The 108,706-nt window shown below is 71.2% G+C and carries 105 protein-coding genes and 3 pseudogenes (1 of these 108 running past the window's edge); 56 read left to right on the forward strand and 52 right to left on the reverse strand.

Annotated features, from left to right (window positions below; genetic code table 11):
* On the forward strand, positions 1-550 hold the 3' portion of the coding sequence (locus ABWI07_RS21385) for an NUDIX hydrolase (protein ID WP_149263786.1). It extends 89 nt beyond the left edge of the window; the window shows 550 of its 639 coding nt (coding positions 90-639); its start codon lies beyond the left edge, outside the window; it ends in the stop codon at positions 548-550.
* Here ABWI07_RS21385 and ABWI07_RS21390 read toward each other — a convergent pair.
* Together ABWI07_RS21390 and ABWI07_RS21395 are read right to left on the reverse strand one after the other, a co-directional pair.
* Entirely contained in the window at positions 534-839 is a 306-nt protein-coding gene (locus ABWI07_RS21390) for a PGPGW domain-containing protein (RefSeq protein ID WP_353819599.1), read from the reverse strand. The genes ABWI07_RS21385 and ABWI07_RS21390 overlap by 17 nt on opposite strands.
* 152 nt (positions 840-991) lie before the next feature.
* Positions 992-1,987 (reverse strand): aldo/keto reductase, encoded by a 996-nt coding sequence (locus tag ABWI07_RS21395; RefSeq protein ID WP_353819600.1) that lies wholly within the window; start codon positions 1,985-1,987, stop codon positions 992-994.
* Positions 1,988-2,113: 126 nt separating this feature from the next.
* Here ABWI07_RS21395 and ABWI07_RS21400 point away from each other — a divergent pair, with 126 nt between their 5' ends.
* The 3 genes from ABWI07_RS21400 (at position 2,114) to ABWI07_RS21410 (ending at position 3,965) form a co-directional block, all read left to right on the forward strand.
* Positions 2,114-2,974 carry a helix-turn-helix transcriptional regulator gene (locus ABWI07_RS21400; RefSeq protein WP_353819601.1) on the forward strand — a complete coding sequence of 287 codons (861 nt, stop codon included), beginning with the start codon at positions 2,114-2,116 and terminating at the stop codon, positions 2,972-2,974.
* Positions 2,975-3,050: 76 nt separating this feature from the next.
* Positions 3,051-3,545: an NUDIX domain-containing protein gene (locus ABWI07_RS21405; protein ID WP_200842333.1), complete on the forward strand. Its 495-nt coding sequence runs from the start codon at positions 3,051-3,053 to the stop codon at positions 3,543-3,545.
* An 18-nt stretch (positions 3,546-3,563) separates the two neighbouring features.
* Positions 3,564-3,965 (forward strand): PPOX class F420-dependent oxidoreductase, encoded by a 402-nt coding sequence (locus tag ABWI07_RS21410; protein WP_353819602.1) that lies wholly within the window; start codon positions 3,564-3,566, stop codon positions 3,963-3,965.
* Positions 3,966-3,982: 17 nt separating this feature from the next.
* Here ABWI07_RS21410 and ABWI07_RS21415 read toward each other — a convergent pair whose 3' ends face one another.
* The 4 genes from ABWI07_RS21415 to ABWI07_RS21430 form a co-directional block, all read right to left on the reverse strand.
* Positions 3,983-4,549 (reverse strand): hypothetical protein, encoded by a 567-nt coding sequence (locus tag ABWI07_RS21415; protein ID WP_353819603.1) that lies wholly within the window; start codon positions 4,547-4,549, stop codon positions 3,983-3,985.
* 21 nt (positions 4,550-4,570) lie between these two features.
* Positions 4,571-5,974 carry a sigma-70 family RNA polymerase sigma factor gene (locus tag ABWI07_RS21420; RefSeq protein WP_353819604.1) on the reverse strand — a complete coding sequence of 468 codons (1,404 nt, stop codon included), beginning with the start codon at positions 5,972-5,974 and terminating at the stop codon, positions 4,571-4,573.
* Positions 5,975-6,088: 114 nt separating this feature from the next.
* A complete protein-coding gene (locus tag ABWI07_RS21425) occupies positions 6,089-8,725 on the reverse strand; it encodes a tetratricopeptide repeat protein (RefSeq protein ID WP_353819606.1) in 2,637 nt (878 codons plus the stop codon).
* 1 nt (position 8,726) lies between these two features.
* A complete protein-coding gene (locus tag ABWI07_RS21430; protein WP_149263779.1) occupies positions 8,727-9,029 on the reverse strand; it encodes a trypco2 family protein in 303 nt (100 codons plus the stop codon).
* Positions 9,030-9,514: 485 nt separating this feature from the next.
* On the opposite strand from ABWI07_RS21430, the gene ABWI07_RS21435 reads away from it, so the two are divergent.
* The gene (locus ABWI07_RS21435; RefSeq protein WP_353819607.1) at positions 9,515-10,453 is read left to right on the forward strand and encodes a hypothetical protein; all 939 of its coding nucleotides are present in this window, start codon (positions 9,515-9,517) and stop codon (positions 10,451-10,453) included.
* A 42-nt stretch (positions 10,454-10,495) separates the two neighbouring features.
* Here ABWI07_RS21435 and ABWI07_RS21440 read toward each other — a convergent pair whose 3' ends face one another.
* The 3 genes from ABWI07_RS21440 to ABWI07_RS21450 all read right to left on the reverse strand — a co-directional run bounded on the left by ABWI07_RS21440 (position 10,496) and on the right by ABWI07_RS21450 (position 13,214).
* Positions 10,496-11,023 carry a hypothetical protein gene (locus ABWI07_RS21440; protein ID WP_353819608.1) on the reverse strand — a complete coding sequence of 176 codons (528 nt, stop codon included), beginning with the start codon at positions 11,021-11,023 and terminating at the stop codon, positions 10,496-10,498.
* Between the two features lie 1,202 nt (positions 11,024-12,225).
* Complete coding sequence (locus ABWI07_RS21445; RefSeq protein ID WP_353819609.1) at positions 12,226-12,792, reverse strand: SUKH-4 family immunity protein; 567 nt, start codon at positions 12,790-12,792, stop codon at positions 12,226-12,228.
* Positions 12,789-13,214 carry an ATP-binding protein gene (locus ABWI07_RS21450; RefSeq protein ID WP_353819610.1) on the reverse strand — a complete coding sequence of 142 codons (426 nt, stop codon included), beginning with the start codon at positions 13,212-13,214 and terminating at the stop codon, positions 12,789-12,791. The genes ABWI07_RS21445 and ABWI07_RS21450 overlap by 4 nt, the downstream gene beginning before the upstream one ends.
* A 383-nt stretch (positions 13,215-13,597) precedes the next feature.
* On the opposite strand from ABWI07_RS21450, the gene ABWI07_RS21455 reads away from it, so the two are divergent.
* The 7 genes from ABWI07_RS21455 (at position 13,598) to ABWI07_RS21485 (ending at position 20,392) form a co-directional block, all read left to right on the forward strand.
* Positions 13,598-14,071 (forward strand): hemerythrin domain-containing protein, encoded by a 474-nt coding sequence (locus ABWI07_RS21455; protein WP_149263774.1) that lies wholly within the window; start codon positions 13,598-13,600, stop codon positions 14,069-14,071.
* A 500-nt stretch (positions 14,072-14,571) separates the two neighbouring features.
* Positions 14,572-16,380 carry a hypothetical protein gene (locus ABWI07_RS21460; RefSeq protein ID WP_353819611.1) on the forward strand — a complete coding sequence of 603 codons (1,809 nt, stop codon included), beginning with the start codon at positions 14,572-14,574 and terminating at the stop codon, positions 16,378-16,380.
* Positions 16,367-16,807, forward strand: coding sequence for a hypothetical protein (locus ABWI07_RS21465; RefSeq protein WP_353819612.1), 441 nt, complete (start codon positions 16,367-16,369; stop codon positions 16,805-16,807). The genes ABWI07_RS21460 and ABWI07_RS21465 overlap by 14 nt, the downstream gene beginning before the upstream one ends.
* A 5-nt stretch (positions 16,808-16,812) precedes the next feature.
* Entirely contained in the window at positions 16,813-17,316 is a 504-nt protein-coding gene (locus tag ABWI07_RS21470; protein WP_149263771.1) for a hypothetical protein, read from the forward strand.
* A 395-nt stretch (positions 17,317-17,711) separates the two neighbouring features.
* Complete coding sequence (locus ABWI07_RS21475; protein WP_149263770.1) at positions 17,712-18,593, forward strand: helix-turn-helix domain-containing protein; 882 nt, start codon at positions 17,712-17,714, stop codon at positions 18,591-18,593.
* Complete coding sequence (locus tag ABWI07_RS21480; protein WP_353819613.1) at positions 18,590-18,784, forward strand: DUF397 domain-containing protein; 195 nt, start codon at positions 18,590-18,592, stop codon at positions 18,782-18,784. The genes ABWI07_RS21475 and ABWI07_RS21480 overlap by 4 nt, the downstream gene beginning before the upstream one ends.
* A 303-nt stretch (positions 18,785-19,087) precedes the next feature.
* Complete coding sequence (locus tag ABWI07_RS21485; RefSeq protein WP_353819614.1) at positions 19,088-20,392, forward strand: glycosyltransferase; 1,305 nt, start codon at positions 19,088-19,090, stop codon at positions 20,390-20,392.
* A 44-nt stretch (positions 20,393-20,436) separates the two neighbouring features.
* Here ABWI07_RS21485 and ABWI07_RS21490 read toward each other — a convergent pair whose 3' ends face one another.
* On the reverse strand, positions 20,437-21,228 hold the full coding sequence (locus tag ABWI07_RS21490) for an arginase family protein (protein ID WP_353819615.1): 792 nt from the start codon (positions 21,226-21,228) through the stop codon (positions 20,437-20,439).
* A gap of 185 nt (positions 21,229-21,413) precedes the next feature.
* Here ABWI07_RS21490 and ABWI07_RS21495 point away from each other — a divergent pair, with 185 nt between their 5' ends.
* The 4 genes from ABWI07_RS21495 (at position 21,414) to ABWI07_RS21510 (ending at position 25,630) form a co-directional block, all read left to right on the forward strand.
* Positions 21,414-22,034, forward strand: coding sequence for a GNAT family N-acetyltransferase (locus ABWI07_RS21495; RefSeq protein WP_353819616.1), 621 nt, complete (start codon positions 21,414-21,416; stop codon positions 22,032-22,034).
* A gap of 264 nt (positions 22,035-22,298) precedes the next feature.
* On the forward strand, positions 22,299-23,309 hold the full coding sequence (locus tag ABWI07_RS21500) for a DUF1259 domain-containing protein (protein WP_353819617.1): 1,011 nt from the start codon (positions 22,299-22,301) through the stop codon (positions 23,307-23,309).
* 153 nt (positions 23,310-23,462) lie between these two features.
* Positions 23,463-23,828 (forward strand): Mth938-like domain-containing protein, encoded by a 366-nt coding sequence (locus ABWI07_RS21505; protein WP_149263764.1) that lies wholly within the window; start codon positions 23,463-23,465, stop codon positions 23,826-23,828.
* A 263-nt stretch (positions 23,829-24,091) separates the two neighbouring features.
* Positions 24,092-25,630 carry an Ig-like domain repeat protein gene (locus ABWI07_RS21510; protein ID WP_353819618.1) on the forward strand — a complete coding sequence of 513 codons (1,539 nt, stop codon included), beginning with the start codon at positions 24,092-24,094 and terminating at the stop codon, positions 25,628-25,630.
* Here the strand turns inward: ABWI07_RS21510 and ABWI07_RS21515 are convergent.
* Positions 25,611-26,018 carry a YciI family protein gene (locus ABWI07_RS21515; RefSeq protein WP_353819619.1) on the reverse strand — a complete coding sequence of 136 codons (408 nt, stop codon included), beginning with the start codon at positions 26,016-26,018 and terminating at the stop codon, positions 25,611-25,613. The genes ABWI07_RS21510 and ABWI07_RS21515 overlap by 20 nt on opposite strands.
* Before the next feature lie 186 nt (positions 26,019-26,204).
* Here ABWI07_RS21515 and ABWI07_RS21520 point away from each other — a divergent pair, with 186 nt between their 5' ends.
* Both ABWI07_RS21520 and ABWI07_RS21525 read left to right on the forward strand, forming a co-directional pair.
* Positions 26,205-26,789, forward strand: coding sequence for a suppressor of fused domain protein (locus tag ABWI07_RS21520; protein WP_353819620.1), 585 nt, complete (start codon positions 26,205-26,207; stop codon positions 26,787-26,789).
* 81 nt (positions 26,790-26,870) lie between these two features.
* Positions 26,871-27,248 carry a nuclear transport factor 2 family protein gene (locus tag ABWI07_RS21525; protein WP_149263871.1) on the forward strand — a complete coding sequence of 126 codons (378 nt, stop codon included), beginning with the start codon at positions 26,871-26,873 and terminating at the stop codon, positions 27,246-27,248.
* A 338-nt stretch (positions 27,249-27,586) separates the two neighbouring features.
* On the opposite strand, the gene ABWI07_RS21530 is transcribed toward ABWI07_RS21525, so the two are convergent.
* From ABWI07_RS21530 to ABWI07_RS21540, 3 genes and pseudogenes are all read right to left on the reverse strand, one after another.
* On the reverse strand, positions 27,587-27,781 hold the full coding sequence (locus ABWI07_RS21530; protein ID WP_149263761.1) for a DUF397 domain-containing protein: 195 nt from the start codon (positions 27,779-27,781) through the stop codon (positions 27,587-27,589).
* Positions 27,778-28,047 (reverse strand): annotated as a pseudogene (locus tag ABWI07_RS21535) (Scr1 family TA system antitoxin-like transcriptional regulator); the annotation flags it as partial. The gene ABWI07_RS21530 and the pseudogene ABWI07_RS21535, both read right to left, overlap by 4 nt.
* Positions 27,971-28,381: a Scr1 family TA system antitoxin-like transcriptional regulator gene (locus ABWI07_RS21540; RefSeq protein WP_353819621.1), complete on the reverse strand. Its 411-nt coding sequence runs from the start codon at positions 28,379-28,381 to the stop codon at positions 27,971-27,973. The pseudogene ABWI07_RS21535 and the gene ABWI07_RS21540, both read right to left, overlap by 77 nt.
* Before the next feature lie 101 nt (positions 28,382-28,482).
* On the opposite strand from ABWI07_RS21540, the gene ABWI07_RS21545 reads away from it, so the two are divergent.
* On the forward strand, positions 28,483-28,833 hold the full coding sequence (locus tag ABWI07_RS21545; protein ID WP_353819622.1) for an ATP-binding protein: 351 nt from the start codon (positions 28,483-28,485) through the stop codon (positions 28,831-28,833).
* A gap of 52 nt (positions 28,834-28,885) precedes the next feature.
* Here the strand turns inward: ABWI07_RS21545 and ABWI07_RS21550 are convergent, their stop codons facing one another.
* Positions 28,886-29,851, reverse strand: coding sequence for a zinc-binding dehydrogenase (locus tag ABWI07_RS21550; protein ID WP_353819623.1), 966 nt, complete (start codon positions 29,849-29,851; stop codon positions 28,886-28,888).
* A gap of 164 nt (positions 29,852-30,015) precedes the next feature.
* Between ABWI07_RS21550 and ABWI07_RS21555 the strand changes: the two genes are divergently transcribed.
* From ABWI07_RS21555 to ABWI07_RS21575, 5 genes are all read left to right on the forward strand, one after another.
* A complete protein-coding gene (locus tag ABWI07_RS21555; protein WP_353819624.1) occupies positions 30,016-30,657 on the forward strand; it encodes a TetR/AcrR family transcriptional regulator in 642 nt (213 codons plus the stop codon).
* A gap of 109 nt (positions 30,658-30,766) precedes the next feature.
* Complete coding sequence (locus ABWI07_RS21560) at positions 30,767-31,396, forward strand: RNA polymerase sigma factor (RefSeq protein ID WP_353819625.1); 630 nt, start codon at positions 30,767-30,769, stop codon at positions 31,394-31,396.
* On the forward strand, positions 31,393-32,151 hold the full coding sequence (locus ABWI07_RS21565; protein WP_353819626.1) for a hypothetical protein: 759 nt from the start codon (positions 31,393-31,395) through the stop codon (positions 32,149-32,151). Before ABWI07_RS21560 ends, ABWI07_RS21565 begins: the two co-directional genes overlap by 4 nt.
* Before the next feature lie 187 nt (positions 32,152-32,338).
* On the forward strand, positions 32,339-32,782 hold the full coding sequence (locus tag ABWI07_RS21570; RefSeq protein WP_353819627.1) for a group II truncated hemoglobin: 444 nt from the start codon (positions 32,339-32,341) through the stop codon (positions 32,780-32,782).
* A 186-nt stretch (positions 32,783-32,968) separates the two neighbouring features.
* Positions 32,969-33,970, forward strand: coding sequence for an aminotransferase class V-fold PLP-dependent enzyme (locus ABWI07_RS21575; RefSeq protein WP_353819628.1), 1,002 nt, complete (start codon positions 32,969-32,971; stop codon positions 33,968-33,970).
* A gap of 211 nt (positions 33,971-34,181) precedes the next feature.
* Here ABWI07_RS21575 and ABWI07_RS21580 read toward each other — a convergent pair whose 3' ends face one another.
* The 3 genes from ABWI07_RS21580 to ABWI07_RS21590 all read right to left on the reverse strand — a co-directional run bounded on the left by ABWI07_RS21580 (position 34,182) and on the right by ABWI07_RS21590 (position 44,205).
* On the reverse strand, positions 34,182-35,150 hold the full coding sequence (locus ABWI07_RS21580) for a hypothetical protein (RefSeq protein WP_353819629.1): 969 nt from the start codon (positions 35,148-35,150) through the stop codon (positions 34,182-34,184).
* A gap of 209 nt (positions 35,151-35,359) precedes the next feature.
* Positions 35,360-37,594, reverse strand: a complete 2,235-nt coding sequence (locus ABWI07_RS21585; protein ID WP_353819630.1) for a UvrD-helicase domain-containing protein — start codon at positions 37,592-37,594, stop codon at positions 35,360-35,362.
* Positions 37,591-44,205, reverse strand: coding sequence for a DEAD/DEAH box helicase (locus ABWI07_RS21590; protein WP_353819631.1), 6,615 nt, complete (start codon positions 44,203-44,205; stop codon positions 37,591-37,593). The genes ABWI07_RS21585 and ABWI07_RS21590 overlap by 4 nt, the downstream gene beginning before the upstream one ends.
* 368 nt (positions 44,206-44,573) lie before the next feature.
* Between ABWI07_RS21590 and ABWI07_RS21595 the strand changes: the two are divergent.
* From ABWI07_RS21595 to ABWI07_RS21610, 4 genes and pseudogenes are all read left to right on the forward strand, one after another.
* Positions 44,574-44,948, forward strand: a pseudogene (locus tag ABWI07_RS21595) (cobalamin B12-binding domain-containing protein); the annotation flags it as partial.
* 187 nt (positions 44,949-45,135) lie between these two features.
* Positions 45,136-46,101, forward strand: a complete 966-nt coding sequence (locus ABWI07_RS21600; RefSeq protein ID WP_353819633.1) for a B12-binding domain-containing radical SAM protein — start codon at positions 45,136-45,138, stop codon at positions 46,099-46,101.
* 179 nt (positions 46,102-46,280) lie between these two features.
* Complete coding sequence (locus tag ABWI07_RS21605; protein ID WP_353819634.1) at positions 46,281-47,441, forward strand: hypothetical protein; 1,161 nt, start codon at positions 46,281-46,283, stop codon at positions 47,439-47,441.
* Between the two features lie 38 nt (positions 47,442-47,479).
* A complete protein-coding gene (locus ABWI07_RS21610; protein ID WP_353819635.1) occupies positions 47,480-48,667 on the forward strand; it encodes a hypothetical protein in 1,188 nt (395 codons plus the stop codon).
* Between the two features lie 27 nt (positions 48,668-48,694).
* On the opposite strand, the gene ABWI07_RS21615 is transcribed toward ABWI07_RS21610, so the two are convergent.
* Positions 48,695-49,672 carry a phosphotransferase family protein gene (locus ABWI07_RS21615; RefSeq protein WP_353819636.1) on the reverse strand — a complete coding sequence of 326 codons (978 nt, stop codon included), beginning with the start codon at positions 49,670-49,672 and terminating at the stop codon, positions 48,695-48,697.
* Positions 49,669-52,134, reverse strand: coding sequence for a hypothetical protein (locus tag ABWI07_RS21620; RefSeq protein WP_353819637.1), 2,466 nt, complete (start codon positions 52,132-52,134; stop codon positions 49,669-49,671). Before ABWI07_RS21620 ends, ABWI07_RS21615 begins: the two co-directional genes overlap by 4 nt.
* Positions 52,135-52,357: 223 nt before the next feature.
* Here ABWI07_RS21620 and ABWI07_RS21625 point away from each other — a divergent pair, with 223 nt between their 5' ends.
* The 5 genes from ABWI07_RS21625 (at position 52,358) to ABWI07_RS21645 (ending at position 56,824) form a co-directional block, all read left to right on the forward strand.
* Positions 52,358-52,792 carry a DUF6196 family protein gene (locus ABWI07_RS21625; protein WP_353819638.1) on the forward strand — a complete coding sequence of 145 codons (435 nt, stop codon included), beginning with the start codon at positions 52,358-52,360 and terminating at the stop codon, positions 52,790-52,792.
* Between the two features lie 769 nt (positions 52,793-53,561).
* On the forward strand, positions 53,562-54,662 hold the full coding sequence (locus ABWI07_RS21630) for an alpha/beta hydrolase family protein (RefSeq protein ID WP_353819639.1): 1,101 nt from the start codon (positions 53,562-53,564) through the stop codon (positions 54,660-54,662).
* An 84-nt stretch (positions 54,663-54,746) separates the two neighbouring features.
* The gene (locus tag ABWI07_RS21635) at positions 54,747-55,139 is read left to right on the forward strand and encodes a sigma factor (protein WP_353819640.1); all 393 of its coding nucleotides are present in this window, start codon (positions 54,747-54,749) and stop codon (positions 55,137-55,139) included.
* On the forward strand, positions 55,067-55,792 hold the full coding sequence (locus ABWI07_RS21640) for a sigma factor-like helix-turn-helix DNA-binding protein (protein ID WP_353819673.1): 726 nt from the start codon (positions 55,067-55,069) through the stop codon (positions 55,790-55,792). Before ABWI07_RS21635 ends, ABWI07_RS21640 begins: the two co-directional genes overlap by 73 nt.
* A 231-nt stretch (positions 55,793-56,023) precedes the next feature.
* The gene (locus ABWI07_RS21645) at positions 56,024-56,824 is read left to right on the forward strand and encodes a DNA ligase-like domain-containing protein (protein ID WP_353819641.1); all 801 of its coding nucleotides are present in this window, start codon (positions 56,024-56,026) and stop codon (positions 56,822-56,824) included.
* A 105-nt stretch (positions 56,825-56,929) separates the two neighbouring features.
* Here the strand turns inward: ABWI07_RS21645 and ABWI07_RS21650 are convergent, their stop codons facing one another.
* The 3 genes from ABWI07_RS21650 to ABWI07_RS21660 form a co-directional block, all read right to left on the reverse strand.
* Complete coding sequence (locus ABWI07_RS21650; protein ID WP_353819642.1) at positions 56,930-57,064, reverse strand: hypothetical protein; 135 nt, start codon at positions 57,062-57,064, stop codon at positions 56,930-56,932.
* A 126-nt stretch (positions 57,065-57,190) separates the two neighbouring features.
* On the reverse strand, positions 57,191-57,385 hold the full coding sequence (locus tag ABWI07_RS21655; RefSeq protein WP_353819643.1) for a DUF397 domain-containing protein: 195 nt from the start codon (positions 57,383-57,385) through the stop codon (positions 57,191-57,193).
* Positions 57,382-58,194: a helix-turn-helix domain-containing protein gene (locus tag ABWI07_RS21660; RefSeq protein ID WP_353819644.1), complete on the reverse strand. Its 813-nt coding sequence runs from the start codon at positions 58,192-58,194 to the stop codon at positions 57,382-57,384. The genes ABWI07_RS21655 and ABWI07_RS21660 overlap by 4 nt, the downstream gene beginning before the upstream one ends.
* A 107-nt stretch (positions 58,195-58,301) precedes the next feature.
* Between ABWI07_RS21660 and ABWI07_RS21665 the strand changes: the two genes are divergently transcribed.
* Both ABWI07_RS21665 and ABWI07_RS21670 read left to right on the forward strand, forming a co-directional pair.
* Positions 58,302-58,727: an ATP-binding protein gene (locus ABWI07_RS21665; protein ID WP_353819645.1), complete on the forward strand. Its 426-nt coding sequence runs from the start codon at positions 58,302-58,304 to the stop codon at positions 58,725-58,727.
* Positions 58,728-58,849: 122 nt separating this feature from the next.
* Positions 58,850-59,215 carry a hypothetical protein gene (locus ABWI07_RS21670; RefSeq protein WP_353819646.1) on the forward strand — a complete coding sequence of 122 codons (366 nt, stop codon included), beginning with the start codon at positions 58,850-58,852 and terminating at the stop codon, positions 59,213-59,215.
* On the opposite strand, the gene ABWI07_RS21675 is transcribed toward ABWI07_RS21670, so the two are convergent.
* Together ABWI07_RS21675 and msrB are read right to left on the reverse strand one after the other, a co-directional pair.
* Positions 59,212-59,868 (reverse strand): TIGR04222 domain-containing membrane protein, encoded by a 657-nt coding sequence (locus ABWI07_RS21675; protein WP_305790883.1) that lies wholly within the window; start codon positions 59,866-59,868, stop codon positions 59,212-59,214. The two genes, ABWI07_RS21670 and ABWI07_RS21675, sit on opposite strands and share 4 nt — an antisense overlap.
* Positions 59,869-59,913: 45 nt before the next feature.
* Positions 59,914-60,315 carry a peptide-methionine (R)-S-oxide reductase MsrB gene (gene msrB, locus ABWI07_RS21680; RefSeq protein ID WP_149264866.1) on the reverse strand — a complete coding sequence of 134 codons (402 nt, stop codon included), beginning with the start codon at positions 60,313-60,315 and terminating at the stop codon, positions 59,914-59,916.
* 64 nt (positions 60,316-60,379) lie between these two features.
* On the opposite strand from msrB, the gene ABWI07_RS21685 reads away from it, so the two are divergent.
* Complete coding sequence (locus ABWI07_RS21685) at positions 60,380-61,465, forward strand: DNA polymerase domain-containing protein (protein ID WP_353819647.1); 1,086 nt, start codon at positions 60,380-60,382, stop codon at positions 61,463-61,465.
* A gap of 72 nt (positions 61,466-61,537) precedes the next feature.
* On the opposite strand, the gene ABWI07_RS21690 is transcribed toward ABWI07_RS21685, so the two are convergent.
* On the reverse strand, positions 61,538-63,472 hold the full coding sequence (locus ABWI07_RS21690) for a Xaa-Pro dipeptidyl-peptidase (RefSeq protein WP_353819648.1): 1,935 nt from the start codon (positions 63,470-63,472) through the stop codon (positions 61,538-61,540).
* Between the two features lie 249 nt (positions 63,473-63,721).
* Here ABWI07_RS21690 and ABWI07_RS21695 point away from each other — a divergent pair, with 249 nt between their 5' ends.
* A complete protein-coding gene (locus ABWI07_RS21695; RefSeq protein ID WP_149264869.1) occupies positions 63,722-63,919 on the forward strand; it encodes a DUF4236 domain-containing protein in 198 nt (65 codons plus the stop codon).
* Here the strand turns inward: ABWI07_RS21695 and leuA are convergent.
* Positions 63,906-65,582, reverse strand: a complete 1,677-nt coding sequence (gene leuA / locus ABWI07_RS21700) for a 2-isopropylmalate synthase (protein WP_353819674.1) — start codon at positions 65,580-65,582, stop codon at positions 63,906-63,908. The genes ABWI07_RS21695 and leuA overlap by 14 nt on opposite strands.
* Before the next feature lie 307 nt (positions 65,583-65,889).
* Between leuA and ABWI07_RS21705 the strand changes: the two genes are divergently transcribed.
* Complete coding sequence (locus ABWI07_RS21705; protein WP_353819649.1) at positions 65,890-66,585, forward strand: FadR/GntR family transcriptional regulator; 696 nt, start codon at positions 65,890-65,892, stop codon at positions 66,583-66,585.
* On the opposite strand, the gene ABWI07_RS21710 is transcribed toward ABWI07_RS21705, so the two are convergent.
* Positions 66,568-68,979, reverse strand: coding sequence for a HelD family protein (locus ABWI07_RS21710; protein ID WP_149264871.1), 2,412 nt, complete (start codon positions 68,977-68,979; stop codon positions 66,568-66,570). The genes ABWI07_RS21705 and ABWI07_RS21710 overlap by 18 nt on opposite strands.
* Before the next feature lie 217 nt (positions 68,980-69,196).
* Here ABWI07_RS21710 and ABWI07_RS21715 point away from each other — a divergent pair, with 217 nt between their 5' ends.
* Positions 69,197-70,888 carry an alkaline phosphatase D family protein gene (locus ABWI07_RS21715; RefSeq protein ID WP_353819650.1) on the forward strand — a complete coding sequence of 564 codons (1,692 nt, stop codon included), beginning with the start codon at positions 69,197-69,199 and terminating at the stop codon, positions 70,886-70,888.
* A 90-nt stretch (positions 70,889-70,978) separates the two neighbouring features.
* Here ABWI07_RS21715 and ABWI07_RS21720 read toward each other — a convergent pair whose 3' ends face one another.
* On the reverse strand, positions 70,979-72,070 hold the full coding sequence (locus ABWI07_RS21720; protein WP_353819651.1) for an ATP-dependent DNA ligase: 1,092 nt from the start codon (positions 72,068-72,070) through the stop codon (positions 70,979-70,981).
* 64 nt (positions 72,071-72,134) lie between these two features.
* On the opposite strand from ABWI07_RS21720, the gene ABWI07_RS21725 reads away from it, so the two are divergent.
* A complete protein-coding gene (locus ABWI07_RS21725) occupies positions 72,135-72,836 on the forward strand; it encodes a dihydrofolate reductase family protein (RefSeq protein ID WP_353819652.1) in 702 nt (233 codons plus the stop codon).
* Here ABWI07_RS21725 and ABWI07_RS21730 read toward each other — a convergent pair.
* Entirely contained in the window at positions 72,818-73,537 is a 720-nt protein-coding gene (locus ABWI07_RS21730; RefSeq protein ID WP_149264875.1) for a pyrimidine reductase family protein, read from the reverse strand. The genes ABWI07_RS21725 and ABWI07_RS21730 overlap by 19 nt on opposite strands.
* Before the next feature lie 166 nt (positions 73,538-73,703).
* Here ABWI07_RS21730 and ABWI07_RS21735 point away from each other — a divergent pair, with 166 nt between their 5' ends.
* Positions 73,704-74,105 carry a hypothetical protein gene (locus ABWI07_RS21735; protein WP_353819653.1) on the forward strand — a complete coding sequence of 134 codons (402 nt, stop codon included), beginning with the start codon at positions 73,704-73,706 and terminating at the stop codon, positions 74,103-74,105.
* Positions 74,106-74,115: 10 nt separating this feature from the next.
* On the opposite strand, the gene glgX is transcribed toward ABWI07_RS21735, so the two are convergent.
* The 4 genes from glgX to ABWI07_RS21755 form a co-directional block, all read right to left on the reverse strand.
* Entirely contained in the window at positions 74,116-76,224 is a 2,109-nt protein-coding gene (gene glgX, locus ABWI07_RS21740) for a glycogen debranching protein GlgX (protein ID WP_353819654.1), read from the reverse strand.
* A 90-nt stretch (positions 76,225-76,314) separates the two neighbouring features.
* Positions 76,315-76,896 carry a GNAT family N-acetyltransferase gene (locus ABWI07_RS21745; RefSeq protein WP_353819655.1) on the reverse strand — a complete coding sequence of 194 codons (582 nt, stop codon included), beginning with the start codon at positions 76,894-76,896 and terminating at the stop codon, positions 76,315-76,317.
* A gap of 74 nt (positions 76,897-76,970) precedes the next feature.
* Positions 76,971-77,546, reverse strand: a complete 576-nt coding sequence (locus tag ABWI07_RS21750) for a DUF4262 domain-containing protein (RefSeq protein WP_149264879.1) — start codon at positions 77,544-77,546, stop codon at positions 76,971-76,973.
* Between the two features lie 54 nt (positions 77,547-77,600).
* Positions 77,601-78,422 (reverse strand): hypothetical protein, encoded by an 822-nt coding sequence (locus ABWI07_RS21755; RefSeq protein WP_149264880.1) that lies wholly within the window; start codon positions 78,420-78,422, stop codon positions 77,601-77,603.
* Positions 78,423-78,543: 121 nt separating this feature from the next.
* Here ABWI07_RS21755 and ABWI07_RS21760 point away from each other — a divergent pair, with 121 nt between their 5' ends.
* Positions 78,544-79,338: an SAM-dependent methyltransferase gene (locus tag ABWI07_RS21760; RefSeq protein ID WP_149264881.1), complete on the forward strand. Its 795-nt coding sequence runs from the start codon at positions 78,544-78,546 to the stop codon at positions 79,336-79,338.
* 67 nt (positions 79,339-79,405) lie between these two features.
* Here ABWI07_RS21760 and ABWI07_RS21765 read toward each other — a convergent pair whose 3' ends face one another.
* A complete protein-coding gene (locus ABWI07_RS21765; protein ID WP_149264882.1) occupies positions 79,406-79,816 on the reverse strand; it encodes an organic hydroperoxide resistance protein in 411 nt (136 codons plus the stop codon).
* 87 nt (positions 79,817-79,903) lie between these two features.
* Here ABWI07_RS21765 and ABWI07_RS21770 point away from each other — a divergent pair, with 87 nt between their 5' ends.
* Entirely contained in the window at positions 79,904-80,500 is a 597-nt protein-coding gene (locus tag ABWI07_RS21770) for a TetR/AcrR family transcriptional regulator (RefSeq protein ID WP_200842455.1), read from the forward strand.
* A 29-nt stretch (positions 80,501-80,529) separates the two neighbouring features.
* Positions 80,530-81,045, forward strand: coding sequence for an HAD domain-containing protein (locus tag ABWI07_RS21775; protein WP_149264981.1), 516 nt, complete (start codon positions 80,530-80,532; stop codon positions 81,043-81,045).
* A gap of 19 nt (positions 81,046-81,064) precedes the next feature.
* On the opposite strand, the gene ABWI07_RS21780 is transcribed toward ABWI07_RS21775, so the two are convergent.
* Entirely contained in the window at positions 81,065-81,967 is a 903-nt protein-coding gene (locus tag ABWI07_RS21780) for an RNA polymerase sigma-70 factor (RefSeq protein WP_200842468.1), read from the reverse strand.
* 179 nt (positions 81,968-82,146) lie between these two features.
* Here ABWI07_RS21780 and ABWI07_RS21785 point away from each other — a divergent pair, with 179 nt between their 5' ends.
* On the forward strand, positions 82,147-82,914 hold the full coding sequence (locus ABWI07_RS21785) for an SDR family NAD(P)-dependent oxidoreductase (protein WP_149264982.1): 768 nt from the start codon (positions 82,147-82,149) through the stop codon (positions 82,912-82,914).
* Positions 82,915-82,918: 4 nt separating this feature from the next.
* Here ABWI07_RS21785 and ABWI07_RS21790 read toward each other — a convergent pair whose 3' ends face one another.
* Positions 82,919-84,013, reverse strand: a complete 1,095-nt coding sequence (locus ABWI07_RS21790) for a SigB/SigF/SigG family RNA polymerase sigma factor (RefSeq protein ID WP_353819656.1) — start codon at positions 84,011-84,013, stop codon at positions 82,919-82,921.
* Positions 84,014-84,247: 234 nt separating this feature from the next.
* On the opposite strand from ABWI07_RS21790, the gene ABWI07_RS21795 reads away from it, so the two are divergent.
* Entirely contained in the window at positions 84,248-85,021 is a 774-nt protein-coding gene (locus ABWI07_RS21795; RefSeq protein WP_160161238.1) for a GAF and ANTAR domain-containing protein, read from the forward strand.
* 22 nt (positions 85,022-85,043) lie between these two features.
* On the opposite strand, the pseudogene ABWI07_RS21800 reads toward ABWI07_RS21795, so the two are convergent.
* Positions 85,044-85,211: pseudogene (locus ABWI07_RS21800) on the reverse strand (winged helix DNA-binding domain-containing protein); the annotation flags it as partial.
* 65 nt (positions 85,212-85,276) lie between these two features.
* Positions 85,277-85,699, reverse strand: a complete 423-nt coding sequence (locus ABWI07_RS21805; RefSeq protein WP_353819657.1) for a VOC family protein — start codon at positions 85,697-85,699, stop codon at positions 85,277-85,279.
* A 151-nt stretch (positions 85,700-85,850) separates the two neighbouring features.
* Here ABWI07_RS21805 and ABWI07_RS21810 point away from each other — a divergent pair, with 151 nt between their 5' ends.
* On the forward strand, positions 85,851-86,828 hold the full coding sequence (locus ABWI07_RS21810) for a helix-turn-helix transcriptional regulator (RefSeq protein ID WP_353819658.1): 978 nt from the start codon (positions 85,851-85,853) through the stop codon (positions 86,826-86,828).
* Positions 86,829-86,913: 85 nt separating this feature from the next.
* Here the strand turns inward: ABWI07_RS21810 and ABWI07_RS21815 are convergent, their stop codons facing one another.
* From ABWI07_RS21815 to ABWI07_RS21825, 3 genes are all read right to left on the reverse strand, one after another.
* Positions 86,914-87,714, reverse strand: a complete 801-nt coding sequence (locus tag ABWI07_RS21815) for an SAM-dependent methyltransferase (RefSeq protein WP_353819659.1) — start codon at positions 87,712-87,714, stop codon at positions 86,914-86,916.
* A gap of 192 nt (positions 87,715-87,906) precedes the next feature.
* Positions 87,907-88,551: a class F sortase gene (locus tag ABWI07_RS21820; RefSeq protein WP_353819660.1), complete on the reverse strand. Its 645-nt coding sequence runs from the start codon at positions 88,549-88,551 to the stop codon at positions 87,907-87,909.
* 16 nt (positions 88,552-88,567) lie between these two features.
* On the reverse strand, positions 88,568-89,437 hold the full coding sequence (locus ABWI07_RS21825; protein WP_353819661.1) for a DUF4397 domain-containing protein: 870 nt from the start codon (positions 89,435-89,437) through the stop codon (positions 88,568-88,570).
* Positions 89,438-89,769: 332 nt separating this feature from the next.
* Between ABWI07_RS21825 and ABWI07_RS21830 the strand changes: the two genes are divergently transcribed.
* Positions 89,770-90,504 carry a class I SAM-dependent methyltransferase gene (locus ABWI07_RS21830; protein ID WP_353819662.1) on the forward strand — a complete coding sequence of 245 codons (735 nt, stop codon included), beginning with the start codon at positions 89,770-89,772 and terminating at the stop codon, positions 90,502-90,504.
* 65 nt (positions 90,505-90,569) lie between these two features.
* Here ABWI07_RS21830 and ABWI07_RS21835 read toward each other — a convergent pair whose 3' ends face one another.
* A complete protein-coding gene (locus tag ABWI07_RS21835; RefSeq protein WP_353819663.1) occupies positions 90,570-92,195 on the reverse strand; it encodes an acyl-CoA dehydrogenase family protein in 1,626 nt (541 codons plus the stop codon).
* Between the two features lie 168 nt (positions 92,196-92,363).
* Between ABWI07_RS21835 and ABWI07_RS21840 the strand changes: the two genes are divergently transcribed.
* From ABWI07_RS21840 to ABWI07_RS21850, 3 genes are all read left to right on the forward strand, one after another.
* Positions 92,364-93,065 (forward strand): DUF1707 SHOCT-like domain-containing protein, encoded by a 702-nt coding sequence (locus tag ABWI07_RS21840; protein WP_235037451.1) that lies wholly within the window; start codon positions 92,364-92,366, stop codon positions 93,063-93,065.
* A 279-nt stretch (positions 93,066-93,344) separates the two neighbouring features.
* Positions 93,345-93,494, forward strand: a complete 150-nt coding sequence (locus ABWI07_RS21845; RefSeq protein ID WP_160161239.1) for a hypothetical protein — start codon at positions 93,345-93,347, stop codon at positions 93,492-93,494.
* Positions 93,495-93,574: 80 nt separating this feature from the next.
* Positions 93,575-94,885 carry a hypothetical protein gene (locus tag ABWI07_RS21850; protein ID WP_353819664.1) on the forward strand — a complete coding sequence of 437 codons (1,311 nt, stop codon included), beginning with the start codon at positions 93,575-93,577 and terminating at the stop codon, positions 94,883-94,885.
* A 9-nt stretch (positions 94,886-94,894) separates the two neighbouring features.
* On the opposite strand, the gene ABWI07_RS21855 is transcribed toward ABWI07_RS21850, so the two are convergent.
* The 5 genes from ABWI07_RS21855 to ABWI07_RS21875 are packed head-to-tail and all read right to left on the reverse strand — an operon-like array spanning position 94,895 to position 98,455.
* Complete coding sequence (locus tag ABWI07_RS21855) at positions 94,895-95,110, reverse strand: hypothetical protein (RefSeq protein ID WP_353819665.1); 216 nt, start codon at positions 95,108-95,110, stop codon at positions 94,895-94,897.
* Positions 95,111-95,150: 40 nt separating this feature from the next.
* Complete coding sequence (locus ABWI07_RS21860; RefSeq protein ID WP_149265044.1) at positions 95,151-95,885, reverse strand: sirohydrochlorin chelatase; 735 nt, start codon at positions 95,883-95,885, stop codon at positions 95,151-95,153.
* An 8-nt stretch (positions 95,886-95,893) separates the two neighbouring features.
* Positions 95,894-96,604 carry a phosphoadenylyl-sulfate reductase gene (locus tag ABWI07_RS21865; RefSeq protein ID WP_149264994.1) on the reverse strand — a complete coding sequence of 237 codons (711 nt, stop codon included), beginning with the start codon at positions 96,602-96,604 and terminating at the stop codon, positions 95,894-95,896.
* Positions 96,601-96,771, reverse strand: coding sequence for an Insertion element protein (locus tag ABWI07_RS21870; RefSeq protein ID WP_149264995.1), 171 nt, complete (start codon positions 96,769-96,771; stop codon positions 96,601-96,603). The genes ABWI07_RS21865 and ABWI07_RS21870 overlap by 4 nt, the downstream gene beginning before the upstream one ends.
* Before the next feature lie 16 nt (positions 96,772-96,787).
* Positions 96,788-98,455, reverse strand: a complete 1,668-nt coding sequence (locus ABWI07_RS21875) for a nitrite/sulfite reductase (protein WP_502912843.1) — start codon at positions 98,453-98,455, stop codon at positions 96,788-96,790.
* A 701-nt stretch (positions 98,456-99,156) separates the two neighbouring features.
* On the opposite strand from ABWI07_RS21875, the gene ABWI07_RS21880 reads away from it, so the two are divergent.
* The 3 genes from ABWI07_RS21880 to ABWI07_RS21890 are packed head-to-tail and all read left to right on the forward strand — an operon-like array spanning position 99,157 to position 102,185.
* Positions 99,157-100,218 carry a YihY/virulence factor BrkB family protein gene (locus ABWI07_RS21880; RefSeq protein WP_235037452.1) on the forward strand — a complete coding sequence of 354 codons (1,062 nt, stop codon included), beginning with the start codon at positions 99,157-99,159 and terminating at the stop codon, positions 100,216-100,218.
* 39 nt (positions 100,219-100,257) lie between these two features.
* Positions 100,258-101,415 (forward strand): phosphotriesterase family protein, encoded by a 1,158-nt coding sequence (locus ABWI07_RS21885; protein WP_353819667.1) that lies wholly within the window; start codon positions 100,258-100,260, stop codon positions 101,413-101,415.
* A gap of 35 nt (positions 101,416-101,450) precedes the next feature.
* Positions 101,451-102,185, forward strand: coding sequence for a phosphoribosyltransferase (locus tag ABWI07_RS21890; RefSeq protein WP_353819668.1), 735 nt, complete (start codon positions 101,451-101,453; stop codon positions 102,183-102,185).
* A 306-nt stretch (positions 102,186-102,491) separates the two neighbouring features.
* Here ABWI07_RS21890 and ABWI07_RS21895 read toward each other — a convergent pair whose 3' ends face one another.
* The 3 genes from ABWI07_RS21895 to ABWI07_RS21905 form a co-directional block, all read right to left on the reverse strand.
* On the reverse strand, positions 102,492-102,788 hold the full coding sequence (locus ABWI07_RS21895) for a WhiB family transcriptional regulator (RefSeq protein ID WP_075901375.1): 297 nt from the start codon (positions 102,786-102,788) through the stop codon (positions 102,492-102,494).
* Between the two features lie 184 nt (positions 102,789-102,972).
* On the reverse strand, positions 102,973-103,827 hold the full coding sequence (locus ABWI07_RS21900; RefSeq protein WP_235037453.1) for a ferredoxin family protein: 855 nt from the start codon (positions 103,825-103,827) through the stop codon (positions 102,973-102,975).
* 133 nt (positions 103,828-103,960) lie between these two features.
* Positions 103,961-105,526, reverse strand: a complete 1,566-nt coding sequence (locus tag ABWI07_RS21905; RefSeq protein ID WP_353819670.1) for a glycerol-3-phosphate dehydrogenase/oxidase — start codon at positions 105,524-105,526, stop codon at positions 103,961-103,963.
* A gap of 130 nt (positions 105,527-105,656) precedes the next feature.
* Here ABWI07_RS21905 and ABWI07_RS21910 point away from each other — a divergent pair, with 130 nt between their 5' ends.
* Positions 105,657-106,865 carry an RNA-guided endonuclease InsQ/TnpB family protein gene (locus ABWI07_RS21910; protein WP_353819671.1) on the forward strand — a complete coding sequence of 403 codons (1,209 nt, stop codon included), beginning with the start codon at positions 105,657-105,659 and terminating at the stop codon, positions 106,863-106,865.
* A 14-nt stretch (positions 106,866-106,879) separates the two neighbouring features.
* Here ABWI07_RS21910 and ABWI07_RS21915 read toward each other — a convergent pair whose 3' ends face one another.
* Positions 106,880-107,488: a TetR/AcrR family transcriptional regulator gene (locus tag ABWI07_RS21915; RefSeq protein ID WP_149265002.1), complete on the reverse strand. Its 609-nt coding sequence runs from the start codon at positions 107,486-107,488 to the stop codon at positions 106,880-106,882.
* A 64-nt stretch (positions 107,489-107,552) separates the two neighbouring features.
* On the opposite strand from ABWI07_RS21915, the gene ABWI07_RS21920 reads away from it, so the two are divergent.
* Positions 107,553-108,706: FAD-binding oxidoreductase (locus ABWI07_RS21920; RefSeq protein WP_353819675.1), on the forward strand; the 1,154-nt coding region annotated here is incomplete at its 3' end.

Below are 108,706 nucleotides of genomic sequence, written 5' to 3' on the forward strand. Positions count from 1 at the left end.
GGAGGAATGCCCTTCCGAGGGCGGCCCGTACGGCGTCTGCTACAGCGACCCCTACCTCACGCTGCTGCGCGATCCCGTCGCTTTCAAGGACGGACGGGTCGGCGGCTACCTCCGTGCCCTGCATTCGGGCGGGCACGGCGGGGCGGCCGTGCTCCCGGTCCACGACGGCCGGATCGTCCTGCTGCGCCATTTCCGGCATTCGACGCGCCAGTGGCATTGGGAGATACCGCGCGGATTCCCCGAACCAGGCGACTCCCCCGAACGCACGGCGCGCCGGGAGGTCGAGGAGGAGATCGGCGCATCGCCGTCGTCGATCGAGTTCCTCGGCGACGTCTACGCCGACACCGGCATCGCCGCGAGCAAGGTTGGGCTGTTCTGGGCGGCGGTCGGCGAGCCCGACCTCTCCCTGCGCGAGGAGGGCATCGACCTCATCGAACCCGTCACCCCCGAGCGGCTCGACCTCATGCTGGAGCAGGGAGAGATCACCGACTCCTTCACCTTGGCGGCCGTCCTGCACGCCAAACGGCGCGGGCTCAGCCCCTTCGCCTGAGCCGGGACGCGCCGTCCCTGATCCCGTGCCACGCCGCGCGCGCGTAGCCGTTCACGCGGGTGCTGATGCGGCGCGCGGTCGGGAACTCGGTGCCGAGGAGGCCGAGCCCGGCGAGGATCGCGACGATGCCGGGGCCGGGCAGCACGAGCATGGCGACACCCGCCACGATCAGGGCGGTGCCGGCGACCGCGACGCCGATCTTGCGGAGCAGGCGGACGTGCGCGCGTCGCCGGGTCGCGGAGGCCGCGTCGGCGTCCGTCCCGGTCCGTTCCATGGCGGTCGTGGTCACATCGCCCCCGATCTGCGGACTTGGCTTTTCTGTGGGACGAACCGGCGGGGCGCCGAAGATCCCTGATCCGGCCCGATGTGGCAAGGGTCACACCCCTCCCCCGCCCCGCGGGAGGCCGCCCGCGGGGCCGGAGTCCCACCGGAGGGCCGGACTCAGTTGCCCACGCCGAGGCCGGACATGAACGCGGACGGGTACCGGTCACCGCGGGCCGCGCCCGGCGGCACCGCCTTCCCGATCTCGGCGAGGTCGTCGGCGGTGAGGTCCAGCTCTGCCGCGGGCAGCGCCTCAGCCAGCCGCTCGCGCGTGCGGGCGCCGACCAGCGGCACGATGTCGGCGCCCTGTGCGGCCACCCAGGCGATGGCCAGCTGGGCGACGGTGCACCCCTTGGCCTCGGCCACCCGTCGCAGCGACTCCACCAGGGCGAGGTTGTGCTCCAGGTTCCCGTCGGCGAATCGCGGGCTGAAGCCGCGGCTGTCGCCGGGGGCGGGGGTGCGGCCGGCGTTCCAGTGGCCGGAGATGAGGCCGCGGCCGAGGACGCCGTAGGCGGTCAGGCCGATGCCGAGCTCCCGCAGCGCGGGCAGCACGTCCGCCTCCACCGCGCGGGAGATCAGCGAGTACTCGATCTGCAGGTCGGCGACCGGGTGCACGGCGTGCGCCCGGCGGATCGTCGCCGCGTCCACCTCCGACAGCCCCAGGTGCCGCACGTACCCGGCGTCGATCATCTCCTTGACCGCGCCCACCGTGTCCTCGATCGGCACCGCCGGGTCCAGCCGTGCGGGACGGTAGATGTCGATGTGGTCGGTGCCCAGCCGGGTCAGCGAGTAGGCCAGGAAGTTCTTCACCGCCTCCGGACGGCCGTCCTGCCCGCCGAACTGGGAGCCCGGCCCCCGCAGCATGCCGAACTTGACGCTCAGCACGTAGCCGTCCCGGTCCCGGCCGCGCAGCGCCTCGGCCAGCAGCAGCTCGTTGTGGCCCATGCCGTAGAAGTCGGCGGTGTCGATCAGCGTGACGCCGCCCTCCAGCGCGGCGTGCACGGTGGCGATGCTCTCGGCGCGGTCGGCCACCCCGTAAGCGCCCGACATGGCCATCGCCCCCAGCCCCAGCACGGAGGTGACCGGTCCGGTACGGCCCAAGGTTCGACTCTGCATCACGTTCTCCTCGTTCTCGTCGTCGTCTCCAACCCTGCGTCCGCGCCGGGACGCAGAGAAGCGGAGCGTTCATCGTGGGAGAGCCGCTCCCTGGATGGGCGCGCGGCCGCGAGGGACCATGGGGCCATGCAACGCGACCAGCTCGCCGACTTCCTGCGCCGCCGCCGCGAGGCGATCCGCCCGGCCGAGGTGGGCCTCGACGACGGTCCGCGCCGCCGCACAACCGGCCTGCGCCGCGAAGAGGTGGCGATGCTCGCCGGCATGTCGGTGGACTATGTCGTGCGGCTGGAGCAGGGCCGCAGCAGCCGGCCCTCGGTCCAGTTGCTCGGAGCACTGGCCCGGGCGCTGCGCCTGTCCGACGACGAGCGCGACCACCTGTTCCACCTGGCCGGCCACCGTCCCCCGCCCGCCGACGGGGTGGCCCGCCTGGCCCGCGCCGGCCTGGTGCGCATGCTCGACCTGCTCGGCGACACCCCGGCCCTGGTGCTGTCGGACCTGGGCGAGGTCCTGGCCCAGAACCGGGCGGCCGTTCTGCTGATGGGCGACCACACCCGCTTCTCCGGCGACCGGCGCTACGTCGCGTACCGGTGGTTCACCGATCCGGCCCTCCGGGCCGTCTGCCCGCCCGAGGAGCAGGAGCATCAGGCCCGCCATATCGTGGCCGACCTGCGCGCGACCGCCGGCCGCCGGTCCGGCGACCCCGCGGTCGCCGGACTCATCGACAGGTTGGAGGCCGCCAGCGCCGACTTCCGCCGCCTCTGGGCCGAGCACGAGGTCACGGTCCGGCGCACCGACCGCAAGACCATCCTGCACCCGCGCGTGGGCCGGATGCTGATGGACTGCGAGACCCTGGTCACTCCCGACCAGGGGCAGCAGCTGCTGGTGCTCACCCCGGCCGACGCCGAGACCCGCGAACGTTTGGAACTGCTGCGGGTCCTCGGCATCGAGGAGTTCCCCACGGACGCGCCAGGCACGCCCGCACGGTGAAGCACCGGAGGCATGCACGCGCAGTATGAGTGCGCCGACGTCGCGATGGCGGATGGGCTTCACTAGCATCGCGGAAATGAAGATCCGGTTCGGCGCGCGGGCGCGCTTGGGGGCCGTGGCCGCGCCGGTGTGGAGGCGGCTGAGCGGACCCGCGCAGTGGCGCCTCGCACGGTTCCGGCACCGGACGTTCCTGGTGTACGCGGGCGGGATCGTCCGGGACGAGCAGGGCCGGATCCTGCTGCTCCGCCACCGGCTGTGGCCCCCGTACCGCGCCTGGGGCCTGCCCGGCGGATACGTCAACGCCGGCGAGCGGCTCGAAGACGGGGTCGTCCGCGAGGTCCGGGAGGAGACGGCACTGGAGGTCGAGGTCACCGCGCCGCCGCTCCACGTCGCGAGCGGCTTCCGGCACCGGGTCGAGGCCTACTACGAGGCCCGGGTCGTCGGCGGGCGCCTCGACCTCGACGCGGCCGAGATCCTGGAGGCCCGCTGGTGCCCCCTCGACGCGCTCCCGGACGAGATGTCGCCCCGCCTCCGGAGCGTCCTCGCCTCGCTTGACCTCGACCATGGTTGAGGTTGCAGCCTGGACGGTATGAGCCTCACCGACCACGAACGCGAGTACCTGTCCACCCAGCGGCTCGGCCGCCTGGCCACCGTCGGCCCCAAGGGCGACCCGCAGAACAACCCGGTCGGGTTCGCCTACAACGCCGAGACCGGCACGATCGACATCCGCGGCTGGAACCTCGCCGCGTCCCGCAAATACCGCAACCTGCGCCACAACGACCAGGTCGCCTTCGTCGTCGACGACCTGGCCTCCGTCGACCCGTGGCGCGTGCGAGGCATCGAGATCCGCGGCCGCGCCGAGACCGCCGTAGAGAAGGTAGCGGAAGGCTCCCACTTCAGCGGCGACATAATCCGCATCCACCCCCACACCATCTTCACCTGGGGCATCGACCCAGACGCCGAAGGAATGACCAAACGCACCATCGACTAAGCGCCTGCCGCTGTCCTCTAGGCGCCCACATCGTCGGGGCCGAAGGGCGGGAGGTAGATGGCGTCGTGTCGGACTACGCGGAGGCCGGGGTTGCGGGCGGTGGAGAGATCCGCCTCGCCCTCCGCGTACAGAACGAGTTCGGTGAGTCCCTCTAGCGGCGGCAGCGGTCCGAAGTCACCGTGGGCGAGCGTGAGGGACTCCAGGCCCGCGATGCCGCGAAGGTCGGCCAGGTCTACGACGTCGATGTTCGACAGGATGAGACGGCGGACAGGCGTCCCGTTGAGCTGGCCCAAGTCCACGTTGGAGGCGGGGCCGGCGAGTTGGAGGAGGTCCCATGAGCGTCCGGCCAGCGGTCCGAGGTCCATGCCGTTCTCGTCCCACAGCAGGGCCTCGGTGACGGAGGTCAGCCACCGGACGGGCTCGAACGTCCCCACCCACTCGTAGTCGGTGGTGAGCCGGCGTCGGCGCAGGATCGGCTCGGCGGGCGGCGGGTCCTCGGTGTCGGAGCCGCCGAGAATGCGTCGCCACACAGGTCCGATGTTGACCCAGAACTCGTCCCAGACGAACTCCTCGTCAGCGCCCACTACGTCCCCTTCCTGTGCCGGTCAGCGAGGCGTCGCGAACACCTGCGTCCACCAGGGTCCGCCGGGGCCCTGCACGACCCCGATCCCGACCATCGTGAACCCGCAGTTCAGGATGTTGGCCCGGTGCCCCGCGCTGTTCATCCAGCCGTCCACGACGGCGGGCGGGGTCGCCTGGCCCTGCGCGATGTTCTCCGCCCACGCGCTCCAGCGGAACCCGGCGGCGGTGATCCGCTGCCCGGGGTCGTCGCCGCCGGCGCCCTGGTGGTCGAGGACGCGGCGGGACGCCATGTCCGCGGAGTGCCGCTGCGCGGCCCGGTGCAGGGCGGGCGAGACGCGCAGCGCCCGGCACCCCGCCCGGGCCCTTTCCGCGTTGACCAGCTTAACGACCCGCTGCTCGACGGTGGCCGGGGTGGGGCGCGGCGCGACGCGGTCCTTGTCCGCCGCGGTCCGGGGGGCGGGCTCCGGCGTCCGCGACGGCGTCCGCTGGACGGGCGCCGCGGGATCGGGCGCGCGGCGAGGAGGCTCGCTCGGCAGGCTCCAGTAGACGACCGCCGCGACGGCGCCGACCGCGGCCGCCCCCGCCAAGGCGGCCGATCCCTTCCCGAGGACGAGCGAGGCCTTCCCCGCGCCCGCCGACGCCTTCGCACCGCTCAGCACGGCGTGCAGCGGGGACTCCGCGGGCATCGGCACCATGACCAGTCCCGCCAGCAGAGCCTCGGGCGGGACGAGGTCGCGTTCGCGGGCGGCGCATGAGCGGCATCCCCGGATGTGCTTCGCGATCCGCTTGCGCCACAGCGGGGACGGCCGCCCGTCCCAGCCGTCGAGGACGGGGCCGAGCGCGTCGCAGCGCCGCCCGCCCACCGCCCGGACGACGGCGCGGCACGTCGCGAGCTGCTTCTTCATCCGCTGCACTCGGACGGCGGCGTGCGGGGCCGACAGCCCGAGACCGTCCGCCAGCTCCTTGCGGGTGAGGTGCCCCGAGGCCTCCAGCCACCACAGCGCGAGCAGTTCGCGCTCGTCCGGGTCCAGCCACCGCGTCGCCTCGGCGACCTCCCGGCGCTGCTCCGAGAGCTCCAGCCGCAGGACGGCCAGTCCGGCGAAGTCGTCCTCGGCGCCCGCCAGCCCGGCCATGGCCTGCGGGTCCACCGGCGTCCTGCCGCGCTGCGACGACCAGCGGCGGCGCACCTGGTTCATGGCGATGGACACGAGCCAGGACCGGAACCGCGCCGGCTCCCGCAGCCCGCCGAGGCCGCCCAGAGCGCGCAGCACCGACTCCTGGACGACGTCGTCCACGTCGGCGTGGCCGCCGAGCGCCCAGCCGACCACGTTGTACAGCAGCGGCAGATGCTCCGTGACCAGCCGCTCCCGGGCGTCGGCGTCCCCGTCCTGCGCCGCCCGGACCAGCACCTCCACATCCGTGCCCACACGCATCCTCGTCCTCCAGCGAGTACCGGCCGATCCCTCTGGAGACCTCCGAAACCACCAGAGATAACAAGAACCCCGGCAATTCTCCCGCAGGCGGTGCTGTCGTGAGTGGTGTCAGTCCTCTTCGGCGAGGTCCGCCAGGATCTGCCGCACCTCGGCGGCCCGCGTGGGAGCGTCGATTTCAACGAGGAGGTCGAGCGCCTCGGAGTAGGCCCGCCGGGCATCGGACGGGCGTCCGGCATGGCGGTGGACGCTGCCCAGGATGCTCAGCATGGTCGCCAGACCGGCCTTGTTCTCAATCTCCCGGTGGAAGGCGACCGCCGGCCGGAGCACCGCCTCGGCGTCGGCGAAGCGGCCGAGGCCCTCGTAGGCCAGCGCCAGGTGCCAGGCGCACCAGACGACCTCGTCGCGGTCGCCTCGGCGCTCGCTGACGGCCATCGCCTGCTCCAGGACGCGGGCGGCGTCCGCGTGCCGGTCGAGCTGGCGGTACGCGTCGGCGATGTGCGCGGCCAGCCAGATCTCGCCCGCCGCGTCGTCCCGGCTCCGGTAGATCGCCTGCGCCTCGGCATAGCGGTCGAGGGCCCGCTCGGCCTGGTCGAGGTCGCACTGGAAGTCGCCGAAGTGGACCAGCACCCACGCCTCCTTGCCCGGGTCGTCCATGGTGCGGACGACCTCAAGCGCACGTTCGTAGAGCGGCGGCGCCTCCGTCCCGCGCCCGAGGAGCCGGCGCGCCTCGGCCAGGTGGATCAGCGAGCCGAGTTCGGCCGGGGCGTCGCCCACGCGCCGCGCCGACTGGACGGCGAGAGCCTTGATCGCCTCCATCCCCTCCCAGTGCGCCCGGTAGAAGAACAGGCCGTAGAGCGACTCCGCGATCCGGACGACGAGCCGGTCCTCGCCCGCTTCCGCGGCGGCCCGAAGGCTCGCCTGCACGTTCAGGGACTCGTCCGCGAACCAGGCGATCGCATCGGCCGGAGGCTGCTCGTGGGCGCCGGGCCGCGACATCCATTCGTGCAGGACGTCCCCGTACCAGTCCAAGGAGCGCCGGAACGCCTCCTGCCGCGCGGAGTCGGACTCCTCTGCCTCCATGCGTTCCCTGGCATAGAGCCGGAGCAGGTCGTGGAGGCGATAGCGGTCCTCTCCGGCGACCTCGACCAGATGCCGGTCCGTGAGTTCTCCGAGCATGCGCTCGGCGTCCTCGTCGTCCACGTCACCGGTGCGCGCGACCAGTTCGGCGGTGAAATCGCGGCCCGCCAGAACGCCGAGACGGCGGAAGAGCCTCGCCGTTTCCGGCCGCAGCGAACGGTAGCTGAGTTCGAAACTGCTGCGCACTCCCCTATCTTCACCTTGAAGGCGGGAAATACGCCTGGTCTCGTCCTGGAGCCGGGACAGATAGCGCGCAGGAGACGTGCGCCTCATCACAAGGTGCGCGGCGGCGATGCGAATGGCCAATGGGAGTCCGGCGAGCAGTACGACGATTTCCCGGACGGACGTGCGGTCGCGTTCCACCACGTCGGCGCCGACGATCCGTTCGAACAGCCGGAGCCCCTCGGGATCGGGCAGGGGGTCGAGCCGAAGCCGGTCGGCGCCGTCCAGCGAGGCCAGCGTGGTCCGGCTGGTCACGATCACGGCCGTCCCGGGCGTCTCGGGCAGCAGCGGGGCGGCCTGCCGCGCCTCGGACACGTTGTCGAGGAGCAGCAGGCTGGGCCCCTGCCTCAACCGCTTCTGGAACTCGCGCCGGCGCTGCCCGGGATCGCGCGGGAGCCTGTCGCCGTGCAAGCCGAAGGCGGCCAGGACCTCCACCATGGCGGCGTCGGCGGTGGCGGTCGCGGCCACGTCCACACGGATGCGCGCATGAGTGAAGGTAGGGGCGAGCCTATGGGCGAGTTCGTTGGCCAGTTCGGTCTTCCCTACCCCGGCCATACCGTGCAGGACGACCAGCGGACACGTCTCGGTCAGCCGCTCGGTGAGCAGGGTCCTTGCCTTCGCGACCACCTCGTCCCGGTCCGTGAAGTCCGGGAGCGACCGGCGCAGGTTCACGTGCCCGGAGGAGGACGGACGGGGGCCCGGCGGGCGCGGGAGGCGGACGAGGCTCCCTAACCCGAGTTCCCGGCCCCAGGGTGTGTCCCGCATCGTGTCGGCCCAGGTGTCGAATGGGGCGACGGTGAGCACGGACACCCCCTCGGGGACGTGATGCTCTGTCACCACGCCGACGGCGAACTCGTCAGAGCCGTCCTGGGCGAGCACCACGCTCCCGGACATTCCCTGCCACTCGCTCACGCCGCGCCCGCCGGCCGAACGGGGCATGGAGGAGACGCGCAGTTCCAGCAGGTTCGTGCGCAGGTTCGACCCGGTGGGGATGACGCCTTTCAGCTGAGCGCTGTCGCGCTGGCGGACGTCGGCCGACTCCAGCCTCCGCTCCTTCCACCTGGGGAAGCCGGTCGCCCAGCACGGGCCGACCTCCCCCGTCCGCGAGCGGTCGACACGGGCGAACCTGACCGGCGGCAGGTCGTCCGGTGCGAAGTCTCCGGTCACCGCGAGCATGGCGAGGTCGCGGGCCTCGTCCACCGCGACCGCTTCGGCCGGATGCTCGGTCCCGTCCACCCGCCGGACGAGCAGGGTCTCGGCGTCCACGACGTTGTGCGCCGCCGTCAGCACCCACCGTCGCCCGACCAGGTAGCCGGACCCCACATGCCACCCGTCCGTCGGGCCGTAACGCAGAATCTCGACCGCGCGAGCCGTGAGTCCGGACATCTCAGGGCTTCGTGCGGAGGCCGCGGGTCACCTTGATCGGACGGCCGTCGTCGTCGACCGGCGGTTCCAGGGTGACCGTGACGCGCTGGATCTCCTCCCGCCGGTAGGAGCCGTCGCCGCCCAGTTCGAGGACCCAGAATTTCGCCTTGCCGGACGCCCCGCCCTGGCGCGTGACGCCGACGTGGAACTCGAGCTGGATCTGGCCCACCTCGAAACCGAACTCCGCTTCCTTCCCGGCCTCCAGCGCCTCCACCAGCTCGGCGCGGAGGGCGGCGATGGTCTCAGCGAGCCCGAGTTCACCCATGCATTCCTCCACTATCCGCATTGGAGCCGTGATCATTAATGCCGGATGCCGCGCCGAGACGGCCCCACGCTGCAATCGTCCAAGAGCCTCGTGATCGAGACGAGGGCTACGGGCTCACACGGCCGGAAAAGGCCAGTTCGGGCGTCCGCAGACGCGATCCGGCCGGAGGGGCCGGTGCGGGCGGGGTTCGCGCGCTCGTGTCGCGCACGTGCAGGATTCGCACGTCAGCCGCACGGACAGTCGAGACACGGTCGTCCGCCTTTCGAACAACGCCATTCCTATAACGTCCGCCAGGCCATTTACGGCCAATGTGGGCGATGGGCTCAACGCGCGTGGTAAAAAATTGGGCACGGCCGACCCCGGCCCCACGGATGAGCATCCGAATGAACTGGGCAGGAACACCGTTCCACCCCGCTGTCCTCCGCCGCTTTCCGCGGCGGCTCCGCATGAACGGAGCCGCGTGAAGACGACTGTCAGGAAGCCCTATGAACAAGGAACGCGAAGCGCCCCCGCCCTGGTCTCCGGCGGTCAGCACCGAGTGCCCGGTCGGCGTCGCGCACCAGGCGTGGATCGAGGCGTCGATCACCTGGTTCGTCCAGGAGTTCGGCCGCGACCCGCTGACGCGGCCGATCGTCCTGCCCCGGTCGGATCTGCGGTCTGCCGGCTATACCGGCACACCGGAACAGGTCGACGACGTGGTCGCGAAGACGTGCGAGTTGATGGAGATCGACCGGTCCGAGCTCACGGTGGAGCTGTTCGACCGGTCGGACGAGGACGCGGCGGCCCAGGAAGGCAAGCGCGCGGTCGGGCACTACTACGTGAAGGACGGCCGCGCCGTCATCGGCCTGGACGTGACGGAGGCGTCCGACGCCGCCTACCTGATCGCCGTGATCGCACACGAACTGTGCCATGTCCGCCTCCTGGGCGAGGAGCGGATCACCACCGAGCGCAAGGACCACGAGCGGCTCACCGACCTCCTCACCGTCTATTTCGGATTCGGCGTCTTCAGCACCAACGCCGCACTGAGATTCGGCGAGACGACCCGCGGCTTCTCCGTTCAACCCCTGGGCGATCTGGACGAACGCACCCTGAACGCGGCCCGCAACGACGGCTATTCGCGGCTCGGGTATCTGACGGAGCGCGAATTCGGCTACGCGATGGCCTGCTACGCCTGGCTGCGCGACGAGACCGAACCGCCGTGGGCCGGCCACCTCGACCCGGGACCGCGCGCATTTCTGCGGCAGGGCCTCGCCTACCTGTCCCGCTCCGCGCCGCCGGGCGAGTTCCCGACCCGCCGGACCGGAGGCGTCCCGGTCTCGGTCCGCGTGGTGCCGAAGCCCGACCTCGTATGGCTCGGCGGCCTCTACCTGATGTTCGACCGAACCGAATGGCCCCCGAGAGCCCCCGGCCACCGCCCGACCTGACCTCTCTCGCGGCGTGCCCGGGCTGCCGGACTCCGCCGGCGGTCAGGGAATCCTGGGATCGACGACGAGGACGCTCGGCGCGGCGGCGGCGTCGAAAGGAACCCTCACCCGCATCCGATCCATTGCGCCGGTCGCGTGCAGGGCACGGACATGGACGAGCCAGCAGCCGGACTCCCGCTCGATACCGAGGAGAGTGATCGTGTGCTCCGCGTGGCCCGTCCTGACGACTTCGGCCCGCGCCAGCTCGAAGGCCCTCTCTTCGGTGACCGGCGCCGCACGGCCGAAGCGTTCACGCAGCGCGCGAAACATCCTCCTCACGGCACCGACCAATCCAGCGTCGGCCCGGTTGCCGATGATCCCTCCCACGGCGGCCGCGGTGATGTACGTAACCAGGTGCAGCGCATGCTCAAGGAACTCCGGTGCCGACCGAGCAGCATCGATACCGTCGGCAGGCCCAGGAGGTGCTGGAGGGTACGGACTGCTATCCCGCAGGCCGGGTCTGTCATCGTGCGAAGCGCGGGGCTCGGGGCTGGGCGCTCCCGGTTCCGGCGCATCGAGCCACAGCCGCATGCTGCCCTCCCAGGAGGCTCGGCGGCCCTGATCAGAGAACTGGTAGATCTGGCAGCCCGAGATCAACCTCGTCCAGGCGCCATGGGGCGAGCCGCAACGGTGCCCGGCGATCGCCAAGGCCGCCTGATGGAAATCATGGGAATCAGACTCCGCGAGCAGCGCCGCCTGCCGAGCGACCCGGTGTATCGACGGACATGAGCCGCCGGGATGGGGGCCGACCGCACCGCCCCCCGGTCCATCCGCGCTTTCGTACTCGCCTACAAGTGTCCTGGCCAGTTCTCGAAGACCTTCTAAGAACCGTTCCCAAACGTGGGGATCCGTGACAGGGGGCTCGGCGGTCATTCCCCTAGCATCAGCCCTGCCGCGCCACGAGGACAACCCAACTGACGCGCCCCGACGACCTGCGCACTCCCTAATTCCGACATCGCACAGTCAGTCGCTCACAACCGATTTTTCGCCATGTCTGGCAAACAAACACACGGCGCACCCAAGATGACCCGCGAACACCGCCGGTCACACTGCACGGCGATCTCAGCAGCGACCCGTTGGCCCCGGCGGCCCGGATCGGGCCACGGTCACCGCACTGGACCGGACGGCCTCCGATGCTGCCGCAGCAACTCGAAGGCCTCAGTCCAATGGAGATGCGAATGCTCCTCGGCCAGCGCGGTGTGCTCATCACAGAACCAGGCCACCCAGGATGGATGGCCGACCCACCCCTCCCGATCCCGCTCCTGTTCGAGCGCCTCCTCCTGAGCGTTGATCCCGAACCGGACGGCCGTGAAGGATGAGGCCGGATCCCCTCCCCGAAGCGACCGTTCGCAGAGAAAACAGTGCGGCGGCATCATGCCATCTCCTCTCAGCAGCGCTCACGCCCACAAGAATGGCGTAAGGGACACGCTGCCGGGCATCGCCGCGGCCACCGGAAGGCGCGCGTAGGCGGTCAGAGATAGCAGGCCTGTGTTCTCGGAAGGCCCTTCGGGGGGTGACGGGCCGCAGGTCAGCGCCGCGCAGAGGCAGCGGTCTGGCGTAGCGCCCCAGCAAGGTTCGAGGGCTCGCCACATCACCAGCACCAGCCCGTCCATGCAGACGGCGGCTCGTCACCGAGCTCGTCGGGCGCGCCGCACAGCACGAGATCGGCGAGGCCAAGCGCGGCGCGGTGGCGGACGTTGAAGCGGGTCGTCCTCCATGCGGGGAGAGACTGTCTACAGTCCTGCGCGGTAGCGGGTGTATTCGCAGGCGAGGAGTTCGAGGGGCATGGAGGGCCAGCGGCTCAGCGCGCCCGTGTGGCGATCGATGACCAGTAGCGGGGTTGGGTCGTCGCCGAGGTCCTCGGCGGGGCGGGCGACGAAGCCGTCCGTGAAGTCCTCGATGGTCAGCGGGACGGGGCGGCCGTCACGCCAGAAGTACGCGTCCGCGCGGCGCCAGGCCTCGGCCCGGTCGACCAATGCCGGGCGGACGCTGTAGGCGGCGAGGACGTGCGCGAGGCCGCGCAACGTACGGCACTCGCTCGTCCCGCAGCCGCGGCAGACTGGTTCGCCGTGCGGGCCCACGCCCGGGCGGTGCGCCGACAGCACGCAGGTCAGTGCGGCGGTGCAGGCCAGCACAAGGCGGCGCGCCTGGGCGACGAACTCCCGGCTGGAGCGGTCGAGGCTTCCGGCCTGGACGAGGGCGGCGTCGATGGAGTGGGGATCGGCGCGCATCGCGGCGGTCATCGCGGCGTGGACGCGCTGGTGGACCTGGTCGTGCGTCCAGAAGACGGGCTCGGTCACGCGGCCCACTCCCCCGCGAAAACAGCGGTGACCGTGCGGCCCTCGTCGTTGCCGTGCCATCCCCAGCTCGCGGCGGTGAGCGAGATGGTCCGCAGGCCTCGGCCGGACTCGGCCAGCTCCCCCGCATCCAGCGCAACGGGTTCGCCGGGGCCGCCTTGGTCGGCGACCGACACCGCGACCAGTCCGCCGTCCTGGACGATCTCGACGGTGAACGAGCCGCCGTCCTGTCCGGACTTGGTGTGCCGCAGCGCATTGACGACCAGTTCGTCGGCGGCAAGTAGCACGTCGTCCAAGTAGGGGCAGCCTGCCAGCAGGCAGCCGACGAACCGCCGGACGGCACGGGCCTGCTCGGGCCCACCCGGGAAGGAGCGCCGCCACCGCAGCGGCGCCGGCTGTGCTGCCGGAAGCATTGTCGGGGACATCGGAACACCTCGGCTCGTGATGGACTTCAGAGTTGCGGTCTGACGGATCTCTCCTCTGTCCGCAGGCACATCGTCACATTGAGTCGATATCCGAGCACGGAGAATCAGCGCTCACCCGGCCCCCGCAGGGGATTCAGCACAAGCACGCGTCCTACGTCCTATCTCCGCACGTGCGAGGTTCGCGCCCCGGGCCCTAGAGCCAAGACATCACGCATGCAGCGCAGCCGGGCGGCGGCATTTCCCGTACGCCAAGCGTCGTCGCCGTGATGACATGTGATCGATATGGTGAGGGGCAGCGTCGCGTGCCGGTGACGGACCGCGTCAGGCATGGAGGCGCCGGATCTGGAAGGTGGTCACCATGACCCTTCCCCGCGCCCGCACCGGTGAGTGAGGGCCAGAACAGGCTGATCGCCTGGAATCGTGAACTGGCGGCCGCACACCAGCGGCTGCGCCAAGCGCTGCACCTCGCACGCCGGGCACTCGATGCCGGCGACAGCGCCGAGGCCGCATCGGCGGGCAGCGATCTATTGCTGTACTGCAAAGGGTTCTGTGCCGCGCTGGAGGGCCATCACCTCAGCGAGGACGCCGCACTGTTCCCCGAACTGGCGGCGCGCCATCCCGAGCTGCGTCCCGTGATCACCAAGCTCCAGCAGGACCACGAGTTGATCGCCTCCCTGCTGACGCAGTTCGACCATGCGCTGTCGACAGGCGGACCCCCCGACGTCCTGGCCTCCCACCTGGACGGGCTCGCGGCCATCATGGAGTCCCACTTCCGGTACGAGGAACGACAACTGCTGGACACCCTGGCGGCACTGGAACTCGACGTCGACCCTCGCACCCTGCTCGGCCCTCTGTAAGGCATCCGTCCACCGGTTCACACTTTCGGACACGGCGGGCCATTGCCCTGTTCCCCGGGTGCCCCAGACCACCCATCTCGCCCCGAAAGCGACATCATCGAAACACTTGAATGATTCGTCGTGTGTTGCCGCAACGTTCCAGCTGCTCCAGACGAGTTGACGAATCGACGGGAAAACAGCATACGGCCCCAGTGATATGCGCACCGGGGAGGCGCGCTCGGAATATCGGCACGTGCAAAGTTCGCACGTGCGCGATTACATAGGGCACGGCTTTGCCCTGATGTCAGCCCCGCGCGTCAAGGGCTCCGCCTGGCGGGCTGCCCGACCAATGCCCTGGAACCGGTCCGCCTCCCCCCAGTGAAAGGGCTGCGAGCGTGGGCGTGGACAATCCCCCCGGTGGGCCGGGCAAGGGCCCTGAGACCACCGACAAGCCCACCCCACCCGACACCGGGAGCACGTCACCGCACGACCACCCCGGAGCAGACGGCAAGACGCCCCGCATGGACAGCCTCAGAGCAGCAGGCTGGAAGTTCCCCGAGCGACCCGAAGCCGGCAACGGGCAACCCGCCGACCGCGATCCGCAGACCAACGGCTCCACCAGCGGCCCACCCCGCGACCAGGCGCAGCCCCCCGGCACCCCTCCGACCGAAGCCAAGCCGGAGGCAAAGAAAGACCCCGAGACCGACAAGATCGGCACTGGCTCCCAGCCGACCGAAAAGCCTGACGACGACAAAGCCGACCCGGCACAGACCGGCAACGGCAGCCCCCAAGCGGAGAAGTCCGGCCAAGCCAAGCCCGAGGACCCCCGCCAAGACGAGGGCGAGCGCGGCAACGACCGCGAGGCCAAGACCGACCGATCCGAGACCGGTGAGACGGCGAACCAGGGCGACCTCGACAACAAGGACCGCCCCCAGGACAACGCCAGTTCTGCCGGCGACAAGACCGACGAGCCCCAAACACCCCCGCAGCCGCCCTCCCGCCTGGAACACATCGCCCGCACGCGCGAAGCACAACAGCAACACGCAGAAGAACTACGAGCCAAGTTCCAAGACGCCCAGCCGCCCAACGGCACCGCCCAACCAGTTGACAGCGAACCCGGCGACAATGCCGCGCCACGGCAAAACGAGAACGCGGAAGGAAACGAGCCCGGCCCAGAAGCACAGCCCCCAGCCCCCGAGGCATCAATCGGCGAGAACGGTGGCGGCGACCCACCCAACGATCTATCCCCACCCTCCGCCCCCGAGAACGACGGGGACCCCCGTGCATCAGAGACCGGACGCGTTCAGGGCCCAGAGCAGGCCCCCCTCCCCCCGCAGGACTCCCAGAAGTCCGGAGACGGCAGCGGCCAGCCCCCCGAACCACCTGCAGACCGCACGCCACCCACCGAAGGCCAACCTCCGGACCAGCAGAACAGACCACAACCAGGCCGAGAGACCGACCAACGCCCCGAACCTCATGCTGAGCAAGTAGGAGAGGGGGACGGTGAGGAGCCTCTCGGGCCAAAAGAAGGGACCTCAGGCGAACCGAAGGCCGAGGACGGGGTCACCGAGCCACCCGGCGACGGCAAGACAAGCGACCAGAAACCCGACGACCACTCGGCACCCCCATCCGAAAGAACTGACGAGAACACCCAACCTCCGGAAGCCCAAGGCGGCCAAGGCGACGGCCGTGATAGGAATGCCGAGGGGGACGGCAACGAGTCGGCCCCGAAAGAAGCCAATGAGCAAAAACCCGAGGCCCGCCCCAACCCCATCATTTCCGAGATATACACCGACAGCCAAGGCCAAGTACACGTCGAACCCCGATACGGACGACAGCAGACCGATGAGTCCGAGTCCGGCAGGGAACTGGCACGAAACGAACCGGAGACCACAGAACCGGCAGGACTCCCGACCAGGGAAGACCTCGACCCCGTGGGTGCCAGAGGCGGCGAACCGGGCCGCGGCGAACTCCGCGACCCCGAGGACGATCCAGAAAATCGAGAAGCAAATGACGAAGATACGGAGGCCCTTGCTCGCTGGAAGCAGAAGGGACGCGATTTCATCCGAACATCGGATGACGTCGCCGACACTACAGAGAAACTCGCCAAAGACATAGGCAAACTACTCAAATGGGATCGACCGACCGGCACTGCAGTGAGCAAGCCCGCCATCGAAGTTAAGCCACATCACGAAAGCATCCAGGGCGCCAATGCGGCTATAGGAATACTCGGGACGGGGATAGTAGTCTACGAGGTCGCACGCCTTGGTCGCGTCGGAATACGTAAGATCCGAGTCCAAATGACAGGAGCAGAGCGTGCCAATAACTGATAACATGGCCGCCACCTTGCAGGCACAACTTGCAGGCCGAACAGATGATCACTTGAGGCTATTGCGAGAGCTGGACAAGGAGAGTGTTCAGGCAGATTATCCGGTACTGGTTGCCGCAGCCTTCTTTCTCGCGACAAATCGCCGCTTCGGTAAGTGTGACCCGAAGACTGTCAAGTCTCAGATAATTGAGTTTGTGGCTTCTCTTCGGGGAAGGACACCAGAGGCCACAGAGAAAATTGACGCACACATCGCAGAGCGACTGCTGCTGGCTGTTCTTGGCGAAGGATCTATCGCCGACATCGACGACAGGGCAGTCTACACAACCGAGTTGTTCCTGCTTGCAGGCTTGATTGCTGATGCAGATCTGAACGATGCGGAGCTGGCCTCATTCATAACGAAAGCCAGAGCAATGGCCGACGAGGAATAACGCAGTTGACAAATTTCCTAGAGATACAGATCACGGAGGAGAACATACTGGCGCTGCGGTCCTTCCTACTGGAAGGACCGGAGGCGTGGGTCCCCCTGAAGGACAAGATCCAGGCGAACAACAAGACGGCGGCCGGCCACATGTCGCTGCTCTACGGGGCGTTCTGTGTTGCGGTACGTCGGAAATTTTCGCCAGCTTACACGGTCGACGAGATAGTCCAACTCGTGGCCGAAGTACGAGTCAAGGCCCAAGAGGACGCAGGGTTGATCAACGTTCCCTTAGCCGAGGACATGGTTCGCGCTGCCGTCGGCGCACCAACACTTCACATTGGCGGGGCAGACGATTTGAGAGCTGTGCTCTACGCCGAGGTCTTCATCCTGCTCTACCTGATCGCCGAAATGGACCTCGACCGCGCAGGGCTGGAGCAGTTCATCGAGGAAGTCACCGCCTATACCGAGCAGTGGCTTGCGGCGCGGCGGGCCGAAGCCTCCACTTCCGCCTCCTCTTAAATCCTGAGAAGTCTGACTAGATAGCCAATCGTATGCCCTCGTCCCATTCATGGCGGGGTTAATCGTTGTGGTACGGGATCAGCCGATGCCGTGCTGGTCTCACCGCGCGTCTCAACTGGACGGCCGTCGGAAGGGACATGGGAGGTGGCTCGACTCCTGGGTTACTCCCGCAATTCCCGCAAACTTGGGTATGGGCGGCTCACATGGGGACTTATCCGCCTTAACCGGATTGGCGGTGGTCGCACCACCCAAGTTCTGCACGTGCGGATTTTGGCCTCGTATCGGCGTGGCGGGATTTTGTCGAGGCGTGACTTTAATATTGCCGGACATCGTTCGATTGCAGTGAGTTAGCGATCAGTACGGACCGTGTCCTACGCGATATCGGGAGGACGGCCATGCCGAGCCCCTACGTCCGCCGCCGTCGGCTGGCGGGTGAGATCCGCAAACTCCGGGAGAGCCGCGGCCTCACGACAGACGACCTCGCCCGCCTCGTCTTTCACTCCCGGACGAAGATCACCCGCCTGGAGAACGCCCAGATCCGCCCCGATCTGGCCGAGATCATGAACATGCTCGACGCCCTTGAGATCACCGGCAGCCAATACGACCGACTCCTCCAGCTCGCCCGCGAGGCCGCCCAGAAGGGGTGGTGGGACCGGTACGGCATGTCCATGGGCCCTCGACAGAAGCTCGCGGCCGACCTCGAATACAACGCCAGCACCGTCCGCAGCTACGACCAGACCGCGATGCCCGGCGCTCTACAGTGCCCTCCGTTCATCGAGGCTCTCATCAGGCTCGATGAAAGCCAGGGGACGCTCGAATACCAGCCCGACCGGATGACCGAAGCGCGCGAGCATCGGCAACGCGAGTTGCTCCGGCCGGACGGACCGTTCTACGAAACGGTCCTGGACGAGTGCGTCATTCACAGACTCGCGGTGCCACCAGAGGCGATGGCCGCCCAACTCCGTCACATGATCGAGCTGGCCTTGGAGGCCGAGCGGATCACGATTCGCGTCCTGCTGCACAACGCCCGCATCCCTGGGGGCTTCCTTCCGAAGTCGTCCTTCTACCTCTACACGTTCGCCGATCCCGGCGACCACCCGATGGCGATCGTCGACACGGTGACCACAGACCTCGTTGTTACACAGCGGAGCGAGGTCACGAGGTACACAGAAAGATATGACCTCCTGAGAGAGGCCGCCCTGTCCACGGAAGACAGCATCTCCTTCCTTGATCGGGTGGCCAACAGGCTCGCCGACCAGACAGGATCGGGTACATGAGCAAGCACTTCCACGGCTGGCGCAAGTCTGGCTACAGCGAACCCAACGGCCATTGTGTCGAGGTCGGACGGGCTGCCGACGGCACGATCGGAGTCCGTGACACCATGCATCACGGGGACGGCCCGACCCTGGAGTTCAGCAGAGACGCATGGCATCACTTCCTCCGCGAGATCCGGGCAGCCGACCATTGAGCTCATCCGCGCGAGATCGGTCTTGAGGCAAGTCTTTCCTTCTTGAGGCCGATCTTGCTTCTGAGGGCAGGCGCGGCAAAGGGGGAACTCCGGACCGCCGTTCGGAGGATGCGTAGCTCGCACTGGTCTCGGAACTTTGCGAGGCGGAGGCCCCCGTGAGCCAGCGGCGTCGCGCGCGAGGCGCAGGCCGCCCGGTGGCCTTGAGTGCTCATGTTCGGCATAGCCGTTAGGTGGCGCGGTGATGGGCGTGGGCGGTCGGCGGCTGAACTTCCCCCGTGGGAGGGATACGGCTTCAGGGGCTTGATGAGACGATCCGCGCCATACGAGAGTGCGTTCGAGGGCGGTCGCAGGCGGGTGGGTGCGGTGCGGGTTTTGATTGTCGCGGTTGGGACTAGTGGGGATGTCGCTCCGTTCACTGGGCTTGGGGCTCGGCTGCGGGAGGCGGGGCACGAGGTCACCATTGCCGCGCACGGGCCCTTTGAAGAGTTCGTGCGGGTGCGGGGGCTCGGGTTCGCGGCGCTGCCGATGGATATGAAGGCGGAACTGAGCACCGAGGAAGGGCGCAGGTCGCTGACGTCGTCGCCCGCGATGGTGGTGCGGCAGACGCGGATCTATGCCCGGCATTGGGCCGCTATGGCCGACGCGATCGTCGACGCCGCCGAAGGGGCGGAGTTCATGCTCGTGTCGACGATGGGTTGGCTCGGCATCCATGTCGCGGAGGGTCTGCGGATCCCGAGCATGGGCGTCTACCTGCAGCCGATGGACCCGACCCGCGAGTTCCCGCCCGCTGTCATGACCACCCGGTCGCTCGGGGGGTGGGGCAATCGGGCGGCGGCGCGGTCGATGCGCGTCCTTGGGCAGGCGCCGTTCCGGTCGGTGGTGAACGGGCTGCGCGAGCGCCTGGATCTGCCGCCGGTCACGCCCGCGCGGTTCTTCCGGCGGCTGGACGAGCGGGGCTGGCCCGTCGAGTACGGGTTCAGCCCGACCGTCGTGCCGCGTCCCGCCGACTGGCCGCGCGGGCGGGAGGTCGCCGGGTACTGGTGGCCCGAGCCCGCGCCGGACTGGCGTCCGCCCGAGGCGCTCTCACAGTTCCTGGACGACGGTCCGTCGCCCGTGTTCGTCGGCTTCGGCAGCCTGACGGCCGGCGACCAGGAGCGGTACGGCGCGATGGTGACGGAGGCGCTGCGAATAGCGGGGGTCCGGGGCGTCGTGCAGGCGGGCTGGTCGGGGCTGGCTGCGGACGAGGGGTCGAAGGACGTCCTGGCGGTCGGCGAGGTGCCGCACGACTGGCTGTTCCCCCGTATGGCCGCGGTCGTGCACTCCTGCGGCGCGGGGACGACGGCGGCGGGGCTGCGGGCGGGCGTCCCGTCGGTCGGGGTTCCGCTGTCGGCCGACCAGCCCTTCTGGGCGAAGCGCGTGGCGGCGCTCGGGGCGGGGCCCGAGCCGGTCCCGTTCCGAAGGTTGGACGCCGGACGGCTCGCGTCCGCGATCAGGGACGCGGTGTCGCGCGACTCCTACCGCGAACGCGCCCAGGCGGTCGCCGAACAGATCGCGGCGGAGGACGGCGCGGCCCACGTCCTGCGCGCCATCGAGTCCCGGGCGTCATAGGGGAAGCGAGGCCCGGCCGGTCAGATCACGCAGGCTGCGCTCTCTCAGAGGGGAAGCGCGGCGGCCAGGCGACGGATCACCTCGGCGTCGTCGTCATCGCCGGGCTCGCCGGTCGGCATGTGCTCCGTGATGGCCGCTCCGACGACGTCGCGCAGGCCGGAGACGAGGCCGATCAGGCGGTCCGGCGCCACCCCGTCCGGTTCGCGGTAGCCGAGCGAGCCGAACTGCGTGGGTTCGAGGACGTCCAGATCGATGTGGACGTAGACGGGGCCGGCGAGATTCTCGAACGCCGCCTCGAAGTCGTCGACGCCGTGGCGCCGGATCCCGGCGCTCCGGAGGTACTCGTGCTCCGTCGTGTCTCCCGCCCGCTCCCCCGCGATGATCACCTGTTCGGGAGTCAGGGGCCCGTCCGGCAGGAGGGGCGCCGGGCCGTCGCCGAGCAGGGTGCGCAGCACCATCCCGTGGAAGGACCCCGACCGCAGCGTCCGCGGCGTGTACAGGTCGGGGTGGGCGTCGATCCACAGGACCGTGAGCCGGTCGCCGTGCCGGGCGCGGGCGGCGGCGATCGGCGCCAGGTCCACCCCGCAGTCGCCGCCGGCGGTGAGCACGACGTCGTCGATGCCCGCCAGAGCCTCCCGCGTCCTGCGGAGGTTCTCCACGAGCACGTCGAGCGAGCGGACTCCGGCCTCGGGCTTTCCGCCCGTGTCGAGGACCGGGACGTCGACCCGGGAATCGGCCGGGACCACCTCGGCGGTCCGCCGGGCGCCCGCCGACAGCCGCGGCGAATCCCCCAGCCCCGACCCTTGCCACTGCGGCACACAAAGCACAGTCGTCACGTGATCGACAATACGGGTGGCCCTGCCGCAGTAGGCAAGACTCACGTCAGAGCATCTTCACTGAGCTCGGCCTCCACAGCCGCGTCCCAGACGCCGTCGTCGCCCAGGAGGTCGGCCTACTCGGTCGCCGATCACCGCCCGCCTCGCCGAGGAACCCTCCTGACGGACTCTGGGATCATGACCCGGTGCTCACACTGGCGCGGATCGCCGAGGACCCCTGCACGCTGACGCATCGTCTGGAGTCGCGCGACGGTGCGCATCTCGTCTTCCGTCCTCTGGCCCCCGGCGATGCCCAAGGGCTGGCCGACTTCCTCGCCGGGCTGTCCCCCGAGTCCCGCAGGTTCAGCACGTTCGACGGCTACGACCTGGCGGCTGCCCGGGAGCTGTGCGCGGCCATCGCGCGCTACGACAAGCTCCGCCTGGTGCTGGAGGAAGAGCCGTCCGCCAGGATCGTCGGGCTGCTGGAGTTCAGCCTCGCGCTGCCGCCGGGCGACGCCGAGCGCTACCGCCGGGCCGGGATCCGCCTGGATGAGACGACCGACTGCCGGTTCGGCCCCACCCTGGCCGACGACCATCAGGGCAAGGGGCTGGCGACGCAGGTTTTCCCACTGGTCCGGCAGGTCGCGCGACGACTCCGCAAGCGCAGGATCATCCTGTGGGGCGGCGTCCTGGCCGACAACCCCCGCGCGATCCGCTACTACGAGAAGAACGGCTTCCACCGAGTCGGCACCTTCACCGGTCCCGACGCCCAGACGTCCCTGGACATGATCCTGAACCTCGAACCGGCCCCGGGCGAGCAGGCCTGAAGACCCGGGCCATCGCGCCGCCTTCGCGAAAGCGCCCACGTCGTGCAGCGCTGAGGCGGAGTGGTCTCGGCCGGGGCGCGCAATAAGGCGACATGTTCTTGAATGGGTGCTACGTCCCTTCAGGTGCGGGAGTTGACCGCGGGACGCCCTCCTCCGCAGGTCTCGCCCGCCGCCATTCCCCGGATCTGTAGTTTCCATGATCATTCTTCGCGTTCGCGCTTGCCCCGGCGGGGGCAGTGCTTGGAACGAACGGGGGGAAAACTCATGATCATCAATAGTTCATCGGAAACGGCGCGGCGGGGGACGCTCGGCCGGTTCTGCGGAAGCGTCGCACTTGTCGCGGGCCTGGTCGCGTCCGGAATGGCGGGGACCGCGGGCGCCGCCCCGGCGCCGGGCGCGGACACGGCGGGCCCACGGGCCGAGGCGCCGCAGGCCAGGCCCAAGAAGGACCGGCTGCCGGTCAAGGCGATCGAGAAGATATTGCAGGCCGACGGCCACGTGAGCAAGAGCGGGGTCCTCGAGGTCGACATCGACCGCAAGGACCTCCACGTCAGCGGGGGCCAGCCCCGGGTGAAGTTCAAGGACGGCTTCCAGATCCAGCACGAGTTGTTCTTCCAGTCACTCGGGCATGGAAAGGCGATCCTCAACGGCGACCTGGTCCTGCGGCCCCGGGAGATCCAACCGGTCATCGACGCCTTCATCGCCCACGGGATCACGTTCCAGGCGCAGCACCAGCACCTGTACGACCTGCGGCCGATGGTGTGGTTCCTGCACTTCCGCGCGGTCGGGAACCCGATCCGGCTGGCCGGCGCCGCGCGCGCCGTCATCGCCAAGACGTCCACGCCGCTGCCGCAGCACTCGCCGCCGCACCCCAAGACCCCGCTTCCCGTCCGGAAGCTGGCGAAGGTCCTTGGCGGGGACGCCACGGTCGGGGAGAACGGGATAGTCACGGTGACCGTGCCGCGCACCGACCGGATCAGGCTCGGCGGCGTGCTCGTCGACCCGGACCTCGGGGTGTCCACCAGCGTCCAGTTCCAGCCGCTCCGGAAGGGCAAGGCGGCCGTGATCCCGGACTTCTCGATGACGTCCTCGGAGACGCAGCCGGTCATCTCGGTCATGCGTCGCAAGCACTGGCAGGTGGGCTGCCTCTACAACCAGGAGACCGCCGAGATCCCTCAACTGTACTTCTCGCACATGTTCCGCGTGGGCGACCCTGTCGTCCTCGCCAAGCAGATCCGCGAAGGGCTCAACCACACGGCCGCCAAGCGCGCCTGACGGCAGGGTGAGGGATCCGCTCTGAGGCGGCCGGCGGCAGAACCCGCCGGCCGCCTCATCGCTGGGCGCGTGCCGGTTCGGGCAGAACGCCCGGTGCTCCCGCCATAGTGGTTCCGAAGCCGGAGAACAGCCTGTGCCGGAGAGGAAGCCGCAATGGCGACATCACCGCAGATCACACATGTCTCTTGGGGCCGCATGGAGGTGGAGGGCCTCGAACCGGGCAAGGACTTCAAGCTCTTCCCCGGCGGCGGCCGTGCCTGGGACTGGTCCGAGCACGGGACGCGCCACGATCCGGGGGTCCAGCCGGCCGACGTCCAAGAACTCCTCGACCACGGATGCACGGTGGTCGTGCTCAGCCGTGGAATGGAACGACGGCTGCTGACCATGCCGGAAACCCTGAGGATGCTGGAGGAAGCAGGCGTCAAGGTGCATAGGGAAGAGACGACGGCAGCCGTGGACCTCTACAACGAACTCGCCAGGACGACGGCCGTCGGCGGCCTCTTCCACTCGACATGCTGATCGGCGCGTTGGGCGCGGCGCGATCCCGCGCCCGACGGCGCCGGTGATCCCACCGCGAGCAGGACGTCGAGGCGGCCGCGATGTTGCCGATGAATTCGTTCGACCTCGCTCTGCACGCAGTAATCGACATTGCCGTTTGGGGATCAAGAATGGCGGAGACCCTCAGCGATAAGTCGAACACTCGTGGTGAACTGCCGCAGGTGAGAGGCGATCCGTGATCGTCGCTCGGCGGACGCTCGCCCCTACCCGGGAGCGTGTCCCCCATGCCCTCCAGCACCGTCCCGACGCATTCCGCGCACGCCCGCTCCCGAACGCCCGGACGTGCGGCCGCCTCTGCCGCGGCCGCGGCGACCATGACGCTGGCCTACGTCCCCAACCGCTCCGGCGACACGGTGTCGGTGATCGACACCGCCACCGACGTGGTGGCCGCCACCATCACCGTCGGCTCCGGGCCGATCTGGGTCGCGATCGCCCCCGACGGCGCCACCGCCTACGTCACCAACCTCGACGAGGACTCGGTGTCAGTGATCGACACGGCCACCAACACGGTGACCGCCACCATCGCGGACGGCTCCGGCCCTTATGGAGTGGCCGTCACCCCTGACGGCGGCACCGTCTACGTCGCCAACTCCTATGCGGAATCGGTGACGGTCATCGACGCCGCCACCAACACCGCGACCTCCACCATCACCGTCGGGTCCGAGCCGGCCGGCGTGGCGGTCACCCCTGACGGCCGCAGCGTCTACGTCGCCAACGAGGGCACCGACACGGTGTCGGTGATCGACACCGCCACCAACACCGTGGCCGCCACCATCACCGTCGAGTCCAGGCCGACCGGGGTGGCCGTCACCCCGGACGGCGGCACCGCCTACGTCACCCGGTGGGCAGGCGACGTGGTGTGGGCGATCGATACCGCCTCCAACACGGTGACCGCCGCGATCACCGTCGGCTCGCTTCCGATCGGCGTGGCGGTCGCCCCGGACGGCCGCACCGCCTACGTCGCCAACCGGGACAGCGACTCCGTGTCGGTGATCGACACCGCCACCCAGACTGTGACCGCCACCATCACCGGCGTGACCGGCGCGAACGGTGTGGCCGTCAGCCCGGACGGCACCGCCGCGTACGTCACCGGAGACTTCAGGAGCGACACGGTGTCAGTGATCGACACCGCCACCAACACGGTGACCGCCACCATCACCGGTGTCGGCCCCGACCCGTTCGGCGTCGCGATCATCCCGGGCGCCGCCTCCGCGGTCACGGTCACGGCCGAGCCCGACCCGGCCCGGGTCGATCAACCGGTGACCCTGACCGCCGCGGTCTCGTGCAGCGAGGGCACCCCCACCGGCACGGTCGTCTTCCGCGACGGCGCCACCGTTCTGGGCTCCGCCGATCTGCACGGCGGTACCGCCACCCTCGTCCGCGGATTCGAGGCCGGCACCCACGCCATCACCGCCCGGTACACCGGTGACGGCACGTGTCCGCCCGGAGCCTCCGCCCCGACCGCCCTCACCGTCGCCAGGGGCACCTCGACGACCAGGGCATCCGCACTGCCCAGAGCGACGCTGCGGCACGTACCGGTCGCCCTCACCGCCCGGGTCCTCTGCACCGACGGCACTCCCACCGGCACGGTCGAGTTCCGCGACGGCGCCACCTTCTTGGGCACCGTCCCACTGACCCTCGGCGCGGCCTACCTGGTCACCGCCTTCCGCGCCACCGGCCACCACACCATCACCGCCGTCTACAGCGGCGACCGCCACTGCGAGACCTCCACCTCGCCGCCCGTCACCGTCCTCGTTCTCTGAGGTGCTTCGCAGGAGCCCCCGCAGACGGGTTGAGCACTTCAGGGGTGTTTCCGAAGTCGCGGCGTCGGCCGCGTACCCGGGCCTCGTCGACTCCCAGTACGTCCGCCAGCGCCGGGTGGACCCGCCCCGGGTCGATCGTCACGACCGTGTACTTCGCGACCCCCGCCACGACGAACGGGTCCTCTGCCACAATCCGCTCGACCGCCGCACGATCGACACCGCAGGCCACGATGGCGCCGCCCTCCGCCGAGGGCACCGTCTGCCCGGACAACAGGAACGTCCCTTCACGGTGATGGCGCTCCAAGAACAGGACGTGGTCGGCGACGAACGGCTCCGCCGCCTGCTCCGACCCCGTGTACTGCAGGAACAGCAGGTGCACCATGCCCATCCCCTCGGCTCCCCTCGCGAACCGGTACATCATGGCACCCGCCGACCGGCATCCGAGGCAGGGCCGGATACGCACTCGCACTTGTCGCGCACCATGCTTGACGAATCTGCCCGCGCGCGTGCAGGCAGTTGATCTACGCTGGCCGCGCCAGGTGATCGAGGTGGCGAAGCCGCAACTGGGGGGATCATGGTCGAGGTCGCGAACGAGGCTCCCGGCTGGGACGCGATCGAGGCCGCGGTGGCCACCAGAATGGGTGATCAAGAGCCGCTGCACTGGGGGACGAGCAACCTGCCCGGGCAGGGCCTCTACGGCCTGAGCGCGTACCGAGCCGCCGGGCACTGGCTGCTGGTCACGTTCGGGATGACGGAGCTGTTCTCCAAGGACAGCGATGACCCGGACATCAGCGGATGGGGCTACGAGCTGACCATGCGGGTCCCCCTCGACGGCGACCAGCCGCCCGCGTGGTCCCTGCGCCTGCTCGACAAGCTGGTCGAGTACGTGTTCAACAGCGGCAGGCCGTTCGCCGAAGGCCACCGCATGGACGTGGGCGGCCCGATCACCGGCCAGGCGAACACCCGGCTCCGCGCGGTCGCCTTCGCCGCCGACCCTGAACTGCCGCCCATCGACTCCCCCTTCGGCTCGGCGCAGTTCCTGGCCGTCGTCGGGATCACCATCGACGAGCTGGAACGCATGAAGGCCACCACAACGGCCGCAGTGCTCAGCGAACTGGCCGCACACTCCCCCATGCTCGTCACCGACCCGACGCGCTAGTGCTGTGACCGGGATGGTCCACCGTGATCGGAAGGCGGCTCGCGGGCGGAGCGCACGTGCAGCGGCTGGTATTACTGGGGCATGCAGGAAGAGATGGCACGCTCCGCGATCGACACGTTCATCTCCGCGTTCAACGCCTCGGCCGACAGCTATGTGACTGCCCTGCTCTCCCAGGCACTGACCTCAGACGTGGTCTTCTGGGGGCCGTTGGGGCGCAGCGAAGGAATCGCGGCGGTCGAGCGGTTCGTGCTGGACATCCGGCGCCACCCGGCGGGGACCGGCACGATGGCGCGCTGCTCAGCGGTGGACATGCCTGACGAGTGGGCCCGGTACCAGTGGGTCTTCACCACGCCGGATGGAGGCCCCCGCCTGGCGGGAACGGACGTAGTCCATCTGCGGCGGAGCCTCATCGACCAGGTCATCGTCTTTGCGGGGGAGATCGAGCCGTCCACCTCCTGAGTCGTCCTTCTGTCGCTGTCCTTCTCGTGAACTTGCCCCTTTCGGCAGTCCGGGGCTGCGGTTCTTGGTCGGCCAGGCTGCGGCGTTGAGGTGGCGTCCGCCCCAGCGGATGACCTTCTCGTTGCGGATGCGGGCGCGTTCCTTGCGTTGGGCGGCAAGTACGTCGGGGTGGCGGGCGGGGTTGTGTTGCCGTGGAGATGGCCGAGCACGACACGCGCCGCCCTGACCGACACCCGGTCGGAACCCTTGGGTACGGCGACGTCTCCGCGTCCTTCGCCATCCGTCCCCGCCGAGCCGGCCGGTCCCGCAGCCCCCGCCAGGACCGGCCCGCACGCCCGTCAGGCCCGGTCGAGAGCCCCTTCCTTGATCCGCTGAAGCAGACTCCCGAACGCATCACCGCTCACGATCAGCCGTCCCCCATCGGGATCCTTGGAATCCCGGATCCCGACGCCATCGATCAACCCGGCCACCTCGACGCACGCTTCGTCTGTTGCTCCCCCGCTGAACGAGCTCTTCCGCCACGCGCTGGTCACGTGCACTCCTCCATCACCTTGCGGATCAGAGCCCGGGAGGCATCCTCATGGAGGGCTTTCGCTCCGATCCGCTCGAAGTCCATGCTCAACTGCCTAACTTCGGAGGGCACCTCCACCAACCGGCCTCCGCGGAAAGCCCCGATGTAGGCGATGTCCCGAGCTTCCAGACTCATGATCTGGAACGGCCCGTCAAGCCCTATATAGGCTCCGGCAGACCTCGGGAGGACGCGCATGATCACATTGGGGCGCTCGCCGAACTCCAGAAGGCGGTGGAGTTGGGCCCGCCCTCATCACCTCGGCTCCGCCGACTGGACGGTAGAGGACGCCTTCGTCCAGCAGCACGAGCAGCAGAGGCCCTGCCGTGCCACTCAGCAACGCCTTCTGGCGGGCCATGCGCGCGGCCACGACGGTCTCGACATCGGAAGCACCACCGGCTTGCACGAACGCCCGAGCGTAGTCCTCGGTCTGGAACGGGACGGGGATGACCTGCCCGCACCGGGCCAGCGAGTGATCATGTTTTTCTCGCTCGAAGCGCAGCGCGTAGGCCAGAAAGTGCCAGAGAGAGATCTTTGGGTCGAGGGGATCCCGATGGTTGGCCATACTCCCCCCAATGTTTCCGGTTTTCCCAGATACACGCGAGGTTAGCTCGCACGCCCGATCCTGGGCACGGAAAGCCGAAAACACATAGAAAGGGCAGGGCGATGCTGACCACGCCGGATTGCCTGCTGCTCTCCATGCCGGCGTCGAAGGCCGCGCCGGGGCTGGCGCGCACGTTGACGATGGCGCGACTCCGCAAATGGGGCTGCGCACATATTTCGGACGATGCGTTTTTGATCGCGTCGGAATTGATCAGCAACGCCGTGGTGGCCACGCCTGGCGAGGAGATCCGGTACCAGTGCAGCCGCGATGTCGCCGGCGTCCTCATCGCCGTGTGGGACGCCAGCCCGGCCCGGCCGCGAGGCCTTCCGATAGTCGCGGCCCTCGCCGCCGAGTGCGGCTACTCCCCCGACCCCACAGGCGGCAAATGGGTCTGGGCCCGCCTCAAACCATGAGCGTGATGGACAGCACTGCTTGAGCCGGTCTGGCCGAGGTGCGGGCTTCCTCTCAGGGGACCAGCACGATCCTGCCGAACACCTCGCCCGCGTCCATCTTCTGGTGGGCCTGCACCGCCTGATCCAGGGGCAGCACCTCGTGGATGACCGTGCGCAGGTCCCCGTGCGCGGCCTCGGCGAACTGGGACGACCGCACGGCCTGCCTTTCAGGGACGGGCACGGTATCGGAGCTGAACGTGGCGAACGACAGCGACTTGCGAAAGGCATCGATCAGCCGCATGCCGAAATCCTCCGGCGGCTGTCCGCCGACCACTCCGACGGCCACGAACCGCCCGTTGGGGTGCAACCGTTCCAGGAAGTCGGGAAGCCGGGGGCCGCCCACGACATCGATCACCACGTCGAAGCCCGACGGGGCGCCGGGGCCGCCGTCCTCACCGGAACGGTCGAGGACATGGGTGGCGCCGAGGTCCCGCAGGCGCGCGCCGCGCGCCGCCGATGAGGTGGTGACCGCCACCGCGCCCGCACCGACCCTGGCCGCGAGCTGGACCGCCGTGATCCCGATGCTTCCCGCCGCGCCGCGCACGAGCAACGCCTCGCCAGGCGCGAAACGGGCCCGGTCCAGGGCGAAATGGGCCACTACGCCGGAGCCGCCGAGAGTCACCGCGTCGGCGCCGGCCAGGCCGTCGGGCAGCGGCAGGACGTCCTCGACGGCGGCGACGGCCTGCTCGGCGTATCCACCCGCCAGGCCGGTGAACGCCCACACGCGCCGTCCCGTCCACGAAGCGTCCACCCCCTCCCCTACCGCGGTGACGCGTCCCGCGACCTCGCTGCCGAGGAGGTGGCCCTCCCGGAATCCGTGGGCGGCGAGCGTCCCCCGGCGGATCACGGCGTCCACGCCGCCCACCCCGATGGCCTCCGTGGCGATCCGCACCTGCCCCGGGGCAGGATCGGGCGCCGGCAGGTCGACGACCGCCAGCCCCTCCGGGTCGCCGAACTTCTTGATCACGACGGCTTTCATCCTGGCTCCTCAGGGCGATACGTGGACGGGCACGGCCGCGACGGCCGTGGATGGCGAACCGGTCACCATGCCGAAGCCTCACCCGCCACCTGCTGGGACGGGCCGGCGCCACCGCCATCGGAACGTAACGGACGCCCCCGTCCGTTTGGCTAAAGTGAGAGGCGATGACCGGCCGTTTGCCTCGTACCGCGCGCTCCGACGCCCGCGGCAACCGAGCCCGCATCCTGGCCGCCGCCCGCGCGGTGTTCGGCGAGGAAGGCCTCGGTGCGCCCATGCGCGAGGTCGCCCGGCAGGCGGATGTCGGCCCGGCCACGCTGTACCGCCACTTCCCCACCAAGCGGGCCCTGATCGTGGAGGCCTTCGCCGAGCAGCGGCGAGCCTGCCACGCCATCGTCGGCGACCTGGCGGACCCGGACTCATGGCACGGATTCCAGAGCCTGATCGAGCGGATCTGCGCACTCCACGCCCTCAGCCGGGGTTTCGCCGATGTCTTCATGGCGGCTTTCCCCGAGGCCACGGACTTCACCGCCGACCGGCAGCGCGTCCTGCGGGCGGTCGCCGAGCTGGCCCGCCGCGCCCAGGAGACCGGCCGTCTGCGGTCCGGCTTCGTCGTCGACGACCTGATCCTCATGCTCATGGCTCACCGGGGCCTCCAAGACACACCGCACGAAGCCCGGCTCCAGGCGTCCCGCCGTTTCGCCGCTTACGTGATAGAGGCCTTCCACACCGTCCCGGCACCGGAAGCACCCACGCCACTACCCCCGGCCCCACGCCTCCAGCTCGCACACGAGCCCATCACCCCGTAAGCGACAGCGGCCTGTGGAAGGCGTCCACCTGCCGGAAAGGCGGTGAGGTGTAACGCGACGAGGCTCTCCCGCCAAGAAGAGCAAACAGCACACAGCGGGAGGCCCTTGGATGGGAGATGAGAAGCCGGCCGAGGAAGCAGATCCGGTGGACGTCACCGCGATCGCTCGTGATCCGGCGGCGCTGGAGGTGTTCTATCGGCGGCATGTCGCGGATGTGACCCGCTTCGTGGCACGCCGGATCTCGGACCCTCACACGGTCGACGACCTGACGACCGAAGTGTTCCTGGCCGCGATCGACAGCGCCGAGCGATATCAGGCCGGCAGGGGAAGCCCGCGGGCGTGGTTGCTGGGAATCGCCCGGAACGTGGTGGCCGCCGAGTGGCGGCGCCATGCCGGTGAACTCGACAAGGCCCAGCGGGCGGGGGGCCGTCGCTACCTGGACGGCGACGACATCGCCCGGCTGGAAGAGCAGATCGACGCCGAGCGAGTGGCGCGCGGCCTGCACGCGCTGCTTTCCGTGTTGCCCGAGCGGCTGCGCAGTGTCATCGAGCTCGTCGATCTGGACGGCCTGACGTTGGCCGAGACGGCCACTGCGCTGAACATCCGCGCCGGGACCGCCCGGGTTCGACTGCACCGGGCCCGTAAACGGCTGAAGGCCGCCTTCCCGCAGGACCAAGCGCCACCCGCCCGGTCGACCGCCAATGCACCGTCTCCTTTGGCGAAGGGAGCCTCCCTATGAGCGGCATCTCCACCGACGACACGCCCCTTGCGGGCTATCAGGAACGACGTCTGATCGAGCTGACCGCGGCGGTCGTCGCCAAGAGGGAGCAGGGTGCCCGCGCGTCGACGGTCCGGCCGACGCGCCGACCGGGGCTGGTGCGGCGGCGGTCGGCGTGGGGCCTCGCGGGGGCCGCGTGCACGGCGTGCGCGGTCGCCGCCGGGCTTCTGGCCTGGACGGGGAACGCGCAGCCCGCCTACGCGATCACCCGGGATCCGTCCGGCCTGGTCACGATCAAGGTGACCGAGAAGACCCTGGACACTCGCGACGCCGACGCGCTCTCCCGCGGTCTGCGTTCGCTGGGAGTACCGGCGGCCGTGTACTCCATCCCGGAGGGCACGGTGTGCCCGCAGCCCTACGCCAGGCAGGTCGACCTCCCGTCCAACGTGTACGAGATGCCGGACGGCCTCTACACGGTGCCGAGCAACCTCCCGCAGCCGGGCGGCGGCTGGAAGATGACGATCAACCCGGGCCACTTCAAGCGCGGCCAGTTCATGATCTGGACGCTGTCCCTTTCCGGTACCTACGACCAGAACGGCCGACGCGTCGGAACCGCGACCTCCGTCGGCACCTACCTGGTCAGCGGGCGAGTCATCCCCTGCCGCTACCGGCCGGCGCCGCGGAGGCAAGCACCGCCACCACTTCCCAAGAAGGACGGCACATCGGTCATCGCCACCGACACAGGCGGCTACGTCACCTTCGCGGACTCGGACTGACGGGTCACCAAGGGCGGCCGCAGTCCGTCCGACGGACCTGGAACGACGCCGCCGCCGGGGCGCGCCATGCGGAAACCCGGCCACGGAGCCGCGCGGGTGGCCACAACCGGCATGGGCCCTCGACAGCCCCCGCGGCGGCCTGAAATAAACGAGACTCGACCACTGTCAACCAGGTAATGGTGTAATCATGGAGAGTCTGTACGAGCACGCGGGCGGCCACGAGGGCCTCCGCCGCTTCATCGACCTCTTCTACGCCAGCGTGCTGGCCGACGACCTGCTCCAGCCGCTGTTCGGCGAGGGCCGCCCGAGCCACGTCGACCATCTGACCGCCTTCACCGCCGAGACGTTCGGCGGCCCCGACACCTTCACCCGCGACATGGGCGGCTTCGCGCACCTCATCGACGTCCACCGCGACCTGGAGATCACCGAGGAGCAGCGCCTCAGGTTCGTCGAGCTGTACATGGCCGCGGCCGATGCCGCCGGCCTGCCCTCCGACGCCCCGTTCCGCCAGGCGCTGCGCGAGCACGTGGAGTTCGGCTCCGAAGTCGCCAAGCAGAACTCCAACGCCAAGACCGACGACGAACTGCACCCGCTCCGCGAGGTCCCCCACTGGGACTGGCCCGTCCCTTGACCTCCCGGCCCCGTGCAGGGGCCGCCCGGCATCGGAACGAAAGTCGGGTGAGTGCTGCCCGTACGCGCCGAGGCGGGAACGAGCGCCTCGTAGGCCATCAGCCCTCGGCATGCGCCACTGCACGCCCGGACCGATGAGCGTGGTGGGTGGGCGTCTAGGGTCGTGAGGGTGGATTTGGGTGATGCGGTGCGTTTGTGGGGTCCGGAGCCGGGGTGGCTGAACACTGCCAGTTACGGCATACCGCCGGAGCCGGCGTTCGAGGCGCTACAGGGCGCGCTGGGCGAGTGGCGGCGCGGGGCCAACGGCTGGGACAAGTGGGACCGGTCCACCGGCCGCGCGCGCAGCGCGTTCGCGCGGCTGGTCGGCGTCGCGGCGGAGGACGTGGCCGTGGGCGCGTCCGCCTCGCAGGTGCTGGCCCCGGTCGCCGCCTCGCTGCCGCCGGGGTCGCGTGTCGTCGTCCCCGACATCGAGCAGACGTCGAACCTGTTCCCCTGGCTCGTGCAGGATCTCGACGTGCGCACGGTGCCGCCCGCCGAACTGCCCGGCGCGATCGACGAGCGTACGGACGCGGTCGCCTTCAGCCTGGTCCAGTCCGCGACGGGCGAGGTCGCCGCCGCCGAGGAGGTCGTCGCTGCGGCGCGGGCGCACGGCGCGCTCGTCATCGCCGACGCCACCCAGGCGGTCGGCTGGCTCCCGGTCGACGCGGCGCCCTACGACGTCCTGGCCGTCTCGGCGTACAAGTGGCTCATGTGCCCGCGCGGCACCGCCTTCTGCTACGTCAGCCCGGCCGTGCGCGACCGCATCAGGCCGCTCGCCGCCAACTGGTACGCCGGGGAGGGCGACGCCTCCTACGGGCCGCCGCTGCGGCTGGCCAAGGACGCCCGGCGGTTCGACATCGCCGCCCCCTGGTTCTCGTACGTCGCGGCCGCCCCCACGCTGGAGCTGCTCCTCGAGATCGGCATCGGCCGGATCCACGAGCATGACGTGCGGATGGCCAACCGGTTCCGGAGCGGGCTCGGCATGCCGCCCGGCGACAGCGCGATCGTCAGCGTCGCCCGGCCGGGCGCGGCCGAGCGGCTCGCGGCGGCGGGCATCCGAGCGTCCGTCCGCAAGGGCGCGGCCCGCCTGGCCTTCCACCTCTACACGACGGACGCCGACGTCGACGCCGCCATCGGAGCGTTGACCTGAACCTGGAGTCCCGCGGCGTCCTACCCGGCCCGCCGTTTCCTGGCCGTCCATCACCACCTCGGCCAACTCCGCGTCGCAGGGGGATGGCCCGTCGCCCGCAGGTGCTCCAGGTGCTCGCGGACCAGCGGGACGACCGCCCGGTCGCCGCCCCTACACCGCCCGGTTACGCGGCGGCTCTCGACGGTCGCGACAGCCGTTCTGCGCCTTCTGCCTAGTCGCCCGCGTGAAGGGACCAGAAGCCCGGACCGCCCATTGTCATGACGAGCAGATCTCCGGGCCGCACTTCCATTTTGAGCATGCTGTCCCCCACGTCGGACACTCCCGCGTAATAATCGCGGGCCGCGTAGTCGCCGTTCCTTTCGTTGACGGCTTTCAGTTCCCAGCTGCGCTCGGCCCTCACCTGAACTGTCACCTTTCCAGGCGGTCCCTTGTACGTCACCACCTCTGCGCAGTCCCCTTGGAGCTCCCGCTCCAGGACGGCGGCATGGTCGATGGAGAGAAACCTGGCGGTCCATGTGCTGGAATGGCCGTTCTCGACACGGACCTTCAGGTGAGTGCACTCGACGGGCAGGAACACCCGTCCTCGGTAGTCGTCGATCCAGATCACCTGAGGTTCGTCGAGCGTCTCAATTCGGGCCTCGGTGCGGACGTGACCGGCGACCAGGAGATTGCCCTTCCCGGAAAAGACGAGGTCGGCGATCGCCGGCCGTCCGGGCTCGGGCCGGTCGATCAGGACTTCGGTGGTCCCGTTACCCCGGCCGGTCGCCACGAAGCGCTCCCCGGTCGAAGGCTCGGCGCGGGACGGGCGCCGCGCCGGGGCCCGCCGCTCCAGAGCGTCGATCGGTACCGGACGTCCGTTCCGCCGCGCCTCCAGGCGGATCAGCGCAGCCCGGCCCTCCTTGAGCGCGGACAGCGCGTCCGGTGCGGAGGCGGCGGTCTTCGCCCGATCGTAGGCGTCCAGAGCGAACCGGTAGTCCTCGAGCGCCTCGGGGGTCGCCTGCGGCCCCGAGGGGTCGAAGGACAGCACGTCCAGTTCCTCACCGAACGAGGTGATCGAGTCGGCGAGCCGCTCGCCGACCGGACCCGGGCGCCTCGACGTGACGCGTCCGAGCACGAATCCAACGGCCAGCACGACTCCCACCGCCAAGGCGATCACGAACGCGAACACAGGATCGAACATGTCCGAGATCATGCCATTGGTCGCCTGATGGAACGCGCCGCCTCCCAACCTCAGAACTGGCCACCTCGTCTTCGAGGTCGCCGAACCTTTCCGCCTTTCTGGCGGCCCTCAACATCGACACGCCGCTGCTCCTCTCGCGCACGAGCGTGCGCACCGTCCTCGCCCCCGCAAAGACCGGCAGAGACGGCGCCTGTCCCGAGCCGCGATGTTCATGGGGTCATCGCGGGGAGGAAGGGGCTGGGGGTGGCGTGCCAGGTGATGTGGAGGGTGTCGCGTGCGCGGGTGGCCGCGACGAACAGCAGGGCGCGGGCGCGCTGGAGTTCCCGCCGGTAGCGGGCCGGGTCGGAGTGCTCCCACTTGCGCAGGTAAGCCTGCGGGAGGAGGCCGTCACAAACCCCGGCGATGATCATGTGCTGGTATTCGAGGCCCTTGAAGCGGTGCATGGTGCCGACGTGGACGACGTCGTCGACACGCGGTCCGTCGGGGCCGATGGAGGTGGCGGGGATGCCGGCGCGGGAGAGGCGCGCTTCCACGTCGGTCGCCATGGCGCGTTCCGGGACGCAGACCGCGATGGACGGCGCCGGACCGTCGATCAGCTCGCTGACCCGATACGCGATGTGGTCCAGCTCGTCCTCCCAGGTCGCGGAACCGTGCAGGACGGGCCGGGCGCCACGCAGGACGGAGCGGTAGCCGGTGATCTCGTCGGTCTCGCCGTCGAGGTCGTCCCAGGGCTCCTCACCGAGCAGGCGAACGGCAGAGCCGAGGATCTCGTGGGTGGTGCGGTAGCTGAGCGTGAGGCGGGTCGAGCGCCGGCCTCGGATGTTGATGCCGAGCACGCTCAGCGACACGTGGTTGTCGTATAGGCGCTGGTGGACGTCGCCGACGAGGAAGATGTCGTCGGGTCCTTCGGGGACCATGGCGCGCAGCATCTTCCAGTGCGCGGCGGCGAGATCCTGAGCCTCGTCCACGACGATGTGCTGGAAGCGGGGACGCATGCGGGCGACGGAGGCGTCCTCGCGGTGGATGTTAAGGCCGTCCTCGTGGTGCTTCCTGATGCGTTCGGCGCGTTCCTGTTCGAGGCGAGCGGCGTGTTCGGCGACCTGCCGGTAGGTCCACAGGTTCTTCTCGTCGAGGCGGAGCCGGAACTTCTCGACGAGCCGCCAGATCTCGGCGCGCTGGGCGCGGCCGATACTGCGGCCGCGGCCGGGGCGGCGGGTGCGGAAGTAGTCGGCGCGGGAGTGGCCCGCCATGCCGAGGATGACATGGGTCCATTCGGCGTGCAGGAACTCGGGGTCCCAGTCGGTCTCGCCGAGTTCGAGGAGCAGGTCGCGCCACTCCTGGACGGCCCTGGCGTCGTCGATCCAGCGGCGCTTGCCGCCGGGTTCGGCGCGGGCCACGACGTCGGCGGCGAGCTTGTCGATGTTGACGATCTCGACTCGGGAGACGGTCTCGGGGCCGCCGAGTTCGAGGAGGCGCTTGCGCAGGTCGGCGGCGAGGTTCTTGGTGAAGGTGGTGAGCAGCACGGGCTTGTCGTCGCCGGGCGGGAGCCGGTCGACCAGGTGCTTGACGCGGTGCAGAGCGACGATGGTCTTGCCGGTGCCCGGGCCGCCGCTGACGCGGGCCGAGCCCTTGCCGGAGCGTTCGACGATCTTGCGCTGGCTCGGGTGCAGGAAGACCTTCCAGCGGCCGAAGTCGTCCTCCAGGACGGCCTGCAGGTCGGTGTCGGACGTGGTGACGCGGGTGGCGGGCCGGGTGAGCGCGGTCGCGTAGTCCTCGGTGTCGACGGTTCCGGCGGCCTGGACGGGCGCGGTGACCAGGTCGAGGACCTCGTCGAAGGTCTTGCCGAAGTACAGCTCCAGCAGGACTTCCTCGGTCAGGGCCGGGGCCAGCTCGGTGAGGCCGAGGAGCTGCGCCTCGGTGGTGATGGTCCTGATCAGGGGCAGCAGGACGGCGGCGACGCCGAGCTGGAGGAGCTGGTCGTCGGTGAGGTCGGCGAACAGCGGGCGGGCCGGCGCGGGTTCCGGAGGCGGCGCGGGCTCGTCGGGGGCGGGGCCGGGCGGTGCCGGGGCCGCCGCGCGGGGCGTGGAGACGCTCTCCTCGACGCTGACGAGGTCGACGAACTCGATCGCGCCCGTCACATCGTTGATCTTGTACTGGTAGCGGTCGAGGTTGTCGTAGACGTCCTTGCGGTGCCGGACGGCGACGAGGATGTAGTCGCGGTCGCCGGCATGCAGGAGCAGGGCCCGGTACTCGGCGCTGATCCGGGCGGAGTAGAGGCGGGTGTGGCCCTGGAGCTGCTTGAGGCGCAGCCCGCGCGCGTCGGGGTTCTTGCGGAAGTCGTGCTGGAACTCGTAGATGGCGCCCTTGACGACGCGGGGCAGCTTCTGGATCTCCTTGTCGGCCTTGTCGAGCAGCCGCAGTGTGGCCTCTCCCTGAATGGTCATGGGTTCCCCGCCTTGATCCGCTCCGCCAGTTCGTCCACGTTCCACCAGGTCGCCGCCCTGGTCTCCCAGCCCGCCCGCGCGTAGGCCTGGTAGCGGCCGGTGGCCTCTTCATCGTTGCCCGCGAGGACGACGGCGACCTTGGCGTGAGGCCAGGCCAGTTCCGCCTGCCACGCCTGTTCGCCCAGCTCGTGGCCGACTTCGGGGACGGGCACGTCGCGCGCCATCAGGCCGCGTACCAGCTCCGCAAGGCCACGCTCGTCGGGGTCGATGAGGTCGAGCACCTCGGCCCAGGCGGAGTCCGGTGCCGGGTCGGCGTCCAGGGCGTCCGGCCGGGACGGCGCGGAGCCCGCCGCAGGCGGGGGACGCTCGGCGGCCGCGGGCGGCGGGGGCATGCCGGTGGCGTGCCGCATGTCCGGCGGGACGGCGTCCGGCTCGGGCCGCACCTCGTGGACGCTGCCGGGCGGCAGGTCGTCGGGGTCCGGGGGGCGCAGGCCGAGTGTCGAATGGAACCCTTCGCCGCCCGCGACTGCGAGGGCGGACGGGTCGAAGGCGTCGAGGTCGGTGTAGGCGAGCTGCGCTCCGTCGCCCGCGCCGTGGGAGAGGAACTGGAGGAGGTTCCCCCAGTAGAGCCAGGCGCGCCAGCGGCGGCGGTGGGCGTCCTCGTCGGCGTCGATGACGGCGGCCCGGTCGTCGATGACGGCGAGGCCGGTCCATGAGCCGGTCCGGCCGTTCGCGACGACGACCAGCGGGCAGCCGCTCGCGTCCGCGGTCCGGATGAGCGCGAGTTCGCCCTTGGGCCGCTCGGGCAGGTCTTCGCCGCGGACGGCCGCGCCCAGAAGGTCGACAATGCGGTCGGGCGGGACGCGCCGCAGTTCCGCGCCGGGCGCGAGGAGGCCCGCGACCGCCGCCTCGGCGCGGCGCCACCAGCGGTCGCCGTCCGGGTCGGACAAGAACGCCAGCAGTGTCTGGATCGGGTTGACCCAGATCAGGTCGGCGAGTTCGGCGGGGTCACCGTGCGGGAGGTAGACCTTGCGCGCCGCGGCCTGGGCGTTGCCCTGGTAGGGGGTCCAGGCGGGGGCTTCGGGGAACCTCCCGTCCTCCCAGTGCTGGACGTCGTCCCAGGTGATCTGGAAGACGACGCGGCCATGGGCGCGCAGCCGCTCGCGTTTGGCGGCGTCGCCCGCGAGGCGGTTGGCGTGCGGGGCGGCATGGTAGTTGTAGCCGTCAAGGTAGACGGCCACTTCGAGGGGCGCCCCGTCAAGCCGTTTGAAGTAGACGTCGGGGCGGGTGCCCTTGATGGTGTTCTGCAGGATCACCTGCCAGTGGACGACATCGTCTCCCGCGGCGATGCGCAGGTGGGCGGTGCGGCGGTCGTTGAGGCGGGGGCCGGGGCTGACGGCGCGGCCGGTGCCGGGCTTGCCCGCCCAGCGGAGCAGCGCGTCCAGGAAGCGGGCCTCCAGCTCGCTTTCGACCTGATTGACGAGGGAGATGTCGTCTGTGCTGGCGACGGACGCGGTCTCCCACCCCTCCAGCAGGTCGGCGAGCATCTCGACGGCGAGGCCGCGGTCGGCCTTGTCGAACTCCTCGCCGCGGACATGGGACAGCAGGCAGCGGTGGCAGGCGGCCTTGCCCTCCTCGTTGGCGCACGGGCAGTGGAAGACGACCTCGTACGCCTTCTCCAGCACCTCGCGGAATCCCGCCTCGGTGGACATGCGGTGCAGGTAGCCGGTGCCGCCGGGCAGGGTGTCGTGCAGGACGAGGAAGCGACGGCGGTGCCCGCTGTGGTGCAGGTGGTCGGGCATGGTGGCGGAGACGATCCGCAGGTGGGCGGGGTCGCCGCCGTAGCGGCGGGCGATCCCGGCCATCAGCGCGGCCTCGAACGTGACGGTCCGTTCGGGGATCATCGTGGTGGCGATGGGCACGAGGATGCGCAGTGCCTCGGTGTGCAGTTCGTGCGCCAGGATCAGCGGCTCGTGCTCGACGTCGGCGCCGCGCCGCTGCGGGCACCAGGGGCGGTGGTGGCTGCGGGACGCGTCGTAGCCGGAGGAGGTGCCGCCGAGGCGCCCGTCCCCGTCGGGCGGGCCGTCGGCGGTGGCGCCGCCGCACGACTTGCAGACGTGGAAGGGGTTGAGACGGCGCAGGTCCCCGGCGAACGGGTCGCCGGGAGGGCGCTCCATGCGCAGCGACCCGAGGTTGAACCGGCGGATCACGGCCCGGCGTGTGAAGTCGACGCCGAACACGCGCCTGGCGTGCCGCCAGGCGCCGGGGGCGATCTCTTCGCGGGGGATGTCCACGGCGACGGCCGTCTCGTAGAAGCGGCGCTGGCGCTCGTCGTGGTCGTCGCGGATTCGGGCGTCGTCGCGCAGGTCGTGGGCGGTGACACGGGTGGGGACGAGGACGGTGTGCAGGCCGCTGCTGTCGCCGATGCGCTCGTTGCCGCAGCGCTGGCAGGGGCTGTGGTCCTCGCGGGCGGCGGTCGTGCGGACGTAGCCGCATTCCTGGCAGACGCGCCACTGGCGGTAGGCGGGGCGCTGCGGGGTGCCGATGTCGAGGCCGGTGACCTCATGGCGGTAGCCGCGGATGTAGAAGTGGTTGCCGGGCGCCAGTTCGGTGAGCGCGAGGGACGCCGACCGCTCGTACTCGCGGAGTTCGCCGTGGAAGCGCCGGTCGCCGCGGACCCGGTCGGTGCGCTGCCGGTCGGCGGGGGCCTCTCCCGTTTCGTCGCCGACGCGCTCCTCCCAGGTGATGGTCGCCTCCAGCGCGGTGGCGGAGTCGATGAGGGAGTAGTTGGGCAGCAGCCCGAGTTCGACCAGGGCTCCGTGCGCGTCGGCGCGGCCGATGTCGCGGATGCGGGCCTGGACGGCGCGGCGCTCGGCGCGCAGTTCGCCGCGCCGGTCGCGCTGCTGCCGGTCGGAGTCGATCAGATCGGCGATCGCGGCGTCGATGACCTCCAGCCGGGCGCGAAGGTCGGCGAGCCGCTCCTCCCAGGTCCGGGCCGCGGTGTCGACGCTCTCCTTGAGCCCGGTGGCGGCGAAGTCGCGGAGCCTCAGGGCGGCGTCCTCGGTGACGCCGGTCTCGGGGTCGCCCTGGGCGAACAGGGCGAGGAAACGGTCTGCGAGGGCCTCGCCCCTGGAGAGGACAGCGTCCTGGAACGCGGGGAGCCAGCCGGAGTCGCCGAACAGCGCGGACGCGACCCGCGGCATCGGCCGCAGTCCTTCGAAGCGGCCGCGGGCGGCGAGGTCGACCAGGTGCGCGACGTACTGGCGCTGGAGGATCTCGACGGCGGACAGGTGGCAGCCGGGCGGGACGATGTCGCCCGCGATCATGTCCGTGGGGTCGGTCAGGTAGTAGCGGTCGCGGGGGTCGCGCCCGATGAGCGTGAGGAGGAAGGCGTTGCCGGTCCTGCGTCCGGCGCGTCCCGCGCGCTGGACGTAGTTCGCGGGCGAGCGCGGCAGCGAGGCCAGCACGACGGCGGACAGGTCGCCGATGTCGATCCCGAGTTCCAGCGTCGGCGTGCACGCTAAGACGTTCGGGTCGCTGTAGCGGGCGCCGTCGCGGAACTGGCGTTCGACGGTCTCGCGCTGCTCGCGGGTGAGGGCGCCGGTGTGCTCGGCGGTGATGACGCTGAACGGCCGGGCGCTGCGGTACAGGCCGCGGTAGTAGTCGTTCTCGTAGCGGTCGCCGCGGCGGGTGTCGGTGTCGAGCCGTCCGGTGCACCGGTAGCGCGGGCAGGGGGCCTCGACCCATTCGCGCATCCGGTCGGGGTGGACGGTCTGCTGCCAGTTGCAGACAGGGCAGTACACCCCGGCGCCCTCGACCTGGTCGTCTTCGAGCCGCCACACCTGGACGTGGCCGGGGCGCAGCCCGTAGACGGGGGTGGCGCCGTCGCCGGCGGTGCGCCGGGCGATGACGTCCTCGTCGGTGAGGACGTTCAGCAGCCGGGACAGGTAGTGGCCGGACGCGCCGGGTTCGATGCCGAGGCAGCGGGCCGTCCAGTCCTGGAACCAGGACTGCCGCCCGGTGATGCCGTCGAACTCGCTGCGGTTCTTCGGCGCGCCCAGCACGAAGCGCGGCGCGGACAGCCCGCGCGGGAAGGCGGGCATCCCGTCGGGGCGCTTGCCCCAGATGGTCATGTACCGCTTGGTGCCGGCGCCGTCGATCCAGGCGTCCAGCCAGTGGTGCTTGATGGCGCCGCGCATGCGCATGCGCTCCAGCAGCCCGCGCACGTACGCGACGTAGGTGTCGTGGCCGGGGAGGCCGGTGAGCGCGGCCGGTCCGGCGAGCTGGAGGTCGCGGGCAAGCTCGGCAATGCGGTCGATGTCGTCGACGGCGACCTCGGCGGCGGCGGTCCGGGTGAGTTCCAGGGTGCGGCCCTGCCGGGAGCGCAGGCCGAACTCCATGACGGACGCGAACGCGAGCCGCTCCCCGATGAGCGTCCACGTCCGCGCGGACCCTTCGGTCTCGCCCGCGAGCAGCGCGTCGACATCGTCGCGGTCGTGTAGGTCGGGCGGCACCACCGAGGGGAGGTACCGCGGGTCGCCGGCCTCCTTGACCGTGTCGGAGATCAGCTCGTGCAGCGGCTTGGGCCCCTCGGCGCCGTCGAGCTGGGAGGCCAGGAGGAGCCGCAGGGAGAACCCGTACGAGCGGTTGGCGACGAACCCGGCTCGGTGCGCGGCGTCCTGCACGGAGTCGTTAAAAAGGAGCGTCTTGCGTTCCTGCTTCTCGAGCTGGCCGCCGGTGAACAGCTCCGTCACCGCGACCGACGCCAGCGCCGCCAGCCCGGAGCCGAGGAACCGCGTCCCCTGCTCCATGCCGCACGCGGGGCACCGGTCGTTCTCGGCGTCCCGGTTGCTCTCCTTGGAGTGGCCGACGTCGGCGAGGACGAACACGTCCCGGAAGTCGCTCCTGGTGGAGTTCGCCAGGTCCTTCTTCGGGTCGAGCGGCCGGACGTGTCGGCCGCTCGCCTCCAGGACCAGGACGTTAGGGCCGCCCTTCTCCCCCGCCGCCCGCGCCTCGACCTCGCGCCGCGTCGCGGTGATGAGCGTCCGGACGAGGCGCTTCTCCGCGATCCCGGACCGGTAGATGCGGGCGGGGTCGGCGACCAGGTCCTGCGGGTCGCGCTCCGGGGAGATCGCCGCCCATCCGGACCGCCCGCAGTGACGGCAGTACACGGCGGGGAGCGCCTCCCGGCCGCCGCCGGTGAGCGTGGTCTCCGCGTCCATGGGGGGCGGGGCCTCCCCGTACCAGGCGAACCCGGGACGGGGGCCGACCGCACGCAGCAGCCGCGTCACCGACCGGACCCACAGGTGCGTCTCGATGTGGAGGAACGGACGCTCGGGGGCGTCCGGGTCGCGGGCCTCCGACAGCAGAGCGACGAACCGCGCGAGGGCGGTCGCGGCCTGCTTGGGCGAGAGCCGGATCGCGTTGCCCCAGCTGTAGGCGCCCTTGCGCGGGAGGAGTTCGAGGATCTCGCCCAACGTGTGCGGCCTGCCGTCCAGGACTTCGAGGACGGCGCTGGTGAGGATGTGCCGCCGCAGCACCGCGCCGAGTTCCTGCGGAGTGAGCGCGTCGCGCCCGGTCACGGCCTGCATGATCTGCGCCATCGCGCCGCGGTCGCCGTGCGGGTCGCGGATGAGCGCGAGCTCCTGCGGGTCGGGCAACGGAAGCGTGTAGTCGATCCCGGCCTGCTCGATGAACTCGTCGGTGCTCTGACGGTCCTCCCCGATCACCGAGTCGGGGCCGAAGGGCGTGCCGAACACCGTCTCGGCGACCCGCCGGATCTCGGCGCCGTCGCCGCCCTCCCCCAGGGTCGCGCTCGTCGCGACCGGGCAGATGCGCCCCAGCGGCCTTCCCGGCTCGCTGTGCCCGAGGGCCGCCGCCAGCCGCCGCAGGAGCATCGCCACGTCGGTGCCCTGCGCGCCGTCGTAGGTGTGGAACTCGTCGACGACCACGTAGGCGAGGTCGGCGCCGTCCCAGAGGGGAAGGTCTTCGGCCCGCTGGAGGAGCAGGTCGAGCATCTTGTAGTTGGTGATGAGGATGTCTGGACGCGACCGCCGGATCTCCGCCCGCCGCGTCAGCACTCGGGCGTAGCCGGTCTCGGGCGTGTCGCCGATGTAGAGGGCCGCGGTGACGTCGCCCAGACCGGGCTGCTCGAGGTAGTCGTTGAGGCGTTGGGCCTGGTCGGTGGCGAGGGCGTTCATCGGGTACAGCAGGACGGCCTTGACGCCGTCCTTTCCCTGCGCGCGCCGCCTGCGGCAGTGGTCGAGCACGGGGATCAGGAACGACTCGGTCTTGCCGGACCCGGTCCCCGTGGTGATGAGCGTCGGCCGCGCCTCGTGGCCGTGGGTGGTGAGCCGCCGGAACGCCGCCGCCTGGTGGCGGTACGGGGCGAACCCGGGCGGCGCCCACTGGAGCAGCTCCCTCCAACCGTCGGGCTCGACGCGGAACGGCGTGCGGATGCGCAAGTAGGGGCCGCGGAAGATGCCCTGCTCGGGATGGTTGAGGAACCTGTCGAGCCCGTCGCGCACCTGCTCGTCGGCCAGCGCGAACGTCGTCGTGAGGTACTGCGTCAGATTCCGCCGAACCTCGTCGGCGGCCAACGTCGGCCTCATCTACACCGCCCTCTCGTCCACCTGCGACAGGCTATCGACGGTCAGTGACGATCTCGCCTGGTTCGGGTAGATCATCCTGGCCGCCAACGGTCAATTCGGGCGCGCCGGTCCACACGGTTCGCGTGTCACGGGCCGCGCACTCGACCGCCCGACAACCCTGGCCGCCAGATGGACGCACCAAAGGCAATCTCCCTTTTTCGGACATTCATAATCACCAAGCCGAAAGGCCATCACAATATACCGAGCACACCGCAACTCAAGTCGCCATCGGCACATACGGGTCACCGCCTACCGCTACCATCGTGAGGACGCAGAGGCTCGCTCTCACGTCTCATCATGAAGTTCTGGACTGCCCACGGATTGCACAGATGGCCGGACGACAAAGAGCGTTATTCATTTCCCCTGCATATGACACCGACGCCTATCTCGCGGCCGAGAGCCTTGGCCTGAGGTCGGTGGCTGCCGCGCTCGCGCGCTCGGGAGTGGAAGTCCAAGTTCGGGAAGAGGTCCCCGTCCCCGTCCCGGCCGACGTACGCGAGAGCGCCGCGCGCTCAACTCTGATCGGATTGGGCGTCCTGTTCACCAGGCAGATACCGGATGCCATGGAACTCGCCCGGGAGTTACGCGGCCTGAATCCCGGAGCGCACATCGCCGTCGGCGGCCAAGGGCTGGAGTTCCTCTGGAGCAGGGTGCTGGACGACTGCCCGCAGATCGATTCCGCCTGCATGCATGAAGGCGACGAAATCGTGGTCCAGTTGTGGCAGGCGATCACCACGGGCGCACCGTTTTCCCAGGTGGACGGGTTGTGCTACAGAGACGCGGGCCGGGTCATGACCGCCGCCATCCGGCCGCCGGTCCGCGTCCTGGACGATCTACCGTTCCCGTACCGGGGCGCGGGGAACGGAAGATATTCGCGACGGCCACGCCACCATGAGTACGAGCCGAGGCTGTGCGGCACATTGCACCTTCTGCCAGTCGGGCAACTATGGCAACCGCTACCACAGACTTCCACGGTGGCGCGCGCGTTCGGCAGCGAACGTCGCGGACGAGGTGTCCCATCTGGTGGCCGACCACCGAGTGCAAACGATCAGCTTCGTTGACGATGATTTCCTCGGCGGCGATGGGCGGGGGCGGGAGCGCGCCTTCGAGTTCGCCGAGCTGCTGCGCCGGCGGGCACTCCAGATCACGTTCTCCATCGAGTGCCGGATCAATGAACTGGACGCCGAGATCCTCTCAGCACTGCGCGATGTCGGGCTCCGGCACGTCCTCATCGGCATCGAATCAGCGAACAGCACCGACATTGCACTGTTCGCCAAGAAGACGACCAATGCCGAGGCCGAGCGCGCGATTCGTCTGCTGCGGGAGCTCGACATCGATTTTTCGACCGGCTTCATCATGTTCCAGCCACTCTCTGAATTCGACGGCATCCGCACCAATCTCGCTTTCCTCGCCAAAAACCGCATCGGAACGCACCGGCGCGTCGCCAATCGCCTTGAGCTATATCCCGGCGCCCCTCTGTCTTCGTATTTCAAGCGGCGCGGCGTCACCTTCCACGAGGACCGATATCGGCTGTACTACGACTTCAAGAATCCCGGCATTTCTGTGCTGTACCGAGCCTTCCAGGAAGTCCTGCGACCGTTCGAGCATGTCGAACTCAAAGGCCAGAAGGAGCTCTTCGCTCTTGCTACCTCACACGGCGACGAAGACACCGTCCACATGCGCGAACTGAAGGGGGTATTGGACGACATCGCGGCGGCCCTGGTCTCCGCGGCGTTCACATGCCTGGAGGCGGTCCAGGCGGAGGAGGATCCACTATCGGCCGGAGAAATCGCCGAGGATGTGCGGCAGAAATGCGCAGAGCTCATCGAGCGCGTTGACCATGCCGCATGCCGTTGACGGGGAGCACGAGAAAGGAGAAGCCATGTGGATCATGGGCAATAGCGGCGGAGGATGAGAAGGCGCGACTTGCTTGGTGAGGACCCGTCCGGCCCTGACCGGGCAAGTCGCACTGCGGAATGTGGTCGTGACCGGTTTCGGCGCCTGCGGCGCCCATGAGCCATGAAGGCGGTGCAGTAATGCCGACGATTTCCGACTTCCTCTACGGGGCCCTCTACCAGCGGCAGTGCCGCTTTGCCAACATCGAGCGCTTCATCGATCAATTGGAGCAGGTCCTGGACCTCACCGGCTCCGCCGACGCGGACACCGCCCAGCGCCGCATCAAGGCCGCTGCGGCCTCGCTTCGCGGTGACGCCGCCATAGGTTCCGATGCCGAGGCCGCCCGCGAGCTGGTCGCCCGTGACCTCGAGTCCCTGGGCACGGTGGATCTGTCGGAGATCGGCAGGTGGGAGACGGTGACCGAGCGGCTCGACGACCTTGCCCCGCGCATCCAGCGGCGGCTGGCGGACGCCGGTCTTGCGGTCACCGACGCGCCGCTGCGCGTGGTCGAGGAGTTCCCCGAGCCGTTCAACAGGTTCACGTGGTCGGCTTTCTCTCCCGACCGGGAGGACGAGGAGAACTTCGGCATTCCCACCGGCGTCTACTTCCGCCGCGACCGGTTGCGGCCGCTGTACAGCGAGGCGCTGTTCGCCCACGAGGTGATCCACACCGTGACGGGGCAGACCGACCCGGAGGTCTTCGCCATGGGCCTCGAAGAGGGGATAGCGGAAGTCCTCGGCACCTGTTACGGCTCGCTCGCCGTCCTGACCGAGCCAGTGATCCGCAACCTCCTCGTCTACGGCAGGCACGGAGCCGAGCGCGACAAGCTGTGGTCGGTCTACCTCGACCACACCCGCCAGGCGTTCCTGCTCTACCGCGAGTTCGGCCTCGACGGGCTCGTCGAGCTGGTCAGGCGAGGGCGGGCGGCCATCCACGACGCCGAGAAGCGGCTGATGACCGGGACCCATCGCGACCTCGGCCTTCCGCGGGGGAACTGGGACGAGGAAACGACCCGGCTGTTGGAGTTCTCCACGCTCGGTTTCCTGCCATCGCATGTCTTCTCACCGCTGGAGTGCCTTCTGGCGATCAACGCCGAGGCAGGTTTGACGGCTACGGAGGTATACCGCCGAGCGGGCGTGGATCCCGACTGCGGACGGCCCGTCCTGGAGGGGCTCGGGGCGAGATCCGCGCTCTTCGTTCAGGACGGCGAGCGCATCGGCTACTCCAACGTCGAGCGCTACCTAGAGCTGGAGCAGGCAAGCGGGGTCGCGGTCATGCGCTACCTGCCACCCAGGGGCTGACCCCGCCTGCCTGCGAATCTGAGCAAGGAGCGAACCCCATGACCGCCGAAAGCGAGACCCGCGAGCACCGGGATACGGCGAGCAGAAACCTGGTCAACGCACTGGGCGATCTCTATCGCAGCCGCGGCCTGCTGCTCGGGCTACTCGCCACGACGGTGGGCTTCCTTCTCATCCTGCTCGCGCCCGACAGCGCCACCGAGGTCGCGATCCGCGGCGACCACCTGGTGGTCGGCGGCGACCGGAACGACCTGTGGACCAAGTTGCGCATCGCCGACGTCGGCGTCGCGATCTTCCAGGTGGGCATCACGCTGACGCTGTTCCAGGTGCTGCTGAACCAGATCGCCGAAGACAGGTTCGTCGAGCACGTGCGCACGGTGCTGGACGAGCGGCAGGAGGAGGTGAAGCTGGCGGTCGCCCGGTCCCTGGCGGCGAGCGAGAACGTGGAGACGCTGCGTCTGTCCCCCGAGGAGCTCGACCACGTGATCGAGACCGCCTCGCGGCTGCGCTCCGGGAACCCCGAACTGGGACGGGTGATCTCCAGGAAGCTGCGGACCGGTGTCTTCGAGTCCGAGGAGGTATGGCGGGGGCTGGTCGTCCGCGCCGAGATCCTGGAGCTCGACCCCGCCGGGGCCGGCGGTCGGGAGCACGACTACTACGAGGTGTTCTTCCAGTTCGCCTACTACACGACCAACGTGCGCAGGACCCGTTTCGCCTTCCGTGTCGCCAGATGGAAGGACGAGTACGACGTAGCGTTGAGGGCGCAGGATATGGGCGCGGTCTGGCGCCTTCCTTCGACCGGGGAGTTCGACGACGACTGGAGCGCCGGGTTCAACTTCATCGACGCCACGTTCGGCGGACGACCAGTCTCCTTCACCCGCAGCGACGTCGAACGCGAGTACGTCGGGCACATCCCCACCGAGGACTTCGAGGACGGCCAGAACATCTTGGTCCAGTACTCGTTCAGCGCCAAGGTTCTCGCCAACGGCAACCTCCTGAGTTTCGAGGTCCCGAAGCCGACCTTCGGCGCCACCTACTCGATCAGCGTCGCCGTCCCCGACATCGAGCGGATCCGCGCGCTCGACTACTTCGGCGCCACCCGTCCCGCCTCGATCAGTTACGCACCCGGACTGGACCGCACGCGCGTGATCAGCGTCAGCGTGGACGACTGGATCCTGCCCAAGGCGGGCATGGCGGTGGTCTGGCAGCGCCGCCCACCAGAGGCCTGACGACCCCCGGCTCGCGCTGTGCGGTGTTTACCGGAGGGCGGTTTCCACGGTACGGGTGTCGAGGGGGGTGGGGATTTGCCAGTAGGGGCGGGCGGCGTTGAGTTTGGCCGTCAGGGAGGCGACGAGCTCGGGCTCCGGGTAGGGGTAGGGGCCGCCCTTCGCGAAGAGTTGGGAGTAGCGGACGGAGTCGACGATCGCCGACTTGATGCGTTCGTGGGCTAGATACGCGTCGAGGTCCTGCCGCCAGCCTGCGGTGTGGGCAGGCAGCATGGCGGCCTGCCAGCGCGTGACGAGCGCGTCCTGCTCCTCCGGCAGGTAGCCCATCTTGTGGATGTGGACGGCCAGGTCGTAGACGGGGTCGCCCCACAGCGCGAGCTCCCAGTCGAGGAATGTGGTCGAACCGCCGTTGACGATCATGTTGCGACGGTGGACGTCGGCGTGGACGCAGGTGAAGGGGCGTGGGGTGAGCCCGCGCCACAGGTCGCCCACAGGCGCGAGGGGGTCGGCGGGGATCGCCAAATCGGTGAAGAGGTCGGCGTAGTCGGCGCTGAACGTGTCGTACACGCGCTGCGTCAGGTCGGACAGCAGGCACGCGAAGGCGACCGTGTCCGCGTCGCCCGGCCATGAGGCGGGGATGTCGGGGAGCCTGGGAACGCCGGTGAGTTGCCTGAACAGCCGCACGACGTCGTCCAGGACGTGCGGCGGGACGGGGACGCCGCGCGGCGCCACGTCGTTGAGGACGTCGCCCGCGATGAACTCGTGCACCTGGAACGGCGGGTCGGCGGAGGTGTGCAGGAGCCGGGGGGCGTCGCGGACGTGCGGGGCGATGGCGGCGAGGACGCGGTCCTCGCGCCAGGGGCGCAGGTCCATCATGTCGGCGCCGTGGATCGGGATCCGCACGATGACCGGCCCGTCCGGGGTGTCGACGCGGATGTTGTCGTTGTAGTACCCGGCCGCCGCGTCGCCGTGCGCCCGTGCCCGCTCGTACAGGTCGTGCCAGTTCACGCGTCCTCCAGCATCGCCGTCACCAGCGCGTGCGCCCGGTCGTCCAAAAATGGCAGCAGGTTCGGCGGGCTGATCTGGGCGCGGGCCCGGTCCGCCACCGCCGCGGTGTGCTCGTCGGACGCACCGATGGCCTCCAGGAAGTGGCCGGCGACCATGAGGAGGGTGGGGTAGACCTCCGCGGCGACCAGTTCGGCGATGGCCCAGCGGGCGGACGCCTCGGCGGCGGCGGTGTCGCCGGTCCGGGCGTGCAGGAAGGCGCGGAACAGCTCAGCGCGGGCCCGGCCGGAACGGTAGCGGGCCCGTTCGAGGGCCTCGGTGGCGGCCTGGAACGACGCCGCCGCCGGGGCGTGCTGCCCGAGCCGGAACTGCGCGATGGCCAGCGCGGTGAACGCCTTGCCGATCTCGTGGTGCGCGCCGAGTTCCTTCTGCGTCTCGATGGCGTCGGCGGCGGCGGGGACGGCGCCGGACGGGTCGGTCCAGGCGAGCAGTTCCGCGCGGTTGGTCTTGATGTCGGCCTGGCCGATGATGGCGCCCGCCTGCTTGTAGAGGGCGGCGGCCGTCTCCAAGGACCTGGCGGACGCGTCGAGGTCGAACCCGAACCGGTAGCCGAGGTGCTGAAGTCGGACAGCGTCGCCGCGCAGCACCAGGTCGTCATCGGGGGCGTCGGTGAGGATCTGCTGCGTGATGGACAGCGCGTCCCCGAACCGCCCCTGGCACATGTCCAGGTCGGCCATGCAGAAACCCGCCCGCAGCCGGACGGGTCCGGCGTGGTCGCTCCACACCCGGCGGAAGAGGAGTTGCGCCTCGCCGGTCGCTCCGGCGATGCGGCGGCCGTGGGCGCCCGCGAGAGCGAGGCGAGCGCCGGGGGTGCCGTCCAGCGACCAGTCGATGGCGGGGGTGAGCCGTGTGGCGGTCGCCGCGTCTCCGAGGAGGACGGCCGACTCGGCTTCCAGGCATCGGGCCGTCTGGGCGAGGTCCGGGTCGGCGGGAGATGCGTCGAGGTAGGCACGGAGGTCTTGGGCCACACCGTCGAGGCCCTGCTTGCCGCCGTGCGTCATGGCCTTGTCGGCGTAGGCGAGGATGTCCGCGCCGTCGAGGACGCCCGCGCGCAGGCCGCAGTACGCGGCCTCGCGGATGGCGCGGGCCCGGGTGGCGACGCCGTCCTCGGCCGCGTGGTCGCCGCCGGCGCGGGAGTCCCAGAGCTCGCGGAGCAGGGCGTTGACGTCGCGGACGGTTCCCGGGGACAGCCGGTCGCGCAGCGCGGCGCGCATGAGCTGGTGGAGGCGGCGGCCGCGGGCACCGGCCGGATAGACGAACGAGTAGGCGGTCAGCGACTCCCAGGCCATCCGGTGCCGGGGCAGGTCGAACGCGTCCGCCACGGCCTGGAAGATTCCGTAGTCGAAGATCCGGGCGACGCTCAGCAGTTCCAGGGTGCGGATCTCGTCGGGCGCGACGTGGGCCAGGAAGCGCTGCAGGATCTCCTCGGAGGAGACCACTGCCGCCTGCCGGGCCGTCGTGCGGGTGTCCACGGCCAGGTGGAGGTAGAAGGGAAGGCCCTGGCTGGCGGTCGCGATCGCCTGGCGTGCGGTGTGGTCGGTGATGCCGCCGTCCGCGAGGAGTTCCAGCCGGGCCTCCATCGGCAGGCCGTCCACGCGCTGGTGGCGGATCACGTCGGTCCAGCCGGGGTCGTGCGCCGCCCAGGCGAGGGGTTCGCGGCTGGCCACGACGGCCACTCCCCTGTCGAGCTGGGCGATCAGGTCGCGGAGCCAGACGTCCTGGGCCATGGCGTGCCCCGATCGCGCCGGGGCGGGGACGAGCGCCTCGTAGGCGTCGACGAACACGAGGCAGGGGCGGTCGGCGCCGTCCCGCAGGTCTTCGGCGAACAGGTAGGTGACGGCGTCGGCGAGTTCGGCGTTGGTGAGGTCGTCGAGCTGGCTGAGGGTGTCGTCGGTCTTGACGCGGTGCCGCTGCCGCATCCCGCTCGTGGCCTTGCCGAGCAGGCGCAGCAGGCCCACGCCGGTGCCGAACACCGGGACGCCGGCCGCGCCGTCGAGGATCTGGGAGAGGGCTTCGCTCTCGTCCACGAACGGGAGTTCCTTGGGCGAGAGCCGCAGGTGCGGGTGGAGCCGCTGCCAGAGGACGGCGTAGGCGATGTCGAAGCGGTCGAACCGCACACCCTGGCGACCGAGCTCGACGCGCAGGACGGCGAGGGCGTCCTCCTGCTGGCGCATCGCGGGGACCTGGAGGTCGAGCGTGGCGGTCCGGTGCGTCTCGGCGCTGCGCTGCTTGAGTTCCTGGAGGAGGCGCGACTTGCCGATGCCGCCCACCCCGACCACGTTGAAGACGCACGGTGCGTCGCGTCGGGCTCCCAATGCCTCGGCGAACGCGGCCATCACCGACTCCCTGTCCACGAACGGCCGGTGCAGAGCGGCCACCCGCCGGAACCGGGGTTCGAGGGGCATGGGGGTCTCCCGTGAGTCCTGGTAATCGTTCCCGCCGGCCCGGCGCTGGACGGCAGCAAGTTCCGACCCTAACGGGGCACGCCGGTCACTCTCCAGCAGAAATCAACGAGCCGACGTCGGTGTTGGGGTGATCGTCAAGGTGCCGGGGCGCCATGCCCGGCATGGTGCGCCCACTCGGCTCTCTGGGGCCGATTCCAGCCGCAAAGAACCAGGAGACCTCGTCATGGTCAGTGTCAGCGTGGAGACTCCGCAGCAGACGGAGGAACGTCTGCGCCATGTGATCGCCATGGCCGATCTCGTCGTGCACGACGGTGTCTGGTGCTTCGAGGAGTCCCCCGCCGACCGGCCACCGCCACTCGACGGCGACACACTGGCGGTGGTCCGGGACGGCGAGAGCTGGAGCCGGCTGGTCCCGCTCACCCGGGAGCACCGGGATGTCGAACGGTTCGGGATCTTCTCCTTCCACTTCCCGGCCGACCTGGACAACAGCGGCTTCGTCGGCTGGCTGGCCACCCGCCTGAAGACCGAGCTGGGCACCGGGGTCTTCGTCATATGCGGGAGCAACCGCGACCGCGGCGGCATCTACGACTACTGGGGCTGCCCCATCGACCTGCTGGACGACGCCACCGCGGCCATCCGGGCGCTGCGTAACGGCTGAGCCGAGCGCACACGGCCGCGACGGCCTCGACCGCCGCTCCGAGGCGGGAGTCCGCTGTTCATCAGAGGCAGGCGGTCTCATCGGTCCGCCGGACCCGGTTCCCCGGCGGTGCGGGGTTCCTATCGTCCTCACACGCGGTTCCGAAGTGGCCCACATCACGGGCTGCTGAACTGCGGCCTCATGAGACGACGACGGTCCGGCCCCGTCCGGCACACGGCCTACGGCATGGCCGGCGCCGCAGCCGCGACCTGCGGAATCCTCCCGATGGTCAGCCTCACCGGCGGCACGCATCCTGGCACCCTCGCCTCCGATGAGGGCGAGTCCCGGCTCCGCCGCCTTCCGAGCCGATCGGGGCGGAGCGGGACGTCCCCCTGCCGTCTGGTGTGGAACCCGTGTCCTCGCAGGGGCTGCGGCTCGCCCCGGACGGGCGGCCGGGGTGATGAGCGTCGTCTACCAGGGCGCCGAGCGGTCGGGACGCCGCGTCGCCCCGACAACGGCACCCGGCGATCCCGCCCCAGCCGCCCTCGTCCGGAAACCGATCGGCGCCGTCCACGGCGCCCTCGCCGCCGCCTGCCGCCCCGCGCACGCGCGGCAGACCTTCCTTCCCGTCCCGGTCTCGCGAAGGGCCACCGGGATGTGCCCAACCCTCCAAAGGAGTGATGTCTCCATGCCGTCTTCCCGACGTCCCGCAAGATTCCCTTCGCCCCGGGGCCGGTTCGCCTTCAGCCTGGCGGCCATTGCGGCTGTGGCCATCGGCGGCTCGGCGGCCTTGACCCATCCTTCCGGTGCCCGGCCTCGCGCCACGGTCGCCGCCGCACGGACCGACAGCACCGCACCAGGCCGCGTCGTCAAGGTCGAGCCGCTGCCGCAGGAGCAGCGGCCGTCAGGCGCGGGCATGGCGGAACGCCTCACCTACTGGTCCACCGGGTCGGACGGCAAACCCGTGGTGACGGGCGGGAGGGTGTTCCTGCCGTCGGGCCACCGGGCACCGCGCGGAGGCTGGCCGGTGATCTCCTGGCATCACGCCACGGTAGGACTGGCCCCCGACTGCGCCCCCTCGATCGCCGGAGGCAAGAAGGGCGACACCGCTTTCCTGGCGCAGTGGCTCCAGCACGGCTACGCGGTGGTGGCGACGGATTACGCCGCGATGGGCAGCCCGCCCGTGCAGCCCGAACTCGACGGCCGCACCGAAGCCCACAACGCGGTCGACATGGTCCGCGCCGCGCGCTCGGCGAACCGGTCCATCGGGCGGCGCTGGATCGCCGTGGGGCACTCCGAGGGCGGCCACGCCGCCCTCTTCACCGCGGCCAACGCCACCCGGTTCGCCCCCGAACTGGACTTCCGTGGCACGATCGCGCTCGCGCCGCCGTCCAACTTCGTCGAGCCCGCGACCGCTCTGGGACCCGCCACGCCGGACGTCCCGATCCCCGGCACCGTTGCCCACATCGCCGTGATACTGGCGGGCCTCAAGGCGGCCCGTCCCGACTTCGACCTGGACGGATACCTCACCTCGCGCGGCCGGAGCGTCATCGCCGACGCCGAACGGCTGTGCTCGGCGGACCTGGCGCAAGCTACGAAGGGGATCGCGGTGCGCAGCATGTTCCGCAAGCCCCTGAGCACTGGGGACTTCTCCAGGACCGCGCACCAGGTGATGGACGTCCCGCTCAAGGGCTACGACCGGCCGCTGCTCATCGCACACGGGACCAACGACACCACCGTGCCGATCGCGCTGACCGCGAAACTCGTCGCCGACCTCAAACTGCGCGGGGCCGACCCCGACTTCCGCCCGTACCGAGGCGTCGACCACGGTGGCATCTTGGCCGCCTCCTTCCCACGCGACCGCGCCTACGCGCAACGCCTGTTCGGCTGACCTCCTCCGGCTCCGGAACAGTCAGGCCGAGCAAGGCCGAACCGGCAGCATCGGGCGTGGGAGTGCCCGGAGTACGCGGCGTACGTGACGGAGCGGCCGCCGCGCCTGCTCAGAACGGCCTATCTGCTGTGCCGCGACTGGGCGCAGGCGGAGGGCCTGTTGCAGACGGCGCTGGTCAAGGCGTGGCGGGCGTGGCAGCGGATCGGGGACCACCTCGATCCGTACGTCTACCGGATCCTCGTCAACACGCACGCGTCGTGGGCCAGGCGGCACTGGCGCCGCGAGCGGCCCACGAACCGGCCGCCGGTCCGCCGCGACCCGGCGGACCGCATCGGCGCCGCCAAGGACAAGGCGGTCCTGTGGCGGCGCTCGGCCGGCTTCCGCACCGGCAGCGCGCCACGCTGGTGCTGCGCTTCTTCGAGGATCTGTCGGAACCGCAGGTCGCCAAGGTGCTCGACTGCTCGGTCGGGACCGTGAAGAGCCAGACCAGCAAGGCCCTCGCCAGACTCCGGATCGATCCGGGCGCCCTGGCCGCCGCACGACAGGGAGGAAATTGTGCCCATCACCTTCGAGGTCGTGGCCGTCCCGTTGAAGGGCGGCGGCCAGGGCTCGGACACGTTCGGATCGATGAACGGCATCGACCGGTATCTGAGCGGTCACGGGCCGACGCCGGGCGACTGGAGCTTCGGGGTGTACGGCGGCCGGTGCGACTCCAGCACCTGCGCCATGGTGACGCGTCCGCCGTCGCAGCCGGAGCAGCTCCCGGTGGCGGGGCCGAAGCGGCTGGCGCAGGTGTCCGGAACCGCCGACGGCCGCGCCCGGGCGGCGTCGCTCAAGGGGGCGGGGAGGTCCACGCGGATGCGGGTGACGTGCGTGGAAGGCGCGGCGGTGGCGGTCGGCCGGATCGGCGGGCGGAGCAAATCCGCCGAGTGCGAGAGCGCCGAGTACACGGGCGTCGTCTGGGACCAGCCTGTCGAAGACCGGACGAGCAGGATCGACATCGCTGTGCTGCCGGCGGAGGCGGCGTGGCAGGCGAGCGACGTGCGCGGCACCGGCGACGCGGCGCTGGCGAGCTGATGAAAGGCGTGGAACCGGCCGGAAAGTGGGCGCTGGAGATCTACGCTCACTGAGCCCCGAGGAACCACCGGGCCCGGACGGCCGCCGCCCCGGCCACCGCACGGCAGAGCGGTCCTCGCCGGGTACGGACGGCCGCTCCTGGCTGGACGTCGCGGATCCTGCGGCCAGTGGAAGAACCTCGGCCCCCGGCCTCCGCAGGCGGGCATCCGCAGCGCCACCGGGCCCCGGACATTTTCTGTTTTGCCAATTGACACAAATCACTGATCTGATCTACCGTCCTCCGCGTGAGTACCGGCAAGGGGCGCGGACGGCCGCGCAAGGACCCGGACCGCCTGGCGCGTTGGACGCCCCCGGAGGGCTGGTCGCGGCTGGTCGCCTGGGTCTCCCCCGAGGAGAAGAAGGCGCTCAAGCACGTCGCCGTCGACGCCGGGGTCTCCGTCGCCGATCTCGTCCGAGCCCTCGCCGGCGGGCTGGCCGGTGGCGCCATCAGCCACGAGGAACTACTCGGGCAGGTCGAGAAGGGAAGGGACGTCATGGAGAAGATCCCCACGCTCTTCGAGCGCGATGACCGGTTCAAGGTCGTCGACCGCCCCAAGCCCGAATGCGCCTGGGTTCTCGATGGGGCCGGGACCGGCACCGAGAAGCTCGACGGCACGAACGTCCGCCTCACGGTGCGTTCAGGCCAGCTCGTCCGGGTGGAGAAGCGGCGCAACCCGAGCAAGCAGCAGAAGCAGCAGGGGATCGTGGACGGCTGGTACGTCGACGCCGGGGAGGGAGGCGAAGACAAATGGATCCATGCGGCGGCCCGCAACACCGACGTCGCCGCGTGGCCGGACGGCGAGCATCCCTGCGAGGCGCTCGGCCCCCGCATCCAGGGCAACCCACTAGGGCTCGAAGAGCACCGATGCGTCCCCTTCAACCTGGAGGCGCCGGCCTACGAGGACGTGCCCCGCAGCTATGACGGCCTGCGGGACTACCTCGCGAAGCTGGACAGCAGGTTCGCTCCGGGCCACCTCGCCGAGGGGATCGTCTTCCACCATCCCGACGGCCGCCGCGCCAAGATCAAGCGCAAGGACTTCGCCTGACGGGCGAGATCGCCGCACTGCCACCGGAGGCGTGCAGGGGGACGGCAACGGCGAGGCCGCGCTCGCGAAGTTGGTGCGGTGGGGGCGGCGAATGCTCCGTTCCTTTCACCGCGCCCATTCGGCAGGACGCCAAGCGCTCCACAGAGAACCGCTGGTGATCCTGGCGACGAGCAGGGCGGCACCGAAGGACGTCAGCAGGATCAGGTAGAAGACGGGCGAGGCGAGTCCCGGCGGGAACACCGCCTCGCCCCCCTGATCCGAGAATGACCGTCCACTCCGCGACGCCCCCTCGCCAACGGGTGGCATCACCTACGCCGAACCACGGCCTCTCCCGATCGCCCCCTCCCAGGACCGGCCGCACGCCCGTCATGCCTGGTCGAGAACCCCGTCCTTGATCCGCCGAAGCAGACTCCCGAACGCGTCACCCCTCACGGTCAGCCGCCCACCCTCCGGGTCCTTGGAATCCCGGATGCCAACGCCATCGATCAACTCGGCAACCTCGACGCACATCTCGTCGGTGGAGCTGCCGCTGTACGAGCTCTTGCGCCAGTTGATCATCATGAGAATTCCTCCATGAGCTTCTCGATCAGGACACGGGATACATCCTCAGATGAGGCTTTTGCCCCGATCAACTCGAAGGCTACGGCCATATCCCGAACCTCGGAAGGGTCCTGAACCAACCGGCCACCCCGATAGGCGGCGACGTACGCGACGTCTTTGCGCTCCAAACTCATGACTTGGAAGGGTCCTGTCAGCCCGATATGCCATCCGACTGATCTCGGGATTGCTCGTAAGATCACGTTCGGCTGTTCAGCCAGCTTCAACAGCCGCTGAAGCTGTGCCCGCATGACCTGAGCCCCGCCGACTGGTCGATCGAGCGCATCCTCATCGAGCAGGACCAGCAACAACGGCGGATCCGCTTGACCGAGGACCAACTCCTGTCGCGTCATACGCGCCTGGAGGACCTTATCTAAGTCTTCGACTCGCCCCTCCAGTAGGACAGCGCGGGCGTACTCTTCCGTCTGGAGCAGGACGGGCATGCCTTGCCCTTGGTAAACGCGAAGAACGTTCGCCTTTGCCTCGTACTCGACGCTTTGCCGGAACCAGTCCGGATTGTGAAGCGTTCGCGCGAAAGACAGGAGCCGCTGGAAGTGCCCTCCCGTCTGCCACGCCTCATCGAGAGCCTTTGCCTGGTCTAAGTCGATGCATGCCCGTCCCGCTTCGAGGTTCGCAACATGCGATCGAACGCAGCTAATGATCTTGCCGACCTGGGTACCGGTCAGCCCATGCTTCTGGCGATGGAACCGCAGGTCATAGGCCAGCCAGGCATAGAGCGAGGACGTGGGATCGATCTCGTCGGCGGCACTCATCGACATCTCCCCGGGGTTTGAGATGTTTGTCAATACAACCCATCCTAGTCACTGATCGTGATCCTGGAGATGCGAAACGTGAAACCTCCAGGAAGGCTGGGTCGCAAATGATCATCACACCAGACTGCCTGCTGCTCTCCATGCTGGCGTCGAAGGCCGCGCCGGGCCTGGCGCGCACGCTGACAATGGCACGCCTCCACAAATGGGACTGCGCACACATTTCGGACGATGCATTCTTGATCGCCTCAGAATTGATCACCAACGCCGTGTTGGCCACGCCCGGCGAGGAGATCCGCTACCAATGCAGCCGCGACGTCGCCGGCGTCCTCATCGCCGTATGGGACGCCAGCCCGACCAAGCCACAAGTCCGCCCACTGGTGGAACTGACGCTCGACACGCTGGACGTCTCCGAGGAGCACTGGGACGACAACGGCGGCCGAGGCCTCCCGATCGTCGCAGCCCTAGCCACAGAGTGCGGCTACTCCCCCGACCCAGCAGGAGGCAAATGGGTCTGGGCCCGCCTCAAAACATGACCCCACCGCATTGACTTGTGGCGGGGGGGGGGGGCCGGGGCGAGCCCGCGGGGGGGCCCCGCCCCCGACCAACACAAACCCACCCACCCCGCCCCCCCCCCCACCCCGCCCCCCGCGCCGCCGTGGCCGCCCGCACGGGCGCCGCCCCCTCGCCGCACGAGCGTGTCGCGGCCGCCGGTGACCCGGACGAGATCACCGACGCGGTGCCCTACTTCGAGACCAAGGACCCCGGCAAGAAGGTCGTCAAGCACGTCACCGACGTCCGCCGCAGCGGCAGCTTCGTGCGCGTCTACACCGACCTCGGGGAGTCCGACGAGAACTCCGAGCCGGCCATCGACCTGTGCAAGTGGACGACCCAGTTCCTCAAGGACGGCGGCGACGACGAGCCGCGGGTCTTCGTCCACGGCAAGAGCGACGACAACGGCAGCGTCGTCCTCGCCAACAAGCAGAGCGACAAGGACGACTGCGGCGTCTCCGAGACCCCCTAGTAGGGGCCAGGGCCGTTGCCCCAGGTGTCCCAGGCATTCCAGGCGTAGCCCGAGTACTTCGTCTCGGACAGGGGGCTCGGTTCGGGGCCGCGCCTGACCCCGTTCAGGGCCCAGTCGTAGGGCAGGTCGAGCGGCTTGGGGTTGTCCATCTCCATGACCTGGCGGAGCTTGGCGTCCTCCACCGCGGCGGTGCCCAGCGCGGCGAGCCTGGTGACCGCGTCCGGCGCGGCGCCCTTCAGCGCGCCGAGCCCGGACGGAGCGCCGGACTCGGCGTGCGCGCGGAGCCTGCGCCGGGCCGCCCTCCCCTTGCGCGTCCTCCGTAGTTTGCCGCGGAACCCCCTGCGCAGGAGGCCCCTCTCGACCAGCCCGCCCGCGATGGCGGCCATCTCATCGGATTCGGCGACCGCGTCCAGGACGTAGCCGAGCTGGAAGCCGGTGTCGGGGACCTCTTCGAGAAGCGCGGCCTGGATCTTGTCGTCCGCCTCCCGCTTGACGACGGTCACGCGGCGCGTGCCCCGCGAGACCCGCACCCGGCGCCCCTCGTAGAGGGTGAGCAAAGCGCACTGGGCGGCGCGGGTGGGACCGCCGCAGAGTAAGGCGATCTCGTAGGGGGTGAACTCGTCCACGGCGACTCCCCGGGGGCTGACCGTCACTGCTGTGGGCGTCAATGTGACGCGTCAGGGCCCGGGGAGGTTGCGTCATTCGGCGGGTTCGAGGGTGAGCGAGATCGAGTTGATGCAGTAGCGGTCGTCGGTCGGGGTGTCGTAGCCCTCGCCGTGGAAGACGTGGCCCAGGTGCGAGTCGCACACCGCGCAGCGGACCTCGGTGCGGACCATGCCGAGCGAGCGGTCCTCGATCAGCGTGACCGCGTCGGAGTCGGACGGCGCGAAGAACGACGGCCACCCGCAGTGGCTCTCGAACTTGGTCTCGGACCGGAACAGCTCCGTGCCGCACGCGCGGCACCGGTACACCCCGACGGTCTTGGTGTCGGTGTACTCGCCGGTGAAGGGCTTCTCGGTGCCCGCCTCACGCAGCACGTGGAACTCCTCGGGGCTGAGCTGCGCCCGCCACTCGTCCTCACTCTTGCGGATCTTCTCCATGCTTCGACGGTACCCGGCGCGTCCGCCCGGGAGGACTGTCGTGGCCGTGGGTTAACGTGCGGTTATGGCCTCGCCCTACATCGAGATCCCGGTCGGGGATCGGCTCGTCAAGGTGACCAATCCTGACAAGGTCTATTTCCCCGAGCACGGCTACACCAAGCGGCAGCTCGTGGAGTACTACCTGGCCGTGGGGGAGGGAATCCTGCGCGCCACCCGCGACCGCCCGACGACGCTGGAACGCTGGCCCGCGGGGGTCTTCGAGGGCGCCAGGATGGCCACCCGCGAGGACTACGCGCGCGGCCAGGCGGGCATGGGCGCCGGCAAGTCCGACGCGTTCTACCAGAAGCGCATCCCGAAGGGCGCGCCCGACTGGGTGCGGACCGCGCGGATCGCCTTCCCCAGCGGGCGCTCGGCCGACGAGGTCTGCCCGACCGAGGTCGCCGTGATCGCCTGGGCGGCCAACCTCGGGACGCTGACCTTCCACCCGTGGCCCGTCCGCAAGGGCGACGTCGACCATCCCGACGAGCTGCGCATCGACCTCGACCCGCAGCCCGGCACCGACTTCTCCGACGCCGTCCGGGTGGCGCTCGGCCCGGCCCGCGACCTGCTGTCGGAGCTGGGCTACACCGGGTACGTGAAGACGTCCGGCAAGGGCGGGGTGCACATCTACGTCCGCATCGAGCCCCGCTGGACGTTCACCGAGGTCCGCAGGGCCGCCCTCGCGTTCGGCCGCGAGGTGGAGCGCCGCGCCCCTGCCGAGGTCACCACGAAGTGGTGGAAGGAGGAGCGGGGGGAGCAGATCTTCATCGACTTCAACCAGAACGCGCGCGACCGCACGATCGCCTCGGCGTACAGCGTCCGGCCGGCCCCGCACGCCCCGGTCTCGGCGCCGGTGACCTGGGAGGAGCTGCCCGACGTCGACCCGCGCGACTTCACCATCGCCACGATGCCCGCGCGCTTCAAGGAGCTGGGCGACCTGCACGCCTCGATCGACGACGCGTCCTTCTCACTCGACGCCCTGCTCGACATGGCCGACCGCGACGAGAAGGACCACGGCCTCGGCGACATGCCGTACCCGCCGAACTACCCGAAGATGCCCGGCGAGCCCAAGCGCGTCCAGCCCAGCAAGGACACCGACAACCACGCCTGAAGCCGGGCGCCTCAAGCGTGCGGCCCGCCGCCCCGGAAGGGACGGCGGGCCGGTCCGCCTCGGTGAGGGCCGTCAGTAGAGCTTGCGCTCCTGGACGGGGAGGGTGACCCTGGCCGGGCCGCGCCAGGTCTCGGCGGGCCGCGGCGGCGCGACGAGGGCGGTCACGTCGTCCTCGGCCGCGACGACCGGGACGCTGACGGAGGTGCCGCGCAGGTCCACCGTCACCTGGGCGCCCGTCGGCGTCTCGGTGTTGTAGTCGGCGTCCGTCCCGGCGAGGACGAGCGCCAGCCGGTGGCCCTTCTTCAGCAGGTACTCCTGGCTGAGCGTCTGCCAGCGGACGCCGTAGTAGCGGCCGGGCTCCAGCGGCGACGGGTTGCTCAGCGACCGGTCGTTCTGTGCGTCGAGCCAGCCGCGGGCGACCACGTTCACCGGCGAGGTCACGGTTCTGACCTCGGTCTGCTTGTAGCAGGCGTCGTCGGAGGGCGTGCTCTCACCGTGGCAGTCCTCGGTGGTCAGCGTCCGGATGCCGGAGCCCGGGCCGAGGTAGTCCACGCGGGTGTCGTCGCCGTAGTCGACCAGCAGCGCCGTCAGGTTCGACGTGGGCCGGTCCAGCTTGATCTTCAGGCGCGCGTCGGGGGTGCCGGACAGGCGCCCGGTCCGCGGCAGCGGGGCCGACACGAACGCGGTCCGGTAGGGCCGCGCCGCCGTCGGGTCGGCGACCATGTCGTCCTCGGGGTAGCCCGCGCCCTGCGGGCCCGCGGCGTCGGTGAAGGCGGCGGTCGCGCCCGCCGCGGCCGGCTTCAGGCCGAGGGAGCCGTCCGCGCCGGGGCGCAGGACGACGTTCCGCGCGTCCCGGGACGGCCAGTCAGGCTGGGTGATCCACTGGTCCGGGCCGATCTCGATGTCGGCGCGCGGCTGCCGCATGATGTCGTTGGGGATCCGCTGCAGCTCGTGGTCGAACCACTTGTGCAGGGCCGCCACCCAGGCGTCGCGCCGGGTGTCGAACGGGTCGACGTGGCCGCGCTGGCTCAGCCACACCTTGCGCTGCACGCCGCGCTTCGCGAGGGCCTTCCACCATTCGGCGAAGTGGTTGTCCTTCACGTTCAGGTCGTTGACGCCGTGGGTGGCGAAGATGCTCGCGCGCACGCGGGAGGCGCGGGCGATCGTCCCGTTCCGGTAGTCGGCGGTCTTCCAGTAGGCGTTGTAGTTGCCGGTCGCGTCGTCCTCGCCCTTGTCGAGGTCGGCGAAGACCGCGGCGCACTTCTCGGGCGGGTCGGTGTCGACGTAGTCCGCGAGCCACGGCTGCTCGTCGGTCCAGTACTTCACGCCGTTCATCCGGCTGTAGTCGTACCAGCTGCTGATCGCCGAGATCGGGACGATCGTCTCCAGCCCCTCGACACCGGTCGCCGCCACGCCGTTGGCGAGCGTCCCGTCGTAGGACTTGCCGATCATGCCGGTGCGGCCGGTCGTCCAGGTCGCCTTCACGGGGCTGCCGTCCGGCCGGTACGCCCGGGCCCGCCCGTTGAGCCAGTCGACCACGGCCTTGCCGCCGAGGACGTCGGTCGGGCCGCCGCTGACCGGGCAGCCGTCGGAGCGGGTCGTGCCGACCATGTCCACCGCGAGGAACGCGTAGCCGCGCGGCACGAAGTAGTTGTCGTAGTACAGCGGGAACTTCACCGGGTTCCCGGCCGCGTCGTAGGTCTTGCGCTCGCTCTCGTTGCCGCGCCCGGCGTTGTCGTAGTAGGGGCTCTCGTCCATGATCACCGGCACCTTGAGACCGTGCTCGGTCTCCTTCGGCCGGATGATGTCCACGTTGACGCGGTCCTTCTTGCCGTCCCGGTCGCTGTCCACGCTCGACTCGACGTAGACGTGCTCCCGGACGGCGTCCTTGTAGGAGAAGACGGGCTGGGTGACCCCGTCCTTCACCACGATCTTGGGGGACGTCCCCGCCAGCGCCGTCGCGCCGCCGCCCGCGCCGGCCAGCGCCGCGCCGGTCAGCACGGCCACCGCCGCGGTCCGCCGGGTTCGTCTCAGGGATCGCCTGGCCAACCCGCACCTCCGAATATGGAAATGATCTCCGACGGGCCACAGGCTCCCTGTCCGCGGGCCGCGGGTAAAGGGCGGCGCACGACGAAGTCGGTCCGGATTTGGTCACGTCCTGCCGTTGCCTCGACGCTGATGTCCGTATTGCCCTTTATGGATGTCCGGGAACGGGTGGCGGGGATGCCCGGCGTGCCGACCGGGCATCCCCGCCGCATGGGTTGGAGCTATCGCAAGTCACTCAAGATGGGCCCGTTCCGCCTCAACTTCTCCAAGAAGGGCGTCGGGCACAGCGTCGGGGCGCGCGGCGCCCGCTACACCAGGGGGGCGGACGGGCGCCGGCAGATGACGCTGCGCATCCCCGGAACCGGCCTGACGTGGAGACGGTCCCTGAAGTCGTCTAACCGCTCTTAGCGCGGTTGACCGCCGACAGGACGGCCTCCACGGACGCGGTGAGCACGGACGTGTCGCGCCCCGCGCCCCAGCGGGTCACGCCGTCCACGCGGCACTCGGCGTAGGCGACGGCCATGGCGCCCTGCCCGGCCTCGGTCGAGTGCTCGGCGTACTGCAGGACGTCCACCTTGATCCCGGCGGACGCGAGCGCGCCGGTCAGCGCGTCCAGCGGGCCGTTGCCGGTGCCGGTGTGCTCGCGCTCGTCGCCGTCGACCCGGACGACGCCCGTGAAGTCGTGCCGCGCGGGGCCGGTGTGGGAGGTCCGCCAGCCGGTCACGCGGACCGGTCCCGGCCGGTCCAGGTACTCGGCGCGGAACAGCTCCCACAGCTCGGCCGCCGTGACCTCCTCGCCGCTGCCGTCCGTCGCCCGCTGCACGACCTGGGAGAACTCGATCTGCAGGCGGCGCGGCAGGTCGAGGCCGTACCCCGTCCGCAGCAGGTAGGAGACGCCGCCCTTCCCCGACTGGCTGTTGACGCGGATGACCGCCTCGTACCCGCGCCCGACGTCGGCCGGGTCGATCGGCAGGTACGGGACCTCCCACGGCAGCCGCTCCGGCGGCACGCCCCGCTCGCCGGCGAGGCGCGCGTGCCGGGCCATGCCCTTGCCGATCGCGTCCTGGTGGGTGCCGGAGAACGCGGTGTACACCAGGTCGCCGCCGTACGGGTGGCGCTCGTGGACGGGGAGCCGGTTGCAGTGCTCGACCGTCCGCCGGATCTCGTCGATGTCGGAGAGGTCGATCCGGGGGTCGACGCCCTGGGCGTGCAGGTTCAGCGCCAGCGTGACCAGGTCGACGTTCCCCGTCCGCTCCCCGTTGCCGAACAGGCAGCCCTCGACCCGCTGCGCGCCGGCCAGCATCGCCAGTTCCGCGCACGCGACGCCCGTCCCGCGGTCGTTGTGCGGGTGGACCGACAGGATGACCGCGTCGCGCCGGGCGAGGTTGCGGTGCATGTGCTCGATCTGGTCGGCGTACACGTTCGGGGTGGCGATCTCGACGGTGGCGGGCAGGTTGAGGATCACCGGGCGGTCGGGCGAGGCGTCCCACAGCGCGGTGACCGCGTCGCACACCTCCAGCGCGTAGTCCGGCTCGGTGACGTTGAACGTCTCGGGGGAGAACTCGAAGCGCACGCCCGGCCCGGCGAGCCGCGCCACGTCGGCCGCGCCGTCCAGGATCAGGCGCCGCACCCCGTCCCGGTCGGATCCGAGGACGACGTCCCGCCACACCGGCCCCGTCGCCGTGTACAGATGGACGACCGCCCTGGGCAGCCCTTCTATGGAGGCGAACGTCCGCTCGATCAGTTCCCTGCGCGCGGGCGTGAACACCGCGGGCGTCACGTCGTCCGGGACGCCGGCCTCGGCCAGGTGGCGGACGAAGTCGAAGTCGGTCCGGCTGGCCGAGGGGTAGCCGACCTCGATCTCCTTGAAGCCCATGGTCACGAGCAGGTCGAACATGCGGCGCTTGCGGGCGGTGTCCATGGGCTCGGCCAGCGCCTGGTTGCCGTCCCGCAGGTCGACGGGCACCCACAGGGGCGCGCTCTCGATGCGCCTGGACGGCCAGCCGCGCTCGACGTCCGGCACGGGCGAGGGCACGCGCTCGTGGGCGGACCGGTACCGGTGGGACGGCATGGAGCTGCCGCGCTGGGGGTTCCAGAAGGGCGCGCCGTCCGCCACCGGGCCGGTCGGGGTGCGCAGGGTCGGGAATCGCGTGTCTTCGTTCAGTCGCGTGTCTGTGTTCACGGGCCTGTTCCGTTCGATCGCCGGACGACCGGCAGCACCGGACCCCGCGGCGGGGTGCCGGTTCGGATCAGGCCCCGCCGCGGCGACCGAGGAGAAGGCCCTGCCACGACACGCCGCCCACCCAACCACACCTCAGCTCCTCAGACAAGCTGAGGTGGCCTACCCTGGAGGCCCGCCACCGTCCCGGAGGACCCCGATGCCGCTCGGCCCGCTCCGTCCCAGCCCGCTCGTCGAGCAGGCCGCCCAGCGCCTGCGCGACCAGATCTCCGGCGGGGCATGGCCGGTCGGGACGCGGCTCCCCGGCGAGACGACGCTGGCCAAGGAACTCGGCGTGGGCCGCTCCACCGTCCGCGAGGCCCTGCGCGCCCTGGCCGGAGCCGGTCTCGTCCAGGCCCGCCAGGGCGCGGGCGTCTTCGTCATCGCGACGGAGCCGGCCGAGGACTGGCCCGCCCGGCTCCGCCGCGCCTCCGTCGCCGAGGTCTACGAGATCCGCGAGATGCTGGAAGTCCGCGCCGCCGAGCTGGCCGCCGAGCGCCGCACCTCCGGCGACCTCGCCGACCTCGACCGGGCGCTCGCGGCCCGCGACGCGGCCCTCGACGGCCCCGCCGTCGAGGGGTTCATCGACGCCGACATCGCCCTGCACACCGCCGTCATCGCCGCCGCGCACAACCCGGTCCTCGCCGACCTCTTCGCTGGGTTCGTCCCGGTCCTGCGCGACGGCCTGCTCGACCTCGCCGCCCTGGTCGACGTCCGCGCGTCCGACGCCGCGCACGGCCGGGCCGCCCACGCCGCCCTGGTCGAGGCGATCCGCGCCCAGGACCCGGCGGCCGCGAGCGACGTCGTCAGGGCCGAGCTCGGCAGGACCCTGACCGGCCTACTCCAGAGCCGATAGCAGGGGCGGCAGGTCCCCGTCGTGGACGACGGTCAGGCGGCGGGTGGCCCTCGTGAGCGAGACGTAGAGGTCCTGGCCGCCCTTGGCGGACTCGCCGAGGATGCCGGACGGGTCGACGACCACGACCGAGTCGAACTCCAGGCCCTTGGCCTCCTCGGCGGTCAGGACGACGACGGGCGAGTCGAGCGCCTCGGGGGTGGCGCCGACCGCGGCGTCCGGGAGGGCCCGCAGGACCTCGGCATGGCGCGCCGCCGAGGAGATGACGGCGAGGCGGCCCTCCTTGAAGGCGCCCCCGATGTCCTCGCCGCCCGTCACGAGGACCAGCTCCGAGCGGACCAGCGACGGCAGCTCGTCGATCGGCAGCGCGAGCGCGGCCGGCGGCGGCCCGTCGTCGCGGACGGGTTCGGGCGGCGTCTGGTCCGGGGCGACGGCGGCCAGGACGTCCGCGGCGACCTTCATGATGGCGGCCGGGGTGCGGTAGTTGACCATGAGCCGCTGCTCGCGCCACCGCCCCGGGACGTAGCGGTCGAGCATCTGGCCCCACGACGCCGCGCCCGCGGCGCTGCCGGTCTGGGCGATGTCCCCGACGACCGTGAGGGAGCGCGTCGGGACGCGGCGCATCACGGTCCGCCAGGCCATCTCCGAGAGCTCCTGCGCCTCGTCCACGATGACGTGGCCGTAGGCCCATTCGCGGTCGGCCATGGCGCGCTGGGCGGTGGTGAGGCGCGGGCCGCCGTCGTTGTGGCGCTCGGCCAGCTCGCTCGCGGAGATCAGATCGCTGGCCAGGATCATCTCGGCGCCGTCGGTCGTCTGCATGACCTCGCGGGCGTAGCGCTCCTCCTCGGCGAGCTTGGCTTGCGCCGCGCGCTCCCGTGCCTTGTCGGCGGAGTCGTCCTTGCCGAGGAGCTCGGCGGCCTCGTCCAGGAGGGGCACGTCCGGGACCGTCCAGGGCGAGCCGGGCGGGCGGTGCAGGAGCGTCCACTCGTCGGGGGAGAGGCCGGCCTCGGTGCCCACGCGCGCGAGGGCTTCGGGGGAGGCGTAGAGGTCGGTGAAGAGCCGCTCGGGGGTCAGGTCGGGCCAGAGTTCGTCCAGGGCGGACCTGACCGCCGGGTCCTGCCAGAGGGCCTCCTTGGCCAGGCGGAGGTCGGTCTCGTCCAGGAGGGGTTCGTCCTCGGCCTCGTCGATGAGCTCTTGGAGCCAGCCGGGCAGCCCACCGGAGCGGGCCATCTCCTCAAGGGGCTCGTCCATGATGCGGTCGAACTGCTCGGCCCGGTTGACGGCGAGCGCCTCCAGCATGTCGTGGACGAACCGGCGCCGCTGCACGTTGTGCGGTGCGCGCAGGGCCCGGGCGCGTTCCCGGACCTGTTCGCACTTCTCGGTCTCCACGATCAGGGTGAGGCCGTCGACCTCGACGTGCAGCCCGCCGGCGGGGACGCGCTGCCGGTCGTGGACGGCGGCCTTCACGAAGTCGGCCATGCGGAGCCCGCCCTTGACGACGGCGGCCTCGGGGGTCTCGGCGGCCGTCGCCTTGAGCCCCGGGTACAGCTCGCCGACCGTGGCCAGGGCGACGTCCGTCTCACCCAGGCCGGGCAGCACCTGCTCGATGTAGCGCAGGAACGTGGCGTTCGGCCCCACGATGAGGACGCCGCGCCGCTCCAGGACGTCGCGGTGCGTGTAGAGGAGGTACGCGGCCCGGTGCAGGGCGGCGACCGTCTTGCCGGTGCCGGGACCGCCCTGGACGACCAGCACCCCCTGGAGGCCGGAGCGGATGACGAGGTCCTGCTCCTCCTGGATGGTCGCGACGACGTCGCTCATCCGGCCCGTCCTGCCGCGGCGGAGGGTGGCCAGCAGGGCGGCCTCGCCGACGATGCCGCCGCGCTCGGACTCCTCCAGGCCCTCCAGGTCGAACACCTCGTCGTCCAGCCGGACGACCTCGCGGTGGCGCAGGTGCAGGTGGCGGCGGCGCGCGAGCGTGCCGGGCGCCCCCGGCGTGGCGGTGTAGAACGGCCGGGCCGCGGCGGCGCGCCAGTCGATCAGGAGGGGCTCGTGGTCCTCGTCGCGCAGGCCGATGCGGCCGATGTAGAAGGTGTCGCCCGGCCCGTCGGCGTCCGCGCGGTGGTCGATGCGGCCGAAGCACAGGCCGTGCTCGACGGCGTTCAGCCGGACGAGGCGCCGGGCCGCCTCGTCGGTGGCGATGGCGCTCTCCACCCGTGCCTGGAACGCCGCGCCGCCGCCCGCCGCCGGGCCCTCGCGCAGCGCGGCCGCGGCCTTGTCCCGCTCGGCGTCGAGGCGCGCGTACACGCCGGACACGTACTCCTGCTCGACCTGCACGGCGGTCCGCGTCGCTTTTTCTTCCCGTTCCGGGTTGACAGCGCCCGCTTGACGAAGTCCCATGCCTGGACTACACTCCTATTCATAGGGTGGAGTATCTGTATGCGCTTTTGCGACTCCGGAGTCTAGCACCCTTCCGCGGGTCCGCGTGATCTTCTAGTTCCGCCCAAAAGATCGTCTTTGTTGTGGCGGGTGTCATCCGCGCGGTACCCCCTGGTCATCGATCTTCGTGAGGCTTTCCGGCGAGCACTGCCGGACCCCTCCGAAAGGTCACTCCTCCATGGCCGACTCCGCCCACCCGCTGAACCGGCGCGCCTTCCTCGCCACCAGCGGGCTCGCCACCAGCGGACTCCTCACCGCCGCCGCCGTGACCGGCGTGCCCGGCACCGCCCTGGCCGCCCCGCGGTCGCGCGCCCTGCCCTCCGACCCGTTCACGCTGGGCGTCGCCTCCGGCGACCCCGAGCCCGACGGCTTCGTCCTCTGGACCCGCCTGGCCCTGGACCCGCACGCCGAGGACGGCCTCGGCGGCATGCCCGCCCGGACCGTCCCCGTCCGCTGGGAGGTCTCCTCCGACCCCCGGTTCCGCCGCATCGACCGGCGCGGGACCGCCGCCGCCCGCCCCGAGGGCGCCCACTCCGTCCACGTCGAGCTGGGCGGCCTGCGCCCCGGCCGCGAGTACTGGTACCGCTTCCGCGTGGACGGCCACATCTCCCCGGTCGGGCGGACGCGCACCGCCCCCCACCCGGCCGTCTTCGGTCCGGCGCTCGCCATGGCGTTCGTGTCGTGCTCCCAGTTCGAGCACGGCTACTTCACGGCGTACCGGCGGCTCGCCGAGGAGCACCCCGACCTCGTCCTGCACCTGGGCGACTACCAGTACGAGTACAAGAAGGGCGTCTACAAGATCCCGGGCGGCAACGTCCGCGACCACGAGGGCCCCGAGACGGTCACGCTGGCCGACTACCGGCTGCGGCACGCCCAGTACAAGTCCGACCGCGACCTGCAGGCCGCGCACGAGGCCGCGCCCTGGCTCGTCGTGTTCGACGACCACGAGGTCGAGAACAACTGGGCCGGCTACATCCCCGAGGCGAACTCCGACACGCCCTCCTACGAGAGCTTCCGCGCCCGCCGCGCCGCCGCGTTCCAGGCCTACTACGAGAACATGCCGCTGCGCCGCCGGTCCGTCCCCGCGGGCCCCGACATGCAGCTCTACCGGCGGATCCGGTGGGGGCGGCTCGCCAACTTCCACATGCTCGACACCCGACAGTTCCGCGACGACCAGGGCTGCGGCGACGGCTACAAGGACTGCCCCGAGGCCGTCGACCCGAAGCGCTCGATCACCGGGGACCGGCAGGAGCAGTGGCTGCTCGACGGCTTCCGCCGCTCCGACGCCCGCTGGGACGTCCTCGGCCAGCAGGTGTTCTTCGCCCAGCGCGACAACACCGCCGGGCCCGTCAAGAAGACCTCGATGGACGCCTGGGACGGCTACGTCGCCTCCCGCGACCGGATCACCAAGGGCTGGCTGGACGCCGGGGTCCGCAACCCCGTCGTGCTCACCGGCGACGTCCACGCCCACTGGGCGAGCGACCTGAAGGCCGACTACGACGACCCCGGCTCCAGGACGGTCGGCGCGGAGCTGGTGTGCACGTCGATCACCAGCACCGGCGACGGCGCCGACTCCGACCCCGCCGCGCACCCCTTCCTCAAGATCAACCCGCACCTGCGCTTCTACAACAACCAGCGCGGGTACGTGATGACGACGATCGGCAAGGCGGAGATGAAGGCCGACTTCAAGACCCTCCCGACCGTCCGGACCCCGGGCGCCGCGATCTCCACCAAGGCGACGTTCGTCATCGAGGACCGCGTCCCCGGCGTCAACCAGACCTACCTGCGCCCGTACGTGTCGGCCAAGATGGCGGCGCGGCCGGACGAGGAAGTGATCCGGCAGACCGTCCAGAACGAGACCCAGCCCTGACGGCGGACGGCCGGGACGCCCCCCGACGGAGCGGGGCGTCCCGGCCGGGGCCCGGTGCCGGACGCGGTTCGGCGCCGGGCCCGCCCGCACTCAGCGGTCGACGCGCGGGCTCGTCGCCGGGCCGCCGAAGATGTCGTCGAGGTCGTAGGCCACCGGCACCTCCAGCTGCTCGTAGGTGCAGGAGTCGGGCGTCCGGTCGGGGCGCCAGTTCCGGAACCGGGCGGTGTGCCGGAACCGGTCGCCCTCCATCGCCTCGTAGGCCACCTCGACCACCAGTTCGGGGCGCAGCGGCACCCAGCTGAGGTCCTTCTTGCCGGTCCAGCGCGAGATCGCGCCGGGCATGCGGTCGACGGTCGCCTCCGACTGGTTCGCCCACTCCGCCCACGGATGCTCGGACAGGTCCTCCAGCCGGTAGGGCTGAAGCTCCTCGACCAGCTCGGCCCGGCGCTTCATCGTGAACGAGGCCGCGACGCCGACGTGCTGGAGGCCGCCCTCGGCGTTGTACAGGCCGAGCAGCAGCGACCCCACGATGGGGCCCGACTTGTGCCAGCGGAAGCCCGCCACCACGCAGTCGGCCGTCCGCTCGTGCTTGACCTTGAACAGGACGCGCTTGTCGGGCTCGTACGGGACGTCGCGCGGCTTGGCGATGACGCCGTCCAGCCCGGCGCCCTCGAACTCGTCGAACCAGCGCAGCGCCAGCTCGTAGGAGTCGGAGGCGGGCGTGACGTAGAAGGGCGCCTTGACGCCGGCCAGGGCGTCGACGAGCCGCTGCCGCCGCTCGCCGAGCGGCACCTCCATCAGCGACTCGTCTCCGAGGGCGAGCAGGTCGAACGCCACGAACGACGCCGGCGTCCGCTCCGACAGCAGCTTGATCCGCGACGCGGCCGGGTGGATGCGCTGCTGGAGTCCGTCGAAGTCGAGGCGCGTCCCCTTCGGCAGGACGATCTCGCCGTCCACCACGCACCGCTCGGGCAGCTCGCGCCGCGCCGCCTCGACCAGCTCGGGGAAGTAGCGGGTGAGCGGCTTCTCGCCGCGGCTGGACAGCTCCACCTCGTCGCCGTCGCGGAAGACGATGCAGCGGAACCCGTCCCACTTCGGCTCGTACAGCAGGTCGCCCTTGGGCATGGTCTTGACCGCCTTGGCCAGCATCGGCGGCAGCGGCGGGCTGATCGGCAGGTCCATGCCCCCCATCTTGCGCCCCGCCACCGACAAAAGGACATCCCGGGGGTCCGATAACGTGCAGGTCATGCGCCGTCTGCTCCCCGAGCCCGCCGCCGCGGGCGTCGACCCCTACGAGGTGTACGGCGACCTGCCCCGGCTGCGGCTGGGCATGGTCATGAGCGCGGACGGCTCGGTCACCGACGCCGAGGGCTGGACCGACGGCCTCGGCGGCGACGCCGACTTCCGCGTCTTCCGGACCCTGCGCGCCCTGACCGACGCGATCCTCGTCGGCGCGGGGACCGTCCGCACCGGGCGCCTCGGCCCGGCGCGCCTGCGCTCCGATCTGCGCGCGCGCCGCGGCGGCCCGCCCGCGCCCATCGTCGTGGTGAGCCGCTCCCTCGACCTCGACTGGACGCTCCCGCTGTTCACCGAGGCCGAGACGCCCACCGTCGTCGTGACGACCCGGAACGCCCGTGCCGGAGTCCCGGACTACCTCCAGGTGGTCGCCGAAGGGGACGACGACGTCGACCTGCCCGCGGCGGTCAGGGTGCTCCGCGAAGAACTCGGCTACGAGCACCTCCTCTGCGAGGGCGGCCCGTCGCTTGCCACCGCGCTCATCAAGGCGTCCCTCGTCGACGAGCTGTGCCTCAACATCGCCCCGACCCTCGTCGGAGGCTCGCGGCACACCCGCCTCCTGGAGGGGCTCGGCGCCGAGGTGCCGCTCGAACCGTCCGCCCTCTACCTGGACGAGGGCGTGCTGTTCGTCCGCTACCGGCTGCGGGTGTAGCGCAGGAAGAGGAAGTCGCCGTCCTGCAGGGCGTCGGCGAGCGTCATCTCCGGCGGGACGGGGAGGGGCGGCCCGTTCAGGATCCCCGCCGGATGCCCGGCGAGCAGCAGCGGGCTCAGCGTGAGGCACAGCTCGTCCAGCAGCCCGGCGGCCGTGATCTGCGCCAGCAGGGCCGGGCCGCCCTCGCACAGCAGGCGCCGGTGGCCGCGCGCGGCGAGCTCCGCTACGGCGGTGGGGAAGTCGAGCGAGTCGTGCCCGGCGACGATGACGTCCGCGCGCTCCCGCGCGGTCTTCAGCCGCACCGGGTCGGCGGTCGCGGTCGTCAGCACGATCGTCGGGACCCGCGCCTCGGTGAAGACGGGCGCGTCGAAGTCCAGGTCGAGGGACCGGGACGCGATGGCCAGCGGCGGCACGGGCGTCCGGCCCTCGCGGACGCCGTCCCAGCCCTCGCTCGGCCGGACGGGCCCGTACCCCTCGGCGCGCACCGTGCCGGCGCCGACGACGACCGCGTCGGCGAGGCCGCGCAGGAGCAGGAAGAGGTGCCGGTCGGCGGCGTTGCCGAGGCCGCCGCTGCGCTCGTCGCGCTGGGCCGCCCCGTCCAGGCTGGCGACCATGTTCGCCCGCAGCCAGGTGGTGCCGTCCGGATAGGCGTAGCGCTCGGCGAGGTCGGCCTCGCCCGGCTCGGGAGAAAGGATCCGCATAGGAGTCTCAAGCTACTCGACGGTCGCTCGCGGACCGCCCGGCGGACGACTTGACCAGTGGAATTACGGGTTGTCCTCCAATGTGTGCGAATCCGTCATGCCGGAAGCGCTGTGGAGCGACACTAGGCGTCGGGGGACGGGGGAGAATCTCACGAAAGGAGCGGGGGTGGAGTACGCCGCATTGGGCGCGTGGATCATCGCCGCCGTCGCGGGCGGGTACCTGCTGGTCGTGTGGCTGGTCAACGGGGGGCGTTCGACGAAGGTGACGCGGTTCCCGCTGCTGGTCGTGGCCGGGCATCCGCTGTCGGCCGTCGCGGGCCTGGCCGTTTGGATCGCCTATGTCGCCACCGGGGAGGCCGCCTACGCCTGGACCGCCTTCGCGGCCCTGTTCGTCGTCATCATCCAGGGGCTGCTGCTGTTCACCCGCTGGCTCGTCGGCCGCGGCGGCCGCCACGCCAGGGGCGCGGAGCAGGCGTTCCCCGCCGCGGCGGTCGCCGTCCACGGCGCGGTGGCGGTCACGACGTTCGTCCTGGTCTTCCTGACGGCGATGGAGGTCACCCGGAGGTGAGCCCGGCGGCTCACGCCCCGCGCCGCAGGACCACGAGCGCGCGGTCCCCGACCGCCACGGCGTCGCGGGCCTTGAGGCGGGGCCGCTCGCCGACCGTGCCGGGCTCGGCGGTGTCGAGGGCGAACTCCCAGCGCTCGCCGAACTCGGCGCCGGGCAGCGTGAACTCGACCGGCTCCGACCCGGCGTTGATCAGGAGCAGGAACGAGTCGTCCCGGACGCGCCGGCCGCGCGGGTCGGGCTCGGTGATGGCCTCGCCGTTGAGGAACACGCCGAGCGACTTGGCGAAGCCGACGTTCCAGTCGTGGTCGGTCATGCTCTCGCCCGCCGGGGTCAGCCAGGCGATGTCGGCGGCGGCGCCGCGGCCCGTCCCGGTGAAGAAGCGGCGGCGCCGGAACACCGGGTGGTCGTGCCGCAGCCGCGACAGGAGCCGGACGAACTCCATGTCGCCGGAGTCCTCCCAGTGGACCCAGGCGATCTCGTTGTCCTGGCAGTAGGCGTTGTTGTTGCCCCGCTGCGTGCGGCCGAGTTCGTCGCCGTGGGAGAGCATAGGCACGCCCTGCGACAGGAACAGCGTCGCGAGGAAGTTGCGGCGCTGCCGGGCCCGCAGGTCGAGGACGCCGGGGTCGTGCGAGGGCCCCTCGACGCCGCAGTTCCACGAGCGGTTGTCGTCGGTGCCGTCGCGGTTGTCCTCGCCGTTGGCCTCGTTGTGCTTGTGGTCGTAGGAGACGAGGTCGGTGAGGGTGAACCCGTCGTGGCAGGTCACGAAGTTGATGGAGGCGAACGGGCGGCGCGCGCTGTGCTCGTAGAGGTCGGAGGAGCCGGTCAGCCGGGACGCGAACTCCGGCATGGTCGCGTAGGAGCCGCGCCAGAAGTCGCGGACGGTGTCGCGGTACTTGCCGTTCCACTCCGTCCACAGCGGCGGGAAGTTGCCGACCTGGTAGCCGCCCTCGCCCACGTCCCACGGCTCGGCGATGAGCTTCACCTGGGAGACGACCGGGTCCTGCTGGACGAGGTCGAAGAAGGCGGCGAGCCGGTCGACGTCGTGCAGTTCGCGGGCCAGCGCCGAGGCGAGGTCGAAGCGGAACCCGTCGACGTGCATCTCCAGGATCCAGTAGCGCAGCGAGTCCATGATGAGCTGGAGCGCGTGCGGGTGCCGGACGTTCAGCGAGTTGCCGCAGCCGGTGTAGTCGAGGTGGTAGCGCTTGTCGTCGTCGCGCAGCCGGTAGTAGGAGGCGTTGTCGATGCCCCGGAACGAAAGCGTCGGGCCCAGGTGGTCGCCCTCCGCCGTGTGGTTGTAGACCACGTCCAGGATGACCTCGATGCCCGCCTCGTGCAGGGTGCGGACCATCGCCTTGAACTCCAGCACCTGCTCCCCGGACTGCCCGGACGAGCTGTAGGAGTTGTGCGGCGCGAAGAAGCCGATCGTGTTGTAGCCCCAGTAGTTGTCCAGGCCCCGCGCCACCAGCGCGTGCTCGGGGACCGACTGGTGCACCGGCATCAGCTCGACCGCCGTCACGCCGAGGTCGAGCAGGTGGTCGACCATCACCGGGTGCGCGAGGCCCGCGTAGGTCCCGCGCTGCTCCTCCGGGATGCCGGGGTGCAGCTTCGTCAGCCCCTTCACGTGCGCCTCGTAGATGACGCTCTCGTGGTAGGGGACGCGCGGCGGCCGGTCGTCGCCCCAGTCGAAGAACGGGTTCACCACCACGTTCTTCGGCATGTAGGGGGCGCTGTCGTCCTCGTTGAGCGCGTCCGGGTCGGCGAACCGGTAGGAGAACAGCGACTCGTGCCACCGGATCAGCTCGTTCGGGGCGGCGCCCGCGACGGCCTTTCCGTACGGGTCGAGCAGCAGCTTGGACGGGTTGCAGCGGTGCCCCTCGCGGGGGTCGAACGGCCCGTGCACCCGGTACCCGTAGCGCTGGCCGGGCCCGATCCCCGGCAGGTACCCGTGCCAGACGAACCCGTCGACCTCGGGCAGGTCGCGCCGCGTCTCGCGGCCGTCGGCGTCGAACAGGCACAGCTCGACCCGCCGGGCCACCTCGGAGAACAGCGCGAAGTTGGTGCCCGTGCCGTCCCAGGTGGCGCCCAGCGGATAGGGATCCCCGGGCCAAACCTCCCGCATGCTCCTCCACCCCTCGACCGGTTCGTCCTGGCCCGTCGATTGTGGCCTACCCGCTCACGTCCCGCGCGCCACGGCCCGCCACCAAGGGTGTCACGGCGGAGCGGGGCGGGGGAGGCGCCAGACGATCTCGCCGTCGCGGGTCTCCCCGGTCCGGCGCAGCCCGATCCTGTCCGCGACCGCCGCGGAGGCGCGGTTGTCCGGGTGGACGGTCGCGACCACGTCGCGGACGCCGTGCTCCACGAGCCGGTCCAGCAGCGCGCGGGCGGCCTCGGTGGCGAACCCGAAGCCCTGGTACGGCATGCCGATCACCCAGGCGACCGACGCGGTCAGCCGCGGCGGGCCCGGCGTGACCGTCGACCCGGCCGAGGCGGGGGTCACCGTGTACTCCGGCGCCGCCGGCGTGACCGTCGCCTGCACGTAGCCGATGGCCTGGCCGTCCCGGGCGCGGCGGACGATCCAGTTCAGCCAGTACTCCTGGTGGAACGGCGCGGGACCCGCGGCCAGATGCGCGTAGCGGGCGCGCAGCTCCTCCAGGGTGAGGGGCTCGCCGCCGATGTAGCGGTGCAGGCGCGGATCGTCCAGGACGGGGGCCATCTCGTCCGCGTGGTGGACCGCCAGCGGCTCCAGGACGAGGCGCTGGGTGCGGATGGTGTCGGCGATGGGCCCGTACACCCGCCGATCGTACGCCCTGGCCGGGCGGCGGGCCGGGGAAGCGGCCGCCGGAGCCGCCGGGGCGGAGCGGCCGGTCACCGCCGCCAGTCGGGCCGCTTGTCGGACAGCCGCCGGGTCCAGGCGCCGGCCGGATGCTGGCGGGGGTGGAGCCACAGCCACGGCTGGGAGTGCCGGAAGGGCAGGTCGGTGCCGGGCTGCCACGGGAACAGGCCCTCCCCGTTGGGCCAGACGACCTGGAGGATCGGCAGCGGCGGGCGCCGGTAGAACGCCACGGCGCCGCCGAACAGGCCGTCGAACCAGTGCGGGTCGGCGTCCCGGAACGCCGCCTGCTGCCCCCGGACGACGCCGTCGCGGCGCTCGCCGTCCGCGGGGCCGCGCCCCTCGGCGGTCTCCCGGCCGAGCATGTTGAGGATCTCTTCCGTCTCGTACACGTCGCCGCCGAACATCGCGAGCTCGGGGGCGCGGTGGCTGTGCCACAGGCCGACCGTGTAGGCCCAGCCGGGCCCCTCCTCGTCCGGCTGGACGAGGACGACGCTCCACCCGTACTGGGTGATGTGCACGATCGTGCGGAGCTGGAAGTTGTCCAGGCGGTCGCGGTCGCCGTAGTCACGGCACATCACGCATGTGCATGAGGGGCGGTCGCCGGACATGACCCTCAGTTTACGATCAATCGACCCTGGGCGAGCATGCCCGGCCGTTCAAGATCACCAGAAGACGCCGGTGTCGCGCGGCGGCGCCTCGTGCTCGTGCCGGGCGGGCGGGCCGAGCAGCCCCCGGACGGCCATGGCGACCAGCAGCATCGCCGCAGGCAGGCCTAGGGGGATGGCCGTGAGCGGCGCGACGGACGCCACGTCCAGCGCCGTCCCATGGAGCAGCCCGGCGACGCCGAGATCGGCCCCGCGCCGTCCCGCGCCCAGCGGTGTCGCCAGGACGGCGGCGGTGACGGCGAGCGCGGCCGCGGGCACCGCCAGCGCGCGGCGACGGACGAAGAAGGCCAGCCCCACTCCCAGCGCGCCCAGCACGGGCAGCACCATCACGCCGTACCAGCGTCCCGGCTCCGGCCGCATATCGATGCGGACGACGGGCGCCGGCGCGCCTTTGCGCAGGTGCCAGAGGCGGGCCCCGGATTTGTCGGGCCGCACCGTCGCCGGTACCGGCGGAAGCCGCAATTTCATGGCCGTGTCGTCGAAACCGCGCGCGGCGAGTTCGCGCGCCGCCCCGGAAGTGTCGATTAGCAGGGACGGACTCCGTCCCGTCCGGTAAGCGCGATCGGTTTCCGCGCGGGTGAACGGCACCCCGCGGCTTTTCCGCGTCCGGACGCGGACGCTCTTCGCGCCGGGGAACATCGCCCTGGCGATCCGTCCGGCCAGGGCCCGCGCATCGGCGTCCGACCGCAGCCGCCCCGCCGCGTACAGATCGACGTGCGCGCCGCCGTCGACGAGCAGGACGACCTCCACCCGGGCCCGCTGCTCCCTGGGCGGCGCCCCGCCGCAAGCCGCGAGCACGCCGAGCAATAGCAGGGTCATCCCTATCGCGGCAAGCCGCCGAAAACACACCGGAGGCCTCGCTTCGTCGGTCGGTATCGCGGCGCCGGAAGATGATCTATTTTATGCGCGACCACCGGTGGAGCACAGTAGGGAGAAGACCATGGCCGACGATCCGGTCAACGCGATCGACACCTCCGTTCCCCACTCCGCGCGGATATGGAACTACTGGCTCGGCGGAAAGGACAACTACCCGGTCGACCGCGAGGCCGGCGAGCAGTACGTCAGCATCTATCCGGGGATCGTGGACATCGCGCGGACCGGCCGGCACTTCCTCGCCCGCGCCGTCCGGTACCTGGCCGGGGAGGCGGGCGTCCGCCAGTTCCTCGACGTCGGCACCGGGCTGCCCACCGTCGACAACACCCACGAGGTCGCGCAGCGCGTCGCGCCCGAGGCGCGCATCGTGTACGTCGACAACGACCCGCTCGTGCTCTCCCACGCGCACGCCCTGCTGACGAGCCGTCCCGAGGGCGAGACCAGCTACATCGAGTCCGACATGCGGGACCCCGAGCAGATCCTCCGGGTCGCCCGGGGCAAGCTCGACTTCGACCGCCCGATCGCCCTGATGCTGATGGGCGTCCTCGGGCACATCGACTCCTATGACGAGGTCCTGCACATCATCCGGACGCTGATGGGCGGCCTGCCCTCCGGCAGCTACCTCGCCCTTTACGACGACACCGACACCGACGAGGCCCACAACAAGGCGCAGCAGGAGTACGACGACACCGGCGCCGTCCCGTACCGGCTGCGCCGCCCGGAGCAGATCGTCGGCTACTTCGACGGCTTCGAGCTGATCGAGCCCGGCGTGGTGGCGTGCGAGAAGTGGCGCCCCGAGCCGAGCCCGTTCGGCGAGACGCCCAACACCTCCACCCTTTGCGGGGTCGCGCGCAAGCACTGACCCCGCGGCGCGGCCGGACCGGGCCGACGGCCGGATGAGGCCACCGGCGGCCCGGTCGGCCGCGCGGTCAGAGCGCCACCAGCTCCACCGGGATGTTGCCGCGGGTGGCGTTGGAGTACGGGCACACCTGGTGGGTGGCCTCGATGAGCCGCTCCTTGGTCTCCGCGCCGAGCGCGTCGGGCAGCTGCACCCGCAGGACGGCGTCGAGCTGGAAGCCCCCCGCGCCGTTCGAGCTGAGGCCGACCTCGGCGGTGACCGACAGGCCGGTCACGTCGATCTTCTGCTTCCGCGCCACGAGCTGCATGGCGCTGGCGAAGCACGCGGCGTAGCCGGCCGCGAACAGCTCCTCGGGGTTCGTGCCGTCGCCGCTCCCGCCGAGCTCCTTCTGCAGGGCCATCTGGAGGTCCAGCCGCCCGTCCGGGGTGAACGCGCGCCCGTCCCGCCCGGTCGCGGTCGCGGTGGCGGTGTACTGCCTCATGAGCTGCCTCTTCTCCTAGCTAGACAGACAGTTCTGTCTGCCTCGGTCCCCAGGAGACTAGACCGATCTGTCTGGTAGCGTCAAGGTGTGACCACGAGCTCGCCCCCGCGCCGGAGCGCGGCCTGGACCCGCGTCTTCGACACCGCGATGCGCCTGTTCTACGCCGAGGGCGTCCACGCCGTGGGCATCGACCGGATCATCGCCGAGGCCGGGGTGGCGAAGGCGACCTTCTACCACCACTTCCCGAGCAAGGACGACCTCGTCCGCGCCTACATCGTGGAGCAGAGCCGACGGCAGCGCGGCCTCGCCGACGTGCCCGAGTCCGCGACGCCCCGCGAGGCCGTCACCACCGCGTTCGAGCGGATGTGCCGGTTCGGCGCCGACCCCGCCTTCCGCGGCTGCCCGTTCATCAACGCCGCCGCCGAGTACCCCGACCCCGCCCACCCGGTGCGCCGCGCCATCGACGACCACCGGGAATGGCTCCGAACCCTGTTCCGCGACCTCCTGGCCGCCGACGGCCACCCGACCCCCGACCGCACCGCGCAGGCCTTGATGCTCCTCAAAGACGGCCTGGCAGTCGGCTTCGACCTAGACGACCCACCCCAGGTCCGCGCGGCCGTCCAAGAAACCGTAACCCGCCTCCTGGACGCCCCACCCCGTCCGCCGGAGCCCGCCGCACCCTGACCGCCCGCGGCTCCCGCTAGTGTGCGCCCGTGAACGGAGCCCCACAGCGGCCGCTGCTCTTTCTCGACGTCGATGGTCCGCTCATCCCTTTCGGGGCACGGGAGCATCCGACCTACCGGTCGGCCTCATCGCGGCACGCCGAGTCGAACCCGCTGCTGGCCCGTCTCGATCCCGGGCACGGAACCAGGCTGACGGCGCTGCCCTGCGAGCTGGTGTGGGCCACCACCTGGATGGACGACGCGAACGAGTGCGTCGCACCGCTCCTGGGCCTGCCGCGGCTGGCGACGGTGGACTGGCCGGACGAGCCCGACGCCGAAGAGCGGGACCAGCGGCGCGGCTTGCACTGGAAGACGCGCACGATCGTCGCATGGGCGGCGGGACGTCCCTTCGCCTGGGTCGACGACGAGATCACCGACCGGGACCGAGCCTGGGTCGCCGCACGGCATCGCGGACCGGCCCTCCTCCACCGGGTCGACCCGGCAATGGGCATCACCGAGGCCGACTACCGGGTGCTGGGGGAGTGGCTGCGCGCGCTCGTCGTGTGAGTGCGGGACGAGCCTCCCGTCAGCGGTGGAGGAGGGTTTCTTGGGTCATGCGGGAGAGTTTTTCGGGGTTGCGGACGGCGTAGAGGCCGGTGACGCGGCCGTCGTCTATGCGGGTCGCCAAGACGGTGTCGAGCTCGCCGTCGCGGGTGAGGAGCAGGGCCGGGTGGCCGTTGACGCGCGTCGGGTGCAGGGAGACCGCGCCGGAGAGCCTGCCCAGCAGGTCGGCGACCTTGCCCGCCCCGACGACCGGCGCCAGCGCGGCGCGGACGACGCCGCCGCCGTCGGTCAGCAGGACGACGTCCGGAGCGAGGACGTCGAGCAGGTTCTGCAGGTCGCCCGTCTCGACCGCCTGCTGGAAGGCGCGGAGCGCGGCCCGCGTGTCGGCGGGGGAGGCGGTGTCGCGGGGCCGGCGCGCGGCGACGTGCTTGCGGGCCCGGTGGGCTATCTGGCGGACCGCGTCGGGGTTCTTGCCGACGGCCTGGGCGATCTCCGTGTAGTCCAGGTCGAACACCTCGCGCAGCACGAACACCGCCCGTTCGGTCGGTGCGAGGGTCTCCAGCACCAGCAGCATCGCCATCGAGAGGCTCTCGGCCAGTTCGACGTCCTCGGCCACGTCGGGCGCGGTCAGCAGCGGCTCGGGCAGCCAGGGCCCGACATAGGACTCCTTGCGCCGGCGCAGCGTGCGCAGCCGGGTGAGCGCCTGCCGGGTGGTGGTCCGCACCAGGTACGCGCGGGGCTCGCGCACCCCTTCGAGGTCGACGCCCGTCCACCGCAGCCAGGTCTCCTGCAGGACGTCCTCTGCGTCCGCGGCCGAGCCGAGCATCTCGTAGGCGACGGTGAAGAGCAGGTTGCGGTGCGCGACGAACGCCTCGGTGGCGGCGTCCATGCGGCCACCGGTCGCGTCCTTTGTTCGTCCGTCCATGGCCCTCTCCCGTAGCGCGTCACTTGACGTGCACAGGACGCCGAGCCCCGTCCGTGTGTGACATCCAGGGGCAGTGGCGCACGTCACAAGCGCGCGCTGTCACGGAGCGGGGGCCGCCGTCATCTCGTGTCCAGAGCCGCGTGGAGAGGCCGCGCGGACCACGAGAACGGGAGACCCACATGAACGAGGACGCCGGGCGCCGGACGGTCGCGATGGTCACCGGGGCGAACAAGGGGATCGGCCGGGCGGTCGCCGAGGAGCTCGCGGGCCGGGGCATGACGGTGCTGATCGGTGCGCGTGACCAGGGGCGCGGGGAGGAGGCAGCCGAGGCGCTGCGTGCGGCGGGCGGCGACGTGCACGCCGTCCTCCTGGACGTCACCGACAACGCCACCGTCCAGGACGCGGCGAATTGGGTCGAGGAGCGTTACGGGCGCCTCGACGTCCTGGTCAACAACGCGGGCATCACCGGTTCGGGACAGGTGGCGCCCCAGGACGCCGTGGACCAGATCCCCAGCTCGGTCGACCTGGAGATGGTCCGCGCGGTGTTCGCGACCAACGTCTTCGGTGTGATCGCGGTGACGAACGCCATGCTGCCGCTGCTGCGGAGGTCGCCGGCGGCGCGCGTCGTCAACGTCAGCAGCCACGCCGGGTCGCTGTCCCTCACCAGCGACCCGGACGGCCCCTTCACGGCGCTGCTCCCGTCGGCCGCGTACACGCCCTCCAAGGCGGCGCTGAACGCGCTGACCGTCCAGTACGCCAACGAGCTGCGGAAGGACGGAGTGCTCGTCAACGCCGTCGCCCCCGGCTTCGTCGACACCGACAGCAACGCCCACACGGGGTATCTCACCCCCGCGCAGGGCGCCGCCGTCGTGGTGCGCCTGGCCACGCTCGGCGCGGACGGGCCGACCGCCGGCTTCTTCGGCGAGGACGGCCCGCTGCCCTGGTAGGGCCTCAGGCCGGGAGCATGCCGTGGCGCAGCTGGAGCAGGGACCTGCTGAGCAGGCGCGAGACGTGCATCTGCGAGATGCCGAACCGTTCGGCGATCTGCGTCTGCGTCTGGTTTCCGAAGAAGCGCAGCAGGACGATGGTGCGCTGGCGTTCGGGCAGCTCGCTGAGCAGGGACCACAGGGCCTTCCGCTCGACCACGTGCTGGAGGTCCGGGTCCTCGGCGCCGAGGTGGTCGACGACGAGGCTGGTGTCGGTCTCCGACGCGCTTTCCGCGGGCGCGTCCAGGGACAGCGGGTTGTAGGAGTCCCACGCGATGATGGCCTCGGTGACCTCCTCCAGGCTGAGCCCGAGCAGGTCGGCGAGTTCGCGGGGCGTGGGGGAGCGGCCGTTGTCCTGCGAGAACCGCTGGGTGGCGTCCACCAGCCGCGGCCGCAGTTCCTGGATGCGGCGGGAGACCCGGATGCCCCAGGTCCTGTCCCGGAAGTGCCGCCGCACCTCGCCGAGGATGACCGGGTAGGCGTAGGCGTGGAAGCTGTCGCCGCGGGCGGGGTCGAAGCGGTTGATCGCCATCACCAGGCCGAGGTAGGCGACCTGCCGGATGTCCTCCAGAGGCTCGCCGCGGTGCGCGTAGCGCCGCGCGATCGACTCGACCATGGCGGCGTGCGTCTCGACGAGCACGGCTCTCAGCCGGTTCCGCCGTCCGGGGGCGGTCTCCGGGCGGTTCATCTCGTCCAGCAGCACCTCGGCGGGGGGCGGCTCGGTCGCGCGGGGGGCGGCGAGCGCGCCGTCCCTCACCGGTGCCTGGGCATGTGTCACAAAGACTCCTTCCTGGGGCGGAGTGCGGGCGCGGTGGGCGCCCCAGCGGCGGAACCGCCTCTGGGGATGCGGACGGGGGCCGCAGGAGGCGGCGGTCTCGGGCTCTTCCACGGGGACGCGGCGGCTCACACCCGTGGTGGCGCAGACGCGCGGCACCGTGCCGGACGGCGGGAGCCGCACGGTCAGGGGAGTGTCCACCTCGGCGGCGTGGACGCCCAGAAGCGCGTGCCGTCCGGTGAACTCCACGGAGATGCCGCTCGGGGTCGTGAAGGGGGTGCGCATGGCCACCTCACTCGGAACGTCGAAGTGAAGGCGGAGCCGCGCTGTTGGACCCCGAGGGGAAAGAAATCGGTCTTCCCGTCCCATCTACCCGTCGAGGCGGCTTCAAACAGGCGCGGTGGTTCTTCGTGGCCTCCACGGGCCGTCCGGTACGCCGGAGTGACGCGGCGCATGCGATTGCGGTGGTTCCCATCGGGGACACTGCGGCCATCAGCCGCCGAGTGGAGGGAGAACCTCGTGACCGACCGGCTCGAATCGGATTCCGACCGCTTCCCGGACTCCGCGGGCCACATGGTCGAACTGACCCGCTCGCTTCTGGACGCGGAGACGGTCGCCGGGGTCCTGCGGCGCATCCTCCTGGCCGCCCAGATCCTGGTCCCCGACGCCGACATGGCCAGCATCACGCTGCGAGAACGGGACGGCGAGCTGCGCACCCCGTTCCACAGCGACCAGGCGGCGATCGATCTGGACCGGCTCCAGTACCGGCTGGGAGAGGGACCGTGCCTGGACGCCGCCGACCCCGCCGGCGCCGCGTTCGCGCGCAGCGGTGATCTGGCCGCCGAGCCCGCCTGGCCGGAGTTCGGCCCGGCCGCCGCCTCCTACGGCTACGCGTCCGTCCTGGCCACCGCCCTGCTGCTTCCCACGGAGTCGGACGAGGCCGTCGGCGCGCTCAACATGTACTCGCGGGAACGCGGGACGCTGGACGGCCTCGCCTGCGACACGGCGCTGCTGCTGGCCACGCACGCCTCCCTCGCCCTCGCCGCCGTCCGGACGGCCGCCGACGGCGCTCGCGACCGGGCCGACGCCGAGAACCAGATGGTGAACCTGCGCACGGCGCTCGACACCCGGACCGTCATCGGCCAGGCCACCGGCATCCTGATGGCCCGCCGCGGCCTCGACGCCGCCAAGGCGTTCGAGCTGCTGTCCCGCACGTCGCAGAACCTCAACGTCCGGCTCGGCAGCCTGGCGGAGGGCATCGTCTCGACCCCCGAGACCGCCGACGACCTCTGACGCGGTCCCCTGAGCGGAGCCTGAAGCCGGCAAGGCGGGACCACAGCCCGATGAACGGCTCCTGAGGCTCCTGCGCCTGCAGACCGCACAGGTGGGCCACCGCCTCGGGCACGGACGTGCCGCTGCGCGTGAGCAGGTGCTGGCGGGCGAGGGTGGCGCGGTTGAGAGCGCGGCTGTCGAGGACGGTCACGGTGTTCTCAGGCTGCGGCGGGCTCGTGGGGCGGGCGCCGGCGTCGGCATGTCGGGGCGGTCTGCTCAGCCGTTGTACGGGGCGGCGACGTCCAGGACCCAGGTGACGCCGAAGCGGTCGGTGAGCATGCCGTACAACGGCGCCCACTGCGCGGGCTCCAGCGGACGCACGGTGGTCGAGCCTTCGGCGAGGCTGCCCCACAGGGCGCTGATCTCCTCGGCGTCGTCGCCGCGCACGGAGACGAAGAACGGGTTCTCGCCCTGGTCCCACGGCAGTTGGGAGGGCACGTCGTAGGCCATGACATGGAATCCGTTGTCGCCGGCCACCTCACCCCACATCACCCAGTCCGCCTCGTTCTCGTTCTGCACGGCGCCCGCGTCCTTGTAGGTGACCGCGACGGTGCGTCCGCCGAAGACGGACTGGTAGAAGTCCAGCGCCTCGCGTGCGGTGCCCCGGAAGTTCAGGTGAGTGGTGGTCGTGACGGACATGACCTGCTCCTTGCCTCGATGTGACGAATACGCCGCCGACCGTCCAAGACCGCGCCGGCGGCCGCCGGGACCAGGTCCCGGACGGCTCGTGTGCCACCATGGCCGAGGTAGAGGACAGACTGTGTCCTGTACTGCCGGAAAGGTGGATCCCATGCACAAGACGTCCTCCCGGCTGCTCGCGCTGCTCTCGCTGCTTCAGACGCACCGCGACTGGTCAGGGGAGGATCTCGCCGAGCGCCTCGACATCACCTCGCGCACCGTGCGCCGCGACATCGACCGCCTGCGCGAACTGGGCTACCGGATCACGACCGTGAAGGGACCGGCCGGCGGCTACCGCCTGGAGGCCGGCACCCACATGCCGCCCATGCTGTTCGACGACGGCCAGGCCGTCGCCCTGGCCGTCGCGCTGCAGACGGCGGCCGCCGGGACCACCATCGCCGAAGACGCCGTCCGCGCCCTCGCCACCCTGCGCCAGGTCATGCCGTCTCGCCTGCGCCACCGCATCGACCTGCTGCGCGTCACCGCCGTCCAACCGCCCACGACCCGCGACGCCCCCCAGGTCGACACTCAGGTCCTGCTGGACGTGGGCCGAGCCATCCGCGCCCGCGAGGAACTGCGCTTCGACCACGCCCTGGGGCGGGGCGGCTCGTCCGGCAGCACCCGCCGCGTCCAGCCCCACCACCTGGTCACCTGGCGGAACCGCTGGTACCTCGTGGCCTGGGACCTCGACCGCGAGGACTGGCGCACCTTCCGCGTCGACCGCATCCGCCCGCGCACGCCCACCGGCCCCCGCTTCGCCCCGCGCGAACTCCCGGGCGGGAGCGTCTCCGCCTTCATCACCAGCCGGTTCCGCGGCAACGACGGCATCACCACCGACTGGCCCTGCCAGGGCGAAGTCATCCTCCGCATCCCGGCCGCCGACGTCGCGCCCTTCGCCCAGGACGGAATCGTCGAGGAACTCGGCCCCCGCCACTGCCGACTCACCCTCGGCTCCTGGTCGTGGACCGGCCTCGCCGCCACCATCGGCCGGTTCGACGCCGATGTCGAAGTCATCGGCCCGCCCCAACTGGCCACGGCGTTCGCGGACCTGGCCGCCCGCTACGCCCGCGCCGCGTCACCAGCGCCGTGAGAACAGAAGCTCAATCCCGCCGAACCCCCGGATCGACCGGGGGGCGGCGACCGGACGGGGTGGCGGGGCCCGAATCGGCGAAGGATCAGGGCTTGCGGCCGACGCCGCCCGTCATGAAGCGGACGTCGATGGTGCTGGCGTCCAGGACGGGCTCCTCGGGGCGCCACAGCGGGAGCGGGACGAGGCCGGGCGGCAGGATCTCCAGTCCGTCGAAGAAGCCGGCCAGCTCGGCGGGGGTGCGGACACGGCCGGAGCCGAGCTGCTCCAGGAGCTGCTTCTCCAGCGCGACGGATTCGGGGGCGTCGCCCAGGCGGGTGAAGTTGGTGATGAAGAAGTAGGAGCCGCTGGGCACCGCGTCCCGCAGGACCTGGACGATCCGGCCGGGATTCTCGTCGTCGGCGAGGTGGTGCAGGATGCCGACGAGCATCACGCAGACGGGCTGGTCGAAGTCGATGAGCGCGCGGACCTCCGGACGGCCGAGGAGGTCGTCGGGCTCGCGGATGTCGGCGGTCACCACGGTGGTGTTGGCGTTGTCGGCCAGGATCGCACGGCCGTGCGCCAGCACGATCGGATCGATGTCGACGTACACCACGCGAGCCTCTGCGTTGACCTCCTGCGCGACCTCGTGGGTGTTGCGGACGGTCGGCAGTCCCGATCCCAGGTCGAGGAACTGGGTGATCCCCTCGTCGGCGGCCAGATGGCGGACGACGCGGTGCAGCATCGCGCGGTTGTGCAGGGCGATGTCCCGCAGCTCCGGCATGATCGCGAGGCTGGCCTCCGCCACGACCCGGTCCACCTCGTAGTTGTCCCTGCCGCCGAGCATCACGTCGTAGACGCGTGCCGCGGTCGGAACGCCGGTGGGAATCTGCGGGGACGATTCGGCCATGTGCACCTCAGGGCTCAGGAGATCTTGCTCCGCATCGTAGCTTCGCGAAGCCGAGCAAAATGCGAAAAACCCCTATGCCAAGGGGCTTTTCGCGAAATGTGGAGTGAGACTCCGAGCCCGGCCCTACTCGCCGAGGGCCGCCCGCTCTCCTGACGGCGGCGTCGAGGCCGAGCGGTGCACTTCCGGGGCGCTTCAGCGCTGGACGGGGACCGCGGTGATGACGAGGTTGTCGCGGTAGTGGCCGGTCCGGGCGTTGAAGGGGCCGCCGCAGGTGATGACGGTGAGCCGGGGTCCGCCGTCGCGGGCGAACAGCTCCCGCAGCGGCATCGCCGTTTTGCCGATGGTCTCGCGGGCGACCGCGCGGTACGCGAGGGTGCGGCCGTCGGCGAGGCGGACGGTGAGCCGGTCGCCGGGGGAGACGCGGCGCAGTGCGGCCAGGGCGCCGAGCCCGCGTTCACGGGAGTCGACGTGCCCGGCGAGGACCGCCGAACCGGTGGGCGAGCCGGGGCGGGTGCCGTAGCTGTACCAGCCGACGCGGGAGACGTCGCCGGGAAGCGCCATGGCTCCCGTGGAGTCGACGCCCACCGGCACCACCGCCGCGCGCAGCCCGGCGGACGGCACCACGAGTTCCGCCGGCCGGGCCGGCACTGCGGTTCCCCGCCCGGGCGTCCCGCCCGCGCCCCGGCCCGTCGCGGAGGTGGAGTGGAAGGAGGGCCGATGCCCGCTGTTCGCGAGGCCGTCCTCGGTCCCCGAGTGCCAGAGCCCGGCCCCGCCGGCGCCGGTCAAGAGGAGGCCGGTGCCGGCGAGGACGAGCGCCAGGCGCGAGGATCCGGTCATGGGGCCGCCCCGGCGGTCAGCGCTGGCCGCCGCGCAGGGTGCCGTGCCGGCGCAGGACGAGCAGCCGCGTGCCCGCGCCGATCGTCACCAGGAGGGCCAGTCCGGTCCCGCCGACCAGCCACCCGGGCGGACCGCCGTCAAGCCCGGCGGCCTGACCGCCGGTCCCGCCGGGCACCCCGCCGGGTGCGGTCTGCAGGCCGGGGATGGTCTGCACGGCCAGCTTGAGGTTCCCCTCCTTCGCGCTGCCCCAGGCGTAGACGATGGTGTTGGCGCCTTCGGCGACGGTCAGATCGGTGGGCCCGATCACGACGTTGTCGGTGCCCGCGAGGGTGACGTCGGCCTTGACCGTTCCCGCCGGTGCTTCGGCGACGGCCTCGTCGGGGTTGGACAGGTTCTTCACGACCGCGGTCCCGTTGGCCCGCACGTCGACGGCGGGCGCGGCGGCGATGTGCCGGACGGTCAGCCGGCCCTTGCCCGCCGGGACCTTGGAGGTGTCGTTGGCGTAGGCGTTGAGCGCCGGGCTCCCGTTCTCGGTCAGGTTGGCGGTCAGCGTGACGTTCGTCCCGCCGGTCACCTCGACGGTCTTCTCGATGGCCGGGGTGCCGCCGGGCCCCTGGCCCGCCTTGAACACCTTGATGTCATAGCTGCCCCCGGGAAGCTTCAACGGGGCGCTGAGCGAGCCGGGCGTGAAGTCCGACAGCACCCTCTTGCCGTTCGCGTAGACGTCCACGGTCAGGCCGGGCACGCCGTGCAGGACGCGGACGGTCGCCGTCGTCTGCGCGGCGCCCGGCATCCGGTCGGCCCGCGTCGGCGCCGCGAAGGCGGCAGGACTCGCGGACACGGCGAGCGCGAGTGCGGCCACGGTGGCCATCACCAGTCTGCGCATTCGTAGGACTCCCCTCATCGCGAGGATTCATGATCTTGGCTGAGGAGCGCTCATCGATGGAGACCGGAAGGGGCTGTTCCGGAATTCCCCCTATTCGGCCTCTACGGGGTGTTTTCCTGCATATTCGGCGATACACGCTTAAAAGGTAAAAAGAGGCTCAGGGCGGGGAAGGGAAGGCATGACCTGCTCACCCGACTTCAGGCGTCGCAGATATGCGGCTCGGCAGACGCCGGCCGCTGATCTCGGGTGAGGATCCAGCCGGCTTTCGGGATGGCGCGCTCGATGATCGGGGCGACGTCCGGACAACGGCCGGTTCGTGGCAAAGTAGCGGGATGCCTGGTGCGCGGTACGGGATGGATGCGCCCTACGGGTTCGGCTTCGTGGGCTTGGTCGTGCTGGGGTTCTGGGTGACCGGGCTGGTGATGGCGGTCACCGCCGGTCTGGCCGCCGCGCTGCCCGCGCTGGTCTCCGGCACCCTGCTGGCGGGATGCCTGGCCCTGAGCCTGCACGCCACGCTGCGCGGCAAGTTCCTGGTCTGGCGGGACGTGCTGGACGAGTTGGATCTGCGTGGCGACGAACGGCTGCTCGACCTCGGCTGCGGGCGCGGCGCCGTCCTGTTGGCCGCCGCCCGGCACCTCCCGCAGGGCCGGGCGGTCGGCGTGGACCTGTGGCGCGGCAGGGACCAGTCCGGCAACACCCCGGCGGCGACCCTGCGCAACGCCCGCGCCGAAGGCGTAGCCGACCGCGTCCGCGTGCAAGGGGGTGACCTGCGCAGACTCCCGTACGCAGAGGCAAGCTTCGACCTGGTCGTGTCCAGCCTGACGGTGCACACCATCTTCGGAGCGAACGCCCGCGCCCAAGCGATCACCGAGGCGTACCGGGTGCTGCGGCCGGGCGGCCGCCTGCTGATCGCCGACCTGGCGCGGACCCCCCGCGAGTACGCTGCGGTGCTGGCCCGGCTGAACGCCCAGGACATCCGCGTGCGCGGCCTCGGCTGGCGCGCGTGGTGGGGCAGTCCGTGGGTCCCGACCCGCCTGCTCACCGCCCGCAAACCAGCCACCCCCTGAACCCGCCTACCGGCACGATCCAGGCCCCATGGCCACCTGGCGTCCGACGAGCAGTGAGTGGGGAGTCAGCCGACCTTCGGGGTGGCGCGGTCGATGATCGGGGTGACGTCCAAGCCTGGCGGGAGGGTGCCGAAGGCGCCGCCCCAGTCGCCGGCCAGGCGGGTCGCGCAGAAAGCGTCGGCTACGGCCGGGTGGCCGTGTCTGACCAGCAGCGATGCCTGTAGGACTAGGGCCAGGTGCTCGGCTACTCGGCGGGCGCGGTACTCGATTGTCGCGGTGTCGGTGAAGCTTTCCTTGGTCTCCTTGATGGCCGCGTCCAGGCGCTTGTCGGCTCCTTGGGAGAGGGCTACTTCGTCGAAGAACGCTTCCAGGGTTTGTGGTTCGCGTAGCGTTGCGCGTAGGAGATCGAGTGCCGCCACGTTGCCGGAGCCCTCCCAGATTGAGTTCAGGGGGGACTCGCGGAAGAGGCGCGGCATGCCGGATTCTTCGACGTAGCCGTTGCCGCCTAGGCATTCGAGGGACTCGGCCGCGTGGGCCGGCCAGCGCTTGCAGATCCAGTACTTGCTGACTGCCAGGGCCAGGCGTTTGAAGGCGGTCTCGGACTCGCTGCCGCGGAACGAGCGGTCGGCGGCGCCCGCCAGGCGGAGCATCGTGGTCGTGGCGGCCTCGGACTCGATCGCCAGGTCGGCGAGGACGTTGCGCATCAGCGGCTGGTCGATCAGTGCCTTGCCGAACGCCCGGCGGTGCGCCGCGTGGTGGGCGGCGGTGGTGACGCCGAGGCGCATGCCGGAGGCGGCGCCGATCACGCAGTCGAGCCGGGTCATGTTGACCATCTCGATGATGGTGCGGACGCCGCGGCCCTCGTCCCCGACCCGCCACGCGACCGCTTCGTCGTACTCGACCTCGGAGGACGCGTTGGACTTGTTGCCGAGCTTGTCCTTGAGGCGCATCAGGCGCAGCGGGTTGAGCCCGCCGTCCGGCAGGACGCGGGGGACGAGGAAGCAGGTCAGCCCGCCGGGCGCCTGGGCGAGGGTCAGGAACACGTCGCACATCGGGGCGCTGGTGAACCACTTGTGGCCGACGAGCCGGTACGTCCCGTCCGGCTGGGGCGCGGCCGTGGTGGTGTTGGCGCGGACGTCCGAGCCGCCCTGCTTCTCGGTCATGGACATGCCGGCGAGGAGCGCGGTCTTGGTGAGCGGGGGACGCAGGCCGAAGTCGTACCGCCGCTCGGCGAGGAGCGGCTCGTACTGGGCCGCCAGCTCCGGCGACTGACGCAGCGCGGGGACGGCGGCGTAGGTCATCGAGATCGGGCAGCCGTGGCCGGCGTCGACGCGCCAGGTGTAGAACTTCGCGGCGCGGGCGACGTGGGCGCCCTCGCGGGAGTCGGTCCAGGCGGAGCCGTGCAGGCCGTGCGTCACCGCGACGGTCATCAGCTCGTGCCACGCGGGGTGGAACTCGACCTCGTCGATCCGGTTCCCGAAGCGATCATGGGTGCGCAGGACGGGCGGGTGCTCGTTGGCGAGGCGGCCCCACTCCTGAGCCCGCTCGGTGCCGGCGAGGAGGCCGAGTTCGCGCACCTCGGCCTCGGCCCATCCGGCGCCCTCGCGGTGCAGCCCGTCCAGCAGTGCCGCCTCGTCGGACACGTCGTGCCCGGCGAGCGGGGGGACCTGGTTGAACACCTCGTGCGTCACGCGCTCTCCCAACGTTCGTGCCGTCCACCCGCAGAATACAGAACGGGGTTCGGGCAAGAACTTGATCATGCCTCTGGGGTGGCGGGACGTCCATCCTCCTCAGGTGGTGGGGCGATCTCGTCCGCGCGGCGGATTGTCCGGCGCCGCGCGGGGCATACCGTCGAAATCATGAGTCAGTCCAGTCCGCAGCCCGAGCGGCCCTGCCCGAGCCGCCCGCTGGAGCGGCGGCAGGACGCCGGACCGGTCCCCTCGGCGGCCGAAGCGGCCGGCGCGCCCGACGCGGTGCGGGCGTCCGACGACGAGCGCGAGGCCGTGGTCGAGCGGCTGCGGATCGCCTCGGTGGAGGGGCGGCTCACCTTCGAGGAGCTGACCGAGCGCACCGAGGCCGCCTACGCGGCCGTCACCCGCGGCGACCTCGAACGCATCACCGCCGACCTGCCCGGCATGGGCGCGCCCGGCGCCAACCCGGCGCCCGTGCAGGTGAAGCGCAAGTTCACCGCGGTCATGGGGGACTGCAAGGAGCGCATCGTCGGCCGCATCGACGGCCCGCTGGAGGCCGTGTCGGTGATGGGCGACGTCGTGCTCGACCTGCGCGGCGCGCAGGTCCCCACCGGCGAGGTGCACATCTCCGCGACCGCCGTGATGGGCGACGTCAAGATCATCGTCCCGGACGGCGTCAGCATCGAGCTGTCGGGGCACAACTTCCTCGGCGACCGGCGGGTCGCGGTCCGCGACCCGCACCCCGGCGCCCGCGTTCCCGTCGTCCGCATCACCGCGAACGCCGTGATGGGCGACATCAAGATCGTCGACGACGAGCACCACGCCCCGCTCCGCCGCGCCATCACCACCTGGTGGAACGACCGGACATGACCCGGGAGCGGCGGGAGTGTGGCGAGGGGGCGCTTCGCGGGCTACACTGGCCCTGCGGCAGCTACGCTGCCCGCCCAGTCTGAGTTGACCAGTCCGCGTCTAAGTCCTGCAGTCGCAGTCGAGCAGTCGCATTTCTGAGTCCCAGTCGCCAGTCACCAGTTCGTGTCTTAGTCCTGCCGTCTTGAAGTCGGAGTCCGCAGTCGACGTCTGAAGTCGAAGTCCGCCAGGAAGTCGCTGTCCCAGTCTGAGTCGCCCGAGAACGACGCGTTAGAGGCGATCATGGACCGAGAGACCGAATTCCTGATCTGTGCGGTGGTGCTCACCGGAACAGCCGTGGCAGCGACGATCTTTCCCGCGCAGACCGTGAGTCTGCTGCTGGGTATCGTCGCCGGCGCTTTCCTGAAGTGGGCCCTCCATAAGCGGGCATAGCCACGAGGCGCTCGCTCACTAACTTCCACTGGGGACCTCATTACTCGATGATGAGGTCCCCAGTGTTAACGGAGGACGAGATGTACAGACTCATCGATCTGACGCGCGCGCACGCGGGGACCGAGACTGCGATCCTGGAGGCGTTCGAAGCCGCCTACCCGGGTGTGCCGGCGACCACGACCGAATACATCACGGTCCCCGAACGGGCCAGGCCCGCCGGGACCGGCGACCACCTCTGGACCGAGATCACCGGGACGGTGGACGACGCCGCGGTCACCAAGGTGGTGTACGAGCGGGTGGCCGAGGCCCGCGGCTCCGGCGGCCCCATCTGCGTGGCGTCGTTCCGGGCCAGCGTGAAGAACGTGGCGGAGATGCTCGACGCCGTCCACGGCGGCGGCGTCGAATTCGTCCACCTGAGTTCGTTCGCGCCGCCCTCGACCGGCGGTGAGACCTTCGACTGGGACGACACGTGGATGCGGCGCGAGGACGCCGTCAACACGCTGGTCCATGTGATCGGCCATTCTTCCGCGCGGGTCCGCATGACCGATCTGCGCAAACTCCTCGCCGCCCACGACCCCCGTTTCAGGAAGCAGGTCGGTACTTTCACGGCGCGGCCGAAATTCATGTCCACGCTGGTGTCCCTCGCCGTGGAGAGAAATCTGGTGGCCATTACCACGACCACCGCGGGCGACAACAACCCGTACGTCGAGCTCACCCCCGCAGGGCGGTCCCGCCTGGCCCCCGCCCCCGCCCCGGTCCAGTCCCCGCCCCCGGTCTCCGCCGCCGCGCATGTCGTCCCGCCGCCGCAGGAGCCCCGCTCGCTGTCGCACCTGTGCGTGGACGTGCTGCGGCAGAACGACATGGGGCCGTTCCAGGAACTGCGCGAGAGGATCTACAACGAGATCGAGCGGCTGGTGGGGGAGAAGTCCCGCACCCCGAACGGGCTCATCAGGGACGCCGTGCAGGCGGTCCGCGACAAGAGCGACGACGCCCCCAGCAAGTCGGGCAGGAAGTTCCCCTGGGGCAGGGTGCGCGCGTTCCTGGCGAAGCTGACCCGGCAGGTGCCGGTCTTCCTCAGCCAGGGCGAGCCGGTCGCGGTCTCCCTGGGCAACAACGGGGGCGTGGTCGACGCCCTCGCCGACGACTGGTGGCGGATGCTCGACGGCGAGCTGGTCTGCTTCATCCTCGGCAAGGGCGTCGTGATCACCCAGTACGACTACGAGGAGCTCGCCGGCGCCCTGTACAACAGCCGCCAGCCCCAGTACTACGACAAGGCCCAGGAGGTCGTCGACTACCTGGCGGGCGCCGGGCGGATCAGCGAGGCGCCCGGCGACGAGATGCGGATCGTGCTCGCGGCGCCGCCGGAGCCGCCGCGCCCGTTCGACGGCTGAGCCGGGGCGTCAGCGGGTGTCGTCGTGGGCCTCGGCCTCCTCGACGCCCGCTTCGTCCGGCGGCAGGGTGTCGGGGTGCTCGTACCGGACGCCGGGGGTGCCGGTGCCGCTGGTCTCCTCCCCGTCCGGGACGGTGCGGCCGCGGGCGTCGGAGCCCTCGTTCACCGGGGCGAAGCGGCGGTCGTCGGTCTCTCGGGGCTCGTGGCCGGGTTCCTCGCGCGTCATGGCACCCGCATACCCGGCCGCCGGCGTGTCGAACGCCCGATCAGACCGCGGCCGCCGTGCGGGGGGCCTCCAGCGCCCCGGTGTAGCGGCGGACGATGAGGTCGGCGATCTCCGGCGCCGCGCCGAGAGCGGGGGAGACGACGGCGGCGCCGGCCGCCAGGGACTCCCGCCGCACCTTGTCGGCGAAGTGGCCGGGCGCGAGGATGTAGGACGCCACCGCCACGCGCGGCGCGCCCGCGGCGAGTAGGGCCCGCACCGCCTCGCCCGGCCCCGGGCGGGCCGCCGTCGCGTACGCCGGGACCACCTCGCGCAGGCCCCGGGCACGCCACTCGCGGGCCAGGCCCGCGACCGTCGCGTTGGCGGACGGGTCGCTGGAGCCCGCCGAGACGAGGACGACCGCCGTGTCCGGGTCGCCGGGCGCCGCGCCCGCCTCGGCCAGGCGCCGCTCCAGGGCGTCCAGTAGCAGCGGGTGGGGGCCCAGCGTGTCCGCCGTGCGCAGGGCCAGCCGCGGGTGCCGGCCCCGCACCCGGTTCAGAACGCCAGGGATGTCGGTCTTGCTGTGGTAGGCCGCGGTGAGGAGCAGGGGCAGCACGACCGCCTCGTCCGCGCCGTCCCGGGCCAGGCCGTCCAGCACCCGGTCGGGGGCGGGCGGCGCGTGGTCCAGGAACGAGGCGTGCACGGGCACGTCCGGGCGGCGCGCCCGGACGGCGTCGAGCAGCGCGGCGACGGTCGCGGCGGCGCGGGGGTCCCGGCTGCCGTGCGCCACCGCGACCATGGGGGCGCTCACAGGTGGATGCCGCACTCGGTCTTGCCCATCCCGGCCCACCGGCCGCTGCGCGGGTCCTCGCCGGGCGCGACGGGGCGGGTGCACGGCGCGCAGCCGATCGAGGGGTAGCCGTCGTAGTGCAGCGGGTTGACGAGCACCCCGTTGTCCTCGATGTAGTTGTCCATCTCCTCCTGGGTCCAGTCGAGGATCGGGTTCACCTTGACCATGCCGCGCTTGCGGTCCCACTCGACGACCCTCCGGTCGCGGCGGCTCGCGGTCTCGTCCCGGCGGATGCCGCTGAACCAGGCCATGTAGCCCTCCAGCGCGCGGCCGAGCGGCTCCACCTTGCGCAGGTGGCAGCACAGGTCGGGGTTGCGGCCGTGCAGGCGGGGGCCGAGCGCCGCCTCCTGCTCCTCGACCGTGCGGGACGGGGTGACGTTGATGACGTTCACCGGGTAGACGGCCTCCACGGCGTCGCGCGTCCCGATCGTCTCGGCGAAGTGGTAGCCGGTGTCGACGAACAGCACGTCGATGCCCGGCTTCACCTTCGACACGAGATGGATGAGGGCCGCGTCCGACATGGACGAGGTGAGGCAGATGCGGTCGCCGAACGTGGCGACCGCCCACCGGATCACCTCCAGCGTGGGGGCGCCCTCCAGGGCGGCGGCGGCCGACTCGACGATGTCCTGGAGGTCGAGCGTGGGCCTGTCGGTCTCCAGCAGGGTCACCTGGGGTTCTCCTTGCTCGCGGTGCGGGGCGTGCCCACACCGAGGAACTTCAGGCTGAAGGAGCGGAGGCAGTCGGGGCAGAACCACGCCCCGGGCGCCTCCCCGCCGGGTTCGAGGCTCTCCTCGCCGCAGTACGGGCAGTAGAACGGCGTCATCCGTTCGCTCATGCGCGATCGGCCCCGCTCACTGGAGGTCGGCGTCGTCGGCGCGGTGCACCCACTCGGCGAACGTCTCGCCGTCGGTGCGCTGCTCGTCGAACCTGCGCACGACGCGCTCGACGTAGTCGGTGAGCCCGGCCGAGGTGGTCTTCAGCCCGCGGACCTTCTTGCCGAACGACGCGCCGAGCCGGCCCCCGAGGTGGATCTGGAAGCCCTCGACCTGGTCGCCGTCCTCGTCCACGACGAGCTGGCCCTTCAGCCCGATGTCGGCGACCTGGATGCGGGCGCAGGCGTTCGGGCAGCCGTTGACGTTGATCGTCAGCGGCTGGTCGAAGTCGGGCAGCCGCTTCTCCAGCTCGTCTATGAGGTCCATGGCGCGCTGCTTGGTCTCGACGATCGCGAGCTTGCAGTACTCGATGCCCGTGCACGCCATCGTCTGGCGGCGGAACGTGGACGGGCGGACCTGGAGGTCGTGCTTCGCCAGCTCGCCGGCGAGCGCCTCGGTGTTCTCCTCCGGGACGTCCAGGATGACCATCTTCTGCTCGTTGGTCGTGCGGACCCTGCCGGAGCCGTAGCGCCCGGCGAGGTCGCCGATGACGCCGAGCAGCTCGCCGTTCACCCGCCCCACGCGCGGGGCGAACCCGACGTAGAAGTTCCCGTCCTTCTGCGGGTGGACGCCGACGTGGTCGCGGTGGGTGAGCGGCGCGGCGGGCTCGGGGCCGTCCGGGAGCGTGAAGCCGAGGTACTCCTTCTCCAGCACCTCGCGGAACTTCTCGGCGCCCCAGTCCTTCATCAGGAACTTCAGCCGGGCGCGGCTGCGCAGCCGCCGGTAGCCGTAGTCGCGGAAGATCGACGTCACGGCGTGCCAGACCACGCTGGTCTGCTCCGGCTTGACGAACACGCCGAGGCTCTGCGCGAACATCGGGTTGGTCGACAGGCCGCCGCCGACGAACACCTGGTAGCCGGTCTCGCCCGCCTCGTTCACCACGCCCACGAACGCGATGTCGTTGATCTCGTGGACGGTGCAGTGCGAGGTGCAGCCCGACATCGCGGTCTTGTACTTGCGCGGCAGGTTGGAGAACTCCGGGGAGCCGATGTACTTGTCGCGGATCTCGCGCAGGTCGCGGGTCGCGTCGATGACCTCGTCGGCCGCGATCCCGGCCAGCGGGCAGCCGATGATCACGCGCGGGACGTCGCCGCACGCCTCCATCGTGTGCAGCCCGACCGCCTCCAGGGCCTCCCAGATGGCCGGGACGTCCTCGATCCGCACCCAGTGCAGCTGGACGTTCTGCCGGTCGGTGATGTCGGCCGTGCCGCGCGCGTACCGGGTGGAGACGTCGGCGATCGTGCGGAGCTGCGGGCCGCTCAGCTGCCCGCCGTCGATCCGCACCCGCATCATGAAGTAGCGGTCCTCGAGCTCCTCGTCCTCCAGCGCACCGGTCTTGCCGCCGTCGATGCCGGGCTTGCGCTGGGTGTAGAGGCCCATCCAGCGGAACCGGCCGCGCAGGTCGGACGGGTCGATCGAGTCGAAACCGCTCTTGGAGTAGATGTCGATGATCCGGCGGCGGACGTTGAGCCCGTCGTCGTTCTTCTTGTTCTCTTCGTTCTTGTTGAGCGGTTCGCGGTAGCCGAGGGCCCACTGGCCCTCGCCCTTCTTGCGTCTGGTCGCGGTTGGCACGGCGCGCGTCCTCATCTGTTGTCGAGAGGGACGCGCGGCGCACCGGCGCTCTGAGGCAGCCGGCTCGACGCTGAGCAGGATGAAGTCAAAGGTGACGCCGATGCGCCACGCGCCCGGCTGTACAGGGGCGTGGTCGGAGCGTCACCGACAGATCGCGCTGCGGACGCGGAGGAAGTCGACGTGCCGGCGCTTGGCCAGCAGCGGGTCCGCGGCGTTCATACCTGAAGGGTGACATGCCGTCTCGCGGACTGTCCAGTTACGTCCGGCATGCGGACGCGTGACATGCGTCATCCCTGCCGCCTCCAGTTCACACGAGGCTCGGCCTCGGGGCCGGTCGCGGATTCCCCGCCCGGCGGGGCCGCCTCGGTCCCGGGCGCCGGCGGCTCGCCGGGCGCCGGGTGGTGCTGGCAGTCGCACCACGACCCGCCACGGCACTTCTCGTGGTGGCGTTCGCGGCACGACTGGCAGATCATGTCTTCTATTGTCACCCATGAAGGCAAATGCCCGGTTTTCCGTGGTAGGGGGCATACGATCATGGTCCGGACGACGTTCCGCACCGTCTCAACGGGTATGGGCCAAGGGATGTGCACGGATCGGGCGGCACGCCTGCGAGACGGCCGAGCGGGGGAGGCGAACGCCATGCCACGCGCGAAGCGGACCAGTGAAGTGGGCGATGCGGCATGCGCCGGGCGCGCAACCCTCTACGGTGGGGCGGTGTGACCACCGTCTCCGACGCAGCGGGCACGCCCCGGGCCGGGGACTCCCCTTCCGGACAGGACCCGGAAGGCCCGCGGCGGCGCCTGCGCGACCGCCGCGACCGCCTCGCCGCTCGCGTGCGCGCCGACGCGCGGACCGCGGCGAGCGTCGGCTGGACGCTGGTCAAGGGCACCGCGATCGGCGGATTCCGCTACCGGGTCACCGGCCTCGCTGCGGAGGCCGCGTTCTTCGCCCTGCTGTCGCTGCCGCCCCTCGTCATCGGGCTGATCGGCACGATGGGCCACCTGCGCGGCCTGTTCGGCACCGAGACGATCCGCGAGGTGCGCTCCTGGGTGATCGACCAGGCCCAGACGGTGCTGACCGGCCCGGCCGTCGACTCGGTCGTGATCCCGCTGATCGACTCCGTGATCAGGGGCGGCAGCCCCGACATCGTGTCGGTCAGCTTCCTGATCTCGTTGTGGGCGGGGTCGCGGGCGACGAACGTCTACGTCGACACGATCACGATCGCCTACGGGCTGTCGGGCGTCCGCGGCGTGATCCGCACCCGGCTGCGCGCGTTCGTGCTCTACCTCATCGGGCTGCTGACCCTGATCATCGTGATCCCGATGCTGGTGGCCGGGCCCGCGCTGGTCCGGCAGGTGCTGCCGGAGAGCGCCGAGGCCGTCCAGGTGCTGTACTGGCCGGTCGTGGTGAGCCTGTCGATCATCTTCCTCTCGCTGCTCTACCACATGAGCGTCCCGGTGCGGACGTCCTGGTGGCGCCAGACGCCCGGCGCCGCGCTGGCGCTGCTGATCTGGATCGTGGGCAGCTTCGTCCTGCGGATCTACCTGGCCGGCTCGCTGAGCGGGGTGTCGGTGTACGGGTCGCTGGCCGCCTCGATCGCGCTCCTCGCATGGCTGTACGTGGCGGCGCTCGCGGTGCTGATCGGGGCCGCGCTGAACGCCGAGATCGACCGGCACTGGCCGAGCGGGGACACCGCCCGGATCCGCGCCGAGCTGGAGGCCCAGGGCGACCAGGTCCCCCGGGACCAGGGGGCCACGAGTAAAAACCACCCCGAATGAGGTCCTGAAAAGGGCAAACATGTCGTAGCCTCGCGTGACATGACCCCCCGTGAGGAGACCGGCCGGCTCCGGACCGTGACCGGCACGATCGCGACGTCCGACATCACCGGTCCGGTGCTCTCCCACGAGCACCTCCAGCTCGATCTGCGCTGGCCGGCGCGGCCCCAGCTGGCCGCCTCCGACCCGAGCCGGTGGCTGGACGAGGAGAAGGCCGTCCAGCGCGAGCTGAACACGCTCCGCAAGGACCACGGGCTCGGCCTCGTCGTCGACCTCACCTGCTCGGGCATGGGCCGCAACGCCGCCGCGCTCGCCCGCATCAGCGCGGGCGCCCGGGTCGCCGTGGTGGCCGGGACGGGCGTGTTCACCGAGCCGTTCCACCCCCCGTTCGTCCGGGAGGTCCTCGCCCCCGGAACGGCGGTCCCCTTCGAGGGGACGAGCTCCCAGCCCACGGGGACCCCTCAGTACGAGGCGCGGGGGGCGATCCCTCAATCCGAGCCGCGTCGGTCTGGGGGGACGACCCCCCAGGCCCCCCGGTACGACTCGCGTCATTCTGGGGGGACGACCCCCCAGGCCCCCCGGTACGACTATTCGGGGGGCCCGTCCGCCGTCGACCGCCTCGCCGAGCGCCTGCTGGCCGAGGTCGGCTTCGGCATGGACGGCACGAACTCGCTGCCCGGCGTCATCGGCGAGATCGGCACCTGGGGCGAGGCGCCGACCGAGACCGAGGAGCTGTGCCTGCGCGCCGCCGCCCAGGCCGCCCGCTACTCAGGGCTGTCGGTCGCGACCTACGGGCGGGCGGGCCTCGCGCAGCTGGAGATCCTGGCCTCCGCCGGGTTGGCGCCCGAGCGCGTCGCGGTGGGGCAGCAGGACCGGGTGGACGACCCGGCCCAGCACCGCAAGATCGCTGAGTTGGGCGGCTACGTCTCGTTCGGCACGCTCGGCCTCGCCGGGACGGACCCCGCCGCCCTCGGCGCCGGCGTCCGCCGCGTCATGGACCTGCTGGAGGCCGGGCACGCCGACCGGGTGCTGCTGAGCACCGGGGTCTCCCGGATGGCGCAGGTCGCCCGCTACGGCGGCGCCGGCTTCGGGTACCTCTTCGACACGTTCCTGCCCGCGCTGCGCGCCGCGGGCGCCGACGAGGCGACCCTCGGAGCGATCCTGCACGACAACCCGCTGCGGTGGCTCACGGGTTCCTGAGTGGGTAGGGGACACCCCGGAAGGGGGTATCCCCAATGCCCTGGAGCAGATCCGCGGGCGGAGGCGTCCGGCACGCGGGCACCGTCCGGCTCCCCTACACCGACCGCGCCGAGGCGGGCCGGGTGCTCGCCGCCCGCCTCGCCACGATGGGCCTCGAGGGGGCCGTGGTGCTCGCGCTGCCGCGCGGCGGCGTCCCCGTCGGGTACGAGGTCGCGCGGCGCCTCGAGGCCCCGCTCGACGTGCTGGTGACCCGCAAGATCGGATATCCGCGGCAGCCGGAGCTCGGCGTCGGGGCGATCGCCGAGGGCGGCTCCCCGGTGTTCGACGGCGGCCTGCTCGCCCGGCTCGGACTCCGCGCGGACGACCTGGCCCCCACCGTGGCGGCCGAGCGCGCCGAGCTGGACCGCAGGGTCGCGGCCTACCGGCACGGCCGCCCGCTGCCGCGGGTCGCCGGGCGCCCGGTGATCGTCGTGGACGACGGCCTCGCCACCGGCGGCACTGCCCGGGCCGCCGTGCGCGCGCTGCGCGAGCGGGGCCCGTCCCGGCTGGTCCTGGCGGTGCCCGTGGGCGCCGCCGAGACCGTCCGGAGCCTGGAGCCTGAGGTGGACGACGTGGTGGTGCCCGCGGCGCCCTCGGACTTCCGCGCCGTGGGGCAGTGGTACCGCGACTTCGACCAGCTCACCGACGCCGACGTGACGGCCTGGCTGGAGCACGCCGCGCGGCCGGGCGGCGAGGCCCCGGGCGGAGGCCCCGGAGCGGGCCGGGGGTGAGCTTCGCGGAACCGGGTCCGGAGTGAGCCGCCGGGTGCGCCGCGTGAATGGCGTCCCGCGGATTTTCCGGAACGTGGATTTCAAGAAAATGGCCACATCGGCGAGGCCGGTGCGGTAAAAGGCGCCGGCGGAATGCCGCGGTCCGATGTGACCGGGTCGTAACGCAGATGTGACGCAGTGCCCGGGCCCGGTCGTGATGGACCGGGCCCGGGCAACGCAAACGGCCCCGCGGAGCGGGGCCGTGACGTTTTAGGTGGCGTGCCGGGGATCGCGATGGGAGCGTTCTGGCGGCCTGTGCCTTCTCGTTCAGGCGGCGTTGGCGCGACGCATGCGGCGACGGCGCTCGGACGCGCGCTCGTCCTCGTTCAGGCCGCCCCACGTGCCGTACTTCTCGGGCCTGGACACCGCGTAGTCCAGGCAGTCCGTACGGACCGGGCAGCCCATGCAGATCTGCTTGGCCTTGCGCTCGCGGATCTCGCGCTCGGGCTGGCGCTCGCCGTCGGGGCCGAAGAAGAGGACGAGGTCTTCCCCCCGGCACGCCGCGGCGTCCTGCCAGCCCCAGCTGGGACGAGGGAGGTTTGCCTGCCGACGTACCTGAGCCATGGAACACCCACCTTGATTGGTTTCGAACAAAATCGGGACATGGACGCTCGACGTACTTCGGATGACAGAGTCAGAGAAGCGCCGAATGTTCCAACGTCTGGAGTTGCCGCTCTGTTCCCCGTCCGGTTACTCCGGAAACCTGGGGACGTGCGACAGGAGACCCTCGAATGGGGCCTCAGAGAGATTACACGAGGGCCGCCTCGTTGAGAAGGGTGAGTTCCCTAACAACGTAGGTTCTCTGGTTCTCCCCGCAGTCGGCCCCGCACGGGTCGGGCTGCTGGACGGCTTCGAGGACCACCCGGTAACGGCTCCGCCTCAAGAGAACGACGGCTTCGTACCGGGTTGTTCCTTGGATCGCCGTGACCGACACCACGGTCGCGTCGTCCACCCCGAGCCGGCCCGTGTGCACGCGGGCGAAGTGCTCCGCGGCCTGCGCGGTCTCGGGCGTCCCCGCCCGCCCGCGCAGCCTCGGCAGGAAGACCTCGCCGCGCAGGTAGGCGTCCGCCGCCGCGTTCGCCTCCGCTTCGCCGAGGTCGCCGTACAGGAATCCGTGGGGAAGACATACCAAATTCGCCGCAAATCGGTCACCGCCGACATGGGTGGTTTCCCAGATAAGGCGGTCGAAACGCGCTGCGAGAGAACGCGCGAGCGGGGCGCCGGTGCGAGCGCAGCAGGCGTTGCGGCGCCCGTGCGTGCAGACCAGCAGGACCGGCTCCGCCACCCGCTCCCCGAGGCCGGGGGACCGGCCCCCGGCGAGGGCGTCCAGGTCGAGCGCCGCCAGCTCGGCCGGATCGGCCAGCTCGCGCCCCTCGATCCAGACCTCGTCCCCGCGGGAGGAGGCGGCGTAGACCTGGAGCGGCGGGGTCGCGCGCCGGCGGCCCGGCCGGCGGATCAGCTGCGGCCGGACGCCCGCCTTCTTCGCGGCCCGGACGGCCTCGGCCACCGGGCCCGGGCCGGCGAGGTCCTCGACCCGCTCGGGCCAGGGGCCGGGATGCTCGATGAGCAGCCAGGCGCCCGCCTTCGCGGTCGCGGTCGCCAAGCACGGCCGCTCGCCGGTGTGGCTCCCCGGGCAGTGTCCGCAGCTTCTGCCGCGCGTCACGCGTTCCCCCCGCCGATCCTCGTCATCCCCGTCGATGTCGCCGGTCCGCGCCGAGCGATTAGGTAAGGGTAACCTAAGGGGCCACGGGCAAACCGGGCGGGGTCGCCAGCAGCGCCTCGGCCGCCGGAAGCGCGGCCTCCCGGTCGGCCGCCACGAGGCCGATCCGGGTGCGGCGGTCCAGGAGGTCCCCCGCGTCCAGGGCGCCCTCGTGCAGCACGCCCCAGGCCAGCTCCGCGCCGGTCACCGGCAGCCCGGGGACGACCGGCTCCAGCAGCGACGCGTCCTGCCTCCCCAGGGCGGCCAGCAGCGGCGCCTCGGTGCCGTACCGCTGGACGAGCCGGGTCGGCGCGTCCAGGGCGTCCAGGCGGGCGCGTGGAGCCGCGCCGACGAGGGGCAGACGCGCGGTCCGGCTGGGGCCGGCGGCCAGGCCGCGGGCGCGCACGGCCGCGTCCACGGCATCCTCGGCCATGTGCCGGTAGGTGGTCAGCTTGCCGCCGACGATCGTGACGATCCCGTCCGGGGACGTCAGGACGGCGTGCCGGCGGGAGATGTCGGCGGTGTCGCCCCCGCGCCCGAGGTCCAGCAGCGGCCGCAGCCCGGCGTACGCCCCGATCACGTCGGCGCGCCGCACCGGGACGTCCACCGCCGAGTCCAGGACGTCGAGCAGGAAGCCGATCTCGCCCTCGGTCGGCTCCGGCACGTCCGGGACGGGCCCGTCCGCCGGCTCGTCGGTGAGGCCGACGTAGACGCGGCCGTCGCCCTGCGGCAGCACCAGCATGAACCGGTTGCTCTCGCCCGGGATGGGGACGTGCATCGCGGCGGTGAGCCCGCGCAGGGTCTCGGCCCGCAGCACCAGGTGGGTGCCGCGGGAGGGGCGCAGCCGCACCCCGTCCACCAGGCCGCCCGCCCACACCCCGGCCGCGTTCACCACCGCGCGCGCCCGCACGGTGATCTCCCGGCCGGTCGTCTCGTCCCGGACGAGCGCGCCGTCGCCGGCCAGCTCGACCGCGCGGCAGCGGGTGAGGATCCGGGCGCCGTGCCCGGCGGCGGTCCGGGCGAGCGCCGTGACGAGGCGGGCGTCGTCGGCGAGCTGGCCGTCCCACGACAGCAGCCCGCCGCGCAGGCCGTGGGGGCGCAGGGCGGGCGCGAGCCGGAGCGTCTCGACCGCCGACAGCCGGCGGGGGCCCGGCAGGACCGAGCGCGGGGTGCGGGCGGAGAGCCGCAGCAGGTCCCCGGCGCGCATGCCGCCCGCGGCCAGCAGCGCCTGCGAGCGGGACACCAGCGGCGTCAGCGGCAGCACGAACGGGAGCGCGCGCACCAGGTGCGGGGCGGTGCGCCGCATCAGCGTGCCGCGCTCGACCGCGCTCTCGTACGCGACGTCCACCTGCCCGGAGGCCAGGTAGCGCAGCCCGCCGTGGACGAGCTTGGAGCTCCACCGGGACGTGCCGAACGCCAGGTCGCGGGCGTCGATCGCCGCGACGGACAGGCCGCGCGACGCCGCTTCCAGCGCGGCGCCCGCCCCGGTGGCGCCGAGCCCGACGACCAGCACGTCCACCACCTCCCCGGGCAGTGCGGCGAGCTCGCGCTCCCGGCGCGCGGCGTTGAGCGAGGTCCGAGGGTCGGGTCCGGCTGCGTTCATCGGGGTTCCTCCGTGGATGCCCCGGCCTTCGGACCGGGGAGGAATCGGGCGCCTGGGGGCAGGTCGGGGAAGCCGGGGTGTTTCGGTGTCCGCCGGGTCGGCGCGCACCGGAGCTGCTAGAACGTGGGTCATGGCGCGGCAGGTCAGGCGGGCGTTCAAGTACCGCTTCTACCCCACGAGCGAGCAGGCGGCCGAGCTGTCGCGCACGTTCGGCTGCGTCCGGTTGGTCTACAACATGGCCCTGGAAGAACGCACCCGGGCCTGGTCCGGCGAGCGGCGCCGAATCTCCTACGCGCAGTCGTCCGCGCTGCTGACGCAGTGGAAGAAGACTGAGGAGTTCGCCTTCCTGTCCGAGGTGTCGTGCGTGCCGCTGCAGCAGGCGCTGCGGCATCTGCAGACGGCGTTCGGCAACTTCTTCGCCAAGCGCGCCAGGTATCCGCAGTTCAAGTCGCGCAAGCGGTCGCGTGCGTCGGCCGAGTACACCCGCAGCGCCTTCACCTGGCGCGACGGCCACCTCACGCTGGCCAAGATGACCGCGCCGCTGGACATCCGCTGGTCGCGTCCCCTCCCCGAGGGAGCGGAGCCGAGCACGGTGACGGTGTCGCGCGACAGTGCCGGACGCTGGTTCGTCTTGATCCTGTGCCAGGACGCCGTCACTGCGGCCTCCGCCGCGTACGCGGCTGTCGGGGTCGACGCCGGAATCACCTCCTTGGCGGTCCTGTCGACCGGGGAGAAGATCGCCAACCCCCGGCACGAGCGCCGTGACCGCGCCCGTCTGGCCAAGGCGCAGCGCGAGCTCGCCCGCAAGGCCCCCGGTTCGGTGAACCGGGACAAGGCCCGCCGGGAGGTGGCGCGGGTGCATGCGCGGATCGCCGACCGGCGTCGGGACCTGCTGCACAAGCTGTCGACCCGTCTCGTCCGTGAGAACCAAACGGTCGTGATCGAAGACCTCACCGTCGGCAACCTGCTCAAGAACCTCAGCCTCGCGCGCGCCATCTCCGATGCGGCGTGGCGGGAGCTGCGCTCGATGCTGGAGTACAAGTGCGCCTGGTACGGCCGCGAGCTGGTCGTGGTCGACCGCTGGTTCCCTTCCTCCAAGCTGTGCGGAATCTGCGGAACCGTCCGCGCCAAGCTGCCGCTGGACGTCCGCGAGTGGACGTGCGAGTGCGGTGCGGTGCATGACCGCGACGTGAACGCGGCGCGCAACATCCTGGCCGCCGGGCTGGCGGTGACCGCCTGTGGAGACGCTGTAAGACCTCAACGGGACACCTCCCGGACGGGGCACTCGTCGGCGAAACAGGAAACCCAGCGGGCGACCGCTGGAACCCCCCGCCTCTAGGCAGGGGAAGGAAGTCAAGGCGCGAGCGTCCTTTCCAGGATGTGGCGGAGTTCGGCGTCGAGCGCGTCGGCGTCGACCTCGGGGTCCTGTGCGTCGATCATGATCTGCGCCGACAGCCCGAACGACTGGACGACCAGCAGCAGCGCGCGGGCCTGGCGGGCGGGATGGCCGGCGCGGATCGTGCCGTCCCGGTGGCCGGCGGCGACCGCCTCCTCGAACCACGCCAGGAAGGCGCGCTGGCTGGCGCCGCAGCGGTCCAGCAGGTAGGGCAGCAGCAGCTCGGGGTCGACCTCGATGATCTTGCGGAGCAGCGGGTGGTCGCGGAACGTCCGCACGCCGGTGACCAGGCCGTCCACCAGGCGGGGCCGGACGGGGCGGCCGTCGTCGGGGGGTTGCAGCGCGTCGCCGATCGCCGTCCACTCGCGGGTCATCAGGTCGGCGACGATGGTGCGGACGTCGGGCCAGCGCCGGTAGAGCGTCATGCGGGAGACGCCGGCCCGGCGCGCGATGTCGGTCAGCGTCGTGCGGCGCACCCCGACCGCGAGCACGCAGTCGCGCGCGGCGTCCAGCACGGTGTCGTCGGCGGTCCGCGCCGCCGTCCTGTTGTGACGATTCGACGTCATGTGTCACAGTGTAAGCCACCAGGAACCCGGGGCGGCGAGGGAGGCGGGCGTGGAGACGCGCGACATGCTGTGGAGCGGCTGGGGCGACCCGGCGAAGGCGGCGCCGCTGCCCGAGTCGATGGTCGGCCTGCTGCGCGACCTGCTCGGCGTGCGGCCCGCCGAGGCGCCGCCCGCCGACCTGACCGGCGTCAAGGTCGCCGCGCCCCGGCTCTCGGGGGACGACCTGACCGCGCTCGCCGCCGTCGTGGGCGACGGGAACGTCCGCGCCGACGCCGAGTCCCGGCTCCGGCACACCCGCGGGAAGTCCACGCCCGACCTGCTGCGCATCCGGGCGGGCGACGCCTCCGACGCTCCGGACGCGGTCGTCCTGCCCGGCACGCACGGCGAGGTGCTCGCCGTGCTGCGGGCGTGCGCCGCGCGGCGGATCGCGGTCGTCCCGTTCGGCGGCGGCACCTCGGTCGTCGGCGGGCTGGCGCCGCAGGGCGTCGACTCCTTCGTCGCCCTCGACCTGCGGCGCATGGACCGGCTGGTCGAGCTCGACGAGGTCTCCCGGACCGCCGTCCTGCAGCCGGGGCTGCGCGCCCCGGCGGCGGAGGCCCTGCTCAACGAGCGCGGCTACACGCTCGGGCACTTCCCGCAGTCCTACGAGTGGGCGTCGGTCGGCGGGTTCGCCGCGGCCCGCTCCAGCGGGCAGGCGTCGGCCGGGTACGGGCGGTTCGACGACATGGTCGTGGGCCTGACCGTGGCCGCCCCCGAGGGCGACCTCGACCTCGGACGCGCGCCGAAGTCGGCGGCCGGGCCGGACCTGCGCCAGCTCGTCCTCGGCTCGGAGGGCGCGCTCGGCGTGATCACCTCCGTGCGGGTGCGGGTGCACCCCGTCCCGGAGGCCCGGGAGTACGAGGGCTGGCGCTTCGCCTCCTTCGACCAGGGCGCCGCCGCGCTCCGGCGCCTCGCCCAGGACGGCCCCCTCCCCGCGGTCCTGCGCCTGTCGGACGAGACCGAGACCATGGTCGGGCTGGCCGATCCGGCGGCGATCGGCGGCGGGTCGTCCGCGGCCGGGGCGCTGGCCGTCCTCGGCTTCGAGGGAGCCCGCGGCCCGGTCGCCGACCGGCGGGCCGCGGCGGCGGAGGTGCTGCGCGGCGCCGGCCGGGGGCCCCGCGGGGCCGGGGCGGGGGGGGAGTTGGGGCACGGCCGCGTCAGCGCCCCCCACCTGCGCGC

This window comes from Actinomadura sp. NPDC000600 (assembly GCF_040492135.1).
Taxonomy (GTDB): Bacteria; Actinomycetota; Actinomycetes; order Streptosporangiales; family Streptosporangiaceae; genus Spirillospora.

Excerpts from the sequence above, each read along its gene's own strand:
- ABWI07_RS21395 (WP_353819600.1), bottom strand. The coding sequence starts at position 1,987 with ATGCAGAGTCGAACCTTGGGCCGTACCGGACCGGTCACCTCCGTGCTG.
- ABWI07_RS21400 (WP_353819601.1), top strand. The coding sequence starts at position 2,114 with ATGCAACGCGACCAGCTCGCCGACTTCCTGCGCCGCCGCCGCGAGGCG.
- ABWI07_RS21405 (WP_200842333.1), top strand. The coding sequence starts at position 3,051 with ATGAAGATCCGGTTCGGCGCGCGGGCGCGCTTGGGGGCCGTGGCCGCG.
- ABWI07_RS21410 (WP_353819602.1), top strand. The coding sequence starts at position 3,564 with ATGAGCCTCACCGACCACGAACGCGAGTACCTGTCCACCCAGCGGCTC.
- ABWI07_RS21425 (WP_353819606.1), bottom strand. The coding sequence starts at position 8,725 with ATGTCCGGACTCACGGCTCGCGCGGTCGAGATTCTGCGTTACGGCCCG.
- ABWI07_RS21430 (WP_149263779.1), bottom strand. The coding sequence starts at position 9,029 with ATGGGTGAACTCGGGCTCGCTGAGACCATCGCCGCCCTCCGCGCCGAG.
- ABWI07_RS21435 (WP_353819607.1), top strand. The coding sequence starts at position 9,515 with ATGAACAAGGAACGCGAAGCGCCCCCGCCCTGGTCTCCGGCGGTCAGC.
- ABWI07_RS21440 (WP_353819608.1), bottom strand. The coding sequence starts at position 11,023 with ATGCGGCTGTGGCTCGATGCGCCGGAACCGGGAGCGCCCAGCCCCGAG.
- ABWI07_RS21450 (WP_353819610.1), bottom strand. The coding sequence starts at position 13,214 with ATGTCCCCGACAATGCTTCCGGCAGCACAGCCGGCGCCGCTGCGGTGG.
- ABWI07_RS21460 (WP_353819611.1), top strand. The coding sequence starts at position 14,572 with ATGGACAGCCTCAGAGCAGCAGGCTGGAAGTTCCCCGAGCGACCCGAA.
- ABWI07_RS21475 (WP_149263770.1), top strand. The coding sequence starts at position 17,712 with ATGCCGAGCCCCTACGTCCGCCGCCGTCGGCTGGCGGGTGAGATCCGC.
- ABWI07_RS21480 (WP_353819613.1), top strand. The coding sequence starts at position 18,590 with ATGAGCAAGCACTTCCACGGCTGGCGCAAGTCTGGCTACAGCGAACCC.
- ABWI07_RS21485 (WP_353819614.1), top strand. The coding sequence starts at position 19,088 with ATGAGACGATCCGCGCCATACGAGAGTGCGTTCGAGGGCGGTCGCAGG.
- ABWI07_RS21500 (WP_353819617.1), top strand. The coding sequence starts at position 22,299 with ATGATCATCAATAGTTCATCGGAAACGGCGCGGCGGGGGACGCTCGGC.
- ABWI07_RS21505 (WP_149263764.1), top strand. The coding sequence starts at position 23,463 with ATGGCGACATCACCGCAGATCACACATGTCTCTTGGGGCCGCATGGAG.
- ABWI07_RS21510 (WP_353819618.1), top strand. The coding sequence starts at position 24,092 with ATGCCCTCCAGCACCGTCCCGACGCATTCCGCGCACGCCCGCTCCCGA.
- ABWI07_RS21515 (WP_353819619.1), bottom strand. The coding sequence starts at position 26,018 with ATGGGCATGGTGCACCTGCTGTTCCTGCAGTACACGGGGTCGGAGCAG.
- ABWI07_RS21520 (WP_353819620.1), top strand. The coding sequence starts at position 26,205 with ATGGTCGAGGTCGCGAACGAGGCTCCCGGCTGGGACGCGATCGAGGCC.
- ABWI07_RS21525 (WP_149263871.1), top strand. The coding sequence starts at position 26,871 with ATGCAGGAAGAGATGGCACGCTCCGCGATCGACACGTTCATCTCCGCG.
- ABWI07_RS21540 (WP_353819621.1), bottom strand. The coding sequence starts at position 28,381 with ATGGCCAACCATCGGGATCCCCTCGACCCAAAGATCTCTCTCTGGCAC.
- ABWI07_RS21545 (WP_353819622.1), top strand. The coding sequence starts at position 28,483 with ATGCTGACCACGCCGGATTGCCTGCTGCTCTCCATGCCGGCGTCGAAG.
- ABWI07_RS21550 (WP_353819623.1), bottom strand. The coding sequence starts at position 29,851 with ATGAAAGCCGTCGTGATCAAGAAGTTCGGCGACCCGGAGGGGCTGGCG.
- ABWI07_RS21555 (WP_353819624.1), top strand. The coding sequence starts at position 30,016 with ATGACCGGCCGTTTGCCTCGTACCGCGCGCTCCGACGCCCGCGGCAAC.
- ABWI07_RS21560 (WP_353819625.1), top strand. The coding sequence starts at position 30,767 with ATGGGAGATGAGAAGCCGGCCGAGGAAGCAGATCCGGTGGACGTCACC.
- ABWI07_RS21565 (WP_353819626.1), top strand. The coding sequence starts at position 31,393 with ATGAGCGGCATCTCCACCGACGACACGCCCCTTGCGGGCTATCAGGAA.
- ABWI07_RS21570 (WP_353819627.1), top strand. The coding sequence starts at position 32,339 with ATGGAGAGTCTGTACGAGCACGCGGGCGGCCACGAGGGCCTCCGCCGC.
- ABWI07_RS21580 (WP_353819629.1), bottom strand. The coding sequence starts at position 35,150 with ATGTTCGATCCTGTGTTCGCGTTCGTGATCGCCTTGGCGGTGGGAGTC.
- ABWI07_RS21585 (WP_353819630.1), bottom strand. The coding sequence starts at position 37,594 with ATGACCATTCAGGGAGAGGCCACACTGCGGCTGCTCGACAAGGCCGAC.
- ABWI07_RS21590 (WP_353819631.1), bottom strand. The coding sequence starts at position 44,205 with ATGAGGCCGACGTTGGCCGCCGACGAGGTTCGGCGGAATCTGACGCAG.
- ABWI07_RS21600 (WP_353819633.1), top strand. The coding sequence starts at position 45,136 with ATGAGTACGAGCCGAGGCTGTGCGGCACATTGCACCTTCTGCCAGTCG.
- ABWI07_RS21605 (WP_353819634.1), top strand. The coding sequence starts at position 46,281 with ATGCCGACGATTTCCGACTTCCTCTACGGGGCCCTCTACCAGCGGCAG.
- ABWI07_RS21610 (WP_353819635.1), top strand. The coding sequence starts at position 47,480 with ATGACCGCCGAAAGCGAGACCCGCGAGCACCGGGATACGGCGAGCAGA.
- ABWI07_RS21620 (WP_353819637.1), bottom strand. The coding sequence starts at position 52,134 with ATGCCCCTCGAACCCCGGTTCCGGCGGGTGGCCGCTCTGCACCGGCCG.
- ABWI07_RS21625 (WP_353819638.1), top strand. The coding sequence starts at position 52,358 with ATGGTCAGTGTCAGCGTGGAGACTCCGCAGCAGACGGAGGAACGTCTG.
- ABWI07_RS21655 (WP_353819643.1), bottom strand. The coding sequence starts at position 57,385 with ATGATGATCAACTGGCGCAAGAGCTCGTACAGCGGCAGCTCCACCGAC.
- ABWI07_RS21660 (WP_353819644.1), bottom strand. The coding sequence starts at position 58,194 with ATGAGTGCCGCCGACGAGATCGATCCCACGTCCTCGCTCTATGCCTGG.
- ABWI07_RS21665 (WP_353819645.1), top strand. The coding sequence starts at position 58,302 with ATGATCATCACACCAGACTGCCTGCTGCTCTCCATGCTGGCGTCGAAG.
- msrB (WP_149264866.1), bottom strand. The coding sequence starts at position 60,315 with ATGGAGAAGATCCGCAAGAGTGAGGACGAGTGGCGGGCGCAGCTCAGC.
- ABWI07_RS21685 (WP_353819647.1), top strand. The coding sequence starts at position 60,380 with ATGGCCTCGCCCTACATCGAGATCCCGGTCGGGGATCGGCTCGTCAAG.
- ABWI07_RS21695 (WP_149264869.1), top strand. The coding sequence starts at position 63,722 with ATGGGTTGGAGCTATCGCAAGTCACTCAAGATGGGCCCGTTCCGCCTC.
- leuA (WP_353819674.1), bottom strand. The coding sequence starts at position 65,582 with ATGCCGTCCCACCGGTACCGGTCCGCCCACGAGCGCGTGCCCTCGCCC.
- ABWI07_RS21705 (WP_353819649.1), top strand. The coding sequence starts at position 65,890 with ATGCCGCTCGGCCCGCTCCGTCCCAGCCCGCTCGTCGAGCAGGCCGCC.
- ABWI07_RS21710 (WP_149264871.1), bottom strand. The coding sequence starts at position 68,979 with ATGGGACTTCGTCAAGCGGGCGCTGTCAACCCGGAACGGGAAGAAAAA.
- ABWI07_RS21715 (WP_353819650.1), top strand. The coding sequence starts at position 69,197 with ATGGCCGACTCCGCCCACCCGCTGAACCGGCGCGCCTTCCTCGCCACC.
- ABWI07_RS21720 (WP_353819651.1), bottom strand. The coding sequence starts at position 72,070 with ATGGACCTGCCGATCAGCCCGCCGCTGCCGCCGATGCTGGCCAAGGCG.
- ABWI07_RS21725 (WP_353819652.1), top strand. The coding sequence starts at position 72,135 with ATGCGCCGTCTGCTCCCCGAGCCCGCCGCCGCGGGCGTCGACCCCTAC.
- ABWI07_RS21730 (WP_149264875.1), bottom strand. The coding sequence starts at position 73,537 with ATGCGGATCCTTTCTCCCGAGCCGGGCGAGGCCGACCTCGCCGAGCGC.
- glgX (WP_353819654.1), bottom strand. The coding sequence starts at position 76,224 with ATGCGGGAGGTTTGGCCCGGGGATCCCTATCCGCTGGGCGCCACCTGG.
- ABWI07_RS21750 (WP_149264879.1), bottom strand. The coding sequence starts at position 77,546 with ATGTCCGGCGACCGCCCCTCATGCACATGCGTGATGTGCCGTGACTAC.
- ABWI07_RS21755 (WP_149264880.1), bottom strand. The coding sequence starts at position 78,422 with ATGACCCTGCTATTGCTCGGCGTGCTCGCGGCTTGCGGCGGGGCGCCG.
- ABWI07_RS21760 (WP_149264881.1), top strand. The coding sequence starts at position 78,544 with ATGGCCGACGATCCGGTCAACGCGATCGACACCTCCGTTCCCCACTCC.
- ABWI07_RS21765 (WP_149264882.1), bottom strand. The coding sequence starts at position 79,816 with ATGAGGCAGTACACCGCCACCGCGACCGCGACCGGGCGGGACGGGCGC.
- ABWI07_RS21780 (WP_200842468.1), bottom strand. The coding sequence starts at position 81,967 with ATGGACGGACGAACAAAGGACGCGACCGGTGGCCGCATGGACGCCGCC.
- ABWI07_RS21785 (WP_149264982.1), top strand. The coding sequence starts at position 82,147 with ATGAACGAGGACGCCGGGCGCCGGACGGTCGCGATGGTCACCGGGGCG.
- ABWI07_RS21790 (WP_353819656.1), bottom strand. The coding sequence starts at position 84,013 with ATGCGCACCCCCTTCACGACCCCGAGCGGCATCTCCGTGGAGTTCACC.
- ABWI07_RS21805 (WP_353819657.1), bottom strand. The coding sequence starts at position 85,699 with ATGTCCGTCACGACCACCACTCACCTGAACTTCCGGGGCACCGCACGC.
- ABWI07_RS21810 (WP_353819658.1), top strand. The coding sequence starts at position 85,851 with ATGCACAAGACGTCCTCCCGGCTGCTCGCGCTGCTCTCGCTGCTTCAG.
- ABWI07_RS21815 (WP_353819659.1), bottom strand. The coding sequence starts at position 87,714 with ATGGCCGAATCGTCCCCGCAGATTCCCACCGGCGTTCCGACCGCGGCA.
- ABWI07_RS21820 (WP_353819660.1), bottom strand. The coding sequence starts at position 88,551 with ATGACCGGATCCTCGCGCCTGGCGCTCGTCCTCGCCGGCACCGGCCTC.
- ABWI07_RS21825 (WP_353819661.1), bottom strand. The coding sequence starts at position 89,437 with ATGCGCAGACTGGTGATGGCCACCGTGGCCGCACTCGCGCTCGCCGTG.
- ABWI07_RS21830 (WP_353819662.1), top strand. The coding sequence starts at position 89,770 with ATGCCTGGTGCGCGGTACGGGATGGATGCGCCCTACGGGTTCGGCTTC.
- ABWI07_RS21840 (WP_235037451.1), top strand. The coding sequence starts at position 92,364 with ATGAGTCAGTCCAGTCCGCAGCCCGAGCGGCCCTGCCCGAGCCGCCCG.
- ABWI07_RS21845 (WP_160161239.1), top strand. The coding sequence starts at position 93,345 with ATGGACCGAGAGACCGAATTCCTGATCTGTGCGGTGGTGCTCACCGGA.
- ABWI07_RS21850 (WP_353819664.1), top strand. The coding sequence starts at position 93,575 with ATGTACAGACTCATCGATCTGACGCGCGCGCACGCGGGGACCGAGACT.
- ABWI07_RS21855 (WP_353819665.1), bottom strand. The coding sequence starts at position 95,110 with ATGACGCGCGAGGAACCCGGCCACGAGCCCCGAGAGACCGACGACCGC.
- ABWI07_RS21860 (WP_149265044.1), bottom strand. The coding sequence starts at position 95,885 with ATGGTCGCGGTGGCGCACGGCAGCCGGGACCCCCGCGCCGCCGCGACC.
- ABWI07_RS21870 (WP_149264995.1), bottom strand. The coding sequence starts at position 96,771 with ATGAGCGAACGGATGACGCCGTTCTACTGCCCGTACTGCGGCGAGGAG.
- ABWI07_RS21875 (WP_502912843.1), bottom strand. The coding sequence starts at position 98,455 with ATGAGGACGCGCGCCGTGCCAACCGCGACCAGACGCAAGAAGGGCGAG.
- ABWI07_RS21885 (WP_353819667.1), top strand. The coding sequence starts at position 100,258 with ATGACCCCCCGTGAGGAGACCGGCCGGCTCCGGACCGTGACCGGCACG.
- ABWI07_RS21890 (WP_353819668.1), top strand. The coding sequence starts at position 101,451 with ATGCCCTGGAGCAGATCCGCGGGCGGAGGCGTCCGGCACGCGGGCACC.
- ABWI07_RS21895 (WP_075901375.1), bottom strand. The coding sequence starts at position 102,788 with ATGGCTCAGGTACGTCGGCAGGCAAACCTCCCTCGTCCCAGCTGGGGC.
- ABWI07_RS21905 (WP_353819670.1), bottom strand. The coding sequence starts at position 105,526 with ATGAACGCAGCCGGACCCGACCCTCGGACCTCGCTCAACGCCGCGCGC.
- ABWI07_RS21910 (WP_353819671.1), top strand. The coding sequence starts at position 105,657 with ATGGCGCGGCAGGTCAGGCGGGCGTTCAAGTACCGCTTCTACCCCACG.
- ABWI07_RS21915 (WP_149265002.1), bottom strand. The coding sequence starts at position 107,488 with ATGACGTCGAATCGTCACAACAGGACGGCGGCGCGGACCGCCGACGAC.